93 protein-coding genes, 1 tRNA gene and 1 pseudogene (1 of these 95 only partly in view) are annotated in these 94,733 nt (G+C 45.2%); 56 read left to right on the top strand and 39 right to left on the bottom strand.

The genetic code is table 11. The annotated features are described in order from the left end of the window. Positions 1–481: 481 nt before the first annotated feature. Positions 482–979: a hypothetical protein gene (locus L4C34_RS14060; RefSeq protein WP_428789978.1), complete on the top strand. Its 498-nt coding sequence runs from the start codon at positions 482–484 to the stop codon at positions 977–979. A 48-nt stretch (positions 980–1,027) separates the two neighbouring features. Then, positions 1,028–1,741 (top strand): annotated as a pseudogene (locus tag L4C34_RS14055) (phosphotransferase enzyme family protein); the annotation flags it as partial. A gap of 118 nt (positions 1,742–1,859) precedes the next feature. Here L4C34_RS14055 and rrtA read toward each other — a convergent pair. After that, complete coding sequence (rrtA, locus tag L4C34_RS14050; protein WP_428789977.1) at positions 1,860–2,411, bottom strand: rhombosortase; 552 nt, start codon at positions 2,409–2,411, stop codon at positions 1,860–1,862. Between the two features lie 3 nt (positions 2,412–2,414). Between rrtA and L4C34_RS14045 the strand changes: the two genes are divergently transcribed. Then, positions 2,415–3,032: a tRNA-uridine aminocarboxypropyltransferase gene (locus tag L4C34_RS14045; RefSeq protein WP_428789976.1), complete on the top strand. Its 618-nt coding sequence runs from the start codon at positions 2,415–2,417 to the stop codon at positions 3,030–3,032. Positions 3,033–3,194: 162 nt separating this feature from the next. Here L4C34_RS14045 and L4C34_RS14040 read toward each other — a convergent pair whose 3' ends face one another. From L4C34_RS14040 to L4C34_RS14005, 8 genes are all read right to left on the bottom strand, one after another. Continuing rightward, positions 3,195–4,034, bottom strand: coding sequence for a flagellar motor protein MotB (locus tag L4C34_RS14040; protein ID WP_428789975.1), 840 nt, complete (start codon positions 4,032–4,034; stop codon positions 3,195–3,197). After that, positions 4,031–4,789 carry a flagellar motor protein gene (locus L4C34_RS14035; protein WP_428789974.1) on the bottom strand — a complete coding sequence of 253 codons (759 nt, stop codon included), beginning with the start codon at positions 4,787–4,789 and terminating at the stop codon, positions 4,031–4,033. Before L4C34_RS14035 ends, L4C34_RS14040 begins: the two co-directional genes overlap by 4 nt. Positions 4,790–4,913: 124 nt before the next feature. Further along, positions 4,914–5,639, bottom strand: a complete 726-nt coding sequence (locus L4C34_RS14030) for a metallophosphoesterase family protein (RefSeq protein ID WP_428789973.1) — start codon at positions 5,637–5,639, stop codon at positions 4,914–4,916. A gap of 150 nt (positions 5,640–5,789) precedes the next feature. Beyond that, positions 5,790–6,275 carry a GNAT family N-acetyltransferase gene (locus L4C34_RS14025; RefSeq protein WP_428789972.1) on the bottom strand — a complete coding sequence of 162 codons (486 nt, stop codon included), beginning with the start codon at positions 6,273–6,275 and terminating at the stop codon, positions 5,790–5,792. Between the two features lie 210 nt (positions 6,276–6,485). Further along, complete coding sequence (locus L4C34_RS14020) at positions 6,486–7,643, bottom strand: C40 family peptidase (RefSeq protein ID WP_428789971.1); 1,158 nt, start codon at positions 7,641–7,643, stop codon at positions 6,486–6,488. Positions 7,644–8,055: 412 nt separating this feature from the next. Further along, complete coding sequence (locus L4C34_RS14015) at positions 8,056–9,375, bottom strand: anti-phage deoxyguanosine triphosphatase (RefSeq protein ID WP_428789970.1); 1,320 nt, start codon at positions 9,373–9,375, stop codon at positions 8,056–8,058. 49 nt (positions 9,376–9,424) lie between these two features. After that, the gene (yfbR, locus tag L4C34_RS14010; RefSeq protein WP_428789969.1) at positions 9,425–10,024 is read right to left on the bottom strand and encodes a 5'-deoxynucleotidase; all 600 of its coding nucleotides are present in this window, start codon (positions 10,022–10,024) and stop codon (positions 9,425–9,427) included. Between the two features lie 113 nt (positions 10,025–10,137). Beyond that, a complete protein-coding gene (locus tag L4C34_RS14005; protein ID WP_428789968.1) occupies positions 10,138–11,352 on the bottom strand; it encodes a pyridoxal phosphate-dependent aminotransferase in 1,215 nt (404 codons plus the stop codon). 345 nt (positions 11,353–11,697) lie between these two features. Here L4C34_RS14005 and menC point away from each other — a divergent pair, with 345 nt between their 5' ends. Together menC and L4C34_RS13995 are read left to right on the top strand one after the other, a co-directional pair. Next, the gene (gene menC / locus L4C34_RS14000) at positions 11,698–12,687 is read left to right on the top strand and encodes an o-succinylbenzoate synthase (protein ID WP_428789967.1); all 990 of its coding nucleotides are present in this window, start codon (positions 11,698–11,700) and stop codon (positions 12,685–12,687) included. Positions 12,688–12,833: 146 nt separating this feature from the next. After that, a complete protein-coding gene (locus tag L4C34_RS13995; protein WP_428789966.1) occupies positions 12,834–12,989 on the top strand; it encodes a hypothetical protein in 156 nt (51 codons plus the stop codon). A 16-nt stretch (positions 12,990–13,005) separates the two neighbouring features. Here L4C34_RS13995 and L4C34_RS13990 read toward each other — a convergent pair whose 3' ends face one another. The 3 genes from L4C34_RS13990 to L4C34_RS13980 form a co-directional block, all read right to left on the bottom strand. Next, positions 13,006–13,929, bottom strand: a complete 924-nt coding sequence (locus L4C34_RS13990) for a YeiH family protein (RefSeq protein WP_428789965.1) — start codon at positions 13,927–13,929, stop codon at positions 13,006–13,008. Positions 13,930–14,129: 200 nt separating this feature from the next. Beyond that, positions 14,130–16,004 (bottom strand): MFS transporter, encoded by a 1,875-nt coding sequence (locus tag L4C34_RS13985; RefSeq protein ID WP_428789964.1) that lies wholly within the window; start codon positions 16,002–16,004, stop codon positions 14,130–14,132. Between the two features lie 14 nt (positions 16,005–16,018). After that, a complete protein-coding gene (locus L4C34_RS13980; RefSeq protein WP_428789963.1) occupies positions 16,019–16,612 on the bottom strand; it encodes a TetR/AcrR family transcriptional regulator in 594 nt (197 codons plus the stop codon). A 166-nt stretch (positions 16,613–16,778) separates the two neighbouring features. Between L4C34_RS13980 and L4C34_RS13975 the strand changes: the two genes are divergently transcribed. The 3 genes from L4C34_RS13975 to L4C34_RS13965 all read left to right on the top strand — a co-directional run bounded on the left by L4C34_RS13975 (position 16,779) and on the right by L4C34_RS13965 (position 19,259). Next, entirely contained in the window at positions 16,779–17,648 is an 870-nt protein-coding gene (locus L4C34_RS13975; RefSeq protein WP_428789962.1) for a Tim44 domain-containing protein, read from the top strand. 428 nt (positions 17,649–18,076) lie between these two features. Beyond that, on the top strand, positions 18,077–18,793 hold the full coding sequence (locus tag L4C34_RS13970; protein ID WP_428789984.1) for a substrate-binding periplasmic protein: 717 nt from the start codon (positions 18,077–18,079) through the stop codon (positions 18,791–18,793). A gap of 85 nt (positions 18,794–18,878) precedes the next feature. Beyond that, positions 18,879–19,259 (top strand): nuclear transport factor 2 family protein, encoded by a 381-nt coding sequence (locus L4C34_RS13965; RefSeq protein ID WP_428789961.1) that lies wholly within the window; start codon positions 18,879–18,881, stop codon positions 19,257–19,259. A 24-nt stretch (positions 19,260–19,283) separates the two neighbouring features. On the opposite strand, the gene L4C34_RS13960 is transcribed toward L4C34_RS13965, so the two are convergent. Beyond that, the gene (locus tag L4C34_RS13960) at positions 19,284–20,186 is read right to left on the bottom strand and encodes a LysR family transcriptional regulator (RefSeq protein WP_428789960.1); all 903 of its coding nucleotides are present in this window, start codon (positions 20,184–20,186) and stop codon (positions 19,284–19,286) included. Between the two features lie 137 nt (positions 20,187–20,323). On the opposite strand from L4C34_RS13960, the gene L4C34_RS13955 reads away from it, so the two are divergent. The 7 genes from L4C34_RS13955 to L4C34_RS13925 all read left to right on the top strand — a co-directional run bounded on the left by L4C34_RS13955 (position 20,324) and on the right by L4C34_RS13925 (position 26,193). Beyond that, complete coding sequence (locus L4C34_RS13955) at positions 20,324–21,118, top strand: putative hydro-lyase (RefSeq protein WP_428789959.1); 795 nt, start codon at positions 20,324–20,326, stop codon at positions 21,116–21,118. A gap of 20 nt (positions 21,119–21,138) precedes the next feature. Next, the gene (locus L4C34_RS13950; RefSeq protein ID WP_428789958.1) at positions 21,139–21,891 is read left to right on the top strand and encodes a 5-oxoprolinase subunit PxpA; all 753 of its coding nucleotides are present in this window, start codon (positions 21,139–21,141) and stop codon (positions 21,889–21,891) included. After that, the gene (gene pxpB / locus L4C34_RS13945; protein ID WP_428789957.1) at positions 21,866–22,588 is read left to right on the top strand and encodes a 5-oxoprolinase subunit PxpB; all 723 of its coding nucleotides are present in this window, start codon (positions 21,866–21,868) and stop codon (positions 22,586–22,588) included. Before L4C34_RS13950 ends, pxpB begins: the two co-directional genes overlap by 26 nt. Continuing rightward, positions 22,585–23,538 carry a 5-oxoprolinase subunit C family protein gene (locus tag L4C34_RS13940; RefSeq protein ID WP_428789956.1) on the top strand — a complete coding sequence of 318 codons (954 nt, stop codon included), beginning with the start codon at positions 22,585–22,587 and terminating at the stop codon, positions 23,536–23,538. The genes pxpB and L4C34_RS13940 overlap by 4 nt, the downstream gene beginning before the upstream one ends. A gap of 15 nt (positions 23,539–23,553) precedes the next feature. Next, positions 23,554–24,795, top strand: a complete 1,242-nt coding sequence (locus L4C34_RS13935; protein WP_428789955.1) for an NRAMP family divalent metal transporter — start codon at positions 23,554–23,556, stop codon at positions 24,793–24,795. Between the two features lie 85 nt (positions 24,796–24,880). Continuing rightward, positions 24,881–25,606 carry a substrate-binding periplasmic protein gene (locus L4C34_RS13930; protein ID WP_428789954.1) on the top strand — a complete coding sequence of 242 codons (726 nt, stop codon included), beginning with the start codon at positions 24,881–24,883 and terminating at the stop codon, positions 25,604–25,606. A 128-nt stretch (positions 25,607–25,734) separates the two neighbouring features. Continuing rightward, positions 25,735–26,193 carry an Lrp/AsnC family transcriptional regulator gene (locus L4C34_RS13925; RefSeq protein WP_428789953.1) on the top strand — a complete coding sequence of 153 codons (459 nt, stop codon included), beginning with the start codon at positions 25,735–25,737 and terminating at the stop codon, positions 26,191–26,193. Positions 26,194–26,237: 44 nt separating this feature from the next. Here the strand turns inward: L4C34_RS13925 and tesB are convergent, their stop codons facing one another. From tesB to gap, 5 genes are all read right to left on the bottom strand, one after another. Next, entirely contained in the window at positions 26,238–27,098 is an 861-nt protein-coding gene (gene tesB / locus L4C34_RS13920; RefSeq protein ID WP_428789952.1) for an acyl-CoA thioesterase II, read from the bottom strand. Between the two features lie 249 nt (positions 27,099–27,347). After that, positions 27,348–27,707, bottom strand: a complete 360-nt coding sequence (locus L4C34_RS13915) for a hypothetical protein (RefSeq protein ID WP_428789951.1) — start codon at positions 27,705–27,707, stop codon at positions 27,348–27,350. A gap of 192 nt (positions 27,708–27,899) precedes the next feature. Beyond that, positions 27,900–28,718, bottom strand: a complete 819-nt coding sequence (gene rlmA / locus L4C34_RS13910) for a 23S rRNA (guanine(745)-N(1))-methyltransferase (protein WP_428789950.1) — start codon at positions 28,716–28,718, stop codon at positions 27,900–27,902. A 602-nt stretch (positions 28,719–29,320) separates the two neighbouring features. Then, entirely contained in the window at positions 29,321–30,205 is an 885-nt protein-coding gene (locus L4C34_RS13905) for a D-hexose-6-phosphate mutarotase (protein WP_428789949.1), read from the bottom strand. Between the two features lie 97 nt (positions 30,206–30,302). After that, entirely contained in the window at positions 30,303–31,298 is a 996-nt protein-coding gene (gap, locus tag L4C34_RS13900; protein WP_428789948.1) for a type I glyceraldehyde-3-phosphate dehydrogenase, read from the bottom strand. 324 nt (positions 31,299–31,622) lie between these two features. Here gap and msrB point away from each other — a divergent pair, with 324 nt between their 5' ends. Beyond that, positions 31,623–32,066, top strand: a complete 444-nt coding sequence (msrB, locus tag L4C34_RS13895; protein WP_428789947.1) for a peptide-methionine (R)-S-oxide reductase MsrB — start codon at positions 31,623–31,625, stop codon at positions 32,064–32,066. A gap of 106 nt (positions 32,067–32,172) precedes the next feature. Here msrB and L4C34_RS13890 read toward each other — a convergent pair whose 3' ends face one another. Next, positions 32,173–32,988: a DUF2989 domain-containing protein gene (locus L4C34_RS13890; protein WP_428789946.1), complete on the bottom strand. Its 816-nt coding sequence runs from the start codon at positions 32,986–32,988 to the stop codon at positions 32,173–32,175. Between the two features lie 105 nt (positions 32,989–33,093). Here L4C34_RS13890 and L4C34_RS13885 point away from each other — a divergent pair, with 105 nt between their 5' ends. Further along, positions 33,094–33,381: a YeaC family protein gene (locus L4C34_RS13885; protein WP_428789945.1), complete on the top strand. Its 288-nt coding sequence runs from the start codon at positions 33,094–33,096 to the stop codon at positions 33,379–33,381. Between the two features lie 172 nt (positions 33,382–33,553). Here L4C34_RS13885 and ansA read toward each other — a convergent pair whose 3' ends face one another. Next, entirely contained in the window at positions 33,554–34,567 is a 1,014-nt protein-coding gene (ansA, locus tag L4C34_RS13880; RefSeq protein WP_428789944.1) for an asparaginase, read from the bottom strand. 192 nt (positions 34,568–34,759) lie between these two features. Beyond that, positions 34,760–36,610, bottom strand: coding sequence for a signal peptide peptidase SppA (gene sppA, locus L4C34_RS13875; protein ID WP_428789943.1), 1,851 nt, complete (start codon positions 36,608–36,610; stop codon positions 34,760–34,762). A 272-nt stretch (positions 36,611–36,882) separates the two neighbouring features. Between sppA and L4C34_RS13870 the strand changes: the two genes are divergently transcribed. The 5 genes from L4C34_RS13870 (at position 36,883) to L4C34_RS13850 (ending at position 42,627) form a co-directional block, all read left to right on the top strand. Next, positions 36,883–38,886, top strand: coding sequence for a 2,4-dienoyl-CoA reductase FMN-binding domain-containing protein (locus tag L4C34_RS13870; RefSeq protein ID WP_428789942.1), 2,004 nt, complete (start codon positions 36,883–36,885; stop codon positions 38,884–38,886). A 169-nt stretch (positions 38,887–39,055) separates the two neighbouring features. Then, positions 39,056–39,259 carry a hypothetical protein gene (locus tag L4C34_RS13865; protein ID WP_428789941.1) on the top strand — a complete coding sequence of 68 codons (204 nt, stop codon included), beginning with the start codon at positions 39,056–39,058 and terminating at the stop codon, positions 39,257–39,259. A gap of 305 nt (positions 39,260–39,564) precedes the next feature. Further along, positions 39,565–41,469 carry a DNA repair helicase YoaA gene (gene yoaA / locus L4C34_RS13860; RefSeq protein WP_428789983.1) on the top strand — a complete coding sequence of 635 codons (1,905 nt, stop codon included), beginning with the start codon at positions 39,565–39,567 and terminating at the stop codon, positions 41,467–41,469. An 81-nt stretch (positions 41,470–41,550) separates the two neighbouring features. Continuing rightward, complete coding sequence (gene tsaB / locus L4C34_RS13855) at positions 41,551–42,252, top strand: tRNA (adenosine(37)-N6)-threonylcarbamoyltransferase complex dimerization subunit type 1 TsaB (protein ID WP_428789940.1); 702 nt, start codon at positions 41,551–41,553, stop codon at positions 42,250–42,252. 69 nt (positions 42,253–42,321) lie between these two features. After that, positions 42,322–42,627: a chromosome partitioning protein ParA gene (locus L4C34_RS13850; RefSeq protein WP_428789939.1), complete on the top strand. Its 306-nt coding sequence runs from the start codon at positions 42,322–42,324 to the stop codon at positions 42,625–42,627. Here the strand turns inward: L4C34_RS13850 and L4C34_RS13845 are convergent. Both L4C34_RS13845 and L4C34_RS13840 read right to left on the bottom strand, forming a co-directional pair. Further along, the gene (locus L4C34_RS13845; RefSeq protein WP_428789938.1) at positions 42,624–44,633 is read right to left on the bottom strand and encodes a cation:proton antiporter domain-containing protein; all 2,010 of its coding nucleotides are present in this window, start codon (positions 44,631–44,633) and stop codon (positions 42,624–42,626) included. The genes L4C34_RS13850 and L4C34_RS13845 overlap by 4 nt on opposite strands. Then, positions 44,630–45,250 carry an NAD(P)H-dependent oxidoreductase gene (locus L4C34_RS13840; protein ID WP_428789937.1) on the bottom strand — a complete coding sequence of 207 codons (621 nt, stop codon included), beginning with the start codon at positions 45,248–45,250 and terminating at the stop codon, positions 44,630–44,632. The genes L4C34_RS13845 and L4C34_RS13840 overlap by 4 nt, the downstream gene beginning before the upstream one ends. Before the next feature lie 90 nt (positions 45,251–45,340). Here L4C34_RS13840 and L4C34_RS13835 point away from each other — a divergent pair, with 90 nt between their 5' ends. From L4C34_RS13835 to rnd, 4 genes are all read left to right on the top strand, one after another. Next, positions 45,341–45,883 (top strand): Slp family lipoprotein, encoded by a 543-nt coding sequence (locus L4C34_RS13835; RefSeq protein WP_428789936.1) that lies wholly within the window; start codon positions 45,341–45,343, stop codon positions 45,881–45,883. Between the two features lie 8 nt (positions 45,884–45,891). Beyond that, positions 45,892–46,746 carry an alpha/beta fold hydrolase gene (locus L4C34_RS13830; RefSeq protein ID WP_428789982.1) on the top strand — a complete coding sequence of 285 codons (855 nt, stop codon included), beginning with the start codon at positions 45,892–45,894 and terminating at the stop codon, positions 46,744–46,746. Positions 46,747–46,926: 180 nt separating this feature from the next. After that, complete coding sequence (gene fadD / locus L4C34_RS13825; RefSeq protein WP_428789935.1) at positions 46,927–48,630, top strand: long-chain-fatty-acid--CoA ligase FadD; 1,704 nt, start codon at positions 46,927–46,929, stop codon at positions 48,628–48,630. 158 nt (positions 48,631–48,788) lie between these two features. Then, positions 48,789–49,904 carry a ribonuclease D gene (rnd, locus tag L4C34_RS13820; protein ID WP_428789934.1) on the top strand — a complete coding sequence of 372 codons (1,116 nt, stop codon included), beginning with the start codon at positions 48,789–48,791 and terminating at the stop codon, positions 49,902–49,904. Between the two features lie 76 nt (positions 49,905–49,980). Here rnd and minE read toward each other — a convergent pair whose 3' ends face one another. Genes minE through minC form a run of 3 tightly spaced genes read right to left on the bottom strand, consistent with a single transcriptional unit; the run spans position 49,981 to position 51,745 of the window. Next, the gene (gene minE, locus L4C34_RS13815) at positions 49,981–50,244 is read right to left on the bottom strand and encodes a cell division topological specificity factor MinE (protein ID WP_428789933.1); all 264 of its coding nucleotides are present in this window, start codon (positions 50,242–50,244) and stop codon (positions 49,981–49,983) included. A gap of 6 nt (positions 50,245–50,250) precedes the next feature. Continuing rightward, positions 50,251–51,063 carry a septum site-determining protein MinD gene (gene minD / locus L4C34_RS13810; protein WP_428789932.1) on the bottom strand — a complete coding sequence of 271 codons (813 nt, stop codon included), beginning with the start codon at positions 51,061–51,063 and terminating at the stop codon, positions 50,251–50,253. A 19-nt stretch (positions 51,064–51,082) separates the two neighbouring features. Next, positions 51,083–51,745 (bottom strand): septum site-determining protein MinC, encoded by a 663-nt coding sequence (minC, locus tag L4C34_RS13805; protein ID WP_428789931.1) that lies wholly within the window; start codon positions 51,743–51,745, stop codon positions 51,083–51,085. Positions 51,746–51,949: 204 nt separating this feature from the next. Here minC and L4C34_RS13800 point away from each other — a divergent pair, with 204 nt between their 5' ends. Then, positions 51,950–52,234 (top strand): YcgL domain-containing protein, encoded by a 285-nt coding sequence (locus L4C34_RS13800; RefSeq protein WP_428789930.1) that lies wholly within the window; start codon positions 51,950–51,952, stop codon positions 52,232–52,234. Positions 52,235–52,266: 32 nt separating this feature from the next. Further along, on the top strand, positions 52,267–53,253 hold the full coding sequence (locus L4C34_RS13795) for a lytic murein transglycosylase (protein ID WP_428789929.1): 987 nt from the start codon (positions 52,267–52,269) through the stop codon (positions 53,251–53,253). A 103-nt stretch (positions 53,254–53,356) separates the two neighbouring features. On the opposite strand, the gene folD is transcribed toward L4C34_RS13795, so the two are convergent. Continuing rightward, complete coding sequence (folD, locus tag L4C34_RS13790; RefSeq protein ID WP_428789928.1) at positions 53,357–54,217, bottom strand: bifunctional methylenetetrahydrofolate dehydrogenase/methenyltetrahydrofolate cyclohydrolase FolD; 861 nt, start codon at positions 54,215–54,217, stop codon at positions 53,357–53,359. 199 nt (positions 54,218–54,416) lie between these two features. Here folD and L4C34_RS13785 point away from each other — a divergent pair. Further along, a tRNA-Arg gene (locus tag L4C34_RS13785) sits at positions 54,417–54,493 on the top strand. 322 nt (positions 54,494–54,815) lie between these two features. Beyond that, entirely contained in the window at positions 54,816–56,291 is a 1,476-nt protein-coding gene (locus tag L4C34_RS13780; protein WP_428789927.1) for a protein adenylyltransferase SelO, read from the top strand. Positions 56,292–56,314: 23 nt separating this feature from the next. Here L4C34_RS13780 and L4C34_RS13775 read toward each other — a convergent pair whose 3' ends face one another. Both L4C34_RS13775 and L4C34_RS13770 read right to left on the bottom strand, forming a co-directional pair. Then, a complete protein-coding gene (locus L4C34_RS13775; RefSeq protein WP_428789926.1) occupies positions 56,315–59,443 on the bottom strand; it encodes a response regulator in 3,129 nt (1,042 codons plus the stop codon). A gap of 60 nt (positions 59,444–59,503) precedes the next feature. After that, positions 59,504–60,475, bottom strand: coding sequence for an ABC transporter substrate-binding protein (locus L4C34_RS13770; RefSeq protein WP_428789925.1), 972 nt, complete (start codon positions 60,473–60,475; stop codon positions 59,504–59,506). Between the two features lie 1,084 nt (positions 60,476–61,559). Between L4C34_RS13770 and tig the strand changes: the two genes are divergently transcribed. The 13 genes from tig (at position 61,560) to pyrF (ending at position 75,831) form a co-directional block, all read left to right on the top strand. Beyond that, the gene (gene tig / locus L4C34_RS13765) at positions 61,560–62,867 is read left to right on the top strand and encodes a trigger factor (protein ID WP_428789924.1); all 1,308 of its coding nucleotides are present in this window, start codon (positions 61,560–61,562) and stop codon (positions 62,865–62,867) included. Positions 62,868–62,971: 104 nt separating this feature from the next. Further along, positions 62,972–63,598 (top strand): ATP-dependent Clp endopeptidase proteolytic subunit ClpP, encoded by a 627-nt coding sequence (gene clpP / locus L4C34_RS13760; protein WP_428789923.1) that lies wholly within the window; start codon positions 62,972–62,974, stop codon positions 63,596–63,598. A gap of 72 nt (positions 63,599–63,670) precedes the next feature. Next, positions 63,671–64,951, top strand: coding sequence for an ATP-dependent protease ATP-binding subunit ClpX (gene clpX / locus L4C34_RS13755; RefSeq protein WP_428789922.1), 1,281 nt, complete (start codon positions 63,671–63,673; stop codon positions 64,949–64,951). A 116-nt stretch (positions 64,952–65,067) separates the two neighbouring features. Continuing rightward, entirely contained in the window at positions 65,068–67,428 is a 2,361-nt protein-coding gene (gene lon, locus L4C34_RS13750; protein WP_428789921.1) for an endopeptidase La, read from the top strand. A gap of 186 nt (positions 67,429–67,614) precedes the next feature. Beyond that, entirely contained in the window at positions 67,615–67,887 is a 273-nt protein-coding gene (locus L4C34_RS13745; protein WP_428789920.1) for an HU family DNA-binding protein, read from the top strand. Positions 67,888–68,060: 173 nt separating this feature from the next. Then, positions 68,061–69,926 carry a peptidylprolyl isomerase gene (gene ppiD / locus L4C34_RS13740; RefSeq protein WP_428789981.1) on the top strand — a complete coding sequence of 622 codons (1,866 nt, stop codon included), beginning with the start codon at positions 68,061–68,063 and terminating at the stop codon, positions 69,924–69,926. A 180-nt stretch (positions 69,927–70,106) separates the two neighbouring features. Continuing rightward, on the top strand, positions 70,107–70,364 hold the full coding sequence (locus L4C34_RS13735) for a ComEA family DNA-binding protein (RefSeq protein ID WP_428789980.1): 258 nt from the start codon (positions 70,107–70,109) through the stop codon (positions 70,362–70,364). 231 nt (positions 70,365–70,595) lie between these two features. Next, positions 70,596–71,276, top strand: coding sequence for a (d)CMP kinase (gene cmk, locus L4C34_RS13730; RefSeq protein WP_428789919.1), 681 nt, complete (start codon positions 70,596–70,598; stop codon positions 71,274–71,276). Positions 71,277–71,384: 108 nt separating this feature from the next. Then, a complete protein-coding gene (gene rpsA / locus L4C34_RS13725; protein WP_428789918.1) occupies positions 71,385–73,055 on the top strand; it encodes a 30S ribosomal protein S1 in 1,671 nt (556 codons plus the stop codon). An 82-nt stretch (positions 73,056–73,137) separates the two neighbouring features. After that, positions 73,138–73,422, top strand: a complete 285-nt coding sequence (gene ihfB, locus L4C34_RS13720) for an integration host factor subunit beta (RefSeq protein WP_428789917.1) — start codon at positions 73,138–73,140, stop codon at positions 73,420–73,422. Between the two features lie 140 nt (positions 73,423–73,562). Continuing rightward, positions 73,563–73,865 carry a LapA family protein gene (locus L4C34_RS13715; protein WP_428789916.1) on the top strand — a complete coding sequence of 101 codons (303 nt, stop codon included), beginning with the start codon at positions 73,563–73,565 and terminating at the stop codon, positions 73,863–73,865. After that, complete coding sequence (gene lapB, locus L4C34_RS13710) at positions 73,865–75,034, top strand: lipopolysaccharide assembly protein LapB (RefSeq protein ID WP_428789915.1); 1,170 nt, start codon at positions 73,865–73,867, stop codon at positions 75,032–75,034. The genes L4C34_RS13715 and lapB overlap by 1 nt, the downstream gene beginning before the upstream one ends. A 95-nt stretch (positions 75,035–75,129) precedes the next feature. Further along, entirely contained in the window at positions 75,130–75,831 is a 702-nt protein-coding gene (gene pyrF, locus L4C34_RS13705) for an orotidine-5'-phosphate decarboxylase (RefSeq protein ID WP_428789914.1), read from the top strand. Between the two features lie 95 nt (positions 75,832–75,926). Here the strand turns inward: pyrF and miaE are convergent, their stop codons facing one another. Together miaE and L4C34_RS13695 are read right to left on the bottom strand one after the other, a co-directional pair. After that, positions 75,927–76,697, bottom strand: a complete 771-nt coding sequence (gene miaE, locus L4C34_RS13700; RefSeq protein ID WP_428789913.1) for a tRNA isopentenyl-2-thiomethyl-A-37 hydroxylase MiaE — start codon at positions 76,695–76,697, stop codon at positions 75,927–75,929. A 63-nt stretch (positions 76,698–76,760) separates the two neighbouring features. Continuing rightward, the gene (locus L4C34_RS13695) at positions 76,761–77,522 is read right to left on the bottom strand and encodes a DNA repair protein (RefSeq protein WP_428789912.1); all 762 of its coding nucleotides are present in this window, start codon (positions 77,520–77,522) and stop codon (positions 76,761–76,763) included. 365 nt (positions 77,523–77,887) lie between these two features. Here L4C34_RS13695 and cysB point away from each other — a divergent pair, with 365 nt between their 5' ends. From cysB to L4C34_RS13655, 8 genes are all read left to right on the top strand, one after another. After that, positions 77,888–78,862 (top strand): HTH-type transcriptional regulator CysB, encoded by a 975-nt coding sequence (gene cysB / locus L4C34_RS13690; protein ID WP_428789911.1) that lies wholly within the window; start codon positions 77,888–77,890, stop codon positions 78,860–78,862. A 92-nt stretch (positions 78,863–78,954) separates the two neighbouring features. After that, positions 78,955–80,151, top strand: a complete 1,197-nt coding sequence (locus L4C34_RS13685) for a methyltransferase (RefSeq protein WP_428789910.1) — start codon at positions 78,955–78,957, stop codon at positions 80,149–80,151. A gap of 110 nt (positions 80,152–80,261) precedes the next feature. Then, the gene (locus L4C34_RS13680; RefSeq protein ID WP_428789909.1) at positions 80,262–81,227 is read left to right on the top strand and encodes an ABC transporter substrate-binding protein; all 966 of its coding nucleotides are present in this window, start codon (positions 80,262–80,264) and stop codon (positions 81,225–81,227) included. Between the two features lie 62 nt (positions 81,228–81,289). Then, a complete protein-coding gene (locus tag L4C34_RS13675; protein ID WP_428789908.1) occupies positions 81,290–82,207 on the top strand; it encodes an ABC transporter permease in 918 nt (305 codons plus the stop codon). A gap of 2 nt (positions 82,208–82,209) precedes the next feature. Continuing rightward, a complete protein-coding gene (locus tag L4C34_RS13670; protein ID WP_428789907.1) occupies positions 82,210–83,004 on the top strand; it encodes an ABC transporter ATP-binding protein in 795 nt (264 codons plus the stop codon). 170 nt (positions 83,005–83,174) lie between these two features. Continuing rightward, on the top strand, positions 83,175–83,546 hold the full coding sequence (locus L4C34_RS13665) for a TFIIB-type zinc ribbon-containing protein (RefSeq protein WP_428789906.1): 372 nt from the start codon (positions 83,175–83,177) through the stop codon (positions 83,544–83,546). A 170-nt stretch (positions 83,547–83,716) separates the two neighbouring features. Next, positions 83,717–84,211: a protein-tyrosine phosphatase family protein gene (locus tag L4C34_RS13660; RefSeq protein WP_428789905.1), complete on the top strand. Its 495-nt coding sequence runs from the start codon at positions 83,717–83,719 to the stop codon at positions 84,209–84,211. Positions 84,212–84,319: 108 nt separating this feature from the next. Then, positions 84,320–84,649: a DUF2750 domain-containing protein gene (locus L4C34_RS13655; RefSeq protein WP_428789979.1), complete on the top strand. Its 330-nt coding sequence runs from the start codon at positions 84,320–84,322 to the stop codon at positions 84,647–84,649. A 145-nt stretch (positions 84,650–84,794) separates the two neighbouring features. On the opposite strand, the gene dusC is transcribed toward L4C34_RS13655, so the two are convergent. Then, a complete protein-coding gene (gene dusC, locus L4C34_RS13650) occupies positions 84,795–85,751 on the bottom strand; it encodes a tRNA dihydrouridine(16) synthase DusC (protein WP_428789904.1) in 957 nt (318 codons plus the stop codon). A 189-nt stretch (positions 85,752–85,940) separates the two neighbouring features. Here dusC and L4C34_RS13645 point away from each other — a divergent pair, with 189 nt between their 5' ends. The 4 genes from L4C34_RS13645 to serS all read left to right on the top strand — a co-directional run bounded on the left by L4C34_RS13645 (position 85,941) and on the right by serS (position 90,052). Then, on the top strand, positions 85,941–86,549 hold the full coding sequence (locus tag L4C34_RS13645) for a YecA family protein (protein WP_428789903.1): 609 nt from the start codon (positions 85,941–85,943) through the stop codon (positions 86,547–86,549). 128 nt (positions 86,550–86,677) lie between these two features. After that, positions 86,678–87,277 carry an outer membrane lipoprotein periplasmic chaperone LolA gene (gene lolA / locus L4C34_RS13640; RefSeq protein ID WP_428789902.1) on the top strand — a complete coding sequence of 200 codons (600 nt, stop codon included), beginning with the start codon at positions 86,678–86,680 and terminating at the stop codon, positions 87,275–87,277. Between the two features lie 25 nt (positions 87,278–87,302). Next, entirely contained in the window at positions 87,303–88,652 is a 1,350-nt protein-coding gene (locus L4C34_RS13635; RefSeq protein WP_428789901.1) for a replication-associated recombination protein A, read from the top strand. 92 nt (positions 88,653–88,744) lie between these two features. Next, the gene (serS, locus tag L4C34_RS13630) at positions 88,745–90,052 is read left to right on the top strand and encodes a serine--tRNA ligase (protein ID WP_428789900.1); all 1,308 of its coding nucleotides are present in this window, start codon (positions 88,745–88,747) and stop codon (positions 90,050–90,052) included. A 95-nt stretch (positions 90,053–90,147) separates the two neighbouring features. On the opposite strand, the gene L4C34_RS13625 is transcribed toward serS, so the two are convergent. From L4C34_RS13625 to L4C34_RS13615, 3 genes are all read right to left on the bottom strand, one after another. After that, positions 90,148–90,639 (bottom strand): GNAT family N-acetyltransferase, encoded by a 492-nt coding sequence (locus L4C34_RS13625; RefSeq protein ID WP_428789899.1) that lies wholly within the window; start codon positions 90,637–90,639, stop codon positions 90,148–90,150. A gap of 217 nt (positions 90,640–90,856) precedes the next feature. Continuing rightward, positions 90,857–91,261 (bottom strand): hypothetical protein, encoded by a 405-nt coding sequence (locus L4C34_RS13620; protein ID WP_428789898.1) that lies wholly within the window; start codon positions 91,259–91,261, stop codon positions 90,857–90,859. Positions 91,262–91,400: 139 nt separating this feature from the next. Then, positions 91,401–91,829, bottom strand: a complete 429-nt coding sequence (locus tag L4C34_RS13615; protein ID WP_428789897.1) for a hypothetical protein — start codon at positions 91,827–91,829, stop codon at positions 91,401–91,403. A gap of 179 nt (positions 91,830–92,008) precedes the next feature. Here L4C34_RS13615 and L4C34_RS13610 point away from each other — a divergent pair, with 179 nt between their 5' ends. Then, the gene (locus L4C34_RS13610) at positions 92,009–92,512 is read left to right on the top strand and encodes a M48 metallopeptidase family protein (RefSeq protein ID WP_428789896.1); all 504 of its coding nucleotides are present in this window, start codon (positions 92,009–92,011) and stop codon (positions 92,510–92,512) included. A gap of 242 nt (positions 92,513–92,754) precedes the next feature. Here the strand turns inward: L4C34_RS13610 and L4C34_RS13605 are convergent, their stop codons facing one another. The 4 genes from L4C34_RS13605 to L4C34_RS13590 all read right to left on the bottom strand — a co-directional run. Next, positions 92,755–93,417, bottom strand: a complete 663-nt coding sequence (locus L4C34_RS13605) for a YiaD family glycine zipper/OmpA-like lipoprotein (RefSeq protein WP_428789895.1) — start codon at positions 93,415–93,417, stop codon at positions 92,755–92,757. A gap of 209 nt (positions 93,418–93,626) precedes the next feature. Continuing rightward, complete coding sequence (locus L4C34_RS13600) at positions 93,627–94,043, bottom strand: hypothetical protein (RefSeq protein ID WP_428789894.1); 417 nt, start codon at positions 94,041–94,043, stop codon at positions 93,627–93,629. Between the two features lie 94 nt (positions 94,044–94,137). Next, on the bottom strand, positions 94,138–94,647 hold the full coding sequence (locus L4C34_RS13595) for a YchJ family metal-binding protein (RefSeq protein WP_428789893.1): 510 nt from the start codon (positions 94,645–94,647) through the stop codon (positions 94,138–94,140). Positions 94,648–94,716: 69 nt separating this feature from the next. Continuing rightward, positions 94,717–94,733, bottom strand: partial view of an EAL and HDOD domain-containing protein gene (locus L4C34_RS13590; protein WP_428789892.1) — the 3' portion only. 1,204 nt of this gene lie beyond the right edge of the window; only the last 17 of its 1,221 coding nucleotides appear in the window; its start codon lies off the right edge, out of view — the gene reads right to left on this strand; the stop codon is at positions 94,717–94,719.

Raw genomic sequence — 94,733 nt, 5'->3', positions numbered from 1 at the left:
ACCTTAAAACGCTTGTCTCTACGACAACGAACGATGACTGACTGGGAATCATCGCCTATTGAAAGTGACTCTACACACTGTCCTTTAAAGCGAAACAAAGTAGAAGATAAGGAAGGCATATTATCCACATGATTTATAAGATAAATGAGCATTCTAAGTTAACGTAATAATCATGCTGTTATGAAGTAATCAAGCTCAGGAAACCGGAGAAGAGCCCTTCAAGTAAGCCAAAATTGGTCCAACTTATTGAGAATGCGACTCTACGCTAAACAGGTTTGGGGCAATTCCTGCTTCCATTTACTAAAAATAATTCCCAAAATCGATCAAACTTTATTGGGTTTAGACAAACTTTAATGTAGGCCGACAGTAGCGGTTAATTTTATTTTCTACTTATGGCTCACACCATGCTAGTTTGCATCGTTAAGCGAATGTTTCGCCACGCTTATTAGAAAAATAAGCGCCATAAAGTAAAGGTTTCCCCATGAAACTCAAGATTGTTCTCGTTCTACTGATCATGCTTGTCAATACCAGTACCCAAGCCGCCGCATTGACGCTTCACTGCCTTCTAAAGAGCAATACAAGCCATCCATTCAAAGAGAACACAGTGCCTTGCGATAACAACCAGACAGGCGACATCGTAAAAGTAAGGGTCCATCGTACGTGCGAGGAATTTCTGGGGTCGGCGATCCAGGTCCATATTGATTATTTTCATTTAGATGCGTTTCTTTGGCCTGAAATAGGACAAGGAACGGTCGAGACGACGGCCAATTTGTGTTCCGATACTTCATACCCCGGCGGTTCCGTTCAGTGGAACAAGGATGAGATCTATATCCAGACGTTGGAAAACAATTTTTACCGTATCGGTAAGGTTGGCCGGTTTGAGAAAGACGTGTTTGTAGTGAAAGGAATGAAGAATGGCAAGCGTTGCTGGCACATTAACGGTAAAGGGAGTTGTGCGACACCAGCTAATCCGTTCTAGATCTCTGACTAAAAGAGAGCCACTTCAAGTCGTTTTTGCGTTTCAGTATTTGAGGAGGCAGCAGGTATCGCACTTAAACAGGAAGAAGACTTTAGCCCTGTACGAATGAAACGATGGGGCCAGTTGATCACAGAACTACACGATTGCACCATTGATTATCAGGTGCCGGAAAATATAGAGAAACGACCAGACTGGGACAATGAAAGTAACTATTTACGGATTAGTTCTTTATGTGATGAAAAGCATGAATTTTATAGCAAGTTCAACCTTCTAAATAATTGGTTACGCCAGCTGCCAAAAGATCCTGAAGTCTACAATCTTGTCCACGCTGACATTCACCATAACAACTTTTTTGTAAACCAGAGTAATGATTTAACGTTGATTGATTTTGATGACTGCCATTTTCATTGGTTTTTGTATGATCTAGCCGTGCCTATTTTTCATTTATCAATTTTACTGAGGGAGCAATGTCTTCCAAGCGAGTTAGATGTATTGATCAAGCACATGGTAGAAAGCTATACCAAGACGAGGAAGCTTGCACCTTATCATCTCGAAGCGCTCGACAATTTCGTTCTGCTACGCCATTTTGTCCTTTATTTTTGGGCGACACATAACCTGATGCAGCCATCTTTCAATGATTCAACGAAAGAATGGATAAAAATGGCCATTAATTATTGCTCGGCTCATATCAATCAGTTTGACTATTCACAACTAACGATGCCGTCCCCTTTATACCAAGAGCTTTCTTCTTCGGTAACGTGACCATAAAATCTACAGAAAAAGTTAGAAAGGTTGAGTGGGATATTGGACAAGCAAGGTTTATTTTCTGACCATGATGAATGCTTGGTGTAGGGCTAAAGCAAAAACTCTTTAATATCCCTCACTTCCACTTCCACTTCCGTGTTAGGTGTGCGCTCAGCCCTAACCCTAACCCGCCTAGCAAACCTGAAAAATGTGCTTGAGTGGCAATCGGAGCATCTATCCACTCGCTAGTGAGCGTCGATGGGCCGACGACTTGATCCCATACCACTTTAGCAATGACAGCGATAACCAGCAAAGCGCTACTTTTTCTACCTTGCAATGCTTCTGTGAAGGCAAAATAAGCTACTAAGCCATGTAAGATGCCGGACAAGCCTAAATAATTGTGAATATTAGTCGCGAGTAAACTGGTTCCGACGATGATCGAGAGCAGTAGCATCACGGCAAAAGTGGTTTGGACTTTCGGGTGAAACACAAAGCCGATGATCCACAGCCCCGCCAAGTCCATGGCAAGGTGCGCAAAGTTGGTATGGGTAAAGTTTCCTGATACGATGCGCCACCACTGGCCATGAGCAATATCGGCGTTGTTCCAAATGACATAAGATTGAGCCGGTTCAAATTGCAGGCCGAAACAGATTAAGCTAACGACAAATAAAAAGAGGGATAATTTCACGTCATGTCTCGATATTGTTCAAAATGCGGCAAACCGAATAAAGCGTGTATTTGCCCGTGGATACAAAGCCTATCATCGAATGTGGAATTGATCATCTTGCAGCACCCCCATGAGGTGGACAAACCTTTGGGTACGGCGCGTATTTTGGGTCTGTCTTTGGCCAACAGCCAAGTGTTGGTAGGGGAGGATTTTAGCCAGTTGGACGAATTGAGTGCCTTGCTGGCCGAGCCAAACGTACAGCATTATGTTTTGTTCCCCAACGACAGCTCACAATCTGCCGCCGCGTTAAAAGCCTGTCCCCATGAAGAAAAAATACGGGTAATACTTCTCGATGGCACTTGGCGAAAAGCGTATAAAATGTGGCAGTTATCAAGTAACTTACATAAGTTGCCGAGTCTACATTTACCTGATGATCTGGTAGGAAATTATCGAATACGCAAGGCACCGGATGAGAACAGTCTATCCACTGTGGAAGCGGGTTATCATATTCTTTCTGTCCTAGAACCACAAAGTGACTTCACACCATTACTTACCGCATTTGAGCATATGGTTGAGTTTCAAATATCTCAAATGCCGCAAGGGGTATATGAGCGTAATTATGGGCCGCGTAAAAATAGGTGAAAACAGCCATAAAAGCATATTGGGTACAAAAGTATGTGAGTAGTGACTGTATATCGACCGATATGTTTACGAGTAACCGAGAAGCGCGAACTTGGTGCTAGACAATTCTTGCACTTTTCAGCGATGAATAAAGTTCTGTATCGGCTGCAAGCACCCCTTATCTTAAGGGGTTGCTGGCCTGTTAGGTTGCACCGTTTTAGTGTGTGCTAAGACTGCTTCTGGGGTGGTTTCCTTGCCTTTTATTGCTGAGCCTTGAGATATAAATATCTCGACACGGCGGTTGTTTTTTGCGTTTTTCGACGTAGGGCGAGTGTCGGCAGCGCCTTGTACCAACAGCCGATGCGGATCCACTTTTCTATCTTTCAAAATAATATTGGCTACAGATACCGCCCTGAGAGCAGAGAGATCCCAGTTGTTACGAAATAGTTCTGAAGTTGGGTCGGTGGCATCGGTATGACCCACAACGGTGATCTGACCGGGGACGACTGCGAGTGCCCGTGCGATATTTTGTACCAACGGCGTGAACTTGGGTTGTACATACTCTGAGTTATCGGCAAACATCAGATGTGATTTCATTCGGATCACGATTTGGTTACCCAACTTCTCCAGCTCTAATTGACCAGCCCCCAGATCTCCTTTTAGCAAACTTTTAAGTTTTTTGAACTTGTTATCAAGTTCCTCTGATTGTTGGCCAGAAACTGACTTTTGATGGATAGGACGAATATCCATTTTGGCGGCTTGCGTGGTCGCGTTACTACCCGTAATACCAATCCCACCTTCGAAAATCGGTGAACCTGCTGAGTGTGAGACTAAGCCAATATCTTGAAATGAGCTGACGACACCAGTGACGAGAGCAGCGGACTTACCTTTATCCGTTTGAGCGAAGGCGTAGAGCACCACGAATAGGGCAAACAGCAGCGTCATGTAATCGGCATAAGAGACAAGCCAGCGCTCATGGTTTTCATGGGTTTCTTCGCCGCCTCTGCGGTTTTTTCTTCTCATGAGTCAAAGCCCGTAAATTTCGGATGATCCACATAGCTTACGATTCGGTTACGGATATCGAGCGTTGGCGCACCATTTATGATGTCGTAGGCGACTTCCACAATCATATCTTGATAGCGTGTTAGCTCTTGGCTAAAGAGTTTGTAGCGATTGCCAATCGGTAAAAAGATGATGTTGGCGAACGCGACGCCATAGATGGTTGCGATAAAAGCTACGGCGATTCCATGTCCCAATTGCTCGGGTTGGTCTAATAATCCCATTGCGTGAATGAGTCCTAAGACAGCGCCAAGTATTCCCATGGTTGGGCTGTAACCTCCCATGGCCTCATAAAACTTACCAACTTGGTTGAGCCGAGTTTCTTCGTTAGACATTTTGGTTTGCACTATGTCGATCAAGGTGTCTTTATCGACTCCGTCGACAATCATGCTCATGGTTTCTTTCAAGAAAGGGTCAGACACTTCTTCCAGTTGCTCTTCAAGTGCAAGGTAGCCTTGTTTACGTGCAACTTCAGAGTATTCAAACAAGGTTGAAGCCATCTCAAAATAATCGTAGTTAGGCGGTTTGATCAGCCAAGAAAAGTAGCGCTTGACGTCTTTGAGCGTCGAAAAGGGGAATTGGACACAGACAGCGCCAACAGTGCCGCCAATCACGATGAGAAAAGCGGGAAAATTAAGCAAGGCACTTGGGTGGCCGCCTTCAATGAGGTTTGCGATGATGATAAAAGCGACAGCAATTAGTATGCCTATGAAACTCATAATAATTCTCTAAAAGTCGGGGACAGCAATCTTGTATAGGATTCGAGCGAATCAGTCTAATACAAATTAAATAATGGTTAGTTGATCTGGCATAAAGGAAGTGAATAAGCCGTCACTTTCGCGGCTATAGGTAAATGGGGGTCGCAGCGATCTTATCAGTGGTGACTTGTAGCGATAGGAATCCAACTTGCTCGGTGGTTTGGTACCCTGCAACTTGGTGATCGAAGCCATAGGCGGTCGAGGGTGCCATGATTTGCGTGGTATTTGTGGCTTGGTGAGTGATAAAGGCATGGCCATGTCCACAAATTACGGTAGAAATGGTGTGATTACTCTGCACGATTTCTGCAAGCTCGCGGCGATTCTCAAGACCAATAGTCCTAAACCACGAATTACCAACCTCAAAAATAGGGTGGTGAATGACCAGTATCGTCGCTTTTTCATGCGAGGCATTCTTTACCCGTTCAAGATCTTGCTTGTGGACGCGGCCCGAACCTAGCGCCATCTTGGCAGAGTGTGGCTTATAACTAGAATCGACAAATAATAGCTGGCATTCGGTTAACTCGAGCTCTTTGGGTATCAAAATCGGCGTATTGATAAAGGCTTGCGCCATCATGCCTAGATCATCATGGTTTCCTGGGATGGCGCAGATGGTTGAGATGTGAGTGGCTTTGTTCATTGTTTGAGCAAAGGCACGGTATAAATCGACAGAGGGATTGCAGCAAATATCCCCCGTGATCAGGAGTGCGTCACACTCTTCCAGCTGTGCTATCTTCGCGAATATACGTTCTAACTTTTTTAAGTCGTCGTCGTTTTTTATATGGCAGTCGCTGATCTGAATAATATGGTCCATGGCCTCTCCAAAGTATGGTTGAATCCGTGCAAGGCGATTATATTATACAGTTGAAATATAAAGATAAAGTTATCAATTTCTAATCTAACCAGTTGGCTGCTCTATGCTAGCTTCAATAGGGGAAGAAAATAGATGTGCGTACCTTATCAATTAGTGAATGAGCAGCATGTCATTCCAACGTTCTCCACCATGATTAGAGGCTGACTCACCGCTATATACAAACCCATAACTTTGGTAGAAGCCGATAAGAGTCTTCTTACAAGTTAAAATTATTCCTAACTGATGTTTAGATTTGCTGAATTCAATAAAGTGCTGGAGTAACTGCTGGGCATACCCTCGGCGTTGAAAGGCGGGATCGACAGCGAGCCCAAATACCGTTTGGTATGAACCATCAGGACAATGGCGAGAAGGGTTGGAATACAGATCGTCAGGTAACTCAGGTTTGTCGAAAATACACCCATTTATATGCCCCGCGATCACTCCGTTTACTTCTAAGATGAAAAAACAGTCAGGAAAAGTACTAAATCTTTGTTGAAATGATTCTAGTGTTGCCGCTTCAGGTTGAGAAAAGCAGCGCTGTTCGATTTCAGCAATACGATTGATATCTTCTTGTTTTGCTTGGCGTATAGAGTACATGAACATCTCTTCTTTAGCGGACTTATGACAGCAGGCTACTTCAGTGGAAGTTCGTGTCAAGTAGGTCGTGTCGAATGGGAGAGGAGTGTGATGTGATCTAGGCGAGGGACGAACGAATGTTACGAAAAGGCAGCAGTAGATTTTTTAAGCGCGCTTCCTTGCGCCGCTTAGTTCATTATGAATGGGTTAGCTCACTGCTCAGCTCATTGCTCAACAAGGCATTTTTAAGCTTTGTTTTACTTTGATTTGGTTGGAATCTAAGTCATTCAATTGTTTGATTTCCGATACTGAGGTATGGAAATGACGTGCAATCGCAGACAGTGAATCACCTGATTTTACTGTGTAATCAAAGCCAGCAGGGTAACTAGATTGGTGGATTTTCAGCACTTCGCCAAGACGGATCACATTGCCTGACAGGTGGTTGTCGCGTTTTAATTGCGCCACGGAAACTGAGTAATCACGAGCGATCTTGTTTAGGCTATCACCCGATTTAACGGTGTGTTCAGCCCAGCTGTAATCTAAGTAGCAAGCACGAACATGACCTTTTCTGTAGGCTTCACCTTTACGGTTGGCCAGAAGCTTGTTTTGCTCTTCTTGACGGTGATGAGCTTTCGCTTGTGCCAGTGCTTTGCGCTTAGCAGCCGCTCGTGCACGTTCTTCGCGTTTTTCTTGCTCAATACGCTGTACGACGAGGCGATTAACTTTTTCGTTGACCTTCTGCGTTCTTACAGCAAGAGCTTGCTGTAGATCGGTAATAACATCTTCGTTGCTGACTACACGGCGACTTTGCCAGTAGGCTTTTTCCCAGTATGTATGCTTCAGATTACTCATGCTCACGCCGCGGCTGCTGGTGGAGCTGATAAATTGATCGTTGCCTAAGTAGATGCCAACGTGACGTTCGTTTACACCGGTTCTAAAGAAAATCAAATCACCGACCTGTAATTTTGACTTGGCAATTTTTTCACCAAGCTTTACTTGGCCTAGGGTTGTTCTCGGTAGGTGAACATCTAAAGCACCGACAAATACTTGGCGAGTAAAGGCGGAGCAATCGATACCTCTGCTGCTGTTCCCGCTATATTCATAAGGGGTGCCTGCCCAATGTTGGTAGCTGTTGATTAAGCTGATTTTATACGCAGTTTGTTCAGCTGGGGTCAGTGTCTCGGGTACCGCATCGACATCATTGCTAGCCTGATTGTCTGTTTTTTCGGTTAATGTAGGTGTTGCCGGAGTTGGGGCCACTTGTTCACTTTGAACTGGGGCGGCTTCTTGCTGCGTTGCTGCGGGATCTGAGGCAGTGGGCATGTTGGCGCAACCTGCGAGTAGCAGTGCAGGCAGTGGAAGAAGCATTGTATAGCGGCGAGCAGACATTCAAACTCCTAAAATTGGAATAGTAGTGATTGGCCAGTCGATTTAGCGGACTGGTCAATGATTGTTAGGTGGAATCGTATTTGTTGGATCATGAATGCACTAAATTGTTTAGGCAGCTAAGTGATATAAGCAGAAGCAGTACACAAAGTAGGAAAGCGTGATTAAGATCACGAACAATATTTAGCGGGTGAGTAGGCAACATAATTCAGAGTACAACAAAAACTCAATAAAATGGTTGTGAGACATGCACTTCGGGCACGTCACCACATCAATAACAAGGCGAAGAAACTTGATTCTGGATCAAGGCGTATTCGCGAGTGTTCGAACTAGGTCAAATCGTCACAAAAATGCCATACTAGGTCAAGTATTCCTGCAAACTTAATCAAAAATGTTGCACTTTTTTATAAGATAGTTAGTGATTAGCAAATAGTTGCTGATGAAGCTGTTGCGCACGCCTGTCGGTCATTGACGAGATATAATCGGCTATTACACGCATTTGGCTACCGCTGTTATTTTGCTGTGCCCATTTTTGCTGCTCGGGGATAGGTAGCAGTCTATCTGGCGAAGCACTCAGCGCCTCAAACAGGTCCATAATGATTTGTTGGCCTTTGTATTCGACAATCTGCACCTCTGGAATTTGAATCACATAACTACTCACAAACTGTTTTAATGTGCGCAGTGCATTGTGCATGCACGGATCTAGATAAGCATTGAGGGCAAGCAAAGGGTGACTAAAATCCCCTTGAACAGGATGAATTCGAATGCTGGTTAATAAAGCATTGACTAGGCCGCCAATCGCATCTTTTCTTTGGTATTGCTTTCCGGAAAAAAGCTTTTGGCCTATGGTGTGAATGTGTTTTTCTAGCCAACCATCTCCGCCGTTTTTGAGCTGGTTTTCGGCACTGTGTTGCCATTGTGAATAACTGACCATGCCCAGTACGATTGCATCTTCGAGATCGTGCACCCCGTACGCGATATCATCAGCAAGCTCCATAATTGAGCAATCAAGAGATTTATAACGAGTTTTATTGTGGGTGTGAGGCGCGGTTGTGCTCGGTGAACGCAATTGGCCAATTTGCTGTTGCTCTGGTGTAGAAAATGGTGCGGTAACCCAGTTAAGCAAGGCCGCATCACAGTCGTATATCCCTTTGGCGGGGGACCAATCTTTACTCGCCAATTTGCGTTGGTCGCTAACGGAGCTAGGGAGCTTAGCCGCTCTCGTCGAGCTTAATCGTGCCGGGTATTTGAGTAGCCCTAGTAGGGTACGGCGCGAGAGGTTCATTCCATGATGTTCGGTGTACGGTTCCAGTTGAGTGACAATACGGAAGGTTTGCGCGTTACCCTCAAAGCCGCCAAATTCTCGCATCATATAATTCAGGGCGACTTCTCCACCATGACCATAGGGCGGATGACCAATGTCGTGCGCAAGACAAATGGCATCGATTAAGCTATCGCACGGTAGCCAGTCTTGATATTCAGCTTGATTGATTTTAATTTGTGAAACGATACCTGTGCCTAGCTGTGCTACCTCGAGCGAATGGGTGAGGCGTGTGCGGTGGAAATCATTATCGCTAGAGCCATGTACTTGCGTCTTCGATTGTAAGCGGCGAAAGGCCGCTGAATGCAGAATACGCGCGCGATCACGCTCGTAGGGGTTGCGGTGGTCACTCCTGCGAACCTTGTTTTCGTCGTTGTATCTGGCGAGCCAAACGGGGTTATTTTGTTCTGGCACGGGCAACCTCCTGTGTGTGGCACTGTGCGCTCGTATGCATTGGGCCAGCTTAACTAATTTCGTCTAGAGAGAGCTTAAAGCTTGCAGAAAAAGTATCGAGGAAATACTGCATTTCTGGAGAGTGGCGTTCTTTGAGTGTGACCAGCAGCCTTTTTTCGGCTAAGGCAAATTCGTGGTTTCCGGCACTTAATTCTTCTAAACATTTGAGATACGCACAAATGGTATCGGCTTGTTTCACTATCTGGGCATCTTCCGTATGCGCAGAAGGAGAGACAAGATAAGGCGCGAAATCTTCTTGGAACTCTTCTGGTAACATCGACAATAACTTTTGTTCTGCTGCCGCTTCTATTTTTTTATATTCCTTGGCAATTTCTGGATTGTAGTATTTAACTGGGGTGGGCAAGTCGCCAGTAAGCACCTCGCTGGTGTCGTGATACATACCTAAAATAGCAATTCTCTCAGGGTTAAGATCCCCACCAAACTTTTTATTTTTTATCAGTGCCAGCGCATGGGCAACGAAAGCGACTTGTAGACTATGTTCAGAGACATTTTCGGTGGAAATCGAACGCATCAAAGGCCAGCGCTGAATGTGTTTCATACGGGAAAGGTGGGCAAAAAAATGACTGTTTTTTAAAGGACTATGTTTCAAAGGACTATGCTTCATGTTTATGATCGACTCACTTTAGCGTTAGTTCATAAAAGGCGTATCACGCTTATCACGACGATACGCCTTTTAAGGTTATGAAACAATGACCGAAAATACTATTGAGAGTAGGTCGATAAGAAGCGTTCAAATCGACCTATCGCCATTTCCAGATCTTCCACATGGGGCAGAGTGACGATGCGGAAATGGTCGGGTTTCGGCCAATTAAAGCCCGTGCCTTGTACCAACAGTACCTTTTCTTGTTTAAGGAAATCGAGCACCATTTTCTGATCATCTTTGATGTTATACATTTTCGTGTCGATTTTTGGGAACAAGTACATCGCGCCTTTAGGTTTGACACAAGAGACGCCCGGAATTTGATTGATGAGCTCCCATGCTCGGTCACGTTGTTCGAGTAAGCGTCCGCCAGGAAGAATCAATTCATTGATGCTCTGATAGCCGCCTAGGGCGGTTTGGATCGCGTGCTGCATTGGCACATTGGCGCACAGTCGCATTGAGGCAAGCATTTCTAGCCCTGAGATGTACTCTTTGGCCATATTTTTAGGGCCGGTGAGGAACATCCAGCCACTGCGGAAGCCGCACACTCGATACGCTTTTGATAGGCCGTTGAATGTCATGACCAACACATCGTCACAAAGCGTGGCGACTGAGGTATGAGTGGCACCGTCATACAGAACTTTATCGTAGATTTCGTCGGCAAAAATAATCAGATTGTTCTGGCGTGCGATTTCGATGACTTGCAGCAGAAAATCTCGGTTATACACCGCCCCAGTTGGGTTGTTTGGGTTGATCAGCACAATGCCGCGCGTTTTAGGGGTGATCTTTTTCTTTATGTCATCGAGATCAGGATACCAGTCAGCTTCTTCGTCGCACATATAGTGGACGGCGTTACCACCAGACAAAGCCACCGATGCCGTCCACAGTGGGTAATCTGGGGAGGGCACTAACATTTCATCGCCATCGTTGAGCAGTGCTTGCATTGCCATCACGATCAACTCAGACACGCCATTACCGATGAACACATCTTCGACATCTAGGCTACGTAGTCCTTTCTTTTGGTAATGCTGTACTACTGCTTTACGGGCTGAATAGATACCCTTGGAATCGCAATAGCCTTGCGAGGTAGGCAAATTACGAATAACGTCGACTAGGATTTCATCCGGAGCATCAAAACCAAATGGGGCGGGGTTGCCAATATTTAGCTTTAGAATTTTATGCCCCTCTTCTTCCATTCGCTTAGCATGTTTAAGTACAGGACCGCGAATATCGTAGCAGACATTATCGAGTTTTGATGACATCCCGATATTTTGCATTGTTTAGTTCCTAGTTAGTATTTCATTATAGTGACTAAAGTACCTTACATTGTGTTTTTTTAGTATAAAAATCTGCAATTTGTTATGAATAGGTATCTTAGTTCCTAATCATGCTGGAGACGCCTATTTAAAAGTGTATAGGTGATAATTTCTTGTGTGTGCCAGCGATTCACAAGATGACAAGATTCCCTAGCGGAAATTACAACGAACATAGTTAATGAGAACTATCATCCAGATTTTAATAAGTTTCCTTGCAACTTTGAGAAACTAATACGTGTTAGGTTGAGTATGTATAGGGTTAGTCATTATCATTGCCAGCTGAGATAACAAACGAAGGAAAGGACAATGACGAGATCTGCCAAGTTGTATCGGTATCGCTTGCCCATGGATAGTCGGTTTATGTTAAGAAACCAACCTATGAGTGAACGCGTTGGATTTATCGTTGAGTTAGTGCAGGGAAGTCGCATTGGCTATGGAGAAGTCGCCCCTTTGGATGGGGTGAGCGCAGAATCTATCGAGCAAGCTGGGCTGCAAGCTCAGCGGCAACTGGAAATATGGGCCTGCGATGGTGAAATGGATTACAGCGAGCTATTGCCTTCTGTCGCATTTGGTTTGTCTATCGCAGAGCTGGAGCTATCAGGTCAGCTGCCACAGCAAGGGAACTATCATACCGCGCCCTTATACGCAGGCGATTCTGAAAGCTTGTTTTCCAAAATGAATGAACTGTCACAGCATCCAATCGTTAGGATAAAACTCGGAAAAGGGGAGCCTGCACGAGAAGGGTTGTTGGTCAATCAATTGCTTGAGTCTGTGCCAGAACTCACGCTGCGTTTAGATGCGAATCGTGCTTGGGACTTACAGCAAGCGGCGCAATTTGCGAAGCCGATTTCTCCGTCATTGCGGCAGCGGATAGCGTACGTCGAAGAGCCATGTTTGCATCCGAGTGACAGCGTCTCATTTGCCATTAATTCTGGGATTGCGATCGCGTGGGATGAAACCTTGCTAGCAGAAGTTCGCCGCCCCGATTTTGCTGTGAAGGATATCATGGGTGTAAAAACCTTGGCGCTGAAACCTTCATTGCTTGGTTCTGTAGAGTATTGTAGAAACTTAATTGAGCAGGCGAAAGCCCTCAGTGTGCAAATCGTAATAAGTTCTAGTTTTGAATCTAGCCTTGGATTAAATCAATTAGCGCGGTTAGCGCATTGGTTGGTGCCTGAGCAGATTCCTAGTTTAGACACCGCGCAGTTTTTTACTCATCAGCTCGAAAAGCCTTGGCCAAATTGTGATTTACCACTGCAGTCCCTGCATGACCAAGAAATGATGTGGCGCTCTTAACCAGTACCTTGGTTATGTCATAGTTCAAAACGGCATTTAATATTTCGTGTTTCTCCTTTCATACTCATTGCCAGAGATGGGAATAGCCCTGTGTTGTGGAAAGTAGAGTTTTTACCTTGCGCGATACTTCTTAAAGGATGATAGAAATGAAAATGCTGTTATTGGTCGCGACTGTGTTGCAAATTGTTGTCGCGACTCAAAGTGAAGGTTTATGGCGAGCGGTGCTGGAGTTGTCGGCTTTTCTAACCGTGGCTGCGTTGTTGCTTGAGTTCACGAATAAGAAAAGCCTGACGGTGGATTAGTGTAGTAACAGCCACTCTAGTGTATTAACAACCATGCGAGTGAAGAGGTTGAAATAGCGGTCCACAGTCCCACGCCGTATAACAGTGGTTTAGGGCCTGCAGCTTTGAGTTTTTCTATTGAAATGCCACAGCCAATCAAGAACAAACAAACCACTAACAGCTTTTTCGATAGGCTGAAGATGCCATGGTAAATAACATGGTATTCAGGTAGTAGATCGGTGATACCAATGGCTGCGCAGTAAAACAAAATAAAGTATGGAATAGTGACTTTGCGGTTCTTCGAACTAAATATGATAGCGCTGAGGAAAGATACTGGCACAATCCATAATGCTCGAGCTAGCTTTAGGGTCGTCGCTGTTGTTAGCGCGTCGTTGCCGTAGGCGGAAGCGGCTCCCACAACGGATGAGGTGTCGTGGATTGCAATTGCTGCCCAAGTACCGAAAGTATGTTGGTCCATATGTAGTGCGTGGCCAATAACAGGGAATAAAAATAGGGCAACGGAATTGAGTACGAACACGGTACCAAGCGCTAAGCCGATTTGTTCGTCATCTGCATCAATAGCGGGTGCCACCGCCGCGATAGCGCTACCCCCACAAATAGCAGTACCTGCCGCAATCAAGTAGCCAGTCTTTTTATTCAGTTTGATGGCTCGTGCAACCAACCAACCGATAATCAAAGTGCCGGAAATACTGGCGATAATAAGGCCAATCCCATCTGAGGTGACGGCCAGCGCTTGTCGAAAAGGAATGCCAAAACCAAGACCGACAATGGAATAGGCTAACAGCTTTTTCGTCCACTTAGTGATAGGTAAATCTTTTGGAACTAAGCCAAAACTTGCCAATAAGAAGCCAATGATCAGTGCGATAGGAGAGTTAACAAAAGGGGTAAGACTGACGGCAATGGCCGCGCCGAATGGAAGATATTTTTTTATTGATTGCATGGTAAAGCTAACCGAGTCGTTAAAGTAGCTATATAGTACACAATTTTTAAGTTCGCTCTGTATGAATGTTTTTAACGCACGTTAAGTAAAAATGAACGATTGGTTCTTTTTCTCGTGTTGTTTCAATAGTGAACCAGTGTGTAGTGATGTAGGCAGCAACGCCGATTGCTGTTTCACAATAAGCGTTGCTGGGGATAGGGTTACTTCCAATCACCTCGAAGATCGGATATCGCCGCGCGTAGCTGCTCGCTGGTGGTGGTTTCGGGGTCTAATGGCGCTGCCGCTTCTATTTCTATATTGGAGCGAAAGCGCGTTGGTAGCCCTTGGCAGGCCTTTCCTTTATTGCGACTAAAATAGCTGCCCCACAGCCCTTTGATGGCCAGCGGGATGACTGGGCTCTGGCTGCGTTTGACAATATGGTCAACGCCACGGCGAAATTCTTTTATTTCACCATCCGGTGTCAGCTCGCCCTCTGGGAAGATGCACACAAGATGCCCTTCTTCCAATGCGGTTTGAATGCTTTGTATCGCTTGATAAATAGAGCGCTTATTGGTGGCTGAAATTGGAATCACTCCCGCTCGCTTAAAAAAGCGCTGCAGCGGTGTAAACTTTGCGTAATCTTCTTCCATCACGAATCGGATCAGGCGAGGACAAATCGCGCTAAGGAGCAGGGCATCCATATAGCTCACGTGATTGCATACCAGCAGAGCGCCGCCTTTGGTGGGTAAGTGGTGTAAGTTTTTATGTTTCACTTTATAGATGCTGTGGGTGAGTAGCCAAAGCACAAATCGAGTGAAGAAAATCGGGACTTGGGCACACAGGTAAACGGCTACGAGTAAATTGAGCCCTGCTAGAATTAGAAAGAGTTCAGGAATGGTGAGCTTAAAAACAGAGAGCGCGATAATGGCAAGAACGGCACTGCCTACCATATACAGAGCATTGTAGATATTGAGAGCGGCGATGACTTGTGAACGCTGCGAAGGCTCGGATTTATGTTGAATAAGCGCATAGAGCGGAACAATGAATATTCCCCCAGACGCACCAAGCAGCAGCAGCGAAATAAAGACAGGCCAAAGGCTAGCATCAGTTACAAAGTCTTTGAGCGTGTGAAATTGGGGAAGGTGTTCGGGAATAGAGTAGGCGAGTAAAAAACCGAACAATGTAATACCGAAACTACCGATCGGCACAATGCCAATCTCAATTCGGTGGCCAGACAATTTATCACACAGCTGTGAGCCTAATGCAATACCAATGGAAAACAGAGCTAATAGAAACGAAACGGCGCTTGCCCCGCCGTGTAGGTAGAGTTTAGTAAAGTTGGGGAATTGGGTTAAGTAGCTAGCACCTAAGAACCAGAACCAACTGATGGCCATAATCGATTGAAAAATGACGCGATCTGAATGGGCGATCGCGAGCGTTGTTTTCATATGGTGGATTGGTCGCCATTGAAAACGGCTATTCGGCGCGGAAGCGGAAGCTGATGGGATAGATCGGCTCGCAAGATAACCAATCACGGCAAATAAAATAACCGACGTTCCGGCAATATATTTGGCATTCTCTGCTGATGCGATGAAGCCCGCTCCTATGGTTCCTGTGAGTATGGCGAGGAAGGTGCCCGTTTCAACCAAGGCATTACCGGGAACAAGCTCGTCGGTAGACAGGTGTTGAGGAAGCAGCGCATATTTTACTGGGCCAAAGAAAGCGGATTGAGTGCCCATTAGAAACAGCAATACTAATAATATTCCGTAACTGCTAGTGATAAAGCCAATGGCACCTAAGCTCATGATCAGCACTTCAAACAACTTCACCTTTCTGATGTAGTCGGCTTTTTCGTATTTGTCTGCCAATACCCCAGCTGAAGCGGAAAATAAAAAGAAGGGGAGGATAAATAACCCAGCGGCGAGGTTGATAAAAATATTACTCGACATAGGAAGATGCTGAGCACTGGAAAAAGCAACAAAGATCAATAAGACATTTTTAAAAATATTGTCGTTGAACGCGCCGAAAAACTGGGTAATAAAATAGGGAAGAAAGCGCCGCTGTGTAAGCAGGTGACCTCTTTCATGGGCAGACATATAACATCCTTTAATTATGACCAATCGACAAGGTAATGAGTCAGTAGATTGGCGATCAATTCCTTACCATCAATCGGTTCACTGGCAAAGAATTTATCGTCAACGCTCAGTAAGGTGATACCGTGTACCCCAGCCCATAGCACTCGGCTAGCTTGAAGCACTTCTTGCTTTTCTCGTGTAGGTGCCAACTGTTGTAACAGGTATTCGAGCATCCCCGTCATCTTGTCGATTCGATTTGCTTGCCACTCAGGTAAGGTCTCTCCGTTCATGTTATGGTCAAAAATCAATTGCCAACGATATCGATTCGCCTTAGCGAAATCATGGTAGCAATAGGCCAGCTCGTACAGCGCGGTTTTGTGGCAGGTGCTATTGCTGAGAATTTGCTGCGCTTGGCCGGACAGTTCGTCCAGAGTTTCTGCGACTACGTGTAGCAGCAATAGATTGTAGTTACCAAAAATATTTAGCAGCGTACTGGGTACGTAGCCAACTAGGCCGGCAATTTTTCGCAGGCTGAGGTCTTTATGTGGGTGCTGGTCGAGAAAATCTCTCACGGCTTGGAGCGTGAGGGCGACAAGCTGTTCTCTTGTGTGATCGTTTCGGCGTGCCATAGTCTGTTAGTGTAATAATACAACGTTCGATATTTTAGAGAGTTATCTTTGTCATCGTCAACATGCTTTGCAATATTCTGATACATCAATTCACTATGTGGTTATTTCCATGTCAATCTTGAAGCGCTATGATAGGGAGATTAGTAGCAATTAGTTAAGGATGAGCATGAAACGTGTGTTAACCCTCATTACCATTTTTATTTTGGCGATGGCGACCATGCAGGTGGCGCAAGCGAAGAAATTTGGTGGCAGTCGGTCATTTGGCAAAAGCTTTAAAACCGCTCCAGCTCCAAAGCAGCAAAATTTCAACAATAATACTGTTGGTAAGAATCAGACGGGTAAATCGGCAACAAATAGTAAGAAAGGTTTGATGGGTGGATTACTCGGTGGACTTCTTGCTGGTGGTTTATTGGCCGCGTTTTTTGGTGGTGCCTTTGATGGTGTTCAATTTATGGACATTTTGATTATCGGTGTGGTTGCCTTCATTATATTTAAAATCGTACGCTCAGTGCTCGCGGCTAAGCAGGGTAGTATTAACCAGCATCGCCAGCAGCCAGCTTACGGTGGCAGCAAGCCTAACTTCGAATCCAATAAGCAATCCTTCGAGCAAGCACCTTCCGGTGCTGGATCAAGTGCTCAATTTGGTTCGAGCGATGTCCCGCATAATTACCCGCCGGGGTTTGATCATGCCGAGTTTGTGAATGGTGCAAGAGAGCATTATCAAATTTTGCAAGGTGCTTGGAATTATAACCAGCTTGATAAGATTGAAGAGTATGTCTCTGCCAGTCTATTTAACGATCTCAAAGCGGAACGCGCTAAGCTATCTGGCGAGCAACATACTGATGTTATGTATGTAGATGCAGAAATTGTCCGTGCCGATTATAGTGCCGATAAAGCCCAGATCAGCCTCCAATTTTCGGGTCGCTACCGAGATCCTGTTGAAGGGGTGGAAGAAGAGATTCAAGATGTGTGGCATCTAGAAAGAGACTTAACCCAAAAGAATGCACCTTGGCTTATTGTTGGGATTCAAGGCTAGCATTACAGGACATATATTAATAAAAAAGCCAGTCACTTGTGACTGGCTTTTTTATTTTTCTCTCCGTACAACCAATTCATTTTGAGGTGATTTTGTCTCACTTTCCTCACTTTTTGGCTGCCCTTATCGGCGAGAGATGGTCCAGATTATAGTGATCTTGCTCGCCTTGACGTTGAATCCTCTCCTTATTTAAAGTAACTAATTGAGGGATTTATTTATAAAAATCCATATTGTTGCTTATAGTTAAATCATTCGCCATAGCTTTTGTGTGAACTACGGTTTGGTGGTGAGCGGTTTTTGGGGTCGCTTACCATTGAGGTGATACTTCTAGCTTTGGTTTATAACGGAGGGAAAGGATGTTCAAAAGCTCCTTCCTATTTAGCTAGAGACAAGGAGAGTTATTTATGAAGTCGTTATTGATCAAAGGTATGCTGATTTGCGCTGGCTGCTTAACACTAGGTGTGAATGCAGCAACATTAACGGCCGCGCAGGACCCTTGGCCACCGTTTATTACTAAAGACAAAGCCGCGGGAAATGGTATTTCGGTAGAGTTGCTGACAGCGATAATGAAAACCCAGGGCCATGAAGTGAAATTCAAGATTATCCCTTGGGCTAGAGCCCTGGATGAAGTAAAAAATGGCCGTATTGACTTGCTTCCTGCGACGTGGTTCACCGAAGAGCGCACTGCATTTTTATATTACAGCGAATCGTATTTAGAGAATGAGTTAACTTTTATCAAACGTGCCGGTGACAGTTTTGAATACGATGGATTGAGCAGTTTGGATGGGAAAGTGGTCGGTGTGGTACGTGGTTATGGCTATGGTGATGCGTTTTTGAAGGCGAAAAACTTTAAAAAACCAGAAGCTGGAGATCTGGTTTCTAACCTGAAAAAACTGTTAGCGAAACGAATTAATCTCACTTTAGAAGACCGTGTTGTTGCCTTATCTGTGATGGAAAACGCTGGCATGAAAAGCAGCGACTTTGCATTTACCAAAAAGGCTTTGTCCACCAACCCTTTGCATGTCACCTCTGGTAAAGCAAATCCAAATGGGCAGAAATACGTTGATGATTACAATAAAGGTTTAGCTGCCATTAAAGCAAACGGGACATTCGATAAGATTTTAGCGAAATATGGTATCAAATAAATCTTGTGAATAGTGCAAATGTATTTGTGCTAACGGCTGCGTTTTAGCAGCCTTTTTTATTGAAGTTAGCAGTTGAGATAAAGGAATGGACTCTTCAGAAAAAAACAAGAAAAATGCTGTGGATTTTTATAGAACCGCGTATTTAGGTGAGCCCGATTTAGCGGTTGAACGATATGTCGGAGCGCAATACATACAGCATAACCCGCTAGTGAAAGATGGCAAGCAGGGGTTTATCGACTATTTCACACAGATGTCGAAAGATTACCCGAATAAGGACATTGAGTTTTTGCGTGTGATCGCGGAAGGTAGCCTAGTGGCGTTGCATACTAAGCAGGTTTGGCCGGAGAATGAGCAATACGTCACCATGGACTTTTTCCGTTTTGATGACGATGGGAAAATAGTTGAGCATTGGGATGCGATTCAATCTGTACCTGAGCAACAAGAGCACAGTAATACGATGTTTTAGCGTCGAGCCTGAGAGTCTTTTCCGTCACGCATCGGATTCAACTGGCAGAGGATTGCTAGCGGTGTCGAGTGCCAACTGGCTGACTGCTTTGATCAGCGCGTCATTTGGACCCGGTATTGAAGACAGGGAAAAAGCGAGCGGGCTAGGGTGCCATTTGGCATCAATTACAATCAGTTTGCCGTTGTCGATTTGTTCACCAATCACCTCTTTGGGAAGCGTTGCAATACCGACGCCACTTTCTGCGAGTTTGATGCTGGCAGAGAGTGAACTGGTGGAATAAAAACGAATTGGATGCGCTTTTTGCTCTTTCAAGTGACGTTGTATTTCATGAAACGGCGCGGTGTTGCGAGCGTAAGTGATAATTGGCCAACGAAGGAACGATTGCACTGAATCGAGTTTGGTGAGTGCTAACGTCGGGCTGGCGACCCATTGCAAAGGATATTGGCAAATCGGTAAGTTACTTGCCTCTGGCGCATTGACAGGCCCAAGTAATATGGCGATATCGATACTTCGATTGAGTAATTCTTTATTTAACACAACGCTCGCATCGACCACCAGTTCCACATCAACGTCAGGGAAGGTTTGGTGAATCTTCGCTAGTAGCTGTGGTAACCAAGTATGTACCAGAGTCTCAGATACCCCAATTCTCAGTAATCCCGATAAAGTGCTGGCTACATTTGCCTGTGAGCATAGCTGGTTGCTGCTATCTAGAATATGTTCCGCCAATGGTAATAACTCTCGCCCTTTAGCCGTCAAACTTATTCGACTCGTTTCTCGATGAAACAAATTGGCGTTGAGTGACTGCTCTAGGTTATTAATTCGTGCCGATATTGCCGGCTGTGTGGCGCATAAGTGTTCAGCCGCTTGACGAAAGCTGCCGAGCTTGGCAATCCACACAAAAGTTTCTAGCTGTTTTAGGTTTAACATAGGCGGGTCATGCCTGTTCAATAGTAGTGTGATAAATAATTTTTATCACAAATGGTTAATTTTTACGAATAGACTTTATGTCAATAAGCGGTATTTTTTACTTAATGTTAACAAAGTTATTACTAAAAGCAGGGCCCATGACCGAATTACAGTCTTCTATTTGTTTGTCCGAGTTGCGTCAGAGTATTCGTCGCAATAAGTTTACGGGGTTCACTTCTGGGCTTGCAAAGGGCTACCTTCAGGCGAATCTCGTTATTTTACCCGCCGATTGGGCCAACGAATTTCTGCTGTTTTGCCAACGCAACCCAGTCTCTTGTCCCTTGATAGGCATGACAGAGGCTGGAGACAAAACGCTTGCGGAAATTGGACTCGGCGTTGATATCAGTTGTGATGCTCCTGAATATCATATTTTTACGCATGGTGAACTTACGGACCGAGCATTGGATTTACACAGTTACTGGCGTGATGATTTCGTCACGTTTGTCCTTGGTTGTTCGTTTTCATTTGAAGAGGCTTTGTTACAAGCTGGTCTACACATTCGTAACATCGATGAGCAATGTAATGTCTCTATGTATGACACCAATATTGCTTGTCGGTCAGCGGGTCGCTTTTCTGGAAATATGGTGGTGTCAATGCGCCCTTTTACGCCAGCTGATGCCATTCGAGCTATCCAGATAACCACACGATACCCCAAGGCTCATGGCGCGCCTGTTCATTTTGGTGCACCGAAAGACATTGGTATCTCAAATCTTGCTGCCCCAGATTATGGTGATGGTGTTTCTATTTATCCGTCTGAGGTCCCTGTATTTTGGGCTTGTGGTGTGACGCCTCAAAATGTGATCCGTCAAAGTAGGCCGCCGATATGTATTACTCATTCGCCGGGTAAAATGTTGATTACCGATCGTTTAAATAATGAATTTTCTTTCTTATAAAGCTGAGCTAGGGAAGTACGATGAAAATAAATTGCGATATGGGAGAAAGCTTCGGCCATTGGCAGCTGGGCTGTGATGAGAAAATTATGCCTTACCTACACATGGCCAATATTGCTTGTGGTATGCACGCCTCCGATCCTGTTGTGATGCAACAAACTGTGCGACTGGCTAAGCAAAACCAAGTAATGATTGGGGCACATCCAGGGTATCCCGATATGCAGGGCTTTGGGCGGCGTTTTATGGCGATGGAAAGTAATGACTTGATTGCTTTTGTTCTTTATCAAGTTGGTGCTCTGCAAGCGATATGTAAAAGCGAATCAACGTCATTGAGTTATGTCAAACCCCATGGCGCGTTGTACAACACCATGATGAAAGATGACCATGTTTTTCAAGCTTTACTCGAAAGTTTACAGCGTTATGGTGGAGAACTTGCGCTGGTGGCGATGGCCGTTCCCGACTTTGCAAAGTATCAGGCCATGGCCAAAAAATATGGTGTCACGCTTTGGTTCGAAGCGTTTGTTGATAGGCGCTATGACGATACGGGGCGATTAATGCCACGTTCCGTTGAAGGTTCGTGTTTAGAAAGCCTGAACGACGTTGTAGCGCAAGCTCGGACATTGATTGAGGAAGGCGCTGTAATCACGTTTTCTGGCAGTAAAATAGCGGTGAAGGCCGACACTTTGTGTATTCATGGGGATGGGCCACTTGCATTGCCTATTGCTCAGCAATTAACAGAAGGGAGGGTGAATGCTGTCGATATCTGCTCTCAATGAAAATACGGTGATGGTGTATTTTTCAGAATCAGTTAGCCCTGAAACTGCGCAAAATATCGCTGTGGTGGTGCCCCAAATTGAAGTTGAATTAGCTCAATTTGTGGTGGATATGGTCCCCTCCTATACATCTCTACTCATTACCTTTGATTTGTTCGCGATTCGCATGGACGATTTTTGCACCTTGCTAGAGACATTGCTGGCCAATATTGATTGGCATCAAACAAAGAGCGACCAATCAAGCTGTATCGAACTCCCCGTTTATTACGGCCCTGAAGTGGCTTTAGACGCAGAGGCAGTGAGTCGTCATACAGGCCTAGCGTTTAGTGATGTTGTTAAGTTACATACCGAGTGTAGTTATCGAGTATACGCGATTGGCTTTGCGCCCGGTTTTGCTTATCTGGGCAATACCAATAAGCGTATTGCTACCCCTCGAATGAGCACACCTAGGTCGTATGTGCCTGCTGGAAGTGTGGCGATTGCCGATAGGCAAACGGCCGTGTATCCGAAGGCTTCTCCCGGTGGTTGGCATATTCTTGGTCGAACGCCAGTGAACCTCATTGACTACCACCGTGAAAATTTGACCTTATTTGAAATGGGCGCACAAGTATTGTTTTCTCCGATAGACAAACAAACGTTTTTACAGATGGGTGGAGTATTGTCACAGGAAGAATTGCAGCGGACAGAGGAGGCGATATGACGCTAAAAGTATTAACGCCGGGGCCGCTAAGTTTGTTACAAGATTTAGGCAGATTCGGTTATCAATCTGTCGGGGTGTGCTCTGGTGGGCCGATGGATGAACATGCATTTCACTGGGCGAACCGTTTATTGGATAACGATCTTTCCGCCACGCAAATTGAAATTACTATGGGTCAGTTTAGCTGTGAATTTAGCGCGGAAACGATGGTGGCATTAACCGGCGCAGATATGTCGGCCAATCTCAATGGAGTGCCTGTTGCTAATTGGCAATCTTTTTACGTGACTCCGGGTGATAGGTTGACCTTGCGAGGCAGTCGGCAGGGAATGAGGGCTTATCTAGCGATTAAAGGCGGCTTTTCGGTCTCGTCGGTGCTGAGCAGTTGCGCAACTGTCGTACGTGATGGCTTAGGTGGGCTGGGCGGAGAGGGGGAAAGGTTAAAGGCCAATGATTGCATTAAGTATGAAGCGACTATCTTGGCCACCATAAGCAAAAGAGTTCCTCCAGAATTTGTGCCAATCTATCCGTCAGAGTTGGTTCTTGACGTTATTCCGAGTTGTCAATATCAGGATTTTTCTGCTCAGCAGAGACAACGTTTTTTTGCTAGCGACTATACCGTGAGTCAGCAAATGGATCGGATGGGGTATCGGCTATCAGGAGAGGCAATTGAATGCCAACGGCAAAACCTAATATCAGAAGGCATTGCTTTGGGTGCGATTCAAATTCCAGCAGATGGCCAACCTATCGTATTGATGCGTGATAGACAAACGATTGGTGGGTATCCCAAAATCGGCTGTTTGACGGCGCGAAGCGTAAGTCACCTTGCCCAAAGTCAGCCCGGTACAATCGTACGGTTCAAAGAAAAAAATTTACAGCAGGCTGAGTCAGAGCGTCGAACTGAATTACAGTTTTTCCATGGTTATGTTGGTAAGCAGAAAACCGCCCATTGTTAGATTAAGGAAGATAAAATGGCACAAGAAGTGATAATAAAGCCAGAGAGTACAATGGCAGAAGGAGATCAGCCAACCAACAAGCGTTTCCAATGGTCATTGGTTATGGGGGCGGCTTTTTTGATGGCGACATCGGCCGTTGGCCCCGGTTTTCTTACACAAACTACGGTGTTCACCCAAACATTGGGGGCCAGTTTCGCGTTTGTGGTGTTGGTTTCCATTATTCTCGATATTGGTGCCCAGCTTAATATTTGGCGAGTTATTGTTGTGTCCAAAAAGAGAGCGCAAGACATTGCCAACGAATTGCTCCCTGGTCTAGGTATTGCCATCGCAGGTGTCGTTGCACTTGGTGGGCTGGCGTTTAACGTGGCCAATTTAGGGGGCGCAGGCATGGGGATGCATGTACTTTTCCCGACAGTCAGTCCTGAACTCGGCGCTGGCGTGACTGCTATCCTCGCCATCGGGATTTTTTTATTGCGAAGTGCCGGAAAAATGATGGATAGGTTTAGTATTGTGATGGGCATGTTGCTGCTAGGTATGATGTTGTACGCTTTGCTTTCAACCTCCCCTCCAATTGGGCAGGCTTTATATCGTATGGTGTGGCCAGAACAGGTAAATGCGTTATCGATCGTAACCTTAGTGGGCGGCTCTGTCGGTGGTTATATTACTTTTGCTGGCGCTCATCGATTGATTGATTCACAAGTTGTTGGGCAGGCCGCTCTACCACAAGTGAATAAAGCGACATGTTCTTCCATCGGAATGGCTTCTTTAGTGCGAGTGATCTTATTTTTAACTGCGCTGGGAGTCGTTAGCCAAGGTATCAAACTCGATCCAAACAACCCGCCAGCGTCTATGTTTTTCCACGCCACAGGACAAATCGGTTATAAGTTGTTTGGGATGGTACTTTGGACTGCAGCTGTCACTTCTGTTGTGGGAGCCGCTTATACTTCGGTCTCTTTTCTCAAAACTCTACACCCCGCGATTGAGCGCCATGCGAATCGCTATATCATCTTGTTTATCGTCGCGTCTTGCATGTTATTTTGTGTTATTGGCAAACCAGTGTTTTTGTTGATCATTGCTGGTGCACTGAATGGTTTCATACTGCCGATGAGCTTAGCGATTATTCTTATTGCTGCGAGAAGGTCTGATATTGTTGGCGATTATTGTCATCCTCGTTGGATGTCGGTATTTGGCTGGGGCATCGCGATTTCGATGGCGGGAATGAGCCTTTATACCTTGATACAGATGTTTATCAGTTAGCGTAGTGAAGCTATACCGCATCATGTTTGGCAGCCGAAAACGAATCACCTACACTCATTAGATGATTCATTTTTGAGGGGTAGCGATGAAGGGCATCTTGGTAGCTGTCGTTTGTATGCTGAGTGGTTTATGCTTTGCAGCCGACAAAGAGCGAGTCAATATCGTGCTTATTGATATCGCTCCCTCAGCTTACAAAGAAAACGGTAAGTCCTTAGGGTCGACTTATGATATTACCAAACATATCGCTCAACGTGCTGGCTTTGATTACGAGATCAAAATAAAACCGTTTCCAAGGGTTGTGCTAGAGCTAGGCAGTGGGGCTGCGGATATGTCGATATTGCTAGAAAATTCCGCTCTGCAGGGTAAAGTGACCATTGTCACTCCTATTTATCCTATTCAGTCGATAATATTAACGAACACTGATTTTCCGGTGCGTAGCCCAAGCGATTTAGACGGTAAGCGAGTGGGGGTGATTCGCAATGCATCCTTCCATAAAAAGCTACCGAACTATCAAACTTTGAAGTTATATCAAGTCGCGAACTATCGGCAAGGGATTAAAATGCTGCGGGCGAATCGAATCGATGCATTGGTCTCGGTCGATATGGCTATTTACTTTTCACTGAATAAGATGTCGATTTCTCGCAGTGAGTTTTCAATCCCTTATGTTTTTGATAAGAAAGATATCCTGCTACAAGTTTCTGATCGTATTGCGACTCCTGAACAGCTAAAAAAAATGCGTACGATCGTCGCTGAGATGAAAGCGAATGGGAGTATGGAAGAGATTATATCTCGTTATTTGGGTTCAGAGTAATCAGTGAGTGAGTTCTATTGTGGAGTGAATATTAGGAATTATGTATCACCTTTGCAGATAGTTGTTGGATGACTTTGCCTCATTTGACATAATTTGGAGAATTAATTTTCTCCTTGGTAGGCAGTACAATGGAACTGGACAAAATAGATCGGACAATTTTGCTTCTTCTTCAACAAGACGGAACCTTATCCCTGAATGATTTGGCGGAAGCGGTGAACCTCACCACAACCCCATGCTGGAAGCGTTTGAAAAAACTGGAAGAGTCGGGAGTCATCGATAAACGGGTCGCGTTACTTGATCCTGAAAAGTTGCACCTGTCTTTTACTGCCTTCGTGTTACTTAAAACCCGTTACCATTCTCAAGATTGGTATGGCAAGTTTGTTGAAACCGTTGCCGAGTTTCCTGAAGTCATGGAGTTCTACCGGATGGCAGGAGACTATGATTACATGATGAAAGTACAAGTAAAAGATATTCAGAAATTTGATGAATTTTATAAAAAATTGGTCAATAACGTCGACGGAATTAGTAACGTTACCTCCACATTCGCCATGGAGTCCCTAAAGTACACCACGGCGCTGCCTATTTGATCTCTAACGTATTGATCTCTTATGTAGTTATCTATAAAGAATACTTACTTATTAAAGCGCATTACGCCTTCTTGCACTGCGGTTGCGACGAGTTGGCCTTTCTGGTTAAAAACCTCCCCTCTCACTAGGCCGCGACAGTTATGTGCTGTCGGGCTTTCAATGGCATAGAGTAGCCATTCGTCTAGCTTAAATGGTCGGTGAAACCAGATGGAGTGATCAATGGTTGCAATTTGCAACTTAGGGGTGAGTAAAGAAATTTCATGTGGGTGGAGCGCCGTGACGAGAAAACCCCAGTCGGATGCATAACCCAGTAAATATTGATGAATGAGCTGATCGCTGGGCACCGCACCATTTGCCCGCATCCAGAGATATTGCTTAGGCTCTTCTTTTTGTGGTTTTAGCGGGTTCACAACAACTACGGGGCGCATTTCGATGGGCTTTTCGCTGCAAAATGCTTTTTGCATCGCCGGTGGTAGGTATTCAGCAATCGTCGCTGCAAGCTCAGTTTCTGAGGTGAAGTTCTCTGGCCCAGGCACATCGGGCATTTCTATTTGGTGATTGAGCCCTTGTTCTGTGATGTGGTAGGAAGCGGTGAGATAAAAGATGGGTTTGCCATTTTGTATCGCTTTCACTCTGCGAGTGCTAAAGCTTTTTCCGTCACGTAGATTCTCTACGTCATAGATGATTGGCTGAGTCGGGTCGCCTTTATAAAGGAAATAGCTATGGCATGAATGGACGGTTCTATCGTCGGGCACCGTATAACGTGCAGCTGAAAGGGCTTGGCCAATCACTTGGCCACCATAAACTTGCGGTAGACCTAAGTTTTCACTTTGCCCTCTGAACAGGCCTTCTTCTAGCTTTTCTAATTGAAGAAGTTGCAGTAGTTGCTGTAAGGGTTGGCTCATTGCAGTCTCCTTGAACGGCTGGGCCGCTCGTGGTTAGAGACACGAACGGGATCTTGATTCATTTAGAGTAAGGATACTAATAGTAACCCAATTTCACGTAACTGTTGAGGTTTACTTACTTAATACACATTAGCTGCTCGCGTAATTCGAATGAATTTTGAGACAATGATTCAAGTAAGGAAAAAAAAGCTTGCTAACAAAAATCGCTAACAAGCTGGACTTGATTTAGGATAAACGGAAAGTGAATTGTTAGACGAGCGCTAAAATAATTCCGCCTATGGTTGCCGCCGTGGAAAGAAATTTCCCCGCATCATACGAATCGTCTTCGGCTTTAGGTGGTTCAATATCAGGACGCTCTAAACCGAGGGCTCCGCGAGTAAATGATTCGACGTTGTCCTTAATCGTCTTGTCATTTGGTACACCAGATTTCTCTTCTTGCTCAACCTGCTGCAGTGCGGCTAGCAGCGCTTTGCCTTCGTCAGACAGGGTCACTTTGTTTTGCTCAACTTTAAGTGGTGCGGCTGTACTCTCAGCCACAGTGGAGTTACTTTGAGGTTTAACCTGTTGGTTTGGAGACAGTTGTGCTGGCTCCATGCCTACTGGTCCCATATCGCTCTCCTTGATACTTGCTGTTTATTGTATCGGCAACTGAACAGAAAACTTGCGCGTTATTTGCGTCAAGTGCTCGATAAAAATGAAAGCAAAACTCAGGCCAAAAACAAATTGCCGTTTTGAACTTGTTTGTTTTTCAGGCTGCTAGCCTGAAAGGTCGCAAGAAACAGGGGAGAGCATAATGACAGGTTAGAGTTTTCGATAGACCCTAAGCATAAAGTCGGCCTCACATTCAAAAATCTCGGCGTTCGCGAGTTCTTCTCGTAGCTGTTCATTGGCTTTCCAAGCAAATGGTGTCATCTGTAATAAATTGAGAGCGGCACCATCTTTTAGCATCATAGGGTAATGAATTCTCTGCTCTTGCTCCAATGCAAACCCTTCAATGGACTCTGGCTGAGTTTCATGTAACCGAACGTCTTGATAAATTTTTTCTCTGATTTGGTACAGGTGGCGTGATGCAGGTGTGACGGTAACCAAAGTGCCGTCTTTGCGAATGCAGCGTTGCAGTTCTTCATCTTTGCACGGGGCGTAGATTCTCAGCACGGCCCCCAATGATTGATCGGCAAATGGTAAGCGGTGACTCGATGCCACGGAAAATTGGCAGTTTGGGTAACGTTTTGCCGCATAACGTATCGCCACTTTAGAAATATCTAACCCGAATACGGAAGCGTCATCGTATTTTTGGCGAAGTTCATCAGCAATGAAAGACGTGTAGTAGCCTTCGCCGCAGCCGATATCGAGTAGGGTATGCTCGTTGTTCTCCATGCTTTGCTGGCACATAGTAGAGACAGCAGATCGCATTGGTGCATAGTAGTCGGCCGCTAAAAATTGGCGGCGAGCCTGCATCATCTCTTGATTGTCCCCCGGATCTTTAGAACGTTTGTGATGGGCTGGCATTAAGTTGACATAGCCTTCTTTGGCCATATCAAATTGGTGATTATTAGCGCAGGAATAGCGAGTTCCAGCAAGCGCGAGAACCTGTTGGCAAAGAGGGCACTGATAGGTCATAACTACCTCGATGAAAGAATGGGGCGTTAGTTTAGCGGTATTGCTAGGATAAAGACAATCATTGCCGTTGTCGGCTGACGATATAGGTTGTTCGACTTCAATGAAGCTTTGTCACTTTAGGGCTGAAAAGACATAATTGTTAGCCATTAGCTATCTCATTTTTGCCCTAAAACTCGTTAGAATTAATACCAACGCATAGCCCATCAATGCGATTGTTCGATACTAGAAGTTATCCGAGAATGCGTAGAGGCGGAGCTGAGATCTAGGAAGTAATCTGAGCTTATAGCCTAGATCTCAGCGATAAGCGACACACTTTTGTTAGTCAGTATACAATGAGACTTGGATCTTTTCTGCTGTAGCTGCAAGCGTAGCGCTACCATCCGCGATCCGGTACCAGCTCATCAATGTCGTCGTTATTATCTGAAATCAGGTGTAAGGTTGGCACTGTTTCTTGCACAATCTGTGAGAAAAAATGATAACGCCTATTTGGAGTGTCCAATTTGTAGAACGCAAGATGTAGCTGTGTTGGCTGGAAGGTGCAGTCAGTCGAGCGGGGCTATAGCTTATTAGTGTTGCAAGGTCAGGCCCCGAACGGAAGTTATTTATCGGCAAGTCAGTGAAGTCGAGAGTGTGTAGGTCTGATTCGGATCTAGTGTGATGCCTTCTTCTATCGATTTGGCATGCTGCGTGGATTCCACACATAGCATGGTGAGATAGCCGTCATTTTGCATATCCACCATGGCTTGGGCACCTTCTTGCCAAGGGTTCCACAAAACTGCGCTATTGTGGCCAGCATTGCTTACTTCAATTTGGCGATTGAGCTCAGGGTCGGCGACAGAAATACGAGCGTTAGGTTGGGTGTAGACTCTATCTATACCTTGTTCTAGAGAGAGTGTTTCTCCACCTTGGCATAGTTGGCTGTCTTGCAGGCTATCGATATATTCACTGCCCATTCCGGTAACCTTTGCCTGACGGACATCACCAAGGTTGAGGTAGGTATGCAGAGCTCCAGAGAACATCCATGGCTGTGTATCGGTGTTTTCTATTTCCAAGCGCACATCAAGAGTGTCAGCAATCGTCACGACTAGGCGCAGTGCGAATTGATGCGGCCAAATCGCCAAGGTATTGTCATCACTGTTCACGCCTAACGTTAGTGTGACGTTATCTGGAGTGTCTTGGTAATCAAGCAACGACCATTCTCTATTACGTACAAAACCATGGGCAGGGGAAGCGATGCGGCCGAACCAAGGCCAGCATATCGGGATCCCCCCGCGAAGTGCTGCGCTGCCATCCAATATTGCAGCGTCGCTCATCCAAATGACTTCAGCTTGCCCCTCAGGAATATGAGAAAGGACATGAGCACCATGTAAAGCAATGGCTGCACTTGCTTTGGGGTGGCGGACACGAATAATTCTAAGGGCTTCTTTTTGTACTATTGATATGTGGTCTGAAAGTTGATTAATGACGGGCAGTGATGATAAATCCATGGCAATTTCCTTCGCGGCAGCGATCAGTGACTTTCGGGAACGGGAGATAATAAAAAAGGCGACTCGAAAGTCGCCTTTTATACAAAATTGAAACTAATTACTTAGAGATGTGAGCAATTAGATCTAGAACTTTGTTTGAGTAACCGATTTCGTTGTCGTACCAAGATACAACTTTAACGAAGTTATCAGTTAGTGCGATACCTGCTTTAGCATCGAATACTGAAGTTTGAGTTTCGCCGATGAAATCTTGAGAAACAACTTGGTCTTCAGTGTAGCCTAGAACGCCTTTAAGAGAACCTTCAGAAGCTTCTTTCATAGTTGCACAGATTTGCTCGTAAGATGCGCCTTTCTCTAGGTTAACAGTTAGGTCAACAACAGAAACGTTAGAAGTTGGTACGCGGAAAGCCATACCAGTTAGTTTGCCGTTTAGTTCTGGAAGAACAACGCCTACTGCTTTAGCTGCACCAGTTGAAGATGGGATGATGTTTTGAGAAGCACCACGGCCACCGCGCCAGTCTTTAGCAGAAGGACCATCTACAGTTTTTTGAGTCGCTGTAGTTGCATGAACTGTTGTCATAAGGCCAGAAACGATACCGAAGTTGTCGTTTAGAACTTTAGCGATTGGTGCTAGACAGTTAGTAGTACAAGAAGCGTTAGAAACGATGTCTTGACCTTCGTAAGTTGAGTCGTTTACGCCCATTACGAACATTGGAGTCTTGTCTTTAGATGGACCAGTTAGAACAACTTTCTTCGCACCAGCTTCGATGTGCTTACGTGCAGTCTCATCAGTTAGGAATAGACCAGTAGCTTCAGCTACAACGTCAACGCCGATAGCATCCCATTTAAGATCTGCTGGGTTGCGCTCTGCAGTTACGCGAACAGTTTTACCATTTACAACTAGCTGACCGTCTTTTACTTCAACAGTGCCGTTGAAACGACCGTGAGTTGAATCGTATTTTAGCATGTAAGCCATGTATTCTACGTCGATAAGGTCGTTGATACCTACTACTTCGATGTCGTTACGCTCTACAGATGCACGGAATACGAAACGTCCAATACGGCCAAAACCGTTAATACCTACTTTGATAGTCATTATAGTTGCTCCACAACTTAAATTTCTGCTTAAAGATAACTGGTAGTAAAATTACAAAATCCAGTAAAAATCTGCAACGAATAATCAGGCTTAAATTGTCTAAAGTCAAAAAAAGTTGCCTCTTTTCTAAGCAGTCGATAGAAAGTGCCTTTTTTTTGAGCTTGTTACAGGTTTTTCTTGTTGGTGAATCGAGTAAAATACTACGCTGCTCTTACGAGTCTGTATGATTGGTACAGAACGTATTGGGTAGAGAGTATGTGCTAGAACAGCCATCCTTCGCAAGTGTTTTGCGTAATAATAAGATTTATAAAATGAAGTGATAAAATGGAGGTCTTTAACGTGGGCCAAGTGGTAAGAAAGGTCGAAAAATCAGATGCACAATGGCGTGACGAGTTATCTGATGAACAATATCAAGTATGCCGTCAGCACGGTACCGAGCCCCCATTCTCAGGGAAGTTACTCTATCAGAAGGACAGCGGAGCCTATTTGTGTACTTGTTGCAAAGCCCCCTTGTTTTCCTCTGAGAGTAAATACGAATCGGGTTGTGGGTGGCCAAGCTTTGATGCGCCGGACAATCCAGACGCTGTTCGATATATAAAGGATAGTAGTCACGGAATGGTACGTACTGAAATACGTTGCGCGACATGTGATAGTCATCTCGGGCATGTTTTTCCTGATGGCCCCCCAACGACAGGAGAACGTTTTTGCGTCAACTCTGTGTCGTTAATTTTCAACAAATCGGACGCGGGCACGGATAAAAGCGAATAAAAACAACAAATGTTACACTTTTAGCGCCTCCAAATCATTTGGCTGGGTAACGGGGACGCTAATTGTTGGGGAAAATAGAAGTGCTTGATGGTTAAAATTTGGCAGCTTATAGCTTGTTTGGCATTAATTGGCGCCGGTATTTTCCAGAGTTTATTGCTGATTCAAGCTTATCAGCCACTTCATCTAATCGGTCGTATTTGGCTTCATTGAATCCATAGAGCAGTTGTAGCTCTCTGCCAGATACGACTGAAACGTCGAATTGCTCGGCGACTTTGGCCCAAATATAGGCTTGTTCTTTGTTTCTCAATTGGTAGTGGAGGCTGGCTAAGGATTTGAAGATCTCTCGGTTAACTTCGTCGCCATCAGAGAGTTCTAAAGAACGGTTGAGGAGTACGATAGTTTTGTCTAGATCTCGGTTGGTATAGAAGGTCGCTAAGGCATATTGCATTTCAGCCGTATCAAGAACCGAGGTATCTTCCATCAGTAAAAACTCTCGCTTGGCATCTTCATCGCCGAGTTGGCTCCAAAGGAAGTAGAGGATGTCAGGGCTCTTAGTTTTTCGAAGTTCGTTGACCAGTCGCATTTGCTCCTCTCCTGAATACATTAACGCATCGACCCTTTTCGCGGCCCGAGGAGATGTTTCGAAAGTCTGGATCTGAGAGGCATTACCTAAGCATTTACGGTAGAGAGTGACAAACTTATACTCAAGGATTTTATTTTTGTTGGAAGGATCTTTTAGGGTTTCGTAGCGGTGCCAGATTAAATCGGTACGTGGGTTACGGCATTGACTATCAAAGGTATTCAATCTGTCGCAGTCAAGCTCAGGGTTATTGGTGCACAGTTTATCCGTATTGCTTTTATCTTCGCACCCTGACAACCAGATAAGTATCAAACCGATAAAGGCTGTTTTCAGTAAGTTCATAATCCGTTACTTGTGATCCATTCCGCCGAATATATAGCTTTCACTTGACTCACGCTAATCGGACGTTATGTTTAGCGCCAATCAGTCTCATTTAAGGATACATCCATGGACGCCGAGCATTTAATTGACTCGATTACCCCTGAAGCTTATCAACGTCTAACCTATGCGGTAGAAACTGGCCGATGGCCTGAGGGTGAAGTGTTGACCCAAGAGCAGCGCAATTCATGTATGCAAGCCGTCATGCTGTATCAATCTAAGCATAATGTAGAAGCGCAACATATGACAGTTGCCGCCGGAGGAGAAATCAGCTTTAAGTCAAAGTCTGAGTTGAAAAGGCAGTTTCAGCCACAAAGTTCTGACATTTATCGGGTTAATGTCAACGATAACGATTAAAGGCGTAAGCTCTTCACTAGCGTAAGCGCTTTCAGTTTAAGCGTGTGCAACACCGCAGGTAGCAGGTAATTGAGACTTTAATGTTAAAAGTAGATCTTATAGTGAGCTGATGCGAAATAGGATCGAACAGAAAAATGAGGTTGCTACCTTGAGCAACCTCATTTTTAGTCAACTAGAGTGACATCTCTCCACGCAAAACCTGCTGCATTTGCGTTTTGACTTCTTCGTAAGTGAGCCCTTTGCTAAGCAGCAGGTGCAGCTTAGAAAGCGCCGCTTCAGGTGTCATATCGTAGCCACTGATTACGCCCGCGTCCGCCAGCGCAGAGCCTGTCGCATACCCACCCATGTTGACTTTACCTGCTAAACATTGGGTTAAGTTCACCACAATCACCCCACGTTCCGAGGCTTCTTTTAAGTGGGCGAGCAATTCTGGATTTTGCGGCGCATTACCCACACCAAATGTAAGTAAAATCATGGCATTGACTGGCTGAAGTAGGGTGTTTCGGATGACTTCGTGTGAAATGCCGGGGTACATCGTTATCACACCAATGGGCTGCGGAGTGATGTTATGTACACGAAACTCTGCGTCTGGTGATTGTTTAAGTAACAGATTCTCACTTACCTGAATGTTGATCCCTGCTTCCAAAAGAGGTGGCAAGTTTGGCGAGGTGAAGGCGTTGAAGCCATCGGCGTGAGATTTGGTGCTGCGATTGCCACGCATCAACTTGTTGTTGAAAAACAATGTGACTTCATTGATTGGGTAATTTGCCGCAATGTGTAACGCATTGAGCAAATTCGCTTGGCCATCTGAGCGCAGCTCTGCCAATGGAATTTGAGACCCAGTGACGATAACAGGCTTAGATAAGTTCTCCAGCATAAACGAAAGTGCAGATGCAGTGTATGCCATGGTGTCGGTGCCATGCAGGATAATAAAGCCATCATATTTGTCGTAATTATCACGAATGTCATCAGCAATTTGCTGCCAATCTCTAGGGGACATATCGGAAGAATCGATCAGTGGCGCGTACTCATGAATTGTATATTGTGGCATCTCAGAGCGATGAAACTCCGGCATACTGGCGAGCTGCTGTTCCATAAAGCCTGCTATGGGAATATAGCCGTGACTGGATTTTTGCATACCAATGGTGCCGCCGGTGTAGGCGATGTATATGTGTTTTTTTGCCATTGCTGGATACCAAATTCATAGAGAAAAATTGAGCGGCGATTATAGCGAATTCCCATTGAATAAAAAGAGCCTACTGATAATTCAGCAGGCTCTTTTTTGTATTACAAGACGACTCTTAACCTAGATATCGTTTTGTTGGCCTCCATAAGAGTGCCATCCGCTGTCTTGATGTGGTATTCAACGTACTTATCGTCACTTGACGTCACATTCAACACACAGAGCGTACTGTCCTTTCGGGTCGTTAAAATTGCTTAACATGTCGGCGCTTTGTTGGATTTGAGTTGCCATAGGCTGCAGCGTTTTCGGGATCAAACTAGTGGGTTCTATTCCCATATGGACGCTGACTTGTCTCATAAAATCTTGCATGAAGCGTTGAGCCGGCGAAAGAGGCTTCTTGAGCCAGTTGAGGTTATAAGTTTTCACTTTAGCCAGCTTGGCTGCTAAGGCAATAGCATCGTCAAAATCACCCAGTTGGTCAACTAAGCCGAGCTTCTTCGCGTCTCGACCCGTCCACACACGACCTTGAGCAATTTTGTCGACGACTTTGGTCGATAAGTGTCGATTCGCTCCGACTAGGCCAATAAACCGTTGGTAGCCATGTTCAACACCCATTTGCATTGCTTGTGATACGCCTTTACTCAAGCCATTGGTGATGCCTGAACCGGAGAATGGCGTTGTGCCTACACCATCGGTGTACACACCCAGTTTATTGAGCCCTTTTTCGAAGGTAGTGATAACACTGAAAATCCCAATAGAGCCCGTAAGAGTGGTCGGCTGAGCGACAATTTTATTGGCTGCCATTGAAATCCAATAGCCGCCAGAGGCTGCGAGACTGGACATAGAGACCACGACTGGTTTGCCAGCCGCTTCTACTGCTTTGACTTCGTTGAGAATAACATCCGAGGCAAAGGCGCTTCCTCCTGGGCTGTCTACTCGTAGCACGACGGCTTTAATTTTCTTGTCGTTGCGAGCTTGTCTGAGCAGCTTGGCTATTGTGTCTCCGCCTACTGCAGCACCTGAGCGCGAGCCATCCATAATGGTGCCGCTAGCCACGATAACCGCAATGTCGTTTGGAGCGGTACGAGGTTTACTTGGTACCTTAGCTAAGTATTTGTAGTAACTAATGGCGTTATAGCTGTCTTTGCCGTCACCACCAAAGATTTTGATCATAGCTTGTCTGATTTGCTGGCGTGTCGCGAGCTCATCTACCAATCCAAGTCGTTTGGCTAGGGCCGCTAAATTTCCTTGGCTTTGTTTCATTTGCGCTAAGAAAGACTGCATTGATGGCGTTAAAGTTTTCGGCTTGATTCCACGGTTTTTAGCGACGTCATCCACATAGGCTCCCCACAATTGCCCTAACCAGTTTGACGCGTCTGATTTGGCAGCTTTGGACATACTATCTCGAATAAATGGTTCAACGGCTGATTTATAAGTGCCGACACGGAATACATGGGTATTGATGTCGAGCTTCTTGAGTAAGGTTTTGTAATACAGGGTATAAGCGCTGTAGCCTTTTATCAGTACAGCCCCGTCTGGGGACATGAAAATCTTGTTTGCGTAACTGGCTAAGTAGTACTGGCTCTGATTGTAGAAGCCACCGACCGCGTAGATAGGTTTTCCCGATGCCTTGAACTCATCGAGAGCCTTAGCGATATAGCGTAATTTGGTCAGGTTAGTTTCCGGCATGTTACGTAGTGATAGTACCAGTCCACTAATGTTAGGGTCAGTTTTGGCATGCCGAATGGTATTCACGATCTGGTACAGAACGTTTTCTTTGGGCAGATCTTTACCAAAAATAGATCCTGTAAACGAGTCCATTGGGTTGATGTAGCGACTTTGTTCGACAATTGGGCCGGATAAATTGAGCACTAGCGCACTTTTTTGCGCAGCCGCTTGTTGCGGTGAGTCAGATTGAGTAAAGGTATACGCGAGAAATATCACGACAACAATAAAAACGAGATTTGAGATGGCAAGCCGAATAAAGGTGATTAACTTCCATATCCCTTTAATTATCATGGTAATTAGCTTAAGTAAAAATTTCATATCGCCCTATCATGTTAGGTAGTCTGTGGTAAAAAAGGATAATACATGAACTCATTTAGGTGGTTGTAGCACCCTATACTGATATTAGTCGGTAAACATTATTGATATAACCGTGACTATTTTGGTGTGAAGCATCAGTTTAAGCGTTTCATCAGTATAGGAAACATAGATAAAATGATCGATGTTAAATATGTGTAAACGACTGTTTGATTTTTATGGGAGACGCCATTAGTCTGGTCAGACCATTATAAGAAACGGAAGCGAATCAAGTCATGTATCCACATCTGTTAGAGCCACTCGATCTTGGGTTTACTCAGCTGCGTAATCGTGTCCTGATGGGATCGATGCACACAGGCTTAGAAGAAGATAAATCAGGTTTGCATAAATTGGCTGCCTTCTATGAAGAGCGCGCAAAAGGAGGGGTTGGGTTAATCGTGACGGGTGGCTTTTCACCAAACTTTCGTGGACGCTTACACCCATTTAGCGCCCAATTTAATAAACAAAAACACGCCGATGCACATCGTGTAGTGACAGATGCCGTGCATCGTCATGGCGGAAAAATTGCCCTTCAGCTACTCCATGCTGGTCGATATGCGATGCACCCGTTGGCGCTCAGCGCGTCCGCCATTAAAGCGCCTATTGCCAAGTTCACACCCTTTTCCATGACCTCTCGTCAGATAAAGAAAACCATTGCTGATTTCGCTAAGAGCTCGGAGCTTGCGAAATCGGCGGGCTATGATGGCGTTGAGATCATGGGTTCAGAAGGTTACCTAATTAATCAATTTATCTGCCGGCGCACCAATACACGTGGTGATGAGTGGGGTGGAAGTTATCACAATCGCATGCGCTTTCCACTAGAAATTGTCAAAGCAACGCGTGAGAAAGTAGGCAAGGATTTCATCATTATTTTCCGGCTGTCTATGCTGGATTTGGTTGAACAAGGTAGTACGTTTGAAGAAGTACTTGAGCTTGCTAAAGGGCTGGAAGAAGCAGGCGTCACCCTTATTAATACTGGGATTGGCTGGCACGAAGCCAGAGTGCCGACGATCGCGACTCAAGTACCTCGCTCAGCATTTAGTTGGGTCACTGAAAAAATAAAACCTCATCTATCTGTGCCCGTTATCACGTGTAATCGAATCAACACGCCTGAAGAAGGGGAAAAAATTATCTCTTCGGGCCAAGCGGATATGATTTCAATGGCGAGACCGTTTTTAGCGGATGCGGAGTTTGTCCAAAAGGCCAGTGAAGGGGAAAGTCAGCGAATCAATACCTGCATTGGTTGTAATCAGGCATGCTTGGACAATGTTTTCCGCGGCAAACGCGCCAGTTGTTTAGTGAACCCTCGTGCTTGCCACGAAACAGAGATTAAAATTACCCCGGCTGAGCAGGTTAAAAATGTAATGGTTGTTGGGGCCGGTCCAGCCGGGCTTTCCTGCGCAACCACCTTGGCTGAGCGGGGACATAGAGTCGATTTATATGAAAAAAACTCTCAGATAGGCGGCCAATTTCGTCTAGCTATGCAAATTCCGGGTAAGGAAGAGTTTAAAGAAACGATCCGTTATTTCTCTAATCGTATTGAAGAAACTGGCGTCAATTTGTTGCTGGGTGTTGAAGTAACCTTTGACATGCTTTCTGATTACGATGAAGTTGTGTTGGCCTCTGGCGTTGAGCCTAGAAAAATCAACTTGGAAGGTGAGAAAGTCTCTGGCATCGTTGTGGATTATCAAACGCTCATTAAGGATCAACCTCCTGTTGGCGAGAATGTGGTGATCGTGGGTGCCGGAGGAATAGGTGTGGACGTTGCGACCATGCTAACCGAGCCGAAAGAGAATCAATTAGATGATTGGCTAAGTGAATGGGGTATTGATAAAGATATCTCTCACGCCGGAGGACTTGAAAAGCCTCATGATTCGATAAGTGACAAGCATGTTTGGCTGTTGCAAAGACGGCAAGGTAAGGTTGGCAAAGGCCCAGGTAAAACGACTGGCTGGATCCACAAAAAAACGTTGGAAAAGCGTGGCGTGAACATGCTTGGCGGAGTGAGCTATGAAAAAGTCGCCAATGAGGGGCTGCACATACAAATCGAAGGTGAAAGCCGCATGCTAGCTGCCGACAATGTCATTATCTGTGCAGGTCAAGAATCGGTTCGGCCATTTGAAGAGCAGTGGGAAGGTCTTGGTGACAAGCTGCACGTTATTGGCGGTGCTGACCATGCTGGCGAGCTTGACGCGGTGCGCGCGATCCGTCAAGGCGTAGAAGTGGCCGTGAAGCTGTAACCACTGCTGATCCTGCTGTGAGCTGTTTTTCTGGTCAGCAGCTATAATTAAAGTGCCATTGAGATTAGACGGCTATCGATGTTCTAGTGTTTGGCACTTTTCTTTTGCCCTGAAACTGCCAGTTAAGCAGGGCATCGGGTTCAAATAATAACCTTATCGAGGTGGAGTTATGGACAAGGAATTGCTAGCGAGAAAACTTTATACAGAAAGAGTGAGCGCACTTCTCGGGGATCAAGACCTAGATGAGGCATTATTGGTTGAGATGTGGCAGAACAAGGCTTCGCCATCTGACGCAGCAAAAGCAATGGTGCAAGGTGGCGACGATACCTTTGAAGGCCCAGCTTGGCTATCTCGGTATTTGAATCGGAAATAATACATCCTCACTAGGGCTGTGATTGCTATATCTAAGTAGTTGTTGTGCGCAAGTATCGACGAGTGCTTAGGTATAGGGGCGGTTTGTTCCTGACATCCTTATTCTTTAAGCTCCTTGTTTTTGAAACCCTAAAGAAAATACGCTTTAGTGACGCAACTTTGTTTATTTCTCCCCACGAGTCTACTCGATACGGATTTCATGATAATGCGATAATACACCTTATTGCCATAGCACGTACGTATGCCACTTTGTGCTGGTTAAGGTTATAATCATCACATCAATAGCAAATGTTTACTGCCAATCCTATGATTTCAAAAGCCTTCTCCTCTACTGGAGCCTTAGGGAAAGTTGTTCCTGGGTTTCAACCTCGTCAAGCTCAACTGGATATGGCGGAAGCGGTGGCATCAGCCGTGGAAAATCAGACCCAATTGGTGGTGGAAGCGGGGACAGGGACAGGAAAAACCTTTGCTTACCTTGTGCCAGCATTGCTGAGTGGTAAGAAAGTGATTGTGAGCACTGGCTCGAAAAATTTACAAGAGCAGCTCTTTCACCGTGATTTACCTTTGATAGCCAATGCGCTGGGCTTCTTTGGCCAGCTATCCTTGTTGAAAGGCCGATCGAACTATCTGTGCCTTGAGCGTTTGACCAGTCAAATGATTGAAAGCCATCATGCAGAGTCGGAGCCCGGGTTGTTGGCACAGTTGGTGAAAGTGAGGCGTTGGGTGAGTGAAACTCATTCAGGCGATCTAGGCGAATGCGACGAGCTGCCTGAAGACAGCTCCGCTATTCCGTTAATTACTTCGACCAATGATAATTGCTTGGGTAAAGAGTGCCCGAGCTACACTGATTGTTTTGTCCTAAAGGCGCGTAAAAAGGCGATGGATGCCGATATAGTGGTGGTGAACCACCATTTGTTTTTCGCCGATTTGGCGATCAAAGAAACTGGCTTTGGTGAGCTGATCCCCGAAGGGGAAGTGTTTATTTTTGATGAAGCGCATCAGCTGCCTGATATCGCCAGCCAATATTTTGGCCAGTCAGTGTCAAGCCGGCAAGTGCATGACTTAGCTAAGGATATTGAAATTGGGTATCGCACGGAAGCTAAGGACATGCGTCAGTTACAAAAGGTGAGCGCGAAATTGCAACAGGCCTGCGGTGATTTGAGAATCGAACTCGGCGAATCGGGTTTTCGCGGTAACTGGCGAGAGGCAATACGCTCAACCTCGATTGCGAATGCTTTAGAAAGACTGATCACCGCGCTCGACTTCACTATCGAAGTATTAAAGTTAGCTCTAGGTCGTAGCCAGTTGCTCGATGCCGCATTTGATAGAGCGCACAATTTAAAAAACCGCATTAAAAGAGTGTGTGATGTCTCCATTACGGGCTATTCATATTGGTTTGATACGACCCCAAGACATTTTAGCTTGCATATCACGCCGCTATCGGTTGCCGATAAGTTTCATGAGCAGGTTGAAGAAAAGAAAGGGGCTTGGATTTTCACATCCGCTACCTTGTCGGTGAACGATGATTTCGGGCATTTTACTTCGCGGCTAGGTCTGGAGCCGAGCAAGCAGTTGTCACTGTCGAGCCCATTTGATTACCAGCAGCAAGCTTTACTTTGCGTTCCTCGTTATTTGCCCGAGCCCAATAGTGTGGGTTTAGCCGATAAGCTTGTCGCTATGCTGTCACCTATCATTGAGCAAAACCAAGGTCGATGTTTCTTTCTCTGCACGTCTCACTCGATGATGAAGGAATTGGGCAGCCGATTTCGAGAGGTTCTTTCCCTTCCCGTATTGATGCAAGGCGAAATGAGTAAGCAAAAAACCTTATCGGAATTCATGGAACTTGGCGACGCTTTACTGGTGGCGACAGGGGCGTTTTGGGAAGGTATCGACGTTAGGGGAGACGCTTTGAGCTGTGTTATCATCGATAAACTCCCCTTCACCTCACCAGACGACCCGCTGCTCAAAGCTCGGATTGAAGATTGTCGGTTACAAGGCGGTGAACCCTTCTATCAGGTGCAATTACCGGATGCGGTGATCGCTCTTAAGCAAGGTGTCGGGCGGTTGATTCGAGACCAGAACGACAAAGGCGTGCTGATTATCTGCGATAATCGCTTGGTAACTCGAAACTATGGCGGTATATTTCTCGCCAGTTTACCGCCAATCCCACGAACTCGGGATTTGGGGCGTGTTAAGGCGTTCTTAGAATAGCATTTTTATATCAAGGCCATTTTTAGGCCAACGCCATCCTTATATCAACGTATAGATTCAAACGATTAATTAGAGAAACCAATGAGTGTAAAGATCCTGGCCATAGATACTGCCACTGAAAATTGTTCTGTTGCTTTGCTGGTAGGCGAGCAGCTGTATACCCATAGTGAAGTGGTGCCAAGAGACCATACTAAGAAAATCTTACCTATGGTGGACGATCTGCTAAAACAAGCTGGTTTAGCCTTAACTGACCTTGATGCGCTGGCCTATGGTCGAGGCCCTGGTAGCTTTACTGGTGTGCGTATTGGCATTGGAATTGCACAAGGTTTATCGTTCGGCGCAGAGTTACCTATGATAGGGATCTCGACACTGGAAGCGATGGCACAAGGTAGCTATCGCGCGACAGGTGCTGAGCACGTTGCGTGTGCGATTGATGCGCGAATGAGTGAGGTATATTGGGCTCGTTATCAGCGCCAAATTAATGGCTCTTGGTCGCCAGTCGATCAGGAATGTGTGATGCCGCCAAGTGAACTTGTTGCAACTATTGAGCAAGATGAACATAGCTGGATAAGCGCAGGGACAGGTTGGGCAGCGTATCAAGACGAATTAGCAGGTTTAAGCTTGAACGTTACCGCAGGTCAGATTGAACTACCAGAGGCGCAGGATATCGTTGTGTTGGCAAAAACCGAGTATGAGAAAGGTAACACGGTACTGCCTGAGGATTCTGCACCTGTATATCTGCGTGATAAAGTCGCTTGGAAGAAACTGCCTGGCCGAGAGTAAGCGAGTTAGCTTAGGGCGTGATGACACAAGCATTACGCTCTTATAAGGGCTCGACTATCAAGGAGTGATATGGTTTCAATTAATGGTTTGCCCCCGAGTATCGTTCCCGGTAGCGCGAAAACGGGTAAAACTAAGAGGAAAAAGGATGCCTTGAATTCTGAATCGACGGAGGGCATCGGCAAGCCTAGTAAGATAGCCAATGCCGTCTCTCAATCGATTCGTCATGTCAACGAATCAGACATCCCTGACTCGGGTATCCAATACGACTTACCCCAAGGTCGTAGCCGCCAAGCGATGGAACACTACCTTGGGGTCTTAAATCAAGCTAAGCGAGATGAGCTCGCTCGCCTAATTGGTGTCGATCTCTATATTTAGTGGTGTGTTTTTGGCCCGCTATCGCTAGATTGAACGCCGCTATCTGTATCACTATTGCCCGTAACGTCGTCGGCATGACTGTTGTCTGCATGATTACCGTCATCGCCTTGATAGTTTTTGGGTGGTGGGGTCCAGCTTCTCTCAGATTGATCGCTACTAGAATGCTTGTCATGATGCAAAGCTTGTTTCAGTGTGTCTTCAAATTGCATGAAGAGTTTACGGTAGTTATTGTCAAAACGTTCGCCTTCAGAATTATCAGACCACGCGGCATATAACGCATCAGAGGCTCTTTCTTCCGTCGTGATATAAGCGGTTTTTTGCTGCTCGGCTCTAAATGGATGAGTGCCCAGCTTTTTCAATGCCGATGCGCCCATTTCTAGCGCACTGTGAAAGGTTTCTTTTTCAACGTAATTCGCTCCCGCTTCACGCAGCATATAGGCGTCACGTCGATCAAAGGCACGAGCTAGAATGGTTAGATGCGGGTAGGTATGCCTTAAATACTTTACCAGCTCGACTGAGGTTTCTGTGTTGTCCATGGCCACGATAAATAGGCGCGCTTCTTCTACGCCTGCGGTCTGAAGTAAGTCGGTGTTGGTGGCATCACCATAGTAGGCTTTCATTTTCAGTCTACGTAACACATCGATGGTGGATGACTGGTAATCCAACACCACAGTAGGGACTTGGTTGCTAATTAGTAACCGGTTGACGACTTGGCCAAATCGCCCCATTCCGGCAATGATGACGCTGCCTGTTTCTTCAATGACATCATTTTCTCGATTGTTCGAGGAGTCGACAAATTTCGGTAGAATGACTTTGTCGAACACAATGAATAGGCCCGGCGTCAAAAACATCGATAGTGCTACGACCATCGACAAGGTTTGAGCAAGCTGCGCTGGTAAGACATGATTTTGCACGGTGAAACTCAACAGTACGAAACCAAATTCACCCGCTTGAGCGAGACTGAGTGAAAACAGCCATCGATCACTGGCTCTGATGCCAAATATGACACTTAGTATCAGTAATACGAGCGCCTTCACTAGCATGACGCCTAGTGTGATCGCGAATATTTGAAAGAATTGGCTGGTGAATATCGAGAAGTTGATACCAGCGCCGACTGTGATAAAAAATAAGCCCAGTAATAGCCCTTTGAACGGAGCAATGTTGGATTCTAATTCGTGTCGAAATTCACTGTTTGCTAAGACAACCCCTGCCAAGAAAGTGCCAAGTGCTGGTGATAGTCCAACTAAGCTCATGAGGGCAGCAATCCCCACGACCAGCATCAAAGCGGTTGCCGTAAAGATCTCTCTGAGACCTGATTTTGCGACAAAACGGAACAATGGTCGGCTGGCATAATGTCCACCGACAACCAGAAAACCGATGGCACTGAGGATGACTAAGCCGTAGCTCCATCCCGGCAATCCAGCGACTAGGCTTAAGTTTGCGTGCTCTTGTGACGCACTTTGCATGGCTTGCTGCGCTTTTTCTATCAGACCAGGAAGCGCGAGAAGCGGAATAAAGGCGAACATAGGTATAACGGCGATGTCTTGGAACAGTAGGACTGAAAACGCATTTTTGGCACCGTCAGTTTTAGACAAGCCTTTTTCGCCGAATGTTTGCAGCACGATGGCAGTCGAAGATAGAGAAAAAACGAGTCCAATCGCGAGCGCAATACTCCAAGGCTGGTGAAACCATGTTGCGATGGCCATTACCGACGCGGCGGTTAACACGACTTGCAGCCCACCAAGGCCAATCAACCTATTTTTCATTGCCCACAGCATTTTCGGCTCGAGCTCTAAACCCACGAGAAACAACATCATGACCACCCCAAACTCGGCAAAATGTTGAATAGTGTTAGTTTCTTCTCCTACAAGGCCAAATACTGGGCCAATAATCACGCCAGCTATCAAGTATCCCAATACGCTGCCAAGCCCTAGGCGTTTGGCAATTGGCACCATGATGACCGCTGCAGACAAGTAAACAAAGGCTTGTAGAAAATAATCGGTCACTGGGTGGACTCCTTCATGATAGGGGAAAGATCGGTGGTGATCTTTTTGCGCTGCCTCGCGGCATTGAGATCCACTTGATCGGATATTAGCGCTTCAAGTAGCCGCTGATACCGTTCAGCGTGTACTTGTACCCTTTGTTCTTCAACTGCAGTCCTTGAGCCAAATAATACTAAGGGCGCGATATAGGTCATGCCAGTCAAAGACACCATTTGTTCTATAGGTTGCAAAAAGTCAGCTAACGTAAAGTGATTATTTCCCTTTGCGCAGTAGGCCTCTTCTTTACCGCCTGCAGTAATCGAGCATAGAAAAGTTTTTCCGTGTAGCTTGTTGCCGCCTTCGCCATAGGCAAAACCATACTCAAGCACTAAATCCTGCCACTCTTTGAGTAGTGAGGGTGTTGAGTACCAGTATAAAGGGAACTGAAAGATAATGATGTCGTGATCAAGTAAACGCTGTTGTTCTCGATTTATATCGATATTGAAACGGGGATATTCAAAATAGAGATCGACGGTTGTGACCCCCGGAACTTGATTTGCCGCTTGAAAAAGAGGCACGTTCACTTCGGATTTGTGGTGAGAAGGATGAGCAAAAAGAAGGAGAACTTTCTTTTTCGTCATAAACTGGTTTCCTATGGCAAAGGGTAGGTGGGGTTACTCTTTTAAGGTTATAGTGTACAGCGTGAGTCCAGTCGCAACAACGAGGTGACTATGTATGACATTAGACTAAAACGGTTTGTACTGATTGCTTTTATAGTGTTGTTGTCAGCTTGTGCGGCGTTACCCCCAAGCTTGCAGACTAACGCAGACCCTGTAGTGACCGATTATTCTGCATGGCAGGCGAGTGATGACCAAGGTGGACGGACAGTTAGACTCGGAGGAGTGGTTGCCAGTGTCCGAAATATGGCAACGAAAACTCGTATTGAAGTGGTGAATTTGCCTATCAATTCATTGGGGCAGCCAGATCTTTACGCTGAGCCATCTGGGCGCTTTATTGCTTATGTCCGTGGTTTCGTTGACCCGGTCATGATGGCCAAAGGGCGTCTTGTTACGTTTCTGGGAACAAGCGAGAAACCTGAAGTCGGGAAAGTGGGCTACTACACCTATCATTTCCCAGTAATGGAAGCCTCTGGGTATCATTTATGGCGAGTCGCATCGGTGGTAACTGGGTATGATCCATTTTTGTCGCCTTGCTTTGGGGAGCGGTGCGGATACCATCACCGAATAAAATATAATCAAGTCGTGTTGGAGTGACTATGACAATTAGGTCAGAGCAGTATTCGTTAAACAATATATCCGTTGCCTCGCTTGAAGTTGGCGACGCGAAACTTGCCCACACCTCTGTCGTCTTTTTACATGGTTGGCTTGATAATTCAGCCACTTTCACCACGACCTTAATTGAGTTGCACGCATTAGCCCCTGAACTGCATTTGTGTGCCATCGACTTGCCCGGGCATGGATTATCTTCCCATAAAGCGGCGGGCCACTATTACCCCTTCCACGACTATATTGACGATGTGTATCAATTCATTCAGCAGCTGAACCCAAAGAAATTGGTTATCGTAGGTCACTCTCTGGGCGCTCTAATTGCTAGCGGTTTTTGTGCGGCCTTTCCTGAGCGCGTCGCGGGGCTAGTGCAAATCGAGGGTTTTGGCCCTTTAGCCGAGGATGAGGTGCAAAGTGTAAGCCGTTTGAGGCAGGGGGTATTGAGCCGACAACGAATTAGCCAAAAACCCGTCCGCCATTTTCCGAATGTTCAAACCGCTATAAACCGCCGTGCAAAAGTAAACAACTTGGCATCAGATCTGATAGCGCCAGTGGTAAAAAGAGGTACGGTAGATAAAGGAGGGGCAGTGTACTGGCGTCATGATCGAAAGTTGCAATCTGATTCAATATATCGAATGTCGCCTACTCATGCTCGCGCTATATTATCCGCTATTGTTTGTCCCCAGCTGATCATATTAGGTGAGCAAGGTTATCAGGAACTAAAGGCCGTGTGTGACGAGATTATGAACGAACAAATCCACTGGAGTGTGATTCAAGGTGGGCATCACTGTCATTTAGAGTATCCTAATAGAGTATCTAGTCTAATTCTTGGTTTGGTTAACAAAATTTAAACATCTGTTTGATTGTTTAGTGATACACCTAACTGACTGTGTTTTAATTATCAAAATGTTATGGGCAAGTTGTTGGGTAACTTTTTATTAACCTTTTCGCTGGTGATAAGAAGTTACTTGACTATGAAGACGCAGCCTAGATTAGGTGAACCAATAAATTTTTAAAAACGGAGCGCGAACGTGACTAAACCTTGGCTTTCTCAATACCCGAGTGACGTACCTGAGTATATCAATCCAGATCAATACTCTTCTCTTGTCGATATGTTTGAACAGGCGATCAAGAGGTATGCTGATCAACCTGCGTACGTCAATATGGGCACAGTGATGACGTTTCGCAAATTGGAAGAACGAAGCCGAGCGTTTGCTGCATATCTGCAAAACGATCTTAAGTTAAATAAGGGCGATCGAGTTGCTTTGATGATGCCAAATTTATTGCAATACCCCGTCGCTCTGTTTGGGGTGTTGCGAGCAGGCTTGGTTGCGGTCAACGTTAACCCTCTTTACACTGCACGTGAATTAGAACATCAACTGAACGACTCTGGTGCAAGTGCCATTGTTATCATCTCTAATTTCGCCAAAACACTAGAGCAAGTGGTCGATAATACGCCAGTCAAGCATGTAGTGCTGACGAGCTTAGGGCAGATGCTACCAAGAGCAAAAGGGACCTTGGTCGACTTTGCGGTAAAATATGTGAAAAAATTGGTGCCTAAGTATCACCTCCCTGGCGCTGTTTCGATGAGAAAAGCGCTGAAAGTCGGCCGTAAGCTGCAATACGTGAAGCCTTTTTTGAATGGACAAGATATTGCCTTTTTGCAATACACGGGTGGAACGACAGGTGTCGCGAAAGGGGCGGTGCTTACACATCGCAACATGGTCGCCAATGTTATGCAAGTCAAGGGCGCTTACGGTTCAATGCTGATATCAGGCAAAGAAAATGTAGTCACGGCTTTGCCTCTGTACCATGTGTTTGCTCTGACGGTGAACTGCCTATTGTTCATTGAATATGGCGGTCGAAATTTGCTTATCACTAACCCAAGAGACATTCCGGGCTTAATTAAAGAAATTAAAAAGTTCCCACTAACGGCGCTCACTGGAGTGAACACTTTGTTCAACGCATTGGTCAACAATGAAGACTTTTCGGAAGTGGATTTTTCTGCATTGAAGCTGTGTGTTGGTGGCGGTATGTCAGTGCATCGTTCTGTCGCGGAGCAGTGGAAAAAAATCACTGGGGTTAACTTATTAGAGGGCTATGGACTCACCGAGTGCGCGCCGCTAGTTTCTGCCTATCCGCACGACCTTAAAGACTATAACGGCACTATTGGCCTGCCAGTGTCGTCCACTGATATACGTATTGTGGATGACGCTGGGACACCGCTACCATGGGATAGCGAAGGTGAATTGCAGGTGAAAGGGCCACAAGTTATGCAAGGTTACTGGCAGCGCAGTGAAGCGACTAAAAAAGTGCTCGATAGTGAAGGCTGGCTGTCGACTGGCGATATCGTTCGGTTTGACGATGAGGGCTTTTTGAAAATCGTCGATCGCAAAAAAGATATGATCTTAGTTTCCGGCTTCAACGTGTACCCGAACGAGATAGAAGATGTGGTGGCAATGCACGATAAAGTGTTGGAAGTTGCAGCTATCGGACAACCTCACGTAGCCTGCGGCGAAGTCGTCAAGCTATATGTGGTTAAATCGGATCCGAATTTAGATGAAAATGAGCTATTGGCTCATTGTCGAAAATATCTAACAGGTTATAAAGTGCCGAAAATTATTGAGTTTCGCGACGAGTTGCCAAAATCTAATGTCGGAAAGATTTTACGACGAGTACTCAAAGAGCAAAATGATAGTTCGATGAAGACAAGCACGGTAAAGAAAAGCGCTTGATGGCTCTCTATTAGCCTCATCATGAAGAACAGCGATGGCCAAGGACGGCCAAGTTTGAATCTAGTCATGAATCAAGTAAATTGACAGGCACGACAGGAGCATTGGTGGTAGTATGCCTGCTACTCAAAATTTAATGCTATACCCAGAATGGAACTTTAGTGGACTATCAGATAATAACAACACATTCACAGCTCGATGAGGTTTGCCAGCAAGCTCGCGCTAGCGATGTCGTGATGCTTGATACCGAATTTGTTCGAACGCGAACCTTTTACCCTCAGCTTGGTCTCATCCAACTATTTGATGGAAATACACTGTCTTTGATCGATCCGTTAGAGATTGAGGATATGACTCCGTTCGTTGGATTACTGCAAGATACTTCTACCTTAAAAGTATTGCATGCTTGTGGTGAAGATCTGGAAGTCTTTCAAAACGCCTTTGGTTGCGTGCCTTTCCCTATGGTCGATACACAGATCATGGCCGCGTTTTTGGGCTACGGATTGTCGACTGGATTTGCCGCTCTGGTTAAAGAATTTATTGGTGTAGAACTGGATAAAAGTGAGTCCCGAACCGATTGGACGGCTCGACCACTGTCGCTCAGCCAACTTGAGTATGCAGCGGCTGATGTACATTACCTAATGCCATTGTATGAGCAGTTACACTCTAAAACGAGTGAAGCTGGTTGGTGGGATGCAGCGCAGCAAGAGAGTGATTTGTTGGTCAAAAAGCGCATCCGCGAGTTTGATGTAGACAATGCTTATTTAGAGATAAAAGGTGCTTGGCAGTTAAAGCCTCGTGAGCTCGCTATCCTTAAACCTCTAGCAACTTGGCGCTATCAAGAAGCAGTAAAGCGCGATCTAGCATTGAATTTCGTGTTTAAAGAAAGTGAATTATTGTTAGTCGCGAAGCTTAGCTTAGTCGACGGGCAGAAAATGCAGGCGGAAGGCATTGATTCTCGTACAGTACGTCGTCACGGCACAAAAGTGGCGGCTATGGTTAAGCGTGCGAAAGGAACATCAGCCGACGAATATCCACAACCCATCGAACGTTTAATGGATAGGTCTGGCTATAAACAGCTGTTTAAACAGCTGAAAGACGAAGTTAAGTTAGTGTCGAACACATCGGGGTTGACGACTGAATTTCTAGCGTCTAAAAAGCAGTTAAACCAGCTATTAAGCTGGGTATGGAAAAAGCAACGCGATCCCGCTCAGTTACCCGATCTAATGCAAGGCTGGCGCCTAGTATTACTTGGCGAAAAACTGAATAAGCTTGTTTAATAGATAAATGATAAGAGAGCAATCCATGCTCTCTTACTTACAATCTAATTATCACATAATCTAATTGTCACCCAGTCTATTTATCGTCGTCGGGTAGGGTTACATTCAGTTCTAACACTGAAATATCGTCTTCCTTATGTTCAAACGACAGATCCACCATCGACGGCTCCACAGCAACATACTTGCTAATGACTTTAAGAATATCCTCTTTAAGCTGGGGCAAGTAGTTTGGGGCCGGATCATCGGCGCTGCGGCGCTCGGCAACAATAATTTGTAGACGCTCCTTCGCTAAACTGGCTGACGGCTTTTTTTGTTGCCGAAAAAACTCGAGTAGTGCCATTCCCTGTTAGCCTCCAAATAGACGTTTAAAGATTCCTTTCTTCTGCTCAGTCAAAAAGCGGAAGTCAATTTGTTCACCCAATAAACGCTCAATGGTATCGCGGTACGCCATACCTGCATCAGACTCATCGTCGAAGATCACAGGAACCCCTTTGTTTGAAGCATTCAGTACCGCTTGGCTTTCTGGGATCACGCCTAGTAGAGGGATATGTAAAATCTCTTCAACGTCTTCCACACTGAGCATTTCGCCTTGAGTCACTCGCACTGGGTTATAGCGGGTGAGTAACAAATGTTGCCTAACCGGTTCTAAACCTTCTTCGGCACGTTTTGATTTTGAATCGAGAATGCCGAGGATTCGGTCTGAATCACGAACTGAAGAGACTTCAGGGTTGGTGGTGATGATTGCTTCGTCGGCGAAATACAGCGCCATCAGAGCTCCTTGCTCTATGCCTGCTGGTGAGTCACAGACGATAAAATCGAAACCCATTTCGTCGAGTTCGTCGAGTACCTGTTTCACGCCTTCTCGGCTAAGTGCATCTTTATCTCGTGTTTGCGAAGCCGGGAGGACGAACAAGTTCTCGGTGCGTTTGTCTTTAATGAGGGCTTGGTTCAATGTCGCCTCACCATTGATGACATTAACAAAGTCATAAACAACGCGGCGTTCGCAGCCCATGATAAGATCTAGGTTACGCAGGCCAATATCAAAATCGATCACTGCGGTCTTCTTACCTTTCAAAGATAAGCCTGAGGCAATTGCTGCACTTGATGTGGTTTTGCCTACGCCACCTTTTCCTGATGTGACAACAATAATGCGTGCCATATTGTTTTCCTTATATTTATTAGATAGTGAGGATGTCAAAGTGCAAGGTGTCATCAGACATACTTAACATAACTTTCTTTTTCCATAACTCACTGTCAATTTGATCGCTTAACCAATAGTTTCCTGCAATAGAAACCAGTTCAGCTTGTAAATCGTGACAAATAATCTTGGCTTCTTTTAAGCCGCTTGCGCCAGCGATCGCTCGCCCGCGCAGGGTTCCATGAATATGAATGGAACCGTCAGCGATGACTTCTGCACCAGCGCTGACATGGTTTAATAGCACTAAGTCGGAGTTTTTTGCATAGATTTGCTGGCCTGAGCGCACGGGAGTACGAATCACCTTGGTGGGCGATAAGTTGATTGGCGCTTTTGGCGGTGGTTTACTCGACGACATGATGGCAAAGCCTACATCGGATGCTAAGGATTGTGCTTTCTTACTCTTAGCTCCTGTAATTCCCACTGGGATCAGCCCTGCGCTTTGTATGCCTTGTTTTAGTTGTGAAAAGTTAATTTCTCCGTCGACTTGAGCAATATTGATAACTACTGGTGCCGAAGTGAAAAAGCTGGGAGCTTGCTCCACTTTTTGTGTGAGAAATTGGATAGACTGCTCTACATCGTTGTCTGACAAGTGAAGCACAGACAACGTAAAGCTACTTCCCTTTAAGTCAGGTGTTTGTGACATTTATTTGCTGGCCTCAATAACCTTTGCTGCAATCAATAGAACATTATCTGAAATTATACTTATCATGTTATATTCCCCGTCATAGCTCAGCAAGTTATCTAGCCACTAATTGAGTGACTTAGGCGAAAAAATAGCTAAACATTTACGAAATTCACTTTTTATTAAGAGAATTGGTACAATTTAACCAAATTTTAAAGGCTCTCTATGCTCTGTTCTATTTATAAAAGCACCAAGAAAGAAGGCGCATATTTATATCTACCGAAGAAAGATGATTTCTCACAGGTCCCTGACACTTTAATGCAGATGTTCGGCAAACCTATATTTGTCATGGTGATTAAGTTGGAGGGGAGAACGCTGGCGCAAGTCGATATAGAAAAGGTCAAAGAATCTCTTGGCAAAGACGGCTTTTTCTTGCAATTGCCACCGCCACCGGAAAACCTATTGGATAGTTATAAGAAGCAAAAAGCACAACGTAACCAATCGGAATAACTTTATCGAGTAAATTGCTCAAGGAGGGCAATTTGAAAAAACTACTCACGTTAGTATTAGGTTTAGGGATCGCAACGTCTGCGCTGGCACAAGATGTGAGCTTTGAGCAGTATGTTGAAGGCCTAAAAAAAGAGGCGCGATCGGATGGTATCTCTGAACAGGTAGTCACAGACGCGTTTAAAAACGTGAAATATATGCCTAGAGCAGTAAAAGCCGATCGCAATCAACCAGAGAAGCGCTTGACGCTTGACGAGTATATCCCCAAGGCAGTGCCGGCTTGGAAAGTTGCTCAAGCTAAGAAATTGTATAAAAAATATTACCCAGAGCTAAAAAAAATTAGCGACAAATATGAGGTTCAGCCTCAATACATTGTTGCGCTTTGGGGAGTAGAGAGCAATTTCGGTAAATTTACTGGTCGATACAATGTCATTGATGCTCTGTCGACTATGGCCTACGACGGTCGCCGAGAAGCCTTTTTCCGCGGTGAAACTATTGCCGCTTTAAAAATACTGCAGCAGGGGCATATTGATATTCAAGATATGAAAGGCTCTTGGGCTGGCGCGATGGGGCAATGTCAATTTATGCCAAGTTCTTACTTAGCCTATGCCGCGGATGGCAACGGCAATGGCAAAAAAGACATCTGGCATTCACCAGAAGATGTGTTTGCATCCACGGCGAACTATTTGCACAAATCTGGCTGGGACGATACGCATACATGGGGAAGGCAGGTGCGCTTGCCAAAAGGCTTTGACGCCAAGTTAGCAGGCAGAGAGGAATCGAAATCGAAACTTTTAAGCGAATGGCGTAAGCTCGGCGTCACTGAGTATGATGGTAAAGCGCTACCAAAACTCGGTGATAAAGACATTAAAGCTTGGTTGGTCGTCCCGGATGATGTCAAAGGCAGAGTCTATTTGGTGTACAACAATTACCAAGTGCTTATGAAGTGGAATCGTTCTTATTATTTTGCGACGGCGGTGACCCACCTTGCGGATGCGATTAAATTTGATCCGGTTCAATAGCCAGTGATTCTTGCCTATGATGAACGGCCAAATACGAACAAATAAATAGAAAAAGGCTCCGTAAAACGGAGCTTTTTTATTGGGTTGTATTACCAGATAGAGTTTATTTTTTTGTATGAAATTGCTCGCAGGCGATCATGGTATTTTCAATGAGACTTGCAACGGTCATTGGGCCAACACCACCCGGTACAGGAGTGATAAAGCTCGCATTGTCTTTAGCAACATCATATTCCACATCGCCAACTAACTTACCGGATTCCAATCGGTTAATACCAACATCAATGACAACAGCCCCTTCTTTGATCCACGCCCCTGGGACAAAATTAGGCTTACCAACGGCCACCACCACGATGTCGGCTTGACGTACATGACTCTCTAGATCTTTGGTGAATCGGTGACAGGTCGTGGTTGTACAACCAGCTAGCAGTAGTTCTAACGTCATCGGTCTGCCGACAATATTCGATGCACCGACCACAACGGCATGTTTGCCACGCAGTTCAATATTGTATCGCTCAAGCAGGGTGATTATTCCCTTAGGTGTGCAAGAACGTAGTTTTGGCATGCGCTGTGCCAATCGGCCGACATTATATGGATGAAAACCATCAACATCTTTTTCCGGAATAATACGTTCTAGAACATGTGTGCTATCGATTCCAGCAGGAAGAGGGAGCTGAACTAATATACCGTCAATTTCAGGGTTAGTATTAAGCTCGTCGACGAGTTGTAAAAGCTCAGCTTCGGTAGCATTTGATGGTAAGTCATAAGACTTTGATAAGAAGCCAACTTCCTCACAGGCGCGGCGCTTGCTGCCTACGTAGACTTGAGAGGCAGGATCTTCTCCTACCAATATCACTGCAAGGCCAGGCGCACGCAGCCCAGCTTCAGTGCGAGCTTTTACTCGAGCAGCAACTTCAGAGCGGACAGTTTGAGAAATTAATTTTCCGTCGATATTTTGGGCAGTCATGACTTTCCTTCAGATAGGTGGCCAACAAATTCGCGCGCATTGTCGCAAAAAAAACAGTTAACATCCATAGGCAAACGTTTGCTTTGTTGTTAAATTGAACGCTTTTATTGGGTTAGTGCTTTTTTTAATCACTTGAATCAAATTCTTATATAAAGGCATTGATTTAACGATTTCAATTCGTATAATTCATCCCTGTAGCGCGCCCTTAGCTCAGCTGGATAGAGCACGTCCCTTCTAAGGATGTGGTCGAAGGTTCGAATCCTTCAGGGCGTGCCATATTAAGAAACCCTCTAGACTCAATGAGTTTAGAGGGTTTTTGCATTTTTATATACCGACAAAATAGTGATGCGATAGGTTCGGCACAGTTTTCCTTAAACTCACTTTTCCCGAAACATACGTTTCTCAAAGCACCGCTTTGCGAATAATCGTGTCCAAAAATATCGTTGCCTCTAAGTAGGGGGAAAACCACGCCGCATTCTTGGTTGCCGTGAGGACTTGCCTTTAGCAATCGGGAGCCATGCTGGTTGGAAGCGTCAACGCGTTTTTGCCGCAGGTATGCTATTTTGTCTAAATGGATAGATAGTTAATTAGGTGGTATATGTCTATTTGGGACGCGTTGCCAATCACGAATCGATACTCGGGCCTGTCGAAGGCATTTTATACTTTAGTATCTCCTCAGCCCTTAGATAATCCTCGTTGGTTGATCTGGAATAGTGCTTTAGCGGCATCGTTTGGGTTGCCTGCTGAAAGTGAGTTGCCTGAGGGTTTGTTATCCGAGTTGGATGGTTCTGCTTTACCGTCACAGTTTTATCCTCTTGCAATGAAATACGCTGGCCACCAATTTGGATCGTATAATCCAGATTTAGGCGATGGTCGTGGGCTGCTATTGGCGGAGCTAGCAGACAAAGAGGGCACGGTTTACGACATTCATTTGAAAGGGGCAGGAATGACGCCCTATTCACGTATGGGTGATGGACGAGCCGTTTTACGATCCACCGTCCGTGAATACTTGTGCAGTGAAGCGATGGCGGCACTGTCGATACCAACCACGCGCGCTTTAGCCATTATTGATAGTGATACTCCGGTGTACCGAGAAACCACAGAGCGGGGTGCACTGCTGATAAGGTTAGCGGAAACGCATATACGTTTTGGCCATTTTGAGCATTTTTATTACACCAACCAAATAAGTGAGCTGACGCTTCTCGCCGACAAAGCGATTGAATGGTGCTACCCGCAATGTCAAGGAACCCCGCAGCCCTACGCCGCTTTACTGCTTAATATTGTAACCAAAACAGCCGAAATGATTGCCCAGTGGCAAGCGGTTGGGTTTGCTCATGGGGTGATGAATACCGACAACATGTCTATCCTAGGCCATACTTTTGATTACGGTCCATTTGGCTTTCTCGATGACTTTGAGCCTAACTACATTTGTAACCACTCAGATTTCCAAGGGCGATATGCTTTCAACCAACAGCCAAGTATCGCGCTATGGAACTTATCTGCTTTGGCGCAGAGTTTATCCCCATTGATCAGTAAACAAGACATTGACTTTGCTTTGCAACAATTTGAGCCTCTATTTATCAAACACTATCGCCATATTATTGGAGCCAAGTTGGGCTGGGCAGAACATCACGAGGGTGACAGTAAACTGATCAACGACTTATTTGCTCTGTTGACACAAGACAGTGTGGATTACACTAATTTCTTTCGCTTGTTGTCCAACCTAGATGAGCAGGGTACCCAGCCAGTTTTGGATCTGTTTGGTAGCCAGCAAGCGTGTACTCAGTGGTTAGAAAATTATCAAACTCGCTGCTTGCTTGAACATCCAGGGAAAGATAATTACACAGTAGCCCAAGATCGCTGCGTAGAAATGAGGCGGCGTAATCCCAAGTATATTTTGCGCAATTACTTGGCGCAGCAAGCCATTGAAAAAGCGGAACGTGGCGACTACCAAGAACTGCACCGATTAAGCGCTTTATTGGCACGTCCTTATGATGAACATTCAGAATTCTCACACTATGCTTCCGCTCCGCCAGATTGGGGCAGAAAGCTGGCGATAAGCTGCTCCTCTTGATACATGCATAGGTACGCGAGCCACTAAGGCTGTTGAGCCCATTGATGAATCTTTTCTAACACTAAGTCTCGGTTGATAGGCTTAGTGAGGAAGTCATTCATGCCTGCATTGAGGCAATCTTGTCGGTCGGACTCCATAGCATTGGCGGTCATCGCGACAATCGGAATCATCTCGTAAGTGCTGCCCGCTTCTCCTCGTCGAATACAGCGGGTAGCTTCGTAGCCATCCATTTCTGGCATTTGACAGTCCATGAAGACTAGGTTGATCGCGCTTTGTTGGTTAAGGATCTCCAACGCTTCCCTTCCGTTTTCGGCTAAGACTATATCGACATCAAATTGATTAAGGACTCCTTTGATGACGACTTGGTTAACTCGATTATCTTCAACCACCAGTACTGTGGTGCCTTCTTTCACACTTTTTTTCTCAGTTTGGTTTTCTTCTGGTTTTAAGCTGGTGAGGTAGCTTCGAGTCACCAGTGCTCCGTTCTCGAACCGTTCACTTGCAATCACGTTGAGAGCATTAAATAAATCGGATGTAGTCGCAGGTTTGGCGAAATAGCCGCTAAAACCGACTCGTCTGAATTCTTCATGGTTGGCGATGCCTTCCATAGACGTCATCATTATTAGCCGCGTCGAATGAAATTTTTCATGGGTTCGGATAGATTCACATAGCTCAATACCATCACATTCAGGCATTTGCATATCAAGAAAAGCGATATCATAAGGACGTTCTGAATTGAGTGCCGCTTCGAATCTTTCTAGCGCCAATATATGCCCATCAGCTTGTTCGGTATAAGCACCCCAGTGCTCTAATTGTTTGGAGAGCACTTCGCGGTTTACGGCATTGTCGTCGACAATCAAGACTGATAGCTGACTAATGTCTACTTGCGGGATGACTTGTTCTGAGCGATTGGATTTGTCGAGCGTTATCGTAAACGAAAACTTACTTCCAGAGCCGGTTTGGCTTTCGACATAAATATCCCCCCCCATTAATCGGCAAAGCTTTTTAACTATTGCTAAGCCGAGACCAGTACCGCCATATTTGCGAGTGGTAGATGCGTCCACTTGGCTAAATTTGTCAAAAAGGTTAGTGAGCTTATCTTTAGGTATGCCTATGCCACTATCGGATACCGAGCCTTCTAAACACCAGCGATGGTCTGGTCTTTCTGATAATTTTGCGCTAACAACAACCTCTCCTTTTTCGGTGAATTTAATCGCATTGCTGATTAAGTTGGCGAAAATCTGACGAATACGACTGCTATCGCCAACTAACATTGATTCACTGACTTCAATGGTATCCAGTACTATCTCTACGTTAGGGTTCGAAAGGTTTGCGGCAGCGGATTCACAAAAATCGCCCAACAAACGATGCAAATCAAAATGGTGCGCTTCTAATTCAAGTTTGTTGGCTTCGATTTTAGAGAAATCAAGAATGTCATTGATGATGTGGAGCAAAGATTCAGCGCTGTTGTGCGCCAAATAGGCTTGGTGCTTTTGTGAGCTTGACAGTTTGTTGTCCATCAATAGCTCAAGCATACCAATTACGCCGTTCATTGGCGTACGGATTTCGTGACTCATTACTGCTAAAAACTCACTTTTTGAGCGCGCCGCTTGCTCGGCTTCTTCTTTCGAGTCAATGAGTGCTTGTTCTGCTGCTTTGGCGGTAGTGATATCTTTGATGATGCCAGAAAAAATGACATCACCTTCTGTTTCTACATTAGCGATAGAAAGGATGATGGGAAAGCGTTCGCCATTTTTTCGGATTGCGGTAAGCTCCCGTCCTAATTTACCCTGAGCATTCCTGATACCGATGATTTTAGACTCACTGGTTTTGCAAAAATGGTCAATATAGGATTGGTGCTCAACTGCAACGTAGGGTTCCATTAAAGTCTCAACCGAGTTGCCTACTATTTCTGCCTCGGTGTAACCAAATATATTTTGCGCGGCTTGATTAAACGACAGCATTCGTCCGTTTCTATCTATGGTGATAATTCCATCTGCGGCGGTGTCTAAAATAGCACTGAGTTTTCGGGTCACAAGTGATTGTTCTGATATTGCTTTTTGCTTTTGACTTATTTCTTGGTCTAGACGCTCAATTGACGTGGTTTTCCGTTTTAATTGCCGAGATAAATCATTGATTGATTTTGATATAGTGGACACTTCGAGCGTGTTTGAATGTGGAATAACATAGTCTAATCCTTGGTGGCCGAGCTCATGAATATGCTGATTGAGTTGGAGGATGGGCCGGATAACGACTCTTCGGATTAAAGCGAACATGGAAATTGATAGCAATATAGATGCAATGGTTATGAGGGCAACAATAACCGACCGGATATCATAGGCGCTTTTTAACGCTTCTGGCTTGGAGAAAGTGACGTCCATCCGGTAGTTAGCTAAGCCTAATTGCAATAACTTATTGGCTTTCAGGATGTCGACTTCATGGTGTTGTGTTTTAACAGCGCTAACGCTAACGCTAACGCTTGAGTTATCCTCACTAGTAATTGACATGGACTGAATGGGTAAATAGGCCTCTTCCAGAGTACGCTCTGATTTGTCGAGCAATAACGTCATGGTTTGATGCCAGTCAAAAGAGACAATCACCCAGCCAATTAATTGATTGTGTTGCTTGATCGGCGCACTTACCCATTGTGAAATCGTTTCTGCTGGAGAGTTAGCAAGCATTGGGTCTCGGCTAGGCCGGCTTGTGATCACATGATCGCTTAGCAGCGGTCGGAAAGTCGGGTTATTTTCCAAGTTATCTAACAAGAAACTTTCGCCAAAAAACTTTTGACTCTTACTATTTATTGTTGAGGTTGAGAAAATATTCCCATCGTAATCAACGACCAAAATATAGTTGAGATTCGGATATTCTACTGCGATATCGTTTAATCTCGCTGCGATACCTCGGTTGACTCCACTGGATAAGATTCTCTCTAACGTTCTGTTACGCGAGGTTATTTCTGCTATAGATAGTTGCTTTTCGTTGTTTTCCTCGACTATGTTCGATAGCAGTTCTAAAGTACCATTCAATTGCTGATAGGCTGACTTCTCGATTGCAGAATGGGACATGGTCAGTGCGATGATGCCAGTGAAAAGTAAGATAATGACGGTAAGGCCTGACATCATCAATGTGACCTTTTTTAATAAAGTCATGTTCTACCTTTAGTACGGTTGGCCAATAGTGCAGCTGGTTAAGTGGCATTGATATTGTGTCTAATGCCATTGATATTGGTTGCTATCGGTGTGGTCGATCGCAATCCCCAATCGGCGGGCGCTAGCGCGGTTAATTAAAAATGTCGGTTGATCTTGCAAGTTTGATTGTAGCTGTGAAGGTTGTTGATCGTTACGCAAGATTTCGGCCGCTTTCTTACCTGACATTTTGCCAAGTGTATAAAAGTCAGCGACTGGACCAAATGTCGATCCTTGCATGATGCCTGTTTTGTTTGAGCTTAAAATAGGGATGTTTTTTTGTTCGGCAATTTGAATTAATGCTGCTTCACCACCGTTTTGCAACAAGGTGTCGGTGGTGGTGATGTACAGGTCGATGCTACTTGGTAGCGTGTTTGCTTTAGTTTTCAAATCATTCATATCTTGAGCTTCAACGTCGGTTGCGTTGATCCCTTTTCTTTTTAGCAATCGCATTAAATTGGTTGCCTGGATTTTTGAATTGGGTTCACCTTTACGATGAAAGATAGCCACATGTTTCGTTTTTGGAACGAGTTTAAAGATCAGCATAATGTGATGCTGGATCGGGACATAATTACTGGTCCCAACGAGGTTGTTTCCTGAATATTCAAACGAGTCAATCAGCCCAGAATCTGCAGGGTAGGTGACGATAGAAAAGACAATTGGTGTTGTTGCTGGCAAGGTTTCTTTAACGATCACCGTCCCTGGGGTCGTGAGAGAGTACACTAGGTCGACTTTTTGTTCTGCGAGTGTTTTAGCCGCGGCCCTTTGCGCGCTTTTATCGCTGCTAATAACACCAGAGACAAAAGTGACATCGGTAGATAAGTTAATCCCATTTTCAGCTAAACCATCTTTAAATCCTTGTACACTATCTGGATAGCCTGTCCACAACGCTAAACCAATTTTGTATGGAGGAGGCTTGGCAAAGCCCGCAGGCGCATAACAAAAACTGAATATTGCGAATGAGGCGGTGAGATATGTGAGAATAAGCCTAGCCATATCAAATCCTTATTATTAATGCGGCTTTCCATGTGTGCCACTGTTCATATTGTAGATCTTAATGCACCAGCTTTCATAGGTTGAATGCAATGTCGATTACAATAAAGTGACCTAAGTTTATTTTATGCATTTGCTTTCGCATGTGTGTTGTTGGCGTGAGACTTGAGCCATTGCGCTAAGAACCTCGCTCCATCCGCTAAGAGCAACAGCGCTAAGGACAAGTTTGCAAGAACAGTTCTCTAAGAACCGTTTTCCAAGGACAGCTTGCTAGGAATCGCTTACTAAGAACGATGGAATCGGGTGAGGGGAGGGGTAGTTGGTTTCATATCTATATTTAACAGAATGAAATACGTTGTATCTTTTTTTGGTTGTCTTGGTCAGTTGTGAATATTTTGTCGATAACCTGACGTAAAATTTACATTCTCCCGTGGTGTGAAGCGGCGAGAGGAGTTTTCGCGGCTATACTTAGATGTGAGAGATAAATGAAATGTCCAACGTAAGTGAACAAAAGATTTCTCAACAAATTATGACGGTGTAAGAGAGGGTATTAAGAGTGTTCCTTCCCACTCAATACCCTCTTCTTACGTCTGCGATTCGATGTTTTGTTTTGTGCATGTTACTCCCCCCTATTTCACTGCCCTTAACTTCAAAAATTTCCGAAAGTATAGAGGCCAAATTAGTGTGCTTGTTTATTGCCCGTTTGGCTGCTTTCATCGAAAAAATTCTCTTCTAGGCTTGAAAAAAAAATCTCTGTCCCAACTTATAAATACAATCGAATTGTTCAACTTGGGAACACCCAACTGGGATGTTGGTTGTTATATAACCTATCTGTAGCGATTGGCTCGACAGGCTAGATTAAGGTCGCTAGAATGCGGCGTCTGAATGTATTTCGAAAACTAGCCTGAATAAACGGCTTCGATCTGATTGAAGTTGTCGAGTGGATTTTGATTGGTTAGTGCCAGTTACATGGCGTTCAACTCAGTCTTAGCTACCCAAGTTCAGCGAACACAAATTTAGGGAAAGTTGCTGAAGTAGCAACTCCTTCGCTCAAAATAATATGAGCCATTTTTGAGGTTAAAATATAATGCAAGTTACTGTTGAAACGCTAGAAGGCCTAGAGCGCCGTCTTAATATTACTGTTCCTGCTGCTAACATTGAAGACACTGTTGCAGCTGAGCTACGCAAAATTGCTAAAAACCGTCGTTTCGATGGCTTCCGTAAAGGCAAAGTGCCTATGAAGATGGTTGCGCAGATGTACGGTCAATCTGTTCGTCAAGACGTAATGGGTGAAGTGATGCAGCGTCACTTTATCGAAGCAATCGTAAAAGAAAAAATCAACCCAGCGGGCGCACCAACTTTCGCTCCAGTTGAAGTAGCAGAAGGCCAAGATCTAGTTTTCAATGCAACTTTTGAAGTTTACCCAGAAGTGGAAATCAAAGGCCTAGAAAACATTGCTGTTGAAAAACCAGCAGTTGACGTAAAAGACGCCGACGTTGAAGAGATGATTGCAACTCTACGTAAGCAGCAAGCTACGTGGACTGAAGCAGATACAGCGGTTGAAGAAGGTACTCGTGCAACTATCGATTTCCTAGGTTCAATTGATGGTGAAGAATTCGAAGGCGGAAAAGCGGAAGACTTCCCACTAGAAATCGGTGCTGGCCGCATGATTCCTGGTTTTGAAGATGGCGTTATCGGCAAAACTGCGGGCATGGAATTTGATATCGAAGTTACTTTCCCAGCAGATTACCATGCTGAAAACCTGAAAGGTAAAGCGGCTAAATTCGCAATCACAGTGAAGAAAGTAGAGACTCAAGCGCTTCCAGAAATCAATGACGAGTTTGTTGCTAAATTCGGCGTTAAAGAAGGTGGTGTTGACGCGCTGCAAACTGAAGTTCGCAAGAACATGCAACGTGAGCTGACTCAAGCTGTTAAAAACCGCATCAAAGAGCAAGCTCTTGACGGTCTTGTTAAAGAAAACGAAATCGACGTACCAGCGGCGCTTATCGACCAAGAAATCGGTGTTCTACGCCAGCAAGCTGCACAACGTTTTGGCGGCAACGCTGAAGCGGCTGACCAGCTTCCACGCGAATTGTTTGAAGAGCAAGCAAAACGCCGTGTTGTTGTCGGACTGCTTCTAGGTGAAGTGATCAAGTCTGAGAAGATCGAAGCTAACGACGAAAAAGTTAAAGCGATGATCTCTGAAATGGCTTCTGCGTACGAAGATCCAACTGAAGTTATTGCTTACTACGAGCAAAACGAGCAGATGATGAACAACATGCGCAACCTAGCTCTAGAAGAGCAAGCTATTGACGCTATCATTGGTAAAGCTCAAGTTTCTGAAAAAGAAGTAAGCTTCAACGACTTGATGAACCAACAGCAGCCTGCGGCATAACAAGTATAATCTTGTGTAGAAGGTTGACTTAAGGTTAACTGTTCTGCTAACAATGGTCCGTGTGATTGTATCATCCGGACCATTTATTTTAGGGATATAAGAATATGAGCTACCAAGAAAAAAATTCAATGCCGCCAATTTTAGACGCGCTGGTACCTATGGTGGTTGAGCAAACTTCCCGTGGCGAGCGTTCTTACGATATTTATTCTCGTTTGCTAAAAGAGCGTGTGATTTTCTTGACTGGTCAAGTCGAAGATCACATGGCAAATCTTGTTGTTGCGCAATTGCTTTTCTTAGAGTCAGAAAACCCTGATAAAGACATCTTCCTTTACATCAACTCGCCAGGTGGCAGCGTAACAGCAGGTATGTCTATTTACGATACCATGCAGTTCATCAAACCAGACGTGAGCACTGTGTGTATGGGACAAGCATGTTCTATGGGTTCTTTCTTACTTGCTGGTGGTGCGCCAGGTAAGCGTTATGCGCTACCAAACTCGCGCGTAATGATTCACCAACCGCTAGGTGGTTTCCAAGGACAAGCATCGGATATCCAAATCCATGCACAAGAAATTTTAACGATCAAACAAAAGCTCAATAGATTGCTTGCCGAGCACACTGGTCAGCCTCTTGATACTATCGAACAAGATACTGATCGAGATAACTTTATGGCAGCTGATGACGCTGTTGAGTACGGTTTGGTTGATGCTGTATTGAACCGTCGCGGTGAATAATTGTTTAACGCAAATCGGTTTAATTTGATATACACTCAAATCATGACAGAGCAAAGGGTAAGAGGTTAGTGAATGACAGATAAAAACAAAGAGAGTGGTAGTAGTAAACTGCTTTACTGTTCTTTCTGTGGTAAAAGCCAGCACGAAGTTCGCAAGCTAATCGCCGGCCCATCCGTATACGTCTGTGACGAATGTGTCGACCTGTGTAACGATATCATTCGTGAAGAAATTAAAGACGTTCTACCAAAGAAACAATCTGAAGCTTTACCTACACCACGTAATATTCGTGAGCACCTTGACGATTATGTCATTGGTCAAGATTATGCGAAGAAGGTATTGGCGGTAGCGGTGTATAACCACTACAAACGTTTACGCAATGGCGATACAACGAGCGAAGGCGTTGAACTTGGTAAGAGTAATATACTTCTGATCGGTCCAACGGGTAGTGGTAAAACTCTACTTGCTGAAACGCTAGCGCGTTTCCTAGATGTACCGTTTACCATGGCAGATGCCACCACATTAACTGAAGCCGGTTATGTGGGTGAAGATGTTGAAAACATCATCCAGAAGCTACTACAAAAATGTGACTACGACGTGGCGAAAGCCGAACGCGGTATTGTTTACATCGATGAAATTGACAAAATTTCTCGTAAAGCCGAAAACCCATCAATCACGCGCGATGTGTCTGGTGAAGGTGTTCAGCAAGCATTACTTAAGCTTGTCGAAGGAACAATCGCTTCGGTTCCACCGCAAGGTGGTCGTAAGCACCCTCAACAAGAGTTCCTGCAAGTTGATACCTCTAAGATCCTATTTATCTGTGGCGGTGCTTTTTCTGGCCTAGATAAGGTGATTGAGCAACGTGTTGCAACGGGTACTGGAATTGGCTTTGGCGCTGAAGTTCGTTCAAAAGACGAAAGTCGCACCGCTGGAGAGTTGTTCGCAAAAGTTGAGCCAGAAGATTTAGTTAAATATGGTCTAATCCCTGAGTTTATCGGGCGTTTACCAGTAACAACAACATTGACTGAATTGGACGAAGAAGCTCTTATCCAAATCTTGTGTGAGCCGAAAAATGCACTAACTAAGCAATATGCTGCGTTATTCGAGATTGAAGATGTTGAGCTTGAGTTCCGTGAAGATGCGCTTCGTGCTATCGCTAAGAAGGCGATGGAGCGTAAAACAGGAGCTCGTGGTCTGCGTTCAATCTTAGAAGGTGTTTTACTTGATACCATGTATGAACTGCCATCGGCTACCGAAGTCAGTAAAGTGGTTATCGACGACTCGGTAATTAATGGTGAATCTGAACCTTTGCTAATCTATAGCAATTCAGACAATCAGGCCTCAGGCGCCGACTAAATCAGCAAATCTTTAAAGGAGGTATCAATTACCTCCTTTTTTTTATTCTTTCATTTGAATCCAACCAATTAGCCCCCATATACTGCAAATAAGATATAAGCAGAAGAGAGAAAAATATGAACTTGGAACGTTCTGAGCGTATCGAGATCCCCGTACTGCCTTTGCGCGATGTGGTGGTGTATCCGCATATGGTGATTCCATTGTTTGTTGGTCGTGAAAAGTCCATTAGTTGCCTAGAATCTGCGATGGACAACAACAAGCAAGTATTGTTAGTTGCTCAAAAGCAAGCCGAAACAGACGAACCTGAGGCGAGCGACCTATTTGATGTCGGCACGGTAGCGACAATTCTTCAGCTTCTTAAGCTACCGGATGGTACCGTTAAAGTGTTGGTTGAAGGTCAGCAAAGAGCGAAAATTAATCGCTATATTGATAGCGAGTATTTCTTAGCGGAAGCCGAATATTTAATCACGCCTGAGTTGGACGAAAAAGAACAGGAAGTGATTGTACGCAGTGCAATCAACCAGTTCGAGGGTTTCATCAAACTCAATAAAAAAATACCCCCTGAAGTCCTGACATCTTTAAATGGCATTGATGAGGCAGCACGCCTTGCCGATACCATGGCTGCGCACATGCCGCTTAAGTTAGAAGATAAGCAACAAGTGCTAGAAATCTTTGATGTCATACAGCGCCTTGAGTTCCTCATGGGGCAAATGGAATCGGAAATTGACATTTTGCAGGTCGAGAAACGTATCCGTGGCCGTGTGAAGAAACAGATGGAAAAATCCCAGCGTGAGTATTATCTGAATGAGCAGATGAAGGCTATTCAGAAAGAGCTGGGCGAAATGGACAATGCGCCAGATGAATTCGAGACTTTAAAGCAAAAGATTGAAGAGTCGAAGATGCCGGAAGAGGCGCGTGAAAAGACAGAACAGGAACTGCAAAAGCTGAAGATGATGTCGCCAATGTCTGCTGAAGCGACAGTGGTACGCAGCTACATCGATTGGATGGTTGGTGTACCTTGGGCTAAGCGTTCTAAAGTGAAGAAGAACCTCGCTAAAGCCGAAGAAATTTTGAATGAAGATCACTACGGCCTGGAACGCGTAAAAGAACGTATTTTAGAGTACTTGGCGGTACAAAATCGTATCAACAAATTAAAAGGCCCTATCCTTTGTTTAGTCGGTCCTCCTGGTGTAGGTAAGACTTCACTCGGTCGTTCCATCGCTGCCGCAACAGGGCGTAAATACACTCGTATGGCGTTGGGTGGGGTGCGTGATGAAGCTGAAATCCGTGGTCACCGCAGAACGTATATTGGTTCCCTACCAGGTAAGCTTATTCAGAAAATGTCGAAAGTCGGGGTGAAGAACCCGCTGTTTTTGTTGGATGAAATCGACAAGATGTCGTCTGACATGCGCGGCGATCCGTCTTCAGCGCTGCTGGAAGTTTTGGACCCAGAACAAAATAACGCGTTTAACGACCACTATTTAGAAGTCGATTACGACTTATCTGATGTGATGTTCGTTGCAACCTCGAACTCAATGAATATCCCCGGGCCACTACTGGATCGTATGGAAGTCATCCGTCTTTCTGGTTATACCGAAGATGAAAAACTCAACATTGCTAAGAAGCACTTGCTAGACAAACAGATTCAGCGCAATGGCTTGAAGTCTCATGAGATCAACGTTGAAGATTCAGCGATCATGGGCATCATTCGCTATTACACACGTGAAGCGGGCGTTCGAAACCTAGAACGCGAAATCTCTAAGATTTGCCGTAAAGCTGTGAAAAACATCTTGTTAGACAGTGAGCTCAAATCAGTCACTGTGAACATAGATAATTTACAGGATTACTTAGGTGTTCTGCGCTTCAACTATGGCAAAGCGGAAGAAAGCAACCGTATTGGTCAAGTAACGGGTTTGGCGTGGACGGAAGTAGGTGGCGACCTACTGACTATCGAAACTGAATCGGTATTGGGTAAAGGAAAGCTAACTCAGACGGGCTCATTGGGCGATGTGATGCAAGAGTCGATTCAAGCGGCAATGACAGTGGTTCGCGCTCGTGCGGCGAAGCTTGGCGTGAATGCTGACTTTTACGAGAAGCGTGACATTCACGTGCACGTACCTGAAGGGGCAACGCCAAAAGACGGCCCAAGTGCAGGTATTGCCATGTGTACGGCTCTTGTCTCTAGCTTAACGGGTAACCCAGTGAAAGGCGAAGTCGCGATGACGGGTGAAATTACCCTACGCGGTGAAGTGCTGCCTATTGGTGGATTAAAAGAAAAGCTTCTTGCTGCTCACCGTGGTGGAATTACTACCGTTCTTATTCCAAAAGAAAACGAACGTGATCTCAAAGAGATCCCAGATAATGTGATTGCTGACCTAAAAGTTATTCCGGTTCAATGGATTGATGAAGTACTGAAAGTCGCGCTAGTACAAGATCCTACTGGAGTAGAACTTTCGATAGAAAATAGTGATGGATAGCAAAAACTAGATAAAAGGGAAGACTGATTTGCCTTAAAAGGCTTGTCAGTCTTTTTCTGGGGAGCTAACGTTACCGACGGGGCTTGAAGCCTTGGCAGCTCTAGCCTTTGCTGATGTTGGAAACGTACATGGGACGAATTAGCTATCCCTAAATAACAACAATGGATAGCACAAAGGAGAATCGCGGTGAATAAAACTCAATTGGTCGATAAAATTGCACAAAGCGCAGATATTTCAAAAGCTTCTGCGGGTCGTGTGCTGGATGCTTTTATTGAAGCAGTAGGTGATACGTTAGAATCGGGCGATCAAGTTGCCCTTGTTGGTTTTGGCACGTTTAGCGTGCGTACTCGCGCGGCACGCACAGGTCGTAACCCGAAGACGGGTGAAGAGATTCAAATCGAAGAAGCGAAAGTACCAGCGTTTAAAGCGGGTAAAGCGCTGAAAGAAGCTTGTAACTAATCTTCCTATGAACGCTTGTGAACTTGCGAGTGACTATATACTTGCGAGTGACCATATATAGCTTGTTATAATTTATGCGCATCGTACTGATGCGCATTTCTTTTTCTGGTATTATTTCGCACATTATATTTTACCATGAAGTGGAAAGCTTCATCTCTGGAGAGCAGTCAGACATGATGGATCGATTACGCGATGGCGTGAACAGCATCGCAATAAAAGTAATACTTGGGGTGATCATTCTTGCCTTTGTTTTTGCGGGAATGGGTAGCTACCTTACCCACGGTGGGAGCAATGCAGCCGCGAAAGTAGGTAAAACTGAAATAAGCCGCCAAGCGTTTGAGCAAGCGTATCAAAACGAACGTAACCGCATGCAGTCTCAACTTGGTGATTACTTTTCTAATCTAATGGCCGATCCTAATTATGTGAATGCATTAAGAAAGTCGGTTCTTGATCGAATGATCAACAACATTTTGCTAGAGCAGTACGCGCATACTTTGGGACTCAAGGTTAGTGACGCTCAGGTACAGCACATGATTTTAACGTTGCCGGAATTTCAAAAAGACGGCAAGTTCGATCAGCAAACTTATCAAGCTTTGCTTGCACGAGCAGGTTACGCACCAGATCAATTCGCTGAATATTTGCGTAAAGATTTGTTACGTAATCAATTGCTAGGTGCGATTGAAGGTAGCAGCTTTGCTCTGAAGGGTGAGGTTGAAGCGCAGAATAAACTGATCAGTGAAACGCGTGATATTCGCACCATCACATTGTCGCCGACCGAATTTTCCAAGCAAGTGAAGCTGGACGAAAAAGATATCGCGGCCTATTACAAAGCGCATACATCTAATTTTGTCCGCCCTGCACAAGTGAAAGTCGCTTATATTGAGCTGTCAGGGAAAGAACTCAAGAAGCAGGTATCTGTCTCTGATTCTGAGGCTAAGGCCTATTATCAAGGGCACCTTGCCAAATATTCCACACAGCCTCAGCGCGAAGTTAGTCATATTTTGATTAAAGGCGACCTTGATAAGGCTAAGAAAATCCTAGCCGAATTGAACGCCGGAGCGAACTTTGCCGAATTGGCGAAAAAAGACTCGCAAGATCCAGGTAGTGCAAAAGAAGGTGGCTCACTAGGCTGGATTGAGAAAGGTGTAATGGCACCAGAGTTCGAAAAAGCGGCTTTTGCTTTGCAGAAGGTTGGTTCTCTATCAGGTATCGTGAAGACGTCATTTGGTTATCACATCATTAAACTTGATGCGCTGAAGAAATCTCAAACCAAACCGTTTAAAGAAGTTGTGGCTGAAATAAAAGCTGATTTGAATGATCAAAAAGCAGCAGATAAATTTTATCAACTTCAAACTAAGCTTGAGAAAGTGGCTTACGAATCTCCAGATTCATTAGACGCTGCAGCAAAAGCGATAGGTCAACCGATTCATACCACAGGCTTTATCACTCAAGCGGATGCGCCAAAACTGTTACAGTCTCAGACTGTGTTTCAAGCACTGATGCAACCAGAAGTCAAAGAAGATGGTATGAACTCTAAGACCATTGAAGTGGGTCCTGAAGATGTCGTTGTGGTTCGCGTAGAAGATTCACGTGAGAAAATGGTTCTGCCCCTCAAACAGGTGCGCAAACAAGTTGTGACTCAATTGTCTCTAGAGCAAGGCCAGAAGAACGCGCAAAGTTTGGCGGACAATTTAGTGAAAGGTTTGGATAAAGGTGATACTTCTTTACTTAAAAAGAATGGCTTATCTTTTTCTCCTAGTGAAGTGATTACTCGCCGCTCACCGCTTGCCCAACAAGTGTTTGCAATGGCTAAACCAGCAAAAGGCAAACCAGTTTATAGCAAAACGGGCGATCGCACTGGCAACATAGTTGTTGTTCAATTGGATAAAGTAGAGCAAAAACTTCGACCAGAATACAATGGTCAAATTGCTTCTCAGCTTAATCAACTTGACGCTCAGCAAGATCTTACCGCTGTGTTGGGTGTGTTGCGTAAAAACGCTGACATCACCGTTTCCATCGGTAATGATACGAGTCACTAAACAGTTTGATGTAATTGATAAACTCTATAGAACGGACTGCTTATGCAGTCCGTTGTTTTATCTAACGTAATGTAATGACACGGTGTGGCATGTGGGTATTCTTTTCTTTGCATCTAGCAAAGGGGGAACAAAATGCGAATGGTAAAAACGGGTTTATTATCGGTTCTGATCACATGTTTTATGCTCTTGGCGCCTCTTCCGACATACGCAAACACGTCTGTCGATAAACACGAAGGAATAGAGTTAACCGTCAATATTAATACTGCCGGACCACAGGAATTGGCCGATTTATTGTTGGGTGTTGGACTCAAAAAAGCCGAGGCGATTGTCAGCTATCGAGAGCAACACGGTAGCTTCAAGTCTGCACAGCAACTGTCTGAAGTTAAGGGGATTGGTCCTGCTACTGTGGCCAAAAATTCAAAACGAATTTTACTGTGAGTATTGGGTCACGTGACTGCTCTTCTCTGTCAAACCGATCTCTTCTGGTTGGATATTGAATTGCGGAACGTGTGCCATATTTCACCTTATACAGAACCGATTCAGGTAACCGATCGAAATTTTCTAGTGGCTCAGTTTAGTTAGTGACTAGTGTGACCAATCCCATTATAATTTCGCCAACTTAGGCCTAGGTGTATTTTCCCTAGGCCAATTCATTATGTGGGGTAGAATATGTCTTCTGAGACGGTGATTATTACTGTAGATGGGCCTAGTGGGGCTGGTAAAGGCACTTTATGCATGGCATTGGCGAATAAGCTTGGCTTTATGCTATTGGATTCCGGTGCTATTTATCGAGTGCTTGCTTTGGCTGCTATCCATCATGGCGTTGAGCTAGATTCGGAAGATGCACTTGTACCACTTGCAACGCACTTGGATGTGCAGTTTGTTGCCGAAGGTGACCTTGTGAAAGTGATCCTAGAAGGTGAAGATGTATCCAAGCAATTGCGTAAAGAAGAAACAGGGATGGCGGCATCTAAAGTTGCGGCTTTACCGAGAGTTAGAGAAGCGTTACTAAGACGCCAGCGTGCCTTTGCTCATGGCGAAGGTTTAGTTGCCGATGGTCGTGATATGGGCACTGTCGTGTTTACATCCGCCCAAGTGAAAATATTTCTTGATGCGAGTGCAGAAGAAAGGGCAAGAAGACGCTATAATCAGTTGCACGAGAAGGGGTTAAATGCTAAATTTGACGACCTTTTGGGTGAAATTCAAGAGCGAGACGATCGAGATCGAAATCGCGCTGTCGCACCATTGCGACCAGCTAATGACGCCCTAGTGTTAGATTCCACGTCGATGACTATCGACGAAGTGATAGAAAAAGCACTACAATATATCGAATCAAGCTTATCAGCTTAAATTAAGCTGGTGGGTAAGAACGTTGGTTGCAAGGATGATGACCGGCGAATTTAATAACCCCATGCGGTAGGATACCCATGGAAGTTTAATTTATTGAAGATTAAATAAATGACTGAATCTTTTGCTCAACTCTTTGAAGAGTTTCTAAACGAAACCGAATTTAAACAGGGCAGTATCGTTAAAGGTACTGTAGTTGCTATCGAGAACGGTTTCGTTCTTGTAGACGCTGGCCTTAAGTCTGAATCTGCAATCCCGGCTGAACAATTCAAGAACGCTGCTGGCGAACTTGAAGTTGAAGTTGGCGTAGAAGTAGACGTAGCTCTAGACGCTGTTGAAGATGGTTTCGGTGAAACTCAACTTTCTCGTGAGAAAGCTAAGCGTCACGAAGCGTGGATCGTACTTGAGAAAGCATACGAAGAAGCTGAAACTGTTGTTGGTGTTATCAACGGCAAAGTTAAAGGCGGTTTCACTGTTGAACTAAACGGTATCCGTGCTTTCCTTCCTGGTTCTCTAGTAGACGTACGTCCAATCCGTGACACTGCTCACCTAGAAAACAAAGAGCTAGAGTTCAAAGTTATCAAACTTGACCAAAAGCGTAACAACGTGGTTGTTTCACGTCGTGCGGTTATCGAGTCTGAGAACAGCGTTGAGCGTGATGAGCTTCTAGAAACTCTACAAGAAGGTTCTGAAGTTAAAGGTATCGTTAAGAACCTAACTGACTACGGTGCTTTCGTAGATCTAGGTGGTGTTGACGGTCTTCTACACATCACGGACATGGCTTGGAAACGTGTTAAGCACCCATCTGAGATCGTGAACGTTGGTGACGAAATCCTAGTTAAAGTTCTTAAGTTTGACCGTGAGCGTACTCGCGTATCACTAGGTCTTAAGCAACTAGGCGAAGATCCATGGGTAGCTATCGCTAAGCGTTACCCAGAAGGTCACAAGCTTTCTGGTCGTGTTACTAACCTGACTGACTACGGCTGCTTCGTTGAAATCGAAGAAGGCGTTGAAGGTCTAGTACACGTTTCTGAAATGGATTGGACTAACAAGAACATCCACCCATCTAAAGTTGTTAATGTTGGCGACGAAGTTGAGGTTATGGTTCTTGAGATTGACGAAGAACGTCGTCGTATCTCTCTAGGTCTGAAACAATGTAAAGCGAACCCGTGGCAGTCATTCGCTGAAATGCAAGCTAAAGGCGACCAAGTAACTGGTAAGATCAAGTCTATCACTGACTTCGGTATCTTCATCGGTCTTGACGGCGGCATCGACGGTCTTGTACACCTATCTGACATCTCTTGGAATGCTCCAGGCGAAGAAGCAGTACGTGAATACAAGAAAGGCGACGAAATCTCTGCAGTTGTTCTAGCAGTAGACGCTGAGCGTGAGCGTATTTCTCTTGGCGTTAAGCAAATGGAAAACGACCCGTTCAACGCTTATGTAGCTGAAAACAAAAAAGGTGCTCTAGTTAACGGTACTGTTACAGCAGTTGACGCTAAAGGTGCTACAATTGAACTTGTAGACGGCGTTGAAGGTTACATCCGTGCTTCTGAAGTATCTCGTGACCGTATTGAAGATGCGTCTCTAATCTTGAGTGTTGGCGATAGCGTTGAAACGAAATTTACTGGTGTTGACCGTAAGAATCGTGTAATCAACCTATCTATCAAAGCGAAAGATGAAGCTGAAGAGCAAGAAGCAATGGCTTCACTAAACAAAGCTGAAGACGGCGGGTTTGGTAATGCTATGGCAGATGCATTCAAGGCTGCTAAAGGCGAATAATCATAATCGCTGAAAAAGGAGCCGAAAGGCTCCTTTTTTTTTGATTTTGCCTTCTTTGATATTGAAAGGAATGAGGGAAACTATGACTAAGTCTGAATTGATAGAAAGACTCTGTACAGAGCAGACACATTTGTCAGCGAAAGAAATCGAAGATGCGGTAAAGAATATTCTTGAGCACATGGCGTCGACATTGGAAGGCGGGGACCGCATTGAAATACGTGGTTTCGGCAGCTTCTCACTGCATTATCGAGAGCCAAGAGTAGGCAGAAACCCGAAAACGGGCGATAAAGTTGAATTGGATGGTAAATACGTACCTCATTTCAAACCAGGCAAAGAACTGCGTGAGCGCGTAAATCTTCCTGGTTAAAACTTAACTAAAAATTTATGGAAAGCGGCGTACTTTGAAGGAGCCGCTTTTTTATCGTCATAATATTAAGCGTAAGCATGGTTTGTGTTGCAATTTTGCTGCATAATCATAGCGGCCAAAATCTGTTAGGGTGATGAATTATGAAAATTATAAAGATCATTGTAGTAGCAGCGCTGTTTATTATCGCTCTTGCGTTAGGTGCACAAAATCAATCTATTGTGACGTTAAACTACTTAGTAGCACAGGGTGAGTTCCACCTCTCTCTACTACTTGGAATAGTGTTCCTGCTTGGTTTCTTATTTGCATTGCTTATTTTAGGCAGTTTGCATTTGAAATTGCAATTAAGAGTCAGAAAACTAAACCGCCAACTGAAAAAACAAACTTCTGTTAATGAATCTAAAGCACCAAAAAGCAACCCTATAGAGGGTAAGGCTATTATTTGATGCTAGAGATACTCTTCTTGTTGTTGCCGCTTGCTGCTGCCTATGGCTGGTACATGGGTAACCGCAGCGCGCAACAAGACAAGCAGAAACAGTCCAACCAAATTTCCCGTCAGTACGTTACAGGACTCAACCTATTGTTATCTGAGCAATCAGATAAGGCCGTTGACCACTTTATCGAACTGCTTCAAGTTGACGAAGAAACCATAGATACCCACTTAGCTCTTGGGAACCTCTTTCGCTCTAGAGGGGAGGTCGATCGAGCGATCCGCATTCATCAAAACTTAATTTCTCGCTCTGGTTTAACCATCGACCAAAAGAATATTGCTTTACAGCAACTGGCCCGCGATTACATGGTATCGGGCTTTCTAGATCGGGCTGAAAAGATTTTTGAACAGTTGATTGACGAGCCCGATCATAAAGAAGGGGCGCTTCAACAGTTAGTAGCTATATATCAGCAGACCCGAGAATGGCATAAAGCGATTCATTATTCTTCTATGCTGGTCAAAATAGGCCGTAAGCGAATGAAGAAAACCATTTCTCACCTTTGGTGTGAATTGGGCTCTCAAGAGCAATCTGAAGGCGAGAGCAATAAGGCAATCCAATGCTATAAGCGCGCTTTAGCTGAAGACCCTATGTGTGTGCGAGCCAGTATTGAGTTGGGTAAGTTGTATTTGGAGTTTGAAAATTACAAACAAACCATAAAACATATGGAGCGGGTCTTAGATCAAGATGTCGATTTTGTCGGTGAGGTGTTACCGACGCTAGCTGACTGCTACTACCATCTTTCTCAGGAAGAAAACTTAGTGCAGTTCTTGCGAAAGTGTATTGCGAAGAAAGCAGGCGTGTCAGCAGAATTGATGTTGGCTCAGCTGGTATCTCAGCATGAAGGAACGGGCGCAGCACAAGAAGTTCTGACCCGACAGCTCGTGATAAACCCAACGATGAAAGGCTTCTATCGCTTAATTGACTACCATCTGTCAGAGGCAGAAGAGGGGCGCGCGAAAGAAAGTTTAAGTACCTTGCATAGACTCGTTGGCGAACAGCTCAAAGTTAAACCGCATTATCGCTGCCGTCAGTGTGGTTTTGCGACGCATTCATTATATTGGCATTGCCCTTCTTGCAAAGGGTGGGGCACTATCAAGCCGATTCGGGGCCTTGATGGTGAATAAAGGTAGTTTATTATTTATTATGCCGACTTAAAGCAATTAACTAAAATACAGCCTCTACGCTGTATTTTTCTTATTAAACGATGTTAGGAGATGAAATGACCGACCAAAAGGTGATCGTAGCGCTAGATTACGACAATATTACAGATGCACTGACCTTTGTTGACAAGGTAGATCCACAATCTTGCCGACTAAAAGTTGGAAAAGAGATGTTTACTCTGTTTGGTCCTGATTTCGTCCGAGATCTGCATAAACGAGGCTTTTCAGTTTTCCTTGATTTGAAATTCCATGATATTCCGAACACCTGTGCTAAAGCGGTACGTGCCGCGGCAGAGTTAGGGGTTTGGATGACCAATGTACATGCAAGTGGCGGAGAGCGAATGATGACCGCCGCTCGTGACATTTTACAACCTTATGGAGCCGATCGCCCGTTGCTTATTGGTGTGACAGTGCTGACTAGCATGGAGCACAGTGATCTTTCTGGTATCGGAATTAATTCGGACCCTCAAGAGCATGTGCTTAAGCTTGCACGATTGACTCAGCAGTCAGGCTTAGATGGCGTTGTGTGTTCTGCACGTGAAGCGCAAATGCTCAAGCAAAACCTTGGTAGTGAATTTCAGTTGGTGACGCCTGGTATTCGTCCTAGCGGCTCTGATGCGGTGGATCAAAAACGTATCATGACACCTGTCGAAGCAATGAGCGCAGGGTCAGACTATCTTGTGATTGGCCGCCCAATCACACAAGCTGATAACCCGCAGCAAGTGCTAGCAACAATCAACCAGTCTTTGCTCAGTCAATAAAGGTCGATTGTTATACGTGGTACCGTGATTAGGCGCTTTTCGAAGGTTAACCCTCAGAAAGCGCCTTTTTCGCTTATTGAGCAGCGAGGTTGGACTTAATCCTCAATGGGTTTTCCGCTGTGAAATTTGAAGTCTTCGTCTGGTGAGCGAATCAGATCCGCTTCAACTTGGCCAAAGTGGCGGATGCGATCACTGATGTCATGTCCTGCAATCTCTCTAGCCAGTGTTAAATAGTCTTCATAGTGCCTAGCTTCAGAGCGGAGCAAAGAGACGTAAAACTTACCGAGCTCATCATCAAGATGAGGTGCCAGTTTGGCAAACCGCTCACAAGAACGGGCTTCTATGTACGCACCCACGATGAGCTTGTCGACTAAAGCGTTAGGTTCATGTGTCGTCATTTCCCTGATCATTCCCTTCGCATAGCGGCTCGCGCTAATCGGCTCATAGCTAAGGCCCTTGCGGTGCATGATTTCAAGCACTTGATAGAAGTGATGGAGTTCTTCTTTGATGAGTCTCACCATTTTATCAACCAACTCTTGGCCATAGCGAGACTGAGATTTGGCAATGATTGACTTTGAAATTTGGCTTTTGTCCTTCAATGACTCTAACGTACCGATGCGCCGATAAGCAAAGTCCTCATAAGGCTTGAACCATTCAAGCAGGGTATGTGCGCTATCTTTTTCAACCGCATATTTTCTAATTAAATACATGGCAGATTGCGCAGCTTTCAATTCGCAATGCAAATGATCCAGCAAAAGGATAGGTAGGCTTTCCGGTTTACGAGCGGTCTCGACCCATGAATCAGGGGTTTCGCATTGCAAAAAGTCGAGGATAGGGCGGAGCAGGGCTTGGTAATTATCAGTCATAGTACGCATTCAAAAAATAAAAGGCCGCGAAAGCGGCCTAGACAAAATTCATTATGGATTATATTACCATTTTTTCTTTTCGCCAAAGAGTGCGTCCATATCGTCCTCTTTTGCTTTTTCCTCGATTTGCTGAAGATCTTCGGCGCTTTTAGTTAAACGGGTTTGTTCTAAGTCGTCGAACATGGATTGCAGCTTCTCTCGTATCTGGTTTGAATAGGAGTCGTTTCGAGAGCTTAGAACGTCAATTCCTTTACGAAGCAGCTGAATTGCGGTGCCTGGTTGGCCGCGGCCAATCGCCTCATTGGCCCGTTTCACCACGTTCTCGATGTTGATTCGTACTTGAATGGTTTCAAGACGACTATTTTCCGTGACAAACGCTTGTGTCTCAAAGCGCCCTTTGTTGTGTTCACTGCGAACGATGTCGCGTAGGCGTTTCACTAACTTCAACATTGAGATAGCTTGCTTGTCATTTTGAGGGACTTTAAATGTGGTGCTTTCTTTTGTATCACTGGCCTGCAATTGTTCAACCTGTTGACTCATGTTCTCTTTACGCTGCGCCCACTGTTTGTTCGAGGGGTCGAGATCGGCCATATTTTCTAAGCAATCGAGAATTCTGGTATTCAGGCAAACCAGCAATTCTTTGCTGTAAGGTATGTGGTGTGCGTGGCCAATCAGTTCTTCTGTCGCGTCAATGATCGCAACATATTTTGAAACCTCTTGCCGTTTGGCGGTTTCGACTTTCATCCTGTACTGCAGCATGATGTTGTAGCCGAGCACCAACACTAGTAATACCGCAACTAAAGCTACTATTAAACCAATATTCATATATTCAATGTCTTATTTTTTAAGGCTAGATTGAGGTCTTAGGGCATCCAGCAAAGTATAAATCGAACCCAATGACTCAGTTATCTACAATCACCTATTGATTATTAATGAAAATCTGCGGATTGGACAACATTATGAGTGCTAAATTACAAAAAAATATTTGTGATTCCACTAAAAGCTCGGAGATATTGCGACCGAGACCGATTTTCACTGTCAATTTCATTGATATGGCGTTATAACTAATGATTATAAACTATCAGAGTGTGTTTATCTCTCCCTCGGTTAATAGATGATATATTCGTGTGCTGATAGACATAAAATGTGTAGAATTTATCTCGCATGAACAAAGAATTACGAGGTTAGCAATGAAATTGCAGCAATTGAAATACATTGTTGAGGTACTGAACCATAACCTAAACGTCTCGGCAACAGCAGAAAGCCTATATACCTCTCAGCCAGGGATCAGTAAGCAAGTGCGCTTGCTTGAAGATGAACTCGGTATCCAGATTTTCGAACGCAGCGGTAAACATTTAACTCAAGTCACCACCGCGGGCGAGGATATTATCCGTATCTCTCAGGAAATCCTTTCAAGAGTCGATGGAATTAAAGCGGTCGCTGGGGAGCACACTCATCCAGAGATGGGGACGCTGAATATATCTACCACTCATACTCAAGCTCGCTACGCGCTCCCGGAAGTGATTAAAGGTTTCACTGCGCGTTACCCTAAGGTGTCACTGCACATGCACCAAGGAACGCCAAGCCAGATGTCTGAAGCGATCACGAAAGGGACAGCGAACTTTGCGATTGCGACTGAAGCGTTACATTTGTATCAAGATGCGGTTATGTTGCCTTGTTATCATTGGAATCGCTCAATCGTCGTACCTAGAGATCACGTTTTGGCCCGAAAAGCACATATCACGATTCAAGACTTAGCGGCCTATTCGTTAGTGACCTATGTATTTGGCTTTACGGGACGCTCTGAACTAGACACCGCTTTTAATCGTGAAGGACTCACTCCAAAAGTGGTGTTCACAGCGACGGACGCGGATGTAATCAAGACTTACGTGCGGATGGGCATAGGAGTCGGGGTGATCGCCAGCATGGCTTTTGATCCCGCCAGTGATTCAGATCTTGTTGCGATCGATGCAAAACATCTCTTTGGTCCGAGTACGACCAGTATAGGCTTTAGAAAAGGTATCTTCTTACGCTCATACATGTTTGATTTTATGGAACGGTTTGCCCCACACTTGACTCGTCCAGTGGTCGAGCAAGCGTTGTCGCTAAAATCGAACGTAGAGATTGAAGAGATGTTTAAAGATATCGACTTACCAGTGCGCTAGTCCCTAAACGTAACTTTCCTCAAAACGCATATATTTTGCAGTGACTTCATTTAAGCTCTGCTCTAAAATAGGCGCGTTTTAGGGGAGAGCTTATGGTAAAACAATTTGCGCAGCTCGATCGTTTTTTGATCGCGCACCAAGAGTATTGGCGCTGCTCTCCTTTTCATGACAGCCAAGCGATCCGTGAGCGATGGCAACATACTCATCCTGCTTTAGTGAGTTGGTTGGATGGTTTGTCGTTAGATCAAGTCGACCGCTTTAAGTGCAACCCCTCTGAATTAATTGAACAAGCCTCCGACTTTTTCCCTGAAATGGCCGCTTTACTTACTTCTCTTCAATTGCCAGAAAGTGAAGCGGCAAGCCTGACATTACCTAGAGGCCATGAAGCTGGAATTCCCGGTCGAAAGCTTGACCAAATCTTATCAATGGGCAACGCCGCTCTCGCACAACATCGGGGCAGTGAATGGCTTGAGTGGTGCTCAGGCAAAGGATATCTGGGGCGTTTTCTTGCCGGACAATCAGGGCAGGCTGTCACTAGTTTCGAGTATCAGGCGAGCTTGTGTGAGTCTGGACAAAGCGCCGCAAATCAATTGGGTCTACCCATGACCTTTGTTCAAGGTGATGCGTTTGCACCTCAAGCTGTCGATTCCCTAAATACTAACCAACATGCGGTAGCCCTGCATGCGTGCGGCGACTTACATGTTAGTTTGATTCAAATGGCAGTACGGCAAGGTTTACCCGCAGTCACGATCGCGCCTTGTTGCTATCATTTGATTCGGTGCGACCATTATCAGCCTCTATCCCAACAAGCTCAGCAGTCTACATTGTTGTTATCTAAAGACGATCTTAGGATTCCTCTGCAAGAAACCGTAACAGGTGGAGCGCGAGTTAAACGTCATCGTCAGCTTGAAATGGTTTATCGTTTGGGTTTCGATTCCCTGTTGAAGCATGCTTTGCACTATGAATATTATTTGCCTATTCCTAGTATCAAAAAGTCCATGCTCGCCGAAGGCTTCGAGAATTTTTGTGATTGGGCGGCAAACGAGAAAGGTTTAACGCTGCCAAGTGTCGATTTCACTCACTATGAAAAGTTGGGCATTGAGCGCTTTGACGTGATGGAGCGCCTAAGTTTGATTCAAGATTTATTTAAGCGCCCACTAGAATTATGGCTCACTTTAGACAAGGCTATTTTTTTGTCTGAGCACAACTATCAAGTTCACCTCTCTACGTTTTGTGACCGCCAAGTTTCGCCCAGAAATATCTTAATTCATGCTTCTTTAGTAGATTAACCTTTGCTGTTCTCTTGTTGCGTATTCGTTAATTAATCCTTTTCAGCTCAATCTTTTATTGATACTAATAGATGAAAATGGAATGTGATTACACTACGCAAGGATCAAGAATGAAACTGGGAAAACTCACCGCAACACTCTCTCTTGCAGGGCTCGCTCTGCTGACTTCTTCTTATACGATCGCTAAAACGATGACGGTCGCTGTGTCGCAAATTGTGGAGCATCCTGCTCTTGATGCAACTCGTCAGGGGCTACTTGATGGTTTGAAAGCGAAAGGCTACCAAGAAGGGAAAAACCTTAAATTTGAATATAAGACGGCTCAAGGTAACCCTGCCATTGCGGTGCAAATTGCTCGCCAATTTGTTGGGGAACATCCAGACGTTTTGGTGGGTATTGCCACACCTTCTGCTCAGGCTCTAGCTGCCGCGACTCGCAATATCCCGATCGTCTTTACTGCAGTCACAGACCCTGTTGGCGCCAAGTTGGTCAAACAGTTTACGCATCCGGGAAGTAATATTACGGGCCTGTCTGATCTGTCGCCAATCGAGCAACATGTCCAGCTAATTAAGCAAATTTTGCCCAACGCGAAAACTATTGGCGTGGTGTATAACCCGGGTGAAAGTAACTCTGTGGCGTTGTTGAAGCTTTTGAAAGCGTCCGCGAGTAAGCATGGCCTGACGGTAATCGAAGCGACAGCACTGAAAAGTGCCGATGTTCAATCAGCGACTCAAGCTATCGCCGCGAAATCGGATGTGATTTATGCCCCGACAGATAACACTGTGGCCAGTGCGTTGGAAGGCATGATCATCGCCGCCAACCAAGCGAAAACGCCAGTATTTGGCGGTGCAACGTCTTATGTAGCGCAAGGTGCGATTGCAAGTCTCGGCTTTGACTACTATCAAGTTGGAGTACAAACTGCCAATTATGTTGCCGCCATTTTAGGCGGTGCACAACCCGGTAGCCTCGACGTTAAAGTCGCGACAGGTTCGGATCTTTTGGTCAATACATCGGTCGCTAAAAAACTGGGTATTACGCTTCCACAAGCTGTGTTGAGCAAAGCAGAAATCATCCAATAAGCACGCTTAAAAATAGGTGCCCGAACGCTTATTAGCGTAAATCGGGTAGACAAGGAGTTAAGATGTCTTCTTATGCATTTTTTGGCGCGCTGGAGCTGGGGTTAATATACGGCTTGGTTGCATTGGGCGTATATCTGACGTTTCGGGTATTGGACTTTCCCGATCTCACTGTTGATGGCAGTTTTCCAATGGGGGCGGCAGTGGCCGCAACGGCTATCGTCTCGGGTATCAACCCGTGGCTTGCGACGGGAATGGCAATTTTAGCTGGCGCGACGACGGGTTGGGTGACCGCATTTCTTTCCGTGCGCTGTGGGATCTTACACCTACTGGCGTCTATTTTGACCATGATTGCGGCCTTTTCGATCAATATCCGGATTATGGGGCGGCCCAATATTGCGCTGCTCGGCGAAGATACCATTCTCACTTCATTTCAATCTCTTGGCGATCTCACCTACGTACGACCGCTAGTGGTGGGGGGAGTTGTGCTTCTTTCCGCAATATTTGTGATTCGTTTATTGAATAGTGACTTTGGCCTCGGCTTACGCGCTACCGGAGTCAATGCTCGCATGGTATCGGCGCAGGGTGCGAAGATTGGCTTCTATACCTACTTTGCTTTAGCACTCTCAAATGGTTTTGTTGGCTTGGCGGGAGCCTTATTTGCGCAGACCAATAGTTTTGCCGATGTGACATCTGGGGTCGGGACGATTGTGGTGGGATTAGCCGCGGTTATCTTGGGCCAAACCTTGATCCCTAGTCAAAAAATTTGGCTTGCGGTAGTGGCGGTGATTCTTGGCTCGGTTCTTTACCGTTTGGCAGTGGCATTTGCGCTTAGCTCTGGAATGTTTGGCCTGCAAGCCTCAGATCTCAATTTGGTCACCGCGGTGCTGGTAGCCATGGCACTAATTGCGCCCAAAATCAAAAGTAAGATGTGGCAAAGAAGAGCCATCTCTGCCGCTAACTCACGCCAACCGGAGGATTAAGCATGATACAACTTAACGATCTGCATGTGACGTTTAATCCCAATACGATTCTTGAAAACCGCGCGTTAAGAGGGGTGTGCTTAGAGGTGCCCGAGCATCAGTTTCTAACGGTGATTGGCTCAAACGGCGCGGGCAAGTCAACTTTACTAGGGGCGGTGACGGGGGAGACCCCCATCGCAAGTGGCAGAGTACTGATTGATGGTACTGACGTAACTAAACACAGCGTGTCGCAGAGAGCCAAACTTTGCGCTCGAGTATTCCAAGACCCGTTAGCGGGTACGTGCGGCGAACTTACCATTGAAGAAAATTTAGCGCTTGCCTACATGCGAGGAAAACGGCGCAGTTGGGGGTTAGCACTGTCTAGCAAACGGCGGCAATTGTTTAAGGAAAGGATCAGTATTCTAGGCCTTGGCCTTGAAGATAGGCTGACCGACAGTATCGGTTTACTTTCTGGTGGTCAGCGGCAAGCGGTGAGCTTAGTGATGGCGACGTTGTCGCCGAGCAAATTATTGTTGCTTGATGAGCATACTGCGGCGCTCGATCCTCGTATGGCTGCATTTGTTACCCAACTGACGAAAACCATCGTTGATGAGTTTCAATTAACGGTGCTGATGGTGACACACTCAATGAAAGATGCGCTCGCTTGTGGTGACCGCACCGTGATGTTACACCAAGGTGAAGTGGTATTGGATGTCTCGGGTGAACAGAGACAAAAAATGCAGGTGCCTGATTTATTGGATATGTTCTCAAAAGTTCGTGGAGAAGAGCTAGCCGATGATAGTCTGCTGCTGAATTGATGCAGATATATCTGTTCTGGCGAGTGCTCACATCTTCTTGCGTGTCAGACTACGAAACCTAAAATTTTGGCTATCCTCAGAAGGGGAATAGGTCATCAGACGTTGAAACGATGCAAGTGATGAGCTTGTTTGTATCGTTTTTTCGTTTAAACGTAGGGAAGGGTAGCCGTATGAAATGTCCAAAATGTCATTCCAATTTCGAGCAATTGCAAACGCCTTTAGGTGATGTGGAAAGGTGTACGAATTGCAAAGGGTTATGGATCGATATTTATGAGCTGGAAGCCATGAAACCGTTAGCGGATGTCATTGACACGGGCGATGAGAAAGTGGGCAAACAGTACAACGAGGTGGACAGGATCAATTGCCCCGTTTGTCCAAACAACCCTATGCTACGTATGGTTGATCCTAAGCAACCTCATATTTGGTTTGAAAGTTGCCCTACCTGCAAAGGACGTTTTTATGATGCAGGAGAGTTTAAAGATCTTGCCACACTTGATATCTCAGACTTCTTTAAAAAGTTTGGCCTTAAGGCGAGAGATTAAATCCCAGTTTGGTTACATCCCATGGCTCAAACTCACCTTTGAGTGGTAGCGATAAACTGGCAATAGTTGGGGTGTAGTGTGGGCTGTATTTCTTAAGACTGCCGCAATTGCACGTTCTGTATATAGCCACTTGGTTCACAACTGATTTGAGTCTAATGGGGAAGATAAACGTGGAACATGTATTCTTCATCGAACCCCTTGTCGCCGGTCGAAGTGGCCCCGATAAAGATATGTGGGATATTGAAACGCTACAAGGTGAGGGAGTAGCTACTATCTTGTCGGTCAATGATGGTGAAATGGTACATGTCTCGCGGCTTACATCGTTAGGAATCGAATACCTGCACATTCCACTTTCTAGCAATGCGCCTATTCAAGAGGGCGACTTAGGTATTTGCCTTCAAGCCTTACCTCGAATTGTTCGTTTTATCGATGTTAGTCAGAAGCTAGGAACTGTATTGATACACTGCCGCTCCGGAAAAGATCGTACAGGACTTGCGTTAGCAGCGTATTTAGTCGAAGTGAAAGGGTATCGTATTCAGGCTGCAATGGACGCGGTGAAAAGTGTTCAGCCAAATGCGTTTTCTGCTGCAGGGTGGGATGAGTTTGCTCGGTGCGTGCTCAGTGAATATGAGCAAACCAAATTTACACGGAATAATGCATCTTAAAGCCACTTGGGTATATAATGGCGGCGATTTATTAGCTAACCAAATTAAAGGCCTTGAATGACTGCAAATATCTCTTTGGACAACCTTCCTAAAGACCCAACCGAACGTATGAATCAATTTTTTAACGCGGCAATCGCTGACCTGAAAATTTGGTTGCTGGTTGATGAACATGGCAGTGTGCTACTGAGCGCCGAAGATGAAGATTGTGTTCCTGTTTGGCCAACTCAAGAGCATGCTGAGCAATGGGCGACAGATGAATGGGAAGGTTTTAAGCCAGAAGCCATCTCGGTGGCGAAATGGAAAAGCCGTTGGACTCCTGGACTCGAAGAAGACGAACTATCAGTGATCGTATTCCCAGATCAGCAAGGTGAAGGCATTGTGCTATACCCAGATGAGTTTGATTTCGAACTGAAGAAACGTGAATCAAAACGTCGTTAGTATTTTTACTTTCGCAGAAAAAAGCTATGAGTAGGTGGGCGACCATCTACGCCAGCCAAAGAGAAATGAGCCCAGTGAGTTACTGGGTTCATTATCAGATTTAGCATCATTTTCAAGTTGAAATATTGCTGGCGGAAACGGCGTGTTATGCCGTTTTGGACAATTGAGTCTGGTAGGTTTGGATATGTTCGACGATCGGTTGCGCTTGCTTGAAAGTGCGGATCTCTCTAAATAAGTCGTTCGCCTGCGGGTACTCATTACGTAGGTACGAGAACCATTGCTTAACTCGGTTAGGGTAGTAGAGCCCTTTGTCGCCTTTCATTTCATATCGAGAATACGATAGCAATAAATCGACCACCTGACGCCAAGGCATGACAGTGTGGTTATGCTTTACCACGTTGCCTAGATTCGGCACGTTGAACGCGCCGCGGCAAACCATCAGTGAATCGACGCCTGTTGTTTCGATGCAGTCTTGCCCATCTTGATAAGACCAAATTTCACCGTTGGCGACCAAAGGTAAACTGACTTTTTGGCGAATCTGATTAATGTAATCCCATTTGATTTCACTCGCTTTATAGCCGCCCATTTTAGTGCGTGCATGTACGGTCAGGCCGCTGGCCCCCGCTTGCTCGATGGCATCAACGATTTCAAAGCAGTCTTCGGGGTTTTCCCAGCCGAGGCGAATTTTGGCGGTGACAGGGGTATCGGATGAAACGGCGTCTCGGCAAGCTTTGACGACCTGATAGATGACATCAGGGTGCTGGAGTAGAGCCGCACCACCTTTACTTTTGTTTACCATTTTGGCGGGGCAGCCAAAATTAATGTCGATGCCCTTTGCGCCAAGATTCTCTGCTCGAACCGCATTTTCCGCCATCCATTCGGGGTGTTGACCGAGCAATTGAATGTGCACAGGGACGCCACTCTTGGTTTTTGAGCCTTGTTTGAGTTCTGGACATAAACGGTGGAATACGTGTTCTGGTAGAAGTTGGTCTACTACACGGACAAACTCGGTAACGCATAGGTCATAGTCGTTAATGTCGGTCAGGATTTCTCGCATCAAGTGATCGAGAACGCCTTCCATTGGGCCTAGCACTACTCGCATTGGGTTTGCCTCGTTAAATTCAGCGCAAAGTGGGAAAGCGGCAGATTGTAGTGCTCGAACGCACGCTTGTCACGGTTATCTTTAAGTCAAATTCATTCAGGCCCGTCGGATCCCGCCTCTGAACACTATCAGGGAGACAAGCGTTCGGTGTATAATGCGCGCAAAGACCCCTTTGATTGACAGATTTTCATGACTTACCAGCTTATTAAATTAGACTCAACCCTTGACGCTATCACACCTTATTTTGTCGAAGGTGCAGTGCTAGCATCGAACTTTTCTACCCAACCCTTACAGCCAGAAGCATGGCTATACGACGTTGTGGGCGAAGTGGAAGATAGCATGAAGGCCACGTTCGTTGAGCAGATAAACTGGCAGTACTCGCACTTAAAAGCCAATGCTTACGATGCTCAAGGTTTGTTTGAAAATGATGTAGAAAAGTTAGCTGAATTTGCCCAAGGGTTTATGAGCGTATGGCCTGTGGTTGAGGAAAAGTGGCAGCAAGCCAGTATTGCTGATGGCACACTGCGTATGTTGCAAGCCTTACTGACAACACTCATGCTGGCAATTGATGAAGAGGGGGTACAGCAGCAGATGCGCGAGTCAGGAATCGAAACGCCGCCTTGTTTGCAAGATATGTTGCCCCAATTAAATATCATGATTAATGAAGTAGCATTGGCTGCAGATGAGCTGATGAATGGCCATCAAAGCCAGCATGTGAACCCTTATAAAGCGATCAGCCGTAACGACTTGTGCCCGTGTGGTAGTGGCATCAAGTTTAAGCAATGCTGCGGGAAATAAACCGAGCGATTGTTTTTGGTTGAACTATTGCCAAAGAAAGTATTCTCATCTATATCAAGGCTCTGTCACGCGCGATACATAGCATCAGCAGGCCTGTTTTCCCGATTGTTTGCGTTGGAGCGTTTTGAATGAAGAAATTATATGTTTTATTGCTGTTGAGTTTTTCTGTGCTAGCGTCACCGAAAGATGTGCTAAACCAACGCTTAACCATGAATAAGGGCTTTAGTGCGAGTTTTACTCAACAAGTGATTAGCCCAGATGGCGACACTTTGATGGAAGGCAAAGGCAGCGTTGAAATTGCTCGCCCAAATATGTTCCGCTGGTCAACGACCTCGCCAGATGAAAATTTGCTGGTTTCAAACGGCCAATCTCTATGGTATTACACGCCATCGTTGCAACAAGTGACGATTTATGACCAGCAGAAAGCGACATCACAAACACCGTTTGTACTGCTAACACGTAATAATCCAAACGATTGGGATAATTATGATGTGAGTCAAAAAGGCGATCTCTTTACTCTAAAGGCAACCACTGAAAGCGCCAACCAAAGTGTTTATCACATCGATATCAACAAGCAAGGTGTCGTGAAAAACTTTAATGTCACCGAGCAAGATGGGCAAAAAAGTCTATTTGCGTTCCATAATGTCGAACTAGTCACGCCTAAGTTAAGTGAGTTCAAATTCACGGTGCCTCAAGGTGTGGATGTTGACGACCAACGTAATCAATAACTTAATTAACGGCGAGTAGTGGTAGATGAGCAATTATGATTTAGAGTTTGCGACGGGTGATGATTTTCGTCCTCTCGCAGCTCGAATGCGGCCAGAAACGGTTGAGCAATATATTGGTCAGCAGCACATTCTAGGCCCGAATAAGCCGCTCCGTAAGGCGCTGCAATCTGGTCATCTCCACTCAATGATTTTGTGGGGCCCTCCGGGTACAGGCAAAACGACGTTGGCAGAAGTTGCGGCCAACTACGCCAATGCGGAAGTCGAGCGTGTATCCGCGGTCACCTCAGGCGTGAAGGACATTCGCCTTGCTATTGATAAGGCGCGCGAAAATAAAATTGTCGGTAAGCGAACTATTTTGTTTGTCGACGAAGTCCATCGTTTCAACAAATCTCAGCAAGATGCTTTTCTGCCACACATTGAAGATGGCACGGTCACCTTTATTGGCGCGACAACTGAAAACCCGTCGTTTGAGCTCAATAACGCTTTGCTGTCACGTGCACGTGTGTACAAACTGACGTCTCTATCTAAGGACGAGATTTTACTCGCTCTTCAGCAAGCCATTAGCGATAAAGAACGTGGGTTAGGTCAGATTCCAGCTCAGTTCGCGGATGAAGTATTAGAGCGGTTAGCTGAGTTGGTTAACGGTGATGCGCGGATGTCACTTAACTACTTAGAACTTCTGTTCGATATGGCAGAAGCAAATGAGCAGGGTGAGAAAGTCATCACCTTGCCGCTGTTGGCGGAAGTCGCGGGAGAAAAAGTTGCCCGTTTTGATAACAAAGGCGATATTTGGTACGACTTGATTTCGGCAGTGCATAAATCGATTCGTGGCTCGAACCCTGATGGCGCTCTGTATTGGGCAGCGAGGATGATGGCTGCGGGGTGCGATCCTTTATACATAGTGCGCCGTTTGTTGGCGATTGCGTCAGAGGATATTGGCAATGCCGATCCGCGAGCAATGCAAGTCGCCATTTCTGCTTGGGATTGTTTTACCCGTATTGGGCCGGCAGAAGGGGAGCGCGCGATTGCTCAGGCGATTGTCTATTTAGCCTGCGCACCCAAAAGTAATGCGGTGTATACCGCGTGGAAGCAAGCTCTTACCGACGCGCACCACGAACCAGAATACGAAGTACCAGTGCATTTAAGAAATGCGCCAACGAGTTTGATGAAAGAAATGGGGTATGGCGCGGAGTATCGTTACGCACACGATGAACCTGGTGCCTATGCCGCTGGTGAGCAATATTTACCCCCAGAAATGGCGGGTACACGCTACTATAAGCCAACAAATCGCGGCTTAGAGACAAAAATTGCCGATAAACTGGAGTATTTGGCTAGTTTAGACGCAAATAGCCCACAAAAACGCTATGAAAAATAGCCTGTTTTGGTTATCGTTAGCAAGATTATTTTTTCATATATCGCATAAGGCACCTTATGCGTTTTATCGCAACCTAAAGCATAGGATTAGCAATGCTGGATTCTAAATTACTTCGCACCGAGCTGGATGAAACAGCTGCAAAATTAGCACGTCGCGGTTTTACTCTCGACGTAGATGCCATTCGTCAACTTGAAGAACAACGTAAGTCCATTCAAGTAGAAGTTGAAAATTTACAATCCACGCGTAATTCCATCTCCAAGCAAATTGGCCAAAAAATGGCAGCTGGTGATAAAGCAGGCGCAGACGAAATCAAAAAGCAGATCGGTACGCTAGGTAGTGATCTTGACGCTAAAAAAGTGGAACTTGCTGCCGTTCAAGTCGAACTTGAAAACATCACACTATCTGTTCCAAACTTGCCTGACGACGCTGTGCCAAACGGCAAAGATGAAAGTGAAAACGTAGAAATCTCGCGTTGGGGTGAGGCAAAGTCTTACGATTTTGAATTGCGCGATCACGTTGATCTCGGTGAAATGGGCGACGGCCTTGATTTTACTAGCGCAACTAAGATTTCTGGCGCACGTTTCATCGTTATGAAAGGTCAGTTCGCTCGCTTGCATCGCGCAATCGCGCAGTTCATGCTTGATTTGCACACTGAGCAGCACGGCTATTCAGAAATGTATGTTCCTTATCTTGTAAACACAGACAGCTTGATGGGCACAGGTCAGTTGCCAAAATTTGGTGAAGACCTTTTCCATACTCAGCCGCTGACTGAAAAAGTGAACGATGAAGAACCACGTACATTGTCTTTGATCCCAACAGCAGAAGTGCCACTGACCAACATGGTTCGTGACACCATTACTGATGAAGCTGACTTGCCGCTGAAAATGACGGCGCACACACCGTGTTTCCGTTCTGAAGCAGGCTCTTACGGTCGTGATACTCGCGGTTTGATTCGTATGCACCAATTCGACAAAGTTGAACTGGTACAAATCACTAAGCCAGAAGATTCAATGGATGCACTAGAGCAACTAACCGGCCACGCTGAGAAAGTGCTACAACTGCTTGAACTTCCATACCGTAAAGTTGTGCTATGTACTGGCGATATGGGCTTTGGCGCTCGTAAAACTTACGATTTAGAAGTTTGGGTTCCAGCACAAGAGACATACCGTGAGATCTCTTCTTGCTCAAACATGTGGGATTTCCAAGCACGCCGTATGCAAGCGCGTTTCCGTCGTAAAGGCGAGAAGAAACCTGAGCTTGTGCACACACTAAACGGTTCTGGTTTGGCTGTAGGCCGTACCATGGTTGCAATTCTTGAGAACAACCAAGAAGCTGATGGCCGTATCGCTATCCCAGTTGCGCTACAGAAATACATGAATGGTGTGACTCATATCGGTTAACCTATACGGTTAATTCGCATCGGTTAAAATATACCGATTAATTAGCACTGTTTGAAATATTAAAGCCTAGTGATTATCACTAGGCTTTTTTAATGCTAAGAGTTGTAGACGAGGACATGATTGCTGTGCAATTCGCCTTCAAGATCAAAATTACGCTTGCCCACAAGTTGGAAACCCAGCCGTTTGTAAAACGCCAACGCGTTATGATTTTCTTCCCAAGTAGACAGCCAAAGAGGGGGGCCATACAAACCTTCCACGTTTTTGAGAAGCTTCCGACCGATACCAGCTCCCTGAAAATGCTGAGAGACATATAGAGTGGTCACTTCATATCCTGAATGTGAGCACCCTTCAAATCTTGAGTCTAAATCAACCACAATAAAACCAACCAAATGTGAGTCTTGTTCGAATACTAGAACGTCGGTGGATTTCTGGTTAAGCAATTCGACAAAGTGGCTTTCAGTGAAAGTAGATAAAGCATATTGGGAAATAAGCGGTCGAACGCCTTTTGTTGCGTATGTATGCAGCCACACTTGAAGGGATAGCGTGACTAAGTCCAAGCAATCTCTTCGTTCTGCTTTCCTTATCATTAATATGGGACCTTGTGTCGATGGATAATAGATGTTGGGTTGAGCACGCGGAGTTGGGTAAAATGCGCAAAGGATAAAATTCTAATGCGATCATATCAAGTTAGGAAAAGCGTGTTCAGGCGGTGATTCACTTTACACAAAGTTTTTGTGATTTTGTTAACGACGCTCAATAGAAGAAAGCGGTGAAATGAATTGAGTGAACCCGGGCAGGTTGAGTTCAAGCAGTGTTGTCACTGTATTCCAATTCTTTGCCTTTGCACCACGTAATACATTCTTGATAATCATGGAATAGACGGAGTTCGACGAAGCTATCTTCTAGCCCACTTTTTAAAAATTGTTCAAACATTTTGTTGCTAACGGCGATGCCGCAGAATTTGCAATTGTGCTTTTTAGCCCAATCTAAACTGTCGAACGCTTCTGAAAAAGCGTCTGGAGTTGTTCCTTCCCATGCCGTGAAATCATTACAAAATCCCCAAAATTTGAGATTCAAAGCGAGCACTTGCTGTTTCCAATTTTCTACAGAATTCGTGACGCCTTCAGAATTCCAAAGCCCCCATGCTTTTTGCATTAAAAGGTGCCCTTCAAAATGTTGCTCGTAAGAGCCATGTTCATTTCTAGTCATCCGTTCTGTCTCAATACGGCAATGATACAATTTAGGATAGTTTAGATTTTTGGTGAGTTAAATACAGAAGGTTTCACTGGGCTCGATCTCGTAGCTTAATCAGCGTATAGCGATGAGATATTCTGTTTCAATTGTGAGATTAACGTTTAAGCGTTGATTCCCCTAAATTAGGCGAACCTTTAGCTTGAACCTTACACCAGTCTAAGCACTCTTGAAAATTCGTTGTCGATTTAATGTTTAACTCTGGCATTCTTTTCGACTGCTCATTTTTAATGATGGTCGAAGCTACGCTTGAGCTTACGACATTGCCGTTGAAGCGATAACCGTGTTCATAAAGCCAGTAGGTTAAATCGAAAATCTCATCTAGCGCATCAGGGGTAGCGAGCTCCCATTCTCTACTGTCGACGAACGACCCCCAATAGCTGAAATTTCTTTTTAATGCTTCTTGTTTCCACTCATTCGCATAGGTCCGTATGGCTTCTAAATTCCATGAACCCCAACTTCGAGCTACGAGGATATTGCCTTCGAAATGAAGCTCGTGGCCCCCATGGATATTCCTTTGTGTCATTGCTGCCGCCAAGTTATAAGAAACGCATTAGTTCAGTATAGACGGTGGTGGTTGAGCGATAAATATTGCAATTAAACGTCTACCGGAACACCGGTCCAACTTTTCGGGACTAGGTTTTTACTGCCGCATACCTGTAATTCAGGTACACTCATCGTTCTCTAAAGCCACCCTAAATCAAGATGAACCCAGCGATTAAATACATTCAAGGCTACCCCGAACATATTGTGACTCCAGTAACTCGGTTAGTGGAATCGGGGCAATTGGTGGCTTGGTTTGAACAGCGTTACCCGGTTTATCACGACATAAAAAGTGAAAAAGCGCTGTTTGACTATACGATGACGCTCAAAAATCGCTTTCTTAAAAAGTCGGCTCCGCTGAGCAAAGCGGTTTACGATGGCAAAATTCACCTTATCAACAATGCGCTTGGCTTACATACCTATGCTCGTCGGGTACATGGTGGCAAGATCAAAGCAAAAAATGAGATACGCATTGCGAGTATGTTTAAAAATGCGCCAGAGCCATTACTGCGGATGTTGGTGGTGCATGAGCTAGCACACTTGAAAGAGAAAGAGCACAATAAATCGTTCTACCAATTATGCTGCCACATGGAACCTGATTATCATCAGTTGGAGTTGGATGCCCGTTTATTTATGATTTATCTGGAACTGGTCGTGAACGCTTGAAGCATTTTCCGAGCTATCGTTGTTTATTCGATGGCGACTTAGTTGTTCGGTAGTCGCTTGGTTATTCGCGGTAGCTTACTTGGTTATTCGCAGCAGTTTAGCTGTTCGGCAGTAGCATATTGAGCTGGATGGATAGATTAACTGAAAAAGCTCAGCCGTAAATGAGTCTTACACTAGGCTGAGCTTATATATTAACCCTTCGATGTGTAGGAAGGGCTCTATAGCGTTATATCGAATGCCGACTATTTACCCATTGGCGTCAAAACAATCTCTACACGACGGTTTTCAGCACGGCCAGCTTTGGTGCTATTGCTGGCGATAGGGTTGGCTTCGCCCATACCTTGCGGGCTCAAACGAGAGTATTTGATGCCGTTGGATAGGAAATAACCGCTCACGGAATTAGCGCGTTTATCTGAGAGAAGTTTGTTGTAGCTCGCAGAGCCAGTGCTATCGGTATAGCCTAGGACATTGATGCGAGTTTTATCGTATTCTTTGACGACAAGAACAACACTGCTCAGCACTTGGTCAGCTTGAGGCTTAAGCGTGCTGCCATTGGTGGCGAAAGTAATGGCGTTGGGCATGTTCAAGGTGATGTTGTTGCCATTGCGGGTAACACTGACACCTGTGCTCTTTAACTGTTGTTTGAGCTTCGCTTCTTGTACATCCATGTAGTAGCCGATCCCGCCACCGATGGCTGCGCCACCCGCAGCGCCAATTAATGCGCCCTTAGCTTTATCTTTACTTGCCACAGCACCAATCACCGCACCGCTCAATGCACCGATTGCCGATCCCTGTGCGACAGAAGATGTCTGCTCTTCTCCAGTGTAAGGGTTGATGGTTGTGCATCCAGATAAGGCAACAGCGCCTGCAATAGTAAGCGTGGCGAGCTTTTTGTTAAATGTCATAGAAAATATCTCATACTTCGTAGTGTCTTGATTGCAATTGAAATTATATCTCAGTTGGCACAGAGTGTTAGAAAATGCTACTCATCGACGGATGGATTTGACAGAAATACAACATAACGATGGAAACTTTATAGAGTTTGCATAATTTACAAGGTTATATCAGGTGTAAATGCGATGTGAACGGCAAGTTTGGTACAAGCTCTATAGTATTAGGTTACCGCTTTGAGTTCATTTCTCATCCAATTAAGCGCTTCATCATGTGCAGGGAAATACTGGGTTTTCAGTGGGGTATCTGCGGCTATATTGCTGTGTTCACCTACAATCATTTTCTGCAGTTGCAAACTAGGGATAACGGCCTCGAACAAGAAATTGAGCTTAGTGAATTCGAGGATGTTTTTATTGAAGTGCGTCATTACGTCAGGAGTGCATATTTCCCACTGTCGAAGATCGCCGACAATCCCCCATGGTTTGCTTTTCATCCGGTTGGCAACCTGAAAACAATCATCAATATAATTGTTGGCTGTTTCAATATTCCAAGCACCATAAAAATGAACTAACAGGATCCGCTCGCTCAGCAACGATTTGTCCAACTCGTAGTGACCACGGGGCTGAGGTTCAAAGTTCATAGGCTAGTGTTCCGATTCATGTTTGCGGGAGCTTTAATAACTATAGCAAGCGAATCGGATGTGTGAATCAGCGAGTGGGTTGCAAACTGTGCCGTTAACCGCAACACTTTTTGAATTTTTTACCGCTGCCACAGTGGCAAGGGTCATTGCGGCCTAGTTTCACCGAACCCGTTTGCGTTGGCGAGGTAGTATACTCGTCCTCAGATTCATGCTCACGTTCAGGGAAGGTCCCATCGATGTAATACCATAAGCCGCTTTCACGAACGAATCTGGAGCGCTCTTCTAAACACAGTAGTTGATCATCTTCTCTCAGAAAGGCTTGAAAGGTGACGAATCCTTCATCTTGGTTTTGGCCTGTTTCGGTCGACAGTACTTTCAGTTCGCGCCAGTCACTGTCTATAGAATCTTGGATTCCATCCCGTTGATCTTGTGCGTTGCAACTTGGGTGATAGGTATCCACGACAAAATCAACCAACCTTAGTACATGCGCGGCATAGCGTGAGCGCATCAGTTGTTCTGGCGTTGACGCATTGCTGTGGTCGTTATGAATGGGTTGGCAGCAAGAAGAGTAGGGACGTTGGCTCCCACACGGGCAAAGGCTCATAGTGATTTGACTCAATCAAATAAATGCCCGTAGTGTAGGGATCTCACGCTAGGATGCAAGCGCTGCTCTTTAGGGGGCGACGGAGA

This window comes from Vibrio profundum, assembly GCF_050337555.1.
Classification (GTDB): domain Bacteria; phylum Pseudomonadota; class Gammaproteobacteria; order Enterobacterales; family Vibrionaceae; genus Vibrio; species Vibrio profundum.
Note: the sequence above shows the minus strand (reverse complement) of the source record. Positions and strands in the feature narration are given on the sequence as shown.

What these genes read in the sequence shown, in the direction of transcription:
- L4C34_RS14060 (WP_428789978.1), top strand. Translation starts at nt 482, where the DNA reads ATGAAACTCAAGATTGTTCTCGTTCTACTGATCATGCTTGTCAATACC.
- L4C34_RS14045 (WP_428789976.1), top strand. Translation starts at nt 2,415, where the DNA reads ATGTCTCGATATTGTTCAAAATGCGGCAAACCGAATAAAGCGTGTATT.
- L4C34_RS14040 (WP_428789975.1), bottom strand. Translation starts at nt 4,034, where the DNA reads ATGAGAAGAAAAAACCGCAGAGGCGGCGAAGAAACCCATGAAAACCAT.
- L4C34_RS14035 (WP_428789974.1), bottom strand. Translation starts at nt 4,789, where the DNA reads ATGAGTTTCATAGGCATACTAATTGCTGTCGCTTTTATCATCATCGCA.
- L4C34_RS14030 (WP_428789973.1), bottom strand. Translation starts at nt 5,639, where the DNA reads ATGGACCATATTATTCAGATCAGCGACTGCCATATAAAAAACGACGAC.
- L4C34_RS14025 (WP_428789972.1), bottom strand. Translation starts at nt 6,275, where the DNA reads ATGTACTCTATACGCCAAGCAAAACAAGAAGATATCAATCGTATTGCT.
- L4C34_RS14020 (WP_428789971.1), bottom strand. Translation starts at nt 7,643, where the DNA reads ATGTCTGCTCGCCGCTATACAATGCTTCTTCCACTGCCTGCACTGCTA.
- L4C34_RS14005 (WP_428789968.1), bottom strand. Translation starts at nt 11,352, where the DNA reads ATGCAAAATATCGGGATGTCATCAAAACTCGATAATGTCTGCTACGAT.
- menC (WP_428789967.1), top strand. Translation starts at nt 11,698, where the DNA reads ATGACGAGATCTGCCAAGTTGTATCGGTATCGCTTGCCCATGGATAGT.
- L4C34_RS13995 (WP_428789966.1), top strand. Translation starts at nt 12,834, where the DNA reads ATGAAAATGCTGTTATTGGTCGCGACTGTGTTGCAAATTGTTGTCGCG.
- L4C34_RS13990 (WP_428789965.1), bottom strand. Translation starts at nt 13,929, where the DNA reads ATGCAATCAATAAAAAAATATCTTCCATTCGGCGCGGCCATTGCCGTC.
- L4C34_RS13985 (WP_428789964.1), bottom strand. Translation starts at nt 16,004, where the DNA reads ATGTCTGCCCATGAAAGAGGTCACCTGCTTACACAGCGGCGCTTTCTT.
- L4C34_RS13980 (WP_428789963.1), bottom strand. Translation starts at nt 16,612, where the DNA reads ATGGCACGCCGAAACGATCACACAAGAGAACAGCTTGTCGCCCTCACG.
- L4C34_RS13975 (WP_428789962.1), top strand. Translation starts at nt 16,779, where the DNA reads ATGAAACGTGTGTTAACCCTCATTACCATTTTTATTTTGGCGATGGCG.
- L4C34_RS13970 (WP_428789984.1), top strand. Translation starts at nt 18,077, where the DNA reads ATGCTGATTTGCGCTGGCTGCTTAACACTAGGTGTGAATGCAGCAACA.
- L4C34_RS13965 (WP_428789961.1), top strand. Translation starts at nt 18,879, where the DNA reads ATGGACTCTTCAGAAAAAAACAAGAAAAATGCTGTGGATTTTTATAGA.
- L4C34_RS13960 (WP_428789960.1), bottom strand. Translation starts at nt 20,186, where the DNA reads ATGTTAAACCTAAAACAGCTAGAAACTTTTGTGTGGATTGCCAAGCTC.
- L4C34_RS13955 (WP_428789959.1), top strand. Translation starts at nt 20,324, where the DNA reads ATGACCGAATTACAGTCTTCTATTTGTTTGTCCGAGTTGCGTCAGAGT.
- L4C34_RS13950 (WP_428789958.1), top strand. Translation starts at nt 21,139, where the DNA reads ATGAAAATAAATTGCGATATGGGAGAAAGCTTCGGCCATTGGCAGCTG.
- pxpB (WP_428789957.1), top strand. Translation starts at nt 21,866, where the DNA reads ATGCTGTCGATATCTGCTCTCAATGAAAATACGGTGATGGTGTATTTT.
- L4C34_RS13940 (WP_428789956.1), top strand. Translation starts at nt 22,585, where the DNA reads ATGACGCTAAAAGTATTAACGCCGGGGCCGCTAAGTTTGTTACAAGAT.
- L4C34_RS13935 (WP_428789955.1), top strand. Translation starts at nt 23,554, where the DNA reads ATGGCACAAGAAGTGATAATAAAGCCAGAGAGTACAATGGCAGAAGGA.
- L4C34_RS13930 (WP_428789954.1), top strand. Translation starts at nt 24,881, where the DNA reads ATGAAGGGCATCTTGGTAGCTGTCGTTTGTATGCTGAGTGGTTTATGC.
- L4C34_RS13925 (WP_428789953.1), top strand. Translation starts at nt 25,735, where the DNA reads ATGGAACTGGACAAAATAGATCGGACAATTTTGCTTCTTCTTCAACAA.
- tesB (WP_428789952.1), bottom strand. Translation starts at nt 27,098, where the DNA reads ATGAGCCAACCCTTACAGCAACTACTGCAACTTCTTCAATTAGAAAAG.
- L4C34_RS13915 (WP_428789951.1), bottom strand. Translation starts at nt 27,707, where the DNA reads ATGGGACCAGTAGGCATGGAGCCAGCACAACTGTCTCCAAACCAACAG.
- rlmA (WP_428789950.1), bottom strand. Translation starts at nt 28,718, where the DNA reads ATGACCTATCAGTGCCCTCTTTGCCAACAGGTTCTCGCGCTTGCTGGA.
- L4C34_RS13905 (WP_428789949.1), bottom strand. Translation starts at nt 30,205, where the DNA reads ATGGATTTATCATCACTGCCCGTCATTAATCAACTTTCAGACCACATA.
- gap (WP_428789948.1), bottom strand. Translation starts at nt 31,298, where the DNA reads ATGACTATCAAAGTAGGTATTAACGGTTTTGGCCGTATTGGACGTTTC.
- msrB (WP_428789947.1), top strand. Translation starts at nt 31,623, where the DNA reads ATGGAGGTCTTTAACGTGGGCCAAGTGGTAAGAAAGGTCGAAAAATCA.
- L4C34_RS13890 (WP_428789946.1), bottom strand. Translation starts at nt 32,988, where the DNA reads ATGAACTTACTGAAAACAGCCTTTATCGGTTTGATACTTATCTGGTTG.
- L4C34_RS13885 (WP_428789945.1), top strand. Translation starts at nt 33,094, where the DNA reads ATGGACGCCGAGCATTTAATTGACTCGATTACCCCTGAAGCTTATCAA.
- ansA (WP_428789944.1), bottom strand. Translation starts at nt 34,567, where the DNA reads ATGGCAAAAAAACACATATACATCGCCTACACCGGCGGCACCATTGGT.
- sppA (WP_428789943.1), bottom strand. Translation starts at nt 36,610, where the DNA reads ATGAAATTTTTACTTAAGCTAATTACCATGATAATTAAAGGGATATGG.
- L4C34_RS13870 (WP_428789942.1), top strand. Translation starts at nt 36,883, where the DNA reads ATGTATCCACATCTGTTAGAGCCACTCGATCTTGGGTTTACTCAGCTG.
- L4C34_RS13865 (WP_428789941.1), top strand. Translation starts at nt 39,056, where the DNA reads ATGGACAAGGAATTGCTAGCGAGAAAACTTTATACAGAAAGAGTGAGC.
- yoaA (WP_428789983.1), top strand. Translation starts at nt 39,565, where the DNA reads ATGATTTCAAAAGCCTTCTCCTCTACTGGAGCCTTAGGGAAAGTTGTT.
- tsaB (WP_428789940.1), top strand. Translation starts at nt 41,551, where the DNA reads ATGAGTGTAAAGATCCTGGCCATAGATACTGCCACTGAAAATTGTTCT.
- L4C34_RS13850 (WP_428789939.1), top strand. Translation starts at nt 42,322, where the DNA reads ATGGTTTCAATTAATGGTTTGCCCCCGAGTATCGTTCCCGGTAGCGCG.
- L4C34_RS13840 (WP_428789937.1), bottom strand. Translation starts at nt 45,250, where the DNA reads ATGACGAAAAAGAAAGTTCTCCTTCTTTTTGCTCATCCTTCTCACCAC.
- L4C34_RS13835 (WP_428789936.1), top strand. Translation starts at nt 45,341, where the DNA reads ATGTATGACATTAGACTAAAACGGTTTGTACTGATTGCTTTTATAGTG.
- minE (WP_428789933.1), bottom strand. Translation starts at nt 50,244, where the DNA reads ATGGCACTACTCGAGTTTTTTCGGCAACAAAAAAAGCCGTCAGCCAGT.
- minD (WP_428789932.1), bottom strand. Translation starts at nt 51,063, where the DNA reads ATGGCACGCATTATTGTTGTCACATCAGGAAAAGGTGGCGTAGGCAAA.
- minC (WP_428789931.1), bottom strand. Translation starts at nt 51,745, where the DNA reads ATGTCACAAACACCTGACTTAAAGGGAAGTAGCTTTACGTTGTCTGTG.
- L4C34_RS13800 (WP_428789930.1), top strand. Translation starts at nt 51,950, where the DNA reads ATGCTCTGTTCTATTTATAAAAGCACCAAGAAAGAAGGCGCATATTTA.
- folD (WP_428789928.1), bottom strand. Translation starts at nt 54,217, where the DNA reads ATGACTGCCCAAAATATCGACGGAAAATTAATTTCTCAAACTGTCCGC.
- L4C34_RS13780 (WP_428789927.1), top strand. Translation starts at nt 54,816, where the DNA reads ATGTCTATTTGGGACGCGTTGCCAATCACGAATCGATACTCGGGCCTG.
- L4C34_RS13775 (WP_428789926.1), bottom strand. Translation starts at nt 59,443, where the DNA reads ATGACTTTATTAAAAAAGGTCACATTGATGATGTCAGGCCTTACCGTC.
- L4C34_RS13770 (WP_428789925.1), bottom strand. Translation starts at nt 60,475, where the DNA reads ATGGCTAGGCTTATTCTCACATATCTCACCGCCTCATTCGCAATATTC.
- tig (WP_428789924.1), top strand. Translation starts at nt 61,560, where the DNA reads ATGCAAGTTACTGTTGAAACGCTAGAAGGCCTAGAGCGCCGTCTTAAT.
- clpP (WP_428789923.1), top strand. Translation starts at nt 62,972, where the DNA reads ATGAGCTACCAAGAAAAAAATTCAATGCCGCCAATTTTAGACGCGCTG.
- clpX (WP_428789922.1), top strand. Translation starts at nt 63,671, where the DNA reads ATGACAGATAAAAACAAAGAGAGTGGTAGTAGTAAACTGCTTTACTGT.
- lon (WP_428789921.1), top strand. Translation starts at nt 65,068, where the DNA reads ATGAACTTGGAACGTTCTGAGCGTATCGAGATCCCCGTACTGCCTTTG.
- ppiD (WP_428789981.1), top strand. Translation starts at nt 68,061, where the DNA reads ATGATGGATCGATTACGCGATGGCGTGAACAGCATCGCAATAAAAGTA.
- L4C34_RS13735 (WP_428789980.1), top strand. Translation starts at nt 70,107, where the DNA reads ATGCTCTTGGCGCCTCTTCCGACATACGCAAACACGTCTGTCGATAAA.
- cmk (WP_428789919.1), top strand. Translation starts at nt 70,596, where the DNA reads ATGTCTTCTGAGACGGTGATTATTACTGTAGATGGGCCTAGTGGGGCT.
- rpsA (WP_428789918.1), top strand. Translation starts at nt 71,385, where the DNA reads ATGACTGAATCTTTTGCTCAACTCTTTGAAGAGTTTCTAAACGAAACC.
- ihfB (WP_428789917.1), top strand. Translation starts at nt 73,138, where the DNA reads ATGACTAAGTCTGAATTGATAGAAAGACTCTGTACAGAGCAGACACAT.
- L4C34_RS13715 (WP_428789916.1), top strand. Translation starts at nt 73,563, where the DNA reads ATGAAAATTATAAAGATCATTGTAGTAGCAGCGCTGTTTATTATCGCT.
- lapB (WP_428789915.1), top strand. Translation starts at nt 73,865, where the DNA reads ATGCTAGAGATACTCTTCTTGTTGTTGCCGCTTGCTGCTGCCTATGGC.
- pyrF (WP_428789914.1), top strand. Translation starts at nt 75,130, where the DNA reads ATGACCGACCAAAAGGTGATCGTAGCGCTAGATTACGACAATATTACA.
- miaE (WP_428789913.1), bottom strand. Translation starts at nt 76,697, where the DNA reads ATGACTGATAATTACCAAGCCCTGCTCCGCCCTATCCTCGACTTTTTG.
- L4C34_RS13695 (WP_428789912.1), bottom strand. Translation starts at nt 77,522, where the DNA reads ATGAATATTGGTTTAATAGTAGCTTTAGTTGCGGTATTACTAGTGTTG.
- cysB (WP_428789911.1), top strand. Translation starts at nt 77,888, where the DNA reads ATGAAATTGCAGCAATTGAAATACATTGTTGAGGTACTGAACCATAAC.
- L4C34_RS13685 (WP_428789910.1), top strand. Translation starts at nt 78,955, where the DNA reads ATGGTAAAACAATTTGCGCAGCTCGATCGTTTTTTGATCGCGCACCAA.
- L4C34_RS13680 (WP_428789909.1), top strand. Translation starts at nt 80,262, where the DNA reads ATGAAACTGGGAAAACTCACCGCAACACTCTCTCTTGCAGGGCTCGCT.
- L4C34_RS13675 (WP_428789908.1), top strand. Translation starts at nt 81,290, where the DNA reads ATGTCTTCTTATGCATTTTTTGGCGCGCTGGAGCTGGGGTTAATATAC.
- L4C34_RS13670 (WP_428789907.1), top strand. Translation starts at nt 82,210, where the DNA reads ATGATACAACTTAACGATCTGCATGTGACGTTTAATCCCAATACGATT.
- L4C34_RS13665 (WP_428789906.1), top strand. Translation starts at nt 83,175, where the DNA reads ATGAAATGTCCAAAATGTCATTCCAATTTCGAGCAATTGCAAACGCCT.
- L4C34_RS13655 (WP_428789979.1), top strand. Translation starts at nt 84,320, where the DNA reads ATGAATCAATTTTTTAACGCGGCAATCGCTGACCTGAAAATTTGGTTG.
- dusC (WP_428789904.1), bottom strand. Translation starts at nt 85,751, where the DNA reads ATGCGAGTAGTGCTAGGCCCAATGGAAGGCGTTCTCGATCACTTGATG.
- L4C34_RS13645 (WP_428789903.1), top strand. Translation starts at nt 85,941, where the DNA reads ATGACTTACCAGCTTATTAAATTAGACTCAACCCTTGACGCTATCACA.
- lolA (WP_428789902.1), top strand. Translation starts at nt 86,678, where the DNA reads ATGAAGAAATTATATGTTTTATTGCTGTTGAGTTTTTCTGTGCTAGCG.
- L4C34_RS13635 (WP_428789901.1), top strand. Translation starts at nt 87,303, where the DNA reads ATGAGCAATTATGATTTAGAGTTTGCGACGGGTGATGATTTTCGTCCT.
- serS (WP_428789900.1), top strand. Translation starts at nt 88,745, where the DNA reads ATGCTGGATTCTAAATTACTTCGCACCGAGCTGGATGAAACAGCTGCA.
- L4C34_RS13625 (WP_428789899.1), bottom strand. Translation starts at nt 90,639, where the DNA reads ATGATAAGGAAAGCAGAACGAAGAGATTGCTTGGACTTAGTCACGCTA.
- L4C34_RS13620 (WP_428789898.1), bottom strand. Translation starts at nt 91,261, where the DNA reads ATGACTAGAAATGAACATGGCTCTTACGAGCAACATTTTGAAGGGCAC.
- L4C34_RS13615 (WP_428789897.1), bottom strand. Translation starts at nt 91,829, where the DNA reads ATGACACAAAGGAATATCCATGGGGGCCACGAGCTTCATTTCGAAGGC.
- L4C34_RS13610 (WP_428789896.1), top strand. Translation starts at nt 92,009, where the DNA reads ATGAACCCAGCGATTAAATACATTCAAGGCTACCCCGAACATATTGTG.
- L4C34_RS13605 (WP_428789895.1), bottom strand. Translation starts at nt 93,417, where the DNA reads ATGACATTTAACAAAAAGCTCGCCACGCTTACTATTGCAGGCGCTGTT.
- L4C34_RS13600 (WP_428789894.1), bottom strand. Translation starts at nt 94,043, where the DNA reads ATGAACTTTGAACCTCAGCCCCGTGGTCACTACGAGTTGGACAAATCG.
- L4C34_RS13595 (WP_428789893.1), bottom strand. Translation starts at nt 94,647, where the DNA reads ATGAGCCTTTGCCCGTGTGGGAGCCAACGTCCCTACTCTTCTTGCTGC.